102 protein-coding genes (2 of these 102 running past the window's edge) are annotated in these 113,459 nt (G+C 72.0%); 56 read left to right on the top strand and 46 right to left on the bottom strand.

Annotated features, from left to right (window positions below):
• On the top strand, window positions 1-36 hold the 3' end of the coding sequence (locus miv_RS21225; RefSeq protein WP_207178701.1) for an alpha/beta hydrolase. 579 nt of this gene lie to the left of the window's left edge; the window shows 36 of its 615 coding nt (coding positions 580-615); the start codon falls outside the window, past its left edge; its stop codon occupies window positions 34-36.
• A gap of 3 nt (window positions 37-39) precedes the next feature.
• Here miv_RS21225 and miv_RS21220 read toward each other — a convergent pair whose 3' ends face one another.
• Complete coding sequence (locus miv_RS21220; RefSeq protein ID WP_207178700.1) at window positions 40-963, bottom strand: LysR family transcriptional regulator; 924 nt, start codon at window positions 961-963, stop codon at window positions 40-42.
• Window positions 964-1,091: 128 nt separating this feature from the next.
• Here miv_RS21220 and miv_RS21215 point away from each other — a divergent pair, with 128 nt between their 5' ends.
• Window positions 1,092-1,652: a pyridoxamine 5'-phosphate oxidase family protein gene (locus miv_RS21215; RefSeq protein WP_207178698.1), complete on the top strand. Its 561-nt coding sequence runs from the start codon at window positions 1,092-1,094 to the stop codon at window positions 1,650-1,652.
• A 7-nt stretch (window positions 1,653-1,659) separates the two neighbouring features.
• On the opposite strand, the gene miv_RS21210 is transcribed toward miv_RS21215, so the two are convergent.
• The 12 genes from miv_RS21210 to miv_RS21155 form a co-directional block, all read right to left on the bottom strand.
• Window positions 1,660-2,172: a hypothetical protein gene (locus miv_RS21210; protein WP_207178697.1), complete on the bottom strand. Its 513-nt coding sequence runs from the start codon at window positions 2,170-2,172 to the stop codon at window positions 1,660-1,662.
• On the bottom strand, window positions 2,169-2,381 hold the full coding sequence (locus miv_RS21205; RefSeq protein ID WP_048425639.1) for a hypothetical protein: 213 nt from the start codon (window positions 2,379-2,381) through the stop codon (window positions 2,169-2,171). Before miv_RS21205 ends, miv_RS21210 begins: the two co-directional genes overlap by 4 nt.
• 19 nt (window positions 2,382-2,400) lie before the next feature.
• Window positions 2,401-3,402, bottom strand: coding sequence for a formate dehydrogenase subunit gamma (locus tag miv_RS21200; RefSeq protein WP_207178695.1), 1,002 nt, complete (start codon window positions 3,400-3,402; stop codon window positions 2,401-2,403).
• Between the two features lie 9 nt (window positions 3,403-3,411).
• Complete coding sequence (gene fdh3B, locus miv_RS21195; protein WP_207178694.1) at window positions 3,412-4,008, bottom strand: formate dehydrogenase FDH3 subunit beta; 597 nt, start codon at window positions 4,006-4,008, stop codon at window positions 3,412-3,414.
• Window positions 4,009-4,022: 14 nt separating this feature from the next.
• Window positions 4,023-6,965: a formate dehydrogenase subunit alpha gene (locus miv_RS21190; protein ID WP_207178692.1), complete on the bottom strand. Its 2,943-nt coding sequence runs from the start codon at window positions 6,963-6,965 to the stop codon at window positions 4,023-4,025.
• A gap of 8 nt (window positions 6,966-6,973) precedes the next feature.
• Window positions 6,974-7,210, bottom strand: coding sequence for a formate dehydrogenase (locus tag miv_RS21185; RefSeq protein WP_048426164.1), 237 nt, complete (start codon window positions 7,208-7,210; stop codon window positions 6,974-6,976).
• A 95-nt stretch (window positions 7,211-7,305) separates the two neighbouring features.
• A complete protein-coding gene (locus miv_RS21180) occupies window positions 7,306-7,902 on the bottom strand; it encodes a TorD/DmsD family molecular chaperone (protein ID WP_207178690.1) in 597 nt (198 codons plus the stop codon).
• A 128-nt stretch (window positions 7,903-8,030) separates the two neighbouring features.
• Window positions 8,031-8,816, bottom strand: a complete 786-nt coding sequence (locus miv_RS21175; RefSeq protein ID WP_207178688.1) for a DUF3306 domain-containing protein — start codon at window positions 8,814-8,816, stop codon at window positions 8,031-8,033.
• On the bottom strand, window positions 8,813-9,322 hold the full coding sequence (locus tag miv_RS21170) for a DUF3305 domain-containing protein (RefSeq protein ID WP_058619199.1): 510 nt from the start codon (window positions 9,320-9,322) through the stop codon (window positions 8,813-8,815). Before miv_RS21170 ends, miv_RS21175 begins: the two co-directional genes overlap by 4 nt.
• The gene (locus miv_RS21165; protein WP_207178686.1) at window positions 9,322-10,329 is read right to left on the bottom strand and encodes a DUF6352 family protein; all 1,008 of its coding nucleotides are present in this window, start codon (window positions 10,327-10,329) and stop codon (window positions 9,322-9,324) included. The genes miv_RS21170 and miv_RS21165 overlap by 1 nt, the downstream gene beginning before the upstream one ends.
• 228 nt (window positions 10,330-10,557) lie before the next feature.
• The gene (locus miv_RS21160) at window positions 10,558-11,130 is read right to left on the bottom strand and encodes a DUF6505 family protein (protein ID WP_058619201.1); all 573 of its coding nucleotides are present in this window, start codon (window positions 11,128-11,130) and stop codon (window positions 10,558-10,560) included.
• On the bottom strand, window positions 11,127-11,795 hold the full coding sequence (locus miv_RS21155) for a biotin/lipoate--protein ligase family protein (RefSeq protein ID WP_207178685.1): 669 nt from the start codon (window positions 11,793-11,795) through the stop codon (window positions 11,127-11,129). The genes miv_RS21160 and miv_RS21155 overlap by 4 nt, the downstream gene beginning before the upstream one ends.
• Before the next feature lie 215 nt (window positions 11,796-12,010).
• On the opposite strand from miv_RS21155, the gene miv_RS21150 reads away from it, so the two are divergent.
• The gene (locus miv_RS21150) at window positions 12,011-13,990 is read left to right on the top strand and encodes a 4Fe-4S binding protein (protein ID WP_207183585.1); all 1,980 of its coding nucleotides are present in this window, start codon (window positions 12,011-12,013) and stop codon (window positions 13,988-13,990) included.
• 3 nt (window positions 13,991-13,993) lie between these two features.
• On the opposite strand, the gene miv_RS21145 is transcribed toward miv_RS21150, so the two are convergent.
• From miv_RS21145 to miv_RS21135, 3 genes are all read right to left on the bottom strand, one after another.
• A complete protein-coding gene (locus miv_RS21145; RefSeq protein ID WP_207178683.1) occupies window positions 13,994-14,458 on the bottom strand; it encodes a hypothetical protein in 465 nt (154 codons plus the stop codon).
• 40 nt (window positions 14,459-14,498) lie between these two features.
• Window positions 14,499-14,939, bottom strand: a complete 441-nt coding sequence (locus miv_RS21140) for a hypothetical protein (RefSeq protein WP_207178681.1) — start codon at window positions 14,937-14,939, stop codon at window positions 14,499-14,501.
• A gap of 87 nt (window positions 14,940-15,026) precedes the next feature.
• Entirely contained in the window at window positions 15,027-16,301 is a 1,275-nt protein-coding gene (locus miv_RS21135; protein ID WP_207178680.1) for a c-type cytochrome, read from the bottom strand.
• A 233-nt stretch (window positions 16,302-16,534) separates the two neighbouring features.
• On the opposite strand from miv_RS21135, the gene miv_RS21130 reads away from it, so the two are divergent.
• The gene (locus miv_RS21130) at window positions 16,535-17,767 is read left to right on the top strand and encodes a GTP-binding protein (protein WP_207178679.1); all 1,233 of its coding nucleotides are present in this window, start codon (window positions 16,535-16,537) and stop codon (window positions 17,765-17,767) included.
• A gap of 6 nt (window positions 17,768-17,773) precedes the next feature.
• A complete protein-coding gene (locus miv_RS21125) occupies window positions 17,774-18,055 on the top strand; it encodes a hypothetical protein (protein WP_048426174.1) in 282 nt (93 codons plus the stop codon).
• An 11-nt stretch (window positions 18,056-18,066) separates the two neighbouring features.
• Here miv_RS21125 and miv_RS21120 read toward each other — a convergent pair whose 3' ends face one another.
• The gene (locus miv_RS21120; RefSeq protein WP_244496777.1) at window positions 18,067-18,522 is read right to left on the bottom strand and encodes a hypothetical protein; all 456 of its coding nucleotides are present in this window, start codon (window positions 18,520-18,522) and stop codon (window positions 18,067-18,069) included.
• Between the two features lie 272 nt (window positions 18,523-18,794).
• Here miv_RS21120 and miv_RS21115 point away from each other — a divergent pair, with 272 nt between their 5' ends.
• From miv_RS21115 to miv_RS21100, 4 genes are read left to right on the top strand one after another with little or no spacing between them, the layout of a single operon-like run.
• Complete coding sequence (locus miv_RS21115) at window positions 18,795-19,859, top strand: molybdopterin-binding protein (RefSeq protein ID WP_207183584.1); 1,065 nt, start codon at window positions 18,795-18,797, stop codon at window positions 19,857-19,859.
• On the top strand, window positions 19,856-21,829 hold the full coding sequence (locus miv_RS21110; RefSeq protein ID WP_207178677.1) for a molybdopterin biosynthesis protein: 1,974 nt from the start codon (window positions 19,856-19,858) through the stop codon (window positions 21,827-21,829). The genes miv_RS21115 and miv_RS21110 overlap by 4 nt, the downstream gene beginning before the upstream one ends.
• A gap of 2 nt (window positions 21,830-21,831) precedes the next feature.
• A complete protein-coding gene (gene mobB / locus miv_RS21105; protein WP_207178676.1) occupies window positions 21,832-22,392 on the top strand; it encodes a molybdopterin-guanine dinucleotide biosynthesis protein B in 561 nt (186 codons plus the stop codon).
• Window positions 22,380-23,633 carry a molybdopterin molybdotransferase MoeA gene (locus tag miv_RS21100; RefSeq protein ID WP_207178675.1) on the top strand — a complete coding sequence of 418 codons (1,254 nt, stop codon included), beginning with the start codon at window positions 22,380-22,382 and terminating at the stop codon, window positions 23,631-23,633. The genes mobB and miv_RS21100 overlap by 13 nt, the downstream gene beginning before the upstream one ends.
• A 696-nt stretch (window positions 23,634-24,329) precedes the next feature.
• Here miv_RS21100 and miv_RS21095 read toward each other — a convergent pair.
• Window positions 24,330-25,046, bottom strand: coding sequence for a DUF4142 domain-containing protein (locus miv_RS21095; RefSeq protein WP_207178674.1), 717 nt, complete (start codon window positions 25,044-25,046; stop codon window positions 24,330-24,332).
• Window positions 25,047-25,296: 250 nt separating this feature from the next.
• Between miv_RS21095 and miv_RS21090 the strand changes: the two genes are divergently transcribed.
• From miv_RS21090 to miv_RS21060, 7 genes are all read left to right on the top strand, one after another.
• Window positions 25,297-26,391 carry an acyltransferase family protein gene (locus miv_RS21090; protein WP_342345213.1) on the top strand — a complete coding sequence of 365 codons (1,095 nt, stop codon included), beginning with the start codon at window positions 25,297-25,299 and terminating at the stop codon, window positions 26,389-26,391.
• A gap of 123 nt (window positions 26,392-26,514) precedes the next feature.
• Window positions 26,515-27,309, top strand: coding sequence for an ABC transporter ATP-binding protein (locus miv_RS21085; RefSeq protein ID WP_048426117.1), 795 nt, complete (start codon window positions 26,515-26,517; stop codon window positions 27,307-27,309).
• A complete protein-coding gene (locus miv_RS21080) occupies window positions 27,302-28,051 on the top strand; it encodes an ABC transporter ATP-binding protein (RefSeq protein WP_058617849.1) in 750 nt (249 codons plus the stop codon). The genes miv_RS21085 and miv_RS21080 overlap by 8 nt, the downstream gene beginning before the upstream one ends.
• A complete protein-coding gene (locus miv_RS21075; protein ID WP_207178673.1) occupies window positions 28,051-29,310 on the top strand; it encodes an ABC transporter substrate-binding protein in 1,260 nt (419 codons plus the stop codon). The genes miv_RS21080 and miv_RS21075 overlap by 1 nt, the downstream gene beginning before the upstream one ends.
• A 112-nt stretch (window positions 29,311-29,422) precedes the next feature.
• Entirely contained in the window at window positions 29,423-30,628 is a 1,206-nt protein-coding gene (locus miv_RS21070) for an ABC transporter substrate-binding protein (RefSeq protein WP_207178671.1), read from the top strand.
• Between the two features lie 79 nt (window positions 30,629-30,707).
• Complete coding sequence (locus tag miv_RS21065) at window positions 30,708-31,595, top strand: branched-chain amino acid ABC transporter permease (RefSeq protein WP_048426114.1); 888 nt, start codon at window positions 30,708-30,710, stop codon at window positions 31,593-31,595.
• Between the two features lie 27 nt (window positions 31,596-31,622).
• Window positions 31,623-32,612, top strand: coding sequence for a branched-chain amino acid ABC transporter permease (locus tag miv_RS21060; RefSeq protein ID WP_048426113.1), 990 nt, complete (start codon window positions 31,623-31,625; stop codon window positions 32,610-32,612).
• Window positions 32,613-32,838: 226 nt separating this feature from the next.
• On the opposite strand, the gene miv_RS33405 is transcribed toward miv_RS21060, so the two are convergent.
• From miv_RS33405 to miv_RS21035, 6 genes are all read right to left on the bottom strand, one after another.
• Window positions 32,839-33,678 (bottom strand): alpha/beta fold hydrolase, encoded by an 840-nt coding sequence (locus miv_RS33405; RefSeq protein WP_244748634.1) that lies wholly within the window; start codon window positions 33,676-33,678, stop codon window positions 32,839-32,841.
• Window positions 33,675-34,901 carry an MFS transporter gene (locus miv_RS33400; RefSeq protein WP_244748633.1) on the bottom strand — a complete coding sequence of 409 codons (1,227 nt, stop codon included), beginning with the start codon at window positions 34,899-34,901 and terminating at the stop codon, window positions 33,675-33,677. Before miv_RS33400 ends, miv_RS33405 begins: the two co-directional genes overlap by 4 nt.
• Window positions 34,902-35,140: 239 nt before the next feature.
• A complete protein-coding gene (locus miv_RS21050) occupies window positions 35,141-35,923 on the bottom strand; it encodes a hypothetical protein (protein WP_207178670.1) in 783 nt (260 codons plus the stop codon).
• On the bottom strand, window positions 35,923-36,534 hold the full coding sequence (ureG, locus tag miv_RS21045) for an urease accessory protein UreG (RefSeq protein WP_048426109.1): 612 nt from the start codon (window positions 36,532-36,534) through the stop codon (window positions 35,923-35,925). Before ureG ends, miv_RS21050 begins: the two co-directional genes overlap by 1 nt.
• A gap of 23 nt (window positions 36,535-36,557) precedes the next feature.
• Complete coding sequence (locus tag miv_RS21040; RefSeq protein WP_207178669.1) at window positions 36,558-36,914, bottom strand: tRNA-binding protein; 357 nt, start codon at window positions 36,912-36,914, stop codon at window positions 36,558-36,560.
• A gap of 65 nt (window positions 36,915-36,979) precedes the next feature.
• Window positions 36,980-38,398, bottom strand: a complete 1,419-nt coding sequence (locus miv_RS21035; protein ID WP_207178668.1) for a M20 family metallopeptidase — start codon at window positions 38,396-38,398, stop codon at window positions 36,980-36,982.
• Between the two features lie 275 nt (window positions 38,399-38,673).
• On the opposite strand from miv_RS21035, the gene miv_RS21030 reads away from it, so the two are divergent.
• The 4 genes from miv_RS21030 to miv_RS21015 all read left to right on the top strand — a co-directional run bounded on the left by miv_RS21030 (window position 38,674) and on the right by miv_RS21015 (window position 44,400).
• On the top strand, window positions 38,674-40,482 hold the full coding sequence (locus miv_RS21030; protein ID WP_207178666.1) for a peptide ABC transporter substrate-binding protein: 1,809 nt from the start codon (window positions 38,674-38,676) through the stop codon (window positions 40,480-40,482).
• A 10-nt stretch (window positions 40,483-40,492) separates the two neighbouring features.
• Entirely contained in the window at window positions 40,493-41,452 is a 960-nt protein-coding gene (locus tag miv_RS21025; protein WP_207178665.1) for an ABC transporter permease, read from the top strand.
• Complete coding sequence (locus miv_RS21020) at window positions 41,418-42,347, top strand: ABC transporter permease (protein WP_207178664.1); 930 nt, start codon at window positions 41,418-41,420, stop codon at window positions 42,345-42,347. The genes miv_RS21025 and miv_RS21020 overlap by 35 nt, the downstream gene beginning before the upstream one ends.
• A gap of 187 nt (window positions 42,348-42,534) precedes the next feature.
• Window positions 42,535-44,400 (top strand): ABC transporter ATP-binding protein, encoded by a 1,866-nt coding sequence (locus tag miv_RS21015; protein WP_207178663.1) that lies wholly within the window; start codon window positions 42,535-42,537, stop codon window positions 44,398-44,400.
• 19 nt (window positions 44,401-44,419) lie between these two features.
• Here the strand turns inward: miv_RS21015 and miv_RS21010 are convergent, their stop codons facing one another.
• Genes miv_RS21010 through miv_RS21000 form a run of 3 tightly spaced genes read right to left on the bottom strand, consistent with a single transcriptional unit; the run spans window position 44,420 to window position 48,625 of the window.
• Window positions 44,420-46,744, bottom strand: coding sequence for a TonB-dependent receptor family protein (locus tag miv_RS21010; protein ID WP_207178662.1), 2,325 nt, complete (start codon window positions 46,742-46,744; stop codon window positions 44,420-44,422).
• Window positions 46,745-46,802: 58 nt separating this feature from the next.
• Window positions 46,803-48,215, bottom strand: a complete 1,413-nt coding sequence (locus miv_RS21005) for a PepSY-associated TM helix domain-containing protein (RefSeq protein WP_207178660.1) — start codon at window positions 48,213-48,215, stop codon at window positions 46,803-46,805.
• 47 nt (window positions 48,216-48,262) lie between these two features.
• Complete coding sequence (locus tag miv_RS21000; protein ID WP_207178659.1) at window positions 48,263-48,625, bottom strand: hypothetical protein; 363 nt, start codon at window positions 48,623-48,625, stop codon at window positions 48,263-48,265.
• A gap of 589 nt (window positions 48,626-49,214) precedes the next feature.
• Here miv_RS21000 and miv_RS20995 point away from each other — a divergent pair.
• Window positions 49,215-49,733, top strand: coding sequence for a hypothetical protein (locus miv_RS20995; RefSeq protein WP_207178658.1), 519 nt, complete (start codon window positions 49,215-49,217; stop codon window positions 49,731-49,733).
• A gap of 1 nt (window position 49,734) precedes the next feature.
• Here miv_RS20995 and miv_RS20990 read toward each other — a convergent pair whose 3' ends face one another.
• A complete protein-coding gene (locus miv_RS20990; RefSeq protein WP_207178657.1) occupies window positions 49,735-50,682 on the bottom strand; it encodes a 2-hydroxyacid dehydrogenase in 948 nt (315 codons plus the stop codon).
• A 13-nt stretch (window positions 50,683-50,695) separates the two neighbouring features.
• A complete protein-coding gene (locus miv_RS20985; protein WP_207178656.1) occupies window positions 50,696-51,907 on the bottom strand; it encodes a pyridoxal phosphate-dependent aminotransferase in 1,212 nt (403 codons plus the stop codon).
• 170 nt (window positions 51,908-52,077) lie between these two features.
• On the opposite strand from miv_RS20985, the gene miv_RS20980 reads away from it, so the two are divergent.
• Window positions 52,078-52,878, top strand: a complete 801-nt coding sequence (locus miv_RS20980) for an alpha/beta hydrolase (protein WP_244748632.1) — start codon at window positions 52,078-52,080, stop codon at window positions 52,876-52,878.
• Window positions 52,879-53,106: 228 nt separating this feature from the next.
• On the opposite strand, the gene miv_RS20975 is transcribed toward miv_RS20980, so the two are convergent.
• From miv_RS20975 to miv_RS20965, 3 genes are all read right to left on the bottom strand, one after another.
• On the bottom strand, window positions 53,107-54,558 hold the full coding sequence (locus miv_RS20975; RefSeq protein ID WP_058617050.1) for a heme biosynthesis protein HemY: 1,452 nt from the start codon (window positions 54,556-54,558) through the stop codon (window positions 53,107-53,109).
• A gap of 119 nt (window positions 54,559-54,677) precedes the next feature.
• Window positions 54,678-56,969, bottom strand: coding sequence for a COG4223 family protein (locus miv_RS20970; protein ID WP_207178655.1), 2,292 nt, complete (start codon window positions 56,967-56,969; stop codon window positions 54,678-54,680).
• Window positions 56,970-57,091: 122 nt separating this feature from the next.
• Window positions 57,092-57,904 (bottom strand): uroporphyrinogen-III synthase, encoded by an 813-nt coding sequence (locus tag miv_RS20965; RefSeq protein ID WP_048426122.1) that lies wholly within the window; start codon window positions 57,902-57,904, stop codon window positions 57,092-57,094.
• 211 nt (window positions 57,905-58,115) lie between these two features.
• Between miv_RS20965 and tsaD the strand changes: the two genes are divergently transcribed.
• The 6 genes from tsaD to miv_RS20935 all read left to right on the top strand — a co-directional run bounded on the left by tsaD (window position 58,116) and on the right by miv_RS20935 (window position 62,802).
• The gene (gene tsaD, locus miv_RS20960) at window positions 58,116-59,177 is read left to right on the top strand and encodes a tRNA (adenosine(37)-N6)-threonylcarbamoyltransferase complex transferase subunit TsaD (protein ID WP_058617052.1); all 1,062 of its coding nucleotides are present in this window, start codon (window positions 58,116-58,118) and stop codon (window positions 59,175-59,177) included.
• Window positions 59,174-60,058, top strand: a complete 885-nt coding sequence (locus miv_RS20955) for a GNAT family N-acetyltransferase (RefSeq protein WP_207178654.1) — start codon at window positions 59,174-59,176, stop codon at window positions 60,056-60,058. The genes tsaD and miv_RS20955 overlap by 4 nt, the downstream gene beginning before the upstream one ends.
• Window positions 60,055-61,068 carry an NAD(P)H-dependent glycerol-3-phosphate dehydrogenase gene (locus tag miv_RS20950; protein WP_207178653.1) on the top strand — a complete coding sequence of 338 codons (1,014 nt, stop codon included), beginning with the start codon at window positions 60,055-60,057 and terminating at the stop codon, window positions 61,066-61,068. Before miv_RS20955 ends, miv_RS20950 begins: the two co-directional genes overlap by 4 nt.
• A gap of 159 nt (window positions 61,069-61,227) precedes the next feature.
• Window positions 61,228-61,647 carry a YeeE/YedE family protein gene (locus miv_RS20945; RefSeq protein WP_207178651.1) on the top strand — a complete coding sequence of 140 codons (420 nt, stop codon included), beginning with the start codon at window positions 61,228-61,230 and terminating at the stop codon, window positions 61,645-61,647.
• Window positions 61,644-62,099, top strand: coding sequence for a DUF6691 family protein (locus tag miv_RS20940; RefSeq protein ID WP_207178650.1), 456 nt, complete (start codon window positions 61,644-61,646; stop codon window positions 62,097-62,099). The genes miv_RS20945 and miv_RS20940 overlap by 4 nt, the downstream gene beginning before the upstream one ends.
• 268 nt (window positions 62,100-62,367) lie before the next feature.
• Window positions 62,368-62,802, top strand: coding sequence for a GlcG/HbpS family heme-binding protein (locus tag miv_RS20935; RefSeq protein ID WP_048426091.1), 435 nt, complete (start codon window positions 62,368-62,370; stop codon window positions 62,800-62,802).
• A gap of 21 nt (window positions 62,803-62,823) precedes the next feature.
• Here miv_RS20935 and miv_RS20930 read toward each other — a convergent pair whose 3' ends face one another.
• The 5 genes from miv_RS20930 to miv_RS20910 form a co-directional block, all read right to left on the bottom strand.
• Window positions 62,824-63,636, bottom strand: coding sequence for a pentapeptide repeat-containing protein (locus miv_RS20930; protein WP_207178649.1), 813 nt, complete (start codon window positions 63,634-63,636; stop codon window positions 62,824-62,826).
• Between the two features lie 165 nt (window positions 63,637-63,801).
• The gene (locus tag miv_RS20925; protein ID WP_048426089.1) at window positions 63,802-66,267 is read right to left on the bottom strand and encodes a bifunctional diguanylate cyclase/phosphodiesterase; all 2,466 of its coding nucleotides are present in this window, start codon (window positions 66,265-66,267) and stop codon (window positions 63,802-63,804) included.
• A gap of 196 nt (window positions 66,268-66,463) precedes the next feature.
• A complete protein-coding gene (locus miv_RS20920) occupies window positions 66,464-68,116 on the bottom strand; it encodes a pilus assembly protein TadG-related protein (RefSeq protein ID WP_207178648.1) in 1,653 nt (550 codons plus the stop codon).
• Complete coding sequence (locus miv_RS20915) at window positions 68,113-68,526, bottom strand: TadE/TadG family type IV pilus assembly protein (RefSeq protein ID WP_165602083.1); 414 nt, start codon at window positions 68,524-68,526, stop codon at window positions 68,113-68,115. The genes miv_RS20920 and miv_RS20915 overlap by 4 nt, the downstream gene beginning before the upstream one ends.
• A gap of 730 nt (window positions 68,527-69,256) precedes the next feature.
• Window positions 69,257-70,300: a sensor histidine kinase gene (locus miv_RS20910; RefSeq protein WP_207178646.1), complete on the bottom strand. Its 1,044-nt coding sequence runs from the start codon at window positions 70,298-70,300 to the stop codon at window positions 69,257-69,259.
• A gap of 284 nt (window positions 70,301-70,584) precedes the next feature.
• Between miv_RS20910 and miv_RS20905 the strand changes: the two genes are divergently transcribed.
• The 19 genes from miv_RS20905 (at window position 70,585) to miv_RS20815 (ending at window position 92,112) form a co-directional block, all read left to right on the top strand.
• Entirely contained in the window at window positions 70,585-71,403 is an 819-nt protein-coding gene (locus miv_RS20905) for a GntR family transcriptional regulator (protein WP_207178645.1), read from the top strand.
• Window positions 71,400-72,617, top strand: a complete 1,218-nt coding sequence (locus tag miv_RS20900; RefSeq protein ID WP_425312931.1) for an ABC transporter substrate-binding protein — start codon at window positions 71,400-71,402, stop codon at window positions 72,615-72,617. Before miv_RS20905 ends, miv_RS20900 begins: the two co-directional genes overlap by 4 nt.
• A 2-nt stretch (window positions 72,618-72,619) precedes the next feature.
• On the top strand, window positions 72,620-73,492 hold the full coding sequence (locus tag miv_RS20895) for a branched-chain amino acid ABC transporter permease (RefSeq protein WP_207178644.1): 873 nt from the start codon (window positions 72,620-72,622) through the stop codon (window positions 73,490-73,492).
• Window positions 73,489-74,463, top strand: coding sequence for a branched-chain amino acid ABC transporter permease (locus miv_RS20890; protein WP_207178643.1), 975 nt, complete (start codon window positions 73,489-73,491; stop codon window positions 74,461-74,463). Before miv_RS20895 ends, miv_RS20890 begins: the two co-directional genes overlap by 4 nt.
• A gap of 4 nt (window positions 74,464-74,467) precedes the next feature.
• Window positions 74,468-75,214 (top strand): ABC transporter ATP-binding protein, encoded by a 747-nt coding sequence (locus miv_RS20885; RefSeq protein WP_207178642.1) that lies wholly within the window; start codon window positions 74,468-74,470, stop codon window positions 75,212-75,214.
• Window positions 75,207-75,908: an ABC transporter ATP-binding protein gene (locus tag miv_RS20880; protein WP_048426082.1), complete on the top strand. Its 702-nt coding sequence runs from the start codon at window positions 75,207-75,209 to the stop codon at window positions 75,906-75,908. Before miv_RS20885 ends, miv_RS20880 begins: the two co-directional genes overlap by 8 nt.
• A 3-nt stretch (window positions 75,909-75,911) precedes the next feature.
• Window positions 75,912-77,306, top strand: a complete 1,395-nt coding sequence (locus miv_RS20875; protein WP_207178640.1) for an MmgE/PrpD family protein — start codon at window positions 75,912-75,914, stop codon at window positions 77,304-77,306.
• A 355-nt stretch (window positions 77,307-77,661) separates the two neighbouring features.
• A complete protein-coding gene (locus miv_RS20870; RefSeq protein ID WP_207178639.1) occupies window positions 77,662-78,528 on the top strand; it encodes an isocitrate lyase/PEP mutase family protein in 867 nt (288 codons plus the stop codon).
• Entirely contained in the window at window positions 78,525-80,210 is a 1,686-nt protein-coding gene (locus tag miv_RS20865; RefSeq protein ID WP_207178638.1) for a hydantoinase B/oxoprolinase family protein, read from the top strand. The genes miv_RS20870 and miv_RS20865 overlap by 4 nt, the downstream gene beginning before the upstream one ends.
• Entirely contained in the window at window positions 80,207-82,273 is a 2,067-nt protein-coding gene (locus tag miv_RS20860) for a hydantoinase/oxoprolinase family protein (RefSeq protein ID WP_207178637.1), read from the top strand. Before miv_RS20865 ends, miv_RS20860 begins: the two co-directional genes overlap by 4 nt.
• Window positions 82,270-82,881, top strand: coding sequence for a cysteine hydrolase family protein (locus miv_RS20855; RefSeq protein WP_207178636.1), 612 nt, complete (start codon window positions 82,270-82,272; stop codon window positions 82,879-82,881). The genes miv_RS20860 and miv_RS20855 overlap by 4 nt, the downstream gene beginning before the upstream one ends.
• Window positions 82,878-84,272: an FAD-dependent oxidoreductase gene (locus miv_RS20850; RefSeq protein ID WP_207178634.1), complete on the top strand. Its 1,395-nt coding sequence runs from the start codon at window positions 82,878-82,880 to the stop codon at window positions 84,270-84,272. Before miv_RS20855 ends, miv_RS20850 begins: the two co-directional genes overlap by 4 nt.
• Window positions 84,273-84,536: 264 nt before the next feature.
• Window positions 84,537-85,943, top strand: a complete 1,407-nt coding sequence (leuC, locus tag miv_RS20845; RefSeq protein WP_207178633.1) for a 3-isopropylmalate dehydratase large subunit — start codon at window positions 84,537-84,539, stop codon at window positions 85,941-85,943.
• Between the two features lies 1 nt (window position 85,944).
• Window positions 85,945-86,553 (top strand): 3-isopropylmalate dehydratase small subunit, encoded by a 609-nt coding sequence (gene leuD / locus miv_RS20840; protein WP_207178631.1) that lies wholly within the window; start codon window positions 85,945-85,947, stop codon window positions 86,551-86,553.
• Between the two features lie 153 nt (window positions 86,554-86,706).
• Window positions 86,707-87,972, top strand: coding sequence for an ABC transporter substrate-binding protein (locus miv_RS20835; RefSeq protein ID WP_207178630.1), 1,266 nt, complete (start codon window positions 86,707-86,709; stop codon window positions 87,970-87,972).
• 370 nt (window positions 87,973-88,342) lie between these two features.
• Window positions 88,343-89,218 (top strand): branched-chain amino acid ABC transporter permease, encoded by an 876-nt coding sequence (locus miv_RS20830; RefSeq protein WP_048431252.1) that lies wholly within the window; start codon window positions 88,343-88,345, stop codon window positions 89,216-89,218.
• Between the two features lie 38 nt (window positions 89,219-89,256).
• Window positions 89,257-90,183 (top strand): branched-chain amino acid ABC transporter permease, encoded by a 927-nt coding sequence (locus tag miv_RS20825; RefSeq protein ID WP_060845720.1) that lies wholly within the window; start codon window positions 89,257-89,259, stop codon window positions 90,181-90,183.
• A 40-nt stretch (window positions 90,184-90,223) separates the two neighbouring features.
• Complete coding sequence (locus miv_RS20820) at window positions 90,224-91,753, top strand: ATP-binding cassette domain-containing protein (RefSeq protein ID WP_207178628.1); 1,530 nt, start codon at window positions 90,224-90,226, stop codon at window positions 91,751-91,753.
• 110 nt (window positions 91,754-91,863) lie between these two features.
• A complete protein-coding gene (locus miv_RS20815; protein ID WP_048425910.1) occupies window positions 91,864-92,112 on the top strand; it encodes a DUF6894 family protein in 249 nt (82 codons plus the stop codon).
• A 144-nt stretch (window positions 92,113-92,256) separates the two neighbouring features.
• Here miv_RS20815 and flbD read toward each other — a convergent pair whose 3' ends face one another.
• The 8 genes from flbD to miv_RS20775 form a co-directional block, all read right to left on the bottom strand.
• Entirely contained in the window at window positions 92,257-93,630 is a 1,374-nt protein-coding gene (gene flbD, locus miv_RS20810) for a sigma-54-dependent transcriptional regulator FlbD (protein ID WP_207178626.1), read from the bottom strand.
• Window positions 93,631-93,683: 53 nt separating this feature from the next.
• Complete coding sequence (fliN, locus tag miv_RS20805; protein WP_048425912.1) at window positions 93,684-94,034, bottom strand: flagellar motor switch protein FliN; 351 nt, start codon at window positions 94,032-94,034, stop codon at window positions 93,684-93,686.
• A gap of 73 nt (window positions 94,035-94,107) precedes the next feature.
• Window positions 94,108-94,740, bottom strand: a complete 633-nt coding sequence (locus miv_RS20800; protein WP_207178624.1) for a FliH/SctL family protein — start codon at window positions 94,738-94,740, stop codon at window positions 94,108-94,110.
• Complete coding sequence (gene fliG, locus miv_RS20795; RefSeq protein ID WP_207178622.1) at window positions 94,740-95,789, bottom strand: flagellar motor switch protein FliG; 1,050 nt, start codon at window positions 95,787-95,789, stop codon at window positions 94,740-94,742. Before fliG ends, miv_RS20800 begins: the two co-directional genes overlap by 1 nt.
• A gap of 101 nt (window positions 95,790-95,890) precedes the next feature.
• The gene (fliF, locus tag miv_RS20790) at window positions 95,891-97,540 is read right to left on the bottom strand and encodes a flagellar basal-body MS-ring/collar protein FliF (protein WP_048425915.1); all 1,650 of its coding nucleotides are present in this window, start codon (window positions 97,538-97,540) and stop codon (window positions 95,891-95,893) included.
• A gap of 217 nt (window positions 97,541-97,757) precedes the next feature.
• Window positions 97,758-98,033, bottom strand: a complete 276-nt coding sequence (gene sciP, locus miv_RS20785) for a CtrA inhibitor SciP (RefSeq protein WP_048425916.1) — start codon at window positions 98,031-98,033, stop codon at window positions 97,758-97,760.
• A gap of 112 nt (window positions 98,034-98,145) precedes the next feature.
• Window positions 98,146-98,823 (bottom strand): flagellar hook assembly protein FlgD, encoded by a 678-nt coding sequence (locus tag miv_RS20780; RefSeq protein WP_207178621.1) that lies wholly within the window; start codon window positions 98,821-98,823, stop codon window positions 98,146-98,148.
• A 41-nt stretch (window positions 98,824-98,864) separates the two neighbouring features.
• Window positions 98,865-100,265 (bottom strand): flagellar hook-length control protein FliK, encoded by a 1,401-nt coding sequence (locus tag miv_RS20775; protein WP_207178619.1) that lies wholly within the window; start codon window positions 100,263-100,265, stop codon window positions 98,865-98,867.
• A 296-nt stretch (window positions 100,266-100,561) separates the two neighbouring features.
• On the opposite strand from miv_RS20775, the gene mnmA reads away from it, so the two are divergent.
• The 5 genes from mnmA (at window position 100,562) to miv_RS20750 (ending at window position 106,408) form a co-directional block, all read left to right on the top strand.
• Window positions 100,562-101,710, top strand: coding sequence for a tRNA 2-thiouridine(34) synthase MnmA (gene mnmA, locus miv_RS20770; RefSeq protein WP_207178618.1), 1,149 nt, complete (start codon window positions 100,562-100,564; stop codon window positions 101,708-101,710).
• Window positions 101,711-102,003: 293 nt separating this feature from the next.
• Window positions 102,004-102,657 carry a class I SAM-dependent methyltransferase gene (locus tag miv_RS20765; protein WP_207178616.1) on the top strand — a complete coding sequence of 218 codons (654 nt, stop codon included), beginning with the start codon at window positions 102,004-102,006 and terminating at the stop codon, window positions 102,655-102,657.
• Entirely contained in the window at window positions 102,654-103,487 is an 834-nt protein-coding gene (locus tag miv_RS20760) for a TVP38/TMEM64 family protein (protein WP_207178615.1), read from the top strand. The genes miv_RS20765 and miv_RS20760 overlap by 4 nt, the downstream gene beginning before the upstream one ends.
• 184 nt (window positions 103,488-103,671) lie before the next feature.
• Entirely contained in the window at window positions 103,672-105,108 is a 1,437-nt protein-coding gene (locus miv_RS20755; protein WP_207178614.1) for a sensor histidine kinase, read from the top strand.
• 403 nt (window positions 105,109-105,511) lie between these two features.
• Window positions 105,512-106,408 (top strand): LysR substrate-binding domain-containing protein, encoded by an 897-nt coding sequence (locus tag miv_RS20750; RefSeq protein WP_207178613.1) that lies wholly within the window; start codon window positions 105,512-105,514, stop codon window positions 106,406-106,408.
• A 33-nt stretch (window positions 106,409-106,441) separates the two neighbouring features.
• Here miv_RS20750 and miv_RS20745 read toward each other — a convergent pair whose 3' ends face one another.
• Window positions 106,442-107,449, bottom strand: coding sequence for a LacI family DNA-binding transcriptional regulator (locus miv_RS20745; RefSeq protein WP_244748631.1), 1,008 nt, complete (start codon window positions 107,447-107,449; stop codon window positions 106,442-106,444).
• A gap of 147 nt (window positions 107,450-107,596) precedes the next feature.
• On the opposite strand from miv_RS20745, the gene ptsP reads away from it, so the two are divergent.
• From ptsP to miv_RS20725, 4 genes are all read left to right on the top strand, one after another.
• Window positions 107,597-110,149: a phosphoenolpyruvate--protein phosphotransferase gene (ptsP, locus tag miv_RS20740; RefSeq protein WP_207178612.1), complete on the top strand. Its 2,553-nt coding sequence runs from the start codon at window positions 107,597-107,599 to the stop codon at window positions 110,147-110,149.
• On the top strand, window positions 110,146-111,108 hold the full coding sequence (pfkB, locus tag miv_RS20735) for a 1-phosphofructokinase (protein WP_207178611.1): 963 nt from the start codon (window positions 110,146-110,148) through the stop codon (window positions 111,106-111,108). Before ptsP ends, pfkB begins: the two co-directional genes overlap by 4 nt.
• Before the next feature lie 255 nt (window positions 111,109-111,363).
• Window positions 111,364-113,067, top strand: coding sequence for a fructose-specific PTS transporter subunit EIIC (locus miv_RS20730; RefSeq protein WP_207178610.1), 1,704 nt, complete (start codon window positions 111,364-111,366; stop codon window positions 113,065-113,067).
• Window positions 113,068-113,249: 182 nt separating this feature from the next.
• Window positions 113,250-113,459 carry the beginning of a LuxR family transcriptional regulator gene (locus miv_RS20725; protein WP_053220765.1) on the top strand. The gene runs 528 nt beyond the window's last position, so only the first 210 of its 738 coding nucleotides appear in the window; its start codon is at window positions 113,250-113,252; the stop codon falls past the right edge of the window.

Genomic DNA, 113,459 nt, shown 5'->3' with positions numbered 1-113,459 from the left:
GTGCGGGCGAAGGCGTGGCTCGCCGGGCGAGACTGACCGTCATCCCCCGAGCGCCAGTCGCTCGAACGCTTCCCGCAAGCGCGGCAGGGCGAAATCCACGAAGGCCCGCACCTTCGGCACCGCCAGCCGTCCCTCCGGGGTGACGAGGTGGACCGGCAGGGGCGCCGGCTCGGCGTGCGGGAGCAGGACGCTCAGTCGCCCGTCCCGCACCGCCTCGGCGACCTGGTAGGAGAAGCAGCGCAGGAGGCCGTGCCCGGCCAGCGCCGAATCGAGGGCAGCCTCGATGCCGTTGACGACGAGGCGCGGGGCGACGCGCACGACCCGCGGCGTTCCATCCGGGCCGTGGAAGGCCCAGGAATCCGGCGGCGCGTCCTGTCCGACGCTCGTCGTGGCGATCACCGCGTGGCCCGCGAGGTCCGCCGGCTCCGTGACGGCCGGCCGGTGTGCCAGGTAGGCCGGGGCGGCGCAGACGACCCGCCGCACGGCGCCGACCTTGAGCGCGACCAGGCTCGAATCCGGCAAGTGGGCGATGCGGAGGGCCACGTCGACCCCCTTCTCCACGAGGCTCATCGGCCGGTCGAGGAGCAGAAGCCGGGCGCGTACCGCCGGCTCGGCATCCAGAAAGGCGTCGAGGATCGGTCGCAGCACCCGAGTCCCGGCGACGAGGGGCGCCGTCACGGTGATCAGGCCGCGGGGGGCGGCCCGCTCGCCGGCCGCCAGCAGGTCGGCCTCCTCGAGATCGGCGAGCACCCGGCGGCAGGCGGCGGCGTAGCGCTCGCCGGCCTCGCTCAGCCGCAGCGACCGGGTGGTGCGGTGCAGAAGCGGCACCCCGACATGGCCTTCCAGAAAGGCGACGGCCCGGCTCACCGCGGCCGGAGAATGGCCGAGCCGCCGCCCCGCGCCGGCGAGGCTGCCGGCATCGAGGGCCGCCACGAAGACCCGCATCGCGTCGAGCCGGTCCATGATCGTTCCACTTGTCGGAAGACTGACTACCGGATCACGGTCATTCTGCCGGATCACGCGGGAGACTACCTCAAGGCCCGGCGCCGGTCAGGACCCGATCCGGCCGCTCGTGTCATGGGAGGCCGGTCATGCGGCGGTTCTTCGAGATCCTGTTCACCCCGGCGGTGCGGGCGGCGCAGAGCCGCCTCGGCTCGCCGTTCGCCGGACACGAGATTTCCGGCCCCGCCCTCGACGCCCATCTCGGGCCGAACGAGGCCGAATTCCTGGCGGCCCGGGACAGCTTCCTTCTCTCCAGCGTCTCGTCCGACGGCTGGCCCTACATCCAGCATCGCGGCGGGCCGGTGGGGTTCGTCCGGGTCCTCGACGCGGACACGATCGCCTGGGCGGAGTTTTCGGGCAACCGGCAGTACCTCACCCTCGGCAACGTCGCGGGCGACGACCGGGTGGCGCTGTTCGTTCTCGATCACGCCGCGCGCCGCCGGCTGAAGCTCGTCGGCCACCTCGCCTTCCACGAGGCGCGGGAGCGGCCGGACCTCGTCGAGGCGGTGAGCGTCGCGCCCTACCGGGCTCGGATCGAGCGGGTCGCGGTGCTGCGGGTCGCGGGCTTCGACTGGAACTGCCCGCAGCACATCACCCCGCGCTTCACCGCAGCCGAGATCGCGGCGGCGATGCGCGAGTCGCAAGCCTGACGGGCGATCACTGCGCCGCGAAGAACTTCGGATCGAGGGCCGAGAGCGAGAGCAGCGGCGCGGGCATCACCACGCCGGCCACCCGCATGGCGCGTGCCGCCGCGCGGCAGGCCTGGATGTCGCCGCTCGCGGCGGCCGCGTCCACCTGCGCGACCTGCTCCGGGCTCGGGCCCTTCTGGGCCGGAGTCGCCGCCGGGGCGGGAGCGGCTTGGCTCTGCGCCTGCGCCTGGCCTTGCGGGCCCGAGGCCCCGGGCCCGGTCTGGGCGACGGGTCCGCTCAGGCCCGATTTCTGCTGCACCTCCCCGGCGCCGTTGCTCGGTTGCTGCGCCGCGCCCCGGTCGGGCGCCTGGACGGCGGCCGCCGCGGGTTGCGGCGCGCTCGCCGCGGGAGCGTCCGGCGCCTTCGGGTGCACGAAGGCGACGAGTTCCTGGCACAGGTTGGCCGGCGGACCCCCGGCCTGGGCGGCGCCGATGGTCGCGGCGAGGCCGGCGGCGGCGAGAATGATGCTGGTCCGGCTCACGAGCCCGCCTCCATCTTGTGGCTGGCCGAAGCCGGCTCCTTGATGTCGCCGGTCCAGCGCGGGCCGACGAGGTTGGTGCCCGGATCCGAGACCCGCGCGCCCGAGGTGGCGAAGGCCTGGTAGGCGAAGCGCTGGTTCTCGCCGAGGAGGAAGCTCGCCGCGGTGGCGAGCACCAGGGCCGCCGCGACGGCGACCAGGAAGGCTTTCATCGCTGCTGTCTCCGCCCGTTCACTCGGCCGGGACCTGGGAGCGGCCGAGCTGCGGCCCGCTCGCGGTCTTGGCCTGCTGCTCTTTCACCCAGAGGTCGTGGTGCACCTTGGCCCAGGCCAGATCGACCTCGCCGCTGCCCATGGCGTCGTAGGCGCCCTCCATGCCGAGCGACCCGATATAGATGTGGGCCAGGATGCCGGCGATGAACACCACGCCGATCAGCGAGTGGATCACCTGCATGATCTGCATCCCGTTGATGTCGGTGGCCGCGAACGGGAAGATCATCATGATGCCGGTGGCACCCATGGCGAGGCCGAAGCCGACCACCATCCAGAACACCATCTTCTGGCCGGCATTGAAGCGCCCGGCGCTCGGATGCGCATCACCCAGGAGGCCGCCGCCCTGCTTCAGCCAGATCCAGTCGATCTTGCCCGGGATGTTGTCCCGCACCCAGAGCACCAGCATGAACAGCACGCCGAGCATGAACGGCCAGGCGAGATAGATGTGCGCGTACTTGCCGTACTGGGCCAGCGTCGCGAACGCCTCCGGGCCGATCAGCGGCATCAGCAGCCGCTTGCCGAAGATATAGTTGAGGCCCGACAGCGACAGCACGATGAAGCAGCTCGCCGTCATCCAGTGCGAGAAGCGCTCGAAGCTGTTGAAGCGCAGGATCTTCTTGCCCGACTCCTCACTGTGCTCGAGCCGGATGCGCCCGCGGGTGAAGTAGAACAGCCCGAGGGCGGCGATCATGCCGAGCACCGCGAGGGCGCCGATCCACGGCATCCAGGATTCGCGGAACGCCCGCCATTCCCGGCCTTGCGGCTGGATCAGGTTGGCGGCCGTCTGGTTCGGGATCGAGATCCGGCCGTGGATCTTCGGATCCTGCTTGAACAGCATCTCCTCGTTGACCGAGGAGGCGGTGGGGTTGGGGGCACCGTCGGGCGCACGCACCTGGGCGGCGGCGGGGGCCGCCAGCGCCAGGGTCGCGGCCACGAGGACGAGGGAGGTCAGCCTGCGCATCGGTTCACCTCAGATCGCGATCGTCTCGCGGTAGGCCGTCTTCCAGCCCCACGCGCCCGAGCCGTAGCCGCGCTTGATCACCCGCTCCTTGTAGATCTGGGCGATCATCTCGCCGTCGCCGGCGAGCAGCGACTTCGTCGAGCACATCTCGGCGCAGAGCGGCAGCTTGCCCTCGGCGAGACGGTTCGAGCCGTACTTCTCGTATTCGGCGACCGAGAGGTCGACCTCGGGACCGCCCGAGCAGTAGGTGCACTTGTCCATCTTGCCGCGGGAGCCGAAATTCCCGACGCGGGGATATTGCGGCGCCCCGAACGGGCAGGCGTAGAAGCAGTAGCCGCAGCCGATGCACAGGTCCTTGGAATGCAGCACCACGGCATCCGCCGTGGTGTAGAAGCAGTTCACCGGGCACACCGCCGCGCAGGGCGCGTCGGTGCAGTGCATGCAGGCCATCGAGACCGAGCGCTCGCCGGGCTTGCCGTCGTTGAGGGTGACGACCCGGCGACGGTTGATGCCCCACGGCACCTCGTGCTCGTTCTTGCAGGCGGTGACGCAGGCGTTGCACTCGATGCAGCGGTCGGCGTCGCAGAGGAACTTCAATCTGGCCATGAGGATCCCCTCCCTTACGCCGCACTGATCTGACAGAGGGTCACCTTGGTCTCCTGCATGCCCGTGACGGGATCGAAGCCGTAGGTGGTGACGGTGTTGACGCTCTCGCCGAGCACCACCGGGTCGGCGCCCTTCGGGTAGAAGTCGCGCATGTCCTTGCCCTGGAACCAGCCCGAGAAGTGGAACGGCATCCAGGCGACGCCCTTGGCGACGCGATCCGTCACCAGCGCCTTCACCTTGGCCTTGGACGAGTTCTCGGGGCCGTACACCCAGACGAACTGGCCGTCCTTGATGCCGCGCTCGGCGGCGTCCGCCGTGTTGACCTCGACGAACATGTCCTGCTGCAGCTCGGCGAGCCAGGGGTTCGAGCGGGTCTCCTCGCCGCCGCCCTCGTATTCGACGAGGCGGCCGGAGGACAGGATGATCGGGAACTGCTTGGCGATGCCGCGATCGACCGCCGCCTTCTGCACCGAGAAGCCGACATTGGGCATGCGGAACTGCCGCTCGTCCGGCCGGGTCGGGTACTTGGCGACGAGGTCGGGACGGGGCGAGTAGACCGGCTCGCGGTGGACCGGCACCGGGTCGGGCAGGTTCCAGGCATTGGCCCGGGCCTTGCCGTTGCCGAACGGGATCACGCCGTGGTCGAGGCAGACCCGCTGGATGCCGCCCGACAGGTCGGTGGCCCAGCTCACCGCATCCGGGTTGTTGCCGCCGATCCGCTTGATCGTCGCGAGTTCCGTCTCGGTCAGGTCCTTGTCCCAGCCGAGCTTGCGGAATACCCCGAAGGTGAATTCGGGGTAGCCGTCGGTCAGGTCGGACCCCTTGGAGAAGGAGTCTTCCGCCAGCAGCGTCTGGCCGTTGCGCTCGGTGCCGAACCGGGCCCGGAAGGTGCCGCCGCCCTCCTTCACGTGCAGCGACGTGTTGTAGAGAATGTGGGTGCCGGGATGCTTGATCTCCGGCTTGCCCCAGCACGGCCAGGGCAGGCCGTAATAGTCGCCGCCGACCTCCGGATCGTCCTTCGGCGCGCGCAACGTGACGAGGTCGAACTTGTGCTGGTTCTTCATGTGCGCCTTGAGGCGCTCGGGGCTCTGGCCGCAATAGCCCGTCGACCAGCCGCCGCGGTTGATCTCCCGCAGCAGGTCCTCGGCATCCGGGATGCCGTCGACGACTTTGATGTTCTTGAACAGGCTGTCGGCGAAGCCGAGCTTGCTCGCCATCCGGTAGATGACCTCGTAGTCGTTCTTCGACTCGAAGGCCGGCTTCACGATCTGCTCGCCCCACTGGATCGAGCGGTTCGAGGCCGTGCGCGATCCGTCCATCTCCAGCGAGGTGCAGATCGGCAGGAGGTAGGTGTTGTCCTTGCGGGCATCCATGGCCGCGAAGGTAGTCGGGTGCGGGTCGGCGACGACCAGCAGTTCCAGCTCCGCCATGCCCTTCACCGCCTCGGGCATCCGGGTCACGGTGTTGCCGCCGTGGCCGAACACCATCATGGCCTTCAGGGGCGTGCGCTGGTCGACCTGCTCGGCCGGCAGGCTGACGGCATCGAACCACCGGGTCGAGGTGAGACCGGGGGTCTCCATGTTCTCCTTGCGCGAGCGGGCCTTGCGGCCGGCGCTGGCGGGAACCTCGTCGAAGCGCGACTGCAGCCAGTCGTACTCGACCTCCCAGACCCGGGCCCAGTGCTTCCAGCCGCCCTCGACGAGGCCGTAATAGAGCGGCAGCGTCGTGACATCGAGGCCGAGATCGGTCGCGCCCTGGACGTTGGTGTGGCCGCGGAAGATGTTGGCGCCCGTCCCCGGCTTGCCGACGTTGCCGGTGGCCAGGCACAGGATGCAGAGCGCCCGCACGTTGGCGGTGCCGACCGTGTGCTGGGTCGCGCCCATGCACCAGATCAGGGTCGCGGGCTTCTCCTTGGCGAAGAGCTCGGCGACGCGCTTCAGCTGCTCGCCCGGCACGCCCGACACCCGCTCGACCTCGTCGGGCGTCCACTTGGCGACCTCCTTGCGGACGTCGTCCATCGCGTAGACGCGCTGCTCGATGAAGGCCTTGTCCTCCCAGCCGTTCTGGAAGATGTGCCAGAGGATGCCCCAGATCACCGGGATGTCGGTGCCTGAGCGGATGCGGACGTACTCGGTCGCGTGCGCGGCGGTCCGGGTGAAGCGCGGATCGATGACGATCATGTTGGCGCGGTTGATCTCCTTGCCCGACAGCACGTGCTGCATGGAGATCGGGTGCGCCTCGGCGGGGTTGCCGCCGAGGATGATCATCGTCTTGGCGTTGCGGATGTCGTTGTAGGAATTCGTCTGGGCGCCGTAGCCCCAGGTGTTGGCCACACCCGCCACCGTGGTCGAGTGGCAGATGCGGGCCTGGTGATCGACGTTGTTGGTGCCCCAATAGGCCGCGAACTTGCGGAAGAGGTAGGACGCCTCGTTGGTGAACTTGGCCGAGCCGAGCCAGTAGACCGAATCGGCGCCGTTCTTGGCGCGGATCGCCTTGAGCTTGTCGGTGATCTCGGTGATCGCCTGGTCCCAGGAGACCCGCTGCCACTCGCCGTTCACGATCTTCATCGGGTAGCGCAGGCGGCGGTCGCTGTGGACCAGCTCGCGGATCGCCGCGCCCTTGGCGCAATGCGCGCCCCGGTTGATCGGGCTCGACCAGGACGGCTCCTGGCCGACCCAGACGCCGTTGACGACTTCCGCCGTGACGGTGCAGCCGACCGAGCAATGGGTGCAGACGTTCTTGCGGATCACGGCCTGAGCCGGTTCGGCCGAGGAGCCGGCGGCCTGGGCCGGGCGCACCGCGCCGAGCCGCACCGTGCCGAGGGCCGCGAGGCCGCCGGCGGCGAGCCCCGATTTCCGCAGGAAGCCGCGGCGATCGAGGGTGTGGGCGGTCAGGCCCGCGGCGAGGGCCTGGTGGCTGCCGCGGCCCGCAATGCCGCTCCTGCGCTTGGTCAGCATCGCCGGTCTCACTTCTTCAGCGTCTCGTAGCCGTTGGTGCGGTAGAAGGCCTTGACGTGATCGGTCTCGCGGTAGCGCGACCGGGTCTCGGCATTGCCGGGGTCGTAGGCCTGCGCCTCGGTGGGCGTCAGCGGCACGGAGGCGACCGCGGCCGCCGCCGCGGCGGTGCCGCCGCCGAGGGCGCGGAAGAACTGGCGTCGTCCGAGCCGGGTATCGTCCTTCCGGGTGTCGTCGTCCTGCCGCATCGCGGCTCTCCTCTTCGAAACCGTCTCGTTCGGCGCGGCCGTGGCCGGCGCGCCCCCATTCCATCGGTGGGCTGGCGCCCTGGTCTTCGTCGGTCCTAGGCGTCCATGGCGAAGGCTTCCGTCTCGACCGTCGTGAACACCTCGCCGAGTTCCCCGACCGCACGGTAGAACGGGGTCGCGGCCTGCGCCGCAACGTCGGTGAAGAAACGCCCGATCCACGGATTCAGATGCCGCTCGAAGAAGCGGTGATCCGTCCCCGGCTCCGCCGTCAGGCGCCCCGAGGCGAGGCTCGCCATCACCTCCAGCAGCGTCGCGGCGTGGTCCTCCGGCTCGCTCGACGAGGGATCGCGCTCGAGCCCCAGTTCGGCCAGGTCCTGGCGCACCCGCGCCAGCGGACGCTCGTTGAGGAAGCCGGTGAGGTAGTACGAGGCGTAGGGCATGATCAGCCCGCGGCCGACGCCGACGAAGAGCGCGAAGTAGTCGCGGCCGACCTCGCGCGGATCGGCCTCGCGGGCGGCGCGGCCCAGCGCATCGTGCGCCCGACCGATCGGCGAGCCGTCGCCCGTGAGACCGTGCAGGGCCGCGACCAGATCCGGCGCCGGCGCACGCCCGAGCAGGGTCGCCAGGAGGTCGTATTCCTGCGCGCGCAGCGCGTCGATCTCCTCGACCGGACCGGACCCCTGACTCACCATCACCTCACGCAACGCGGCTCGGCCTCCCGGCGGCTGCCGTTTCCCCTCTGTTTCTGGCGGAGGATCGGGCAGTACGGGCCGGCACCATAGCGGGGAATCCGTCGCGCGCAATTCTACTTTCTAATGTTTCAAATCGGAGTTGCCCCGCCATGGCGTCGCAGGCGGGGCCGTTCGCGAGGATCGGGAGCCGGCTCGGGATCGGGTTGACGACGATCCGGGGTCGTCGCGTCGCCGAGCGGCGACGAGGCGGTCCGGGCAAACGGAAGAGCGGGGTTGTCCCCTCTCCCCGTGGGCGGGGAGAGGACGTCATCCCCCTCGTCGGGGATAACGTGAGCGGAGGCGCAGCCGGAGCGAGGTTGAGAAGGTGTCTCAGACGGAGCCTCGTCCGGTACCACCGCCTCGCCGCGCCCCCCCGGTTCACCGCTCGCCGCGCCGACGGCGAGGTCGGCGGAGCCCTCTCCCCGCTCGCGGGGAGACGAGGCGGGCGCGTCCGGATCGTCGGGCTCTGCGGCCGCCGGCTGCCCCCCGAACACCCGCTCGACCATCGCCCGCACCTCCTCGGCCGGGATCAGGCCGCCGGTGCCGGGCACGCCGCCGGGGGTGTTCCAGTCATAAGCGTATTCGCGCGCCTCGCTGACGAAGTCGCGGATCGTGGGATCGACCGACCACATCCGGCGCAGCGCCGCGTTGCGCAGCACCGGCGGCACCCCGGCACGCAGGAACGGCGCGAGGTCGGTCGCGGCGGTGAGGGTGTCGAGGGAGGGGAGCGCAGCCAGCTCCTCGGGGGTCAGGCCCTCGCCCTCCTCCGACGATTCCGCGGCGAGGTCCGCCGCGGGCGGCTCCGGCGCCTCGGCCGGCCGGCGCGCCTCGTCGCGCTTGCGCCGCGACCAGCGGGAGAGAAAGCCGTCGCTCACGGCTCCTCCGGCCGGCGCCGGGCGCCGGCTTCCTGGCGGGCCAGCGCCTCCGGGTCGGCCCGGTCGCGCTTGCGCTTGTGGAAGACCCGCTCGACGTGGAAGGCCCGGTAGAAGGCCCCGACCTCGGCCTGGATCTCGGGCGGCATCGGGACCGCCTCGACGATCTCGCCGATGCCCTCGGCGAGCGATTCGCCCTCGTAGGGATCGGCCGTGACGGTCGCGACCGCGTAGGTCTCGGGGCCGGTCTCGCGCAACGCGACCCAGAGCGAGGGCCGGGCCGCCGCGAGGTTGTCGCCGTAATGCGCCGTCTCGGCCGGGTGCAGCTCGACCTCGTAGGCTCCGGCGTAGAACGTCTCTTCCTCCTCGCCGGCCGAGAGGCGGGTCCACGGCTCCGTACCGGGAAGTCCCGGCAGCACCGCGACGGGCAACCAGGCATGGCTCGCCCACGGCCCCTTCAGCCGGCGCTTGGCGACGACGACCCCGACGGTGATCAGCTGCGTGCCCATCAGGCCTCTCCGGTCGCGACGAGGGGGAGCCCGGCGATCAGGTTCTGCGGCTTCATCGTCACCAGCCGGTCCGGGGTCATGGCGAGGAGCAGGTAGACCGGCCGCCCCTCGATCCGCGGATCGGCCCGGGCGGGGTCGAGGACGGTGAGGCGAAACAGGGCCAGCACCCGCTCGCTCGTGGCGGCATCCACGGCCTCGCCGCGCCACAGGGCGTTGCCGATCCGCGTCCCCTCCGCGTCGAGCCCGACGAACCAGCGCCAATCCCTGTCCTCGATCGCGGGTATCGGCGCGACCGCCACCTCGACGGCCATCAGGTGGCGCAAGAAGGCCTCGATGACCCGGGCCAGCCCCTCGCGGCTCTTCGGATCGGAGCCGAGGTTGAGCGCCATGCTGAAGGCGTCCGACCGGCTCCAGTAGGTCCAGGCGTTGTCGGCGGCGAGAACGTCGAGCTCGGAGACCGGCTCGCGTCCCAGCATGGCGACGAGGGGCGATGGCCGGCCCGCGCCCTCGGCCTCATCGATCAGCTCGGCATCGGCGAGCAGCAGCGATCCGTTGCTGAGCGAGGCCCGCTGCGGCCGGAAGAACAGCTCGGCGGCCCGCAGGGTATAGGGGTCGTCGCAGCCGTCGAGCGCGTTGCGCAGGATCAGGTGGACGAGCTGGTTGAGGAAGAGCGGCGGCGTGCCGGCCGCACCGTTTCGCACGAGATCGAGATAGGCCGCCTCGACCGAGCGGGCGGCGAGCAGCCGGTCGCGAAAGGCGAGAATCATGTCCCAGTTCTCGCGGGCATCGGCGTCGGCCAGGGCCGCGACCTCGGCAGGCGCAACCCTGCGGCGGGGATCGGCGAGAAGCGCGGCGTACAGCGCCCGCTCGGCGTCGCAGGCCTCCTCCGGCGGCACCAGCTCGGGACGCGCGAGATAGGCCAGCAGCAACTCGTCGGTGACGACGAGCCCGCCGCCCGCGTCGCGCCGGGTGAGATGATGGCCGCTCGAGACCCAGAATTCAGGCATGGTGGGGATTCGGAACCGGGTGAAGAAGAGTGTTGCCAAAGATGGACGATGAGGCCCGGCATCCCACCCGCGACCTCATCCTGAGGCGCGACCAACCGGAGCCTCGAAGGAGGCCTCCAGACGGTACAGGGATCACTGGAGCCCTCCTTCGAGACTGCCGCAAGCGGCAGCACCTCAGGATGAGGTCGCGGGTGGGATCGCGGCCGGCGGCGTGACGCGAGGAACCCATCATCGCGGATCGCCGTCCGGCTTGCCGGCCAGCAACCCCGCGAGGTCGACCCGCTCCTCCGGCTCGTCGTCGGTCTCGTAGAAGTCGAAGGCGCGGGCATAGGCGTGGCGTCGATCGGTGCCGGGGACGGCGCCCTCCCGGGGGCGCAACGCGCGGAAGCGCTCGCGGATCTCGCCGTCCTCCAGCGTCCGGTGCAGCGCCAGCACCGTGCCGACCGGCGGGCCGCACAGCGATTCGGCGATGCCGATCTCCTCCCGGGCGGCGGCGAGCGCGCTCGCGCGGTCCGGCGCGCCGAGGCGGGCCTGGAACTGCGTCGCCAGCGCCGCGGTGGCGGCCTCGCGCTCGGCCTCGCTCGCCTCGCTCACCACCACCAGGGTCGAGAAACCGAACGAATCGATGCCGACGAACCCGGCCCGGAACGCCGCCCGCGCCTTGCCGGCGAGCGTCGCCGGATCGTCGTCGAGGAACAGGAAGCTGCCGCTCACCGCCCATTCGCCGGGCGGGGCGGCCTCGGGAAAGACCAGGGTGTCGGACGGGTCGAGCCGGAGCGTGCGGGGAAGCTTGAGGCTCACAGGCGCGGCCCTCCCCGGACGGGATCGAACCAGCCGGCGCCGTCGAGGACGGGCAGGCCCGCATCGGTGCCGAGGAAGCCGCGGGCGCGGGCCCGGGCGCCGGGGGGACCGTCCTCGGCCCAGAGCGCGAGGCCGCGCAGCAGGTGACGGGCGAAGCTCTCGACCAGCGCGTCGCCCGTCGCCTCGAACCCCTCTTCCTCCAGCGAGGTCGAATCCGGGGTATGGCCGGGATCGCCCGCCTCGCGCTTCGAGGCAATCAGCATGGCGGAGAAGACGAGCCAGTCCGGCACCGCCTCGTCTCGGCAGCCCTCCGGCCAGGCGAGCCGCCCGCCACCGAGGCGGGCCCGGTCGAACAAGAGGGCGCCGGCCCCGTCGAGGGTCACCGGCTTGTCGGGCGGCCCGTGGCTGCCGACCGTCTCGGCGAGGGCGGTCAGACCGACGAGCCCGGCGAGGCGGGCGACCGCGAGCGGCTCCTTGGGTGCCAGCACCACCGCGATATCCACGAGGTCGGGCCGGGTGCCGACGACCAGCATCCCGGCGGCCTCGTCGTCGTCGCCCGCAAGGGCGCAGGCCCGCTCATGCGCCGTTCCTGCCGCCCCGGCGGGCAAGCGCAGCGAACGGAAGACGGGGGGCAGCAGCAGTCCGGAGGAATCCGCGAGGGTCATGAGGGGGATGGCGGCAGGGAAACGGATGGCCTGTGCGAACGTGTCGGATCGTTCTTTTTAACGGCTCCTATATAGCGCTGGATCACTGAACAAGGGGCATGACGCCCCAGGGGGCGCGCAGCGCTTCGGCCTCCGGCGAGGCCGAGGACCGCGCCCGGTCGGAGACGTGCGCGGTGTCGGATCGGATCGTGATCGCCTGTTCCTGCGAGGGCAGCATGCCCCTCGATGCGGCGGCGATCGGCAAGGGCTGCGGCGGGACGCTCGAGACGGGCGACCAGTTCTGCGGTCGCGAACTCCCACGGGTGCGGGCGGCCCTGGCCTCGGGTGCCCCCGTCACCGTGTCCTGCACCCTGAAGGCGCCGCTCTTTCGCGAGGTGGCGGAGGAGCTGGGCGCCGAGGACCGCGTCGCCTTCGCCAATATCCGCGAGACGGCCGGCTGGTCGGCGCAAGGCGCCGCCGCCGGGCCCAAGATGGCCGCCCTGCTGGCCGCCGCCACCGAGACGATGCCGGTGCCGGCGAACGTGAGCTTCGAGAGCCAGGGCGTCGCCCTGGTCTACGGCCGCGACGAGGCGGCGATCGAGGCCGGGCGGCGGCTCGCCGACCACCTCGACGTCACGGTGCTGCTCTCCCGGCCGGGCGAGGTCGCGGTGCCGTCGAGCGGCGAGGTCCCGGTTCTGAAGGGCACGGTGCGGACGGCCAAGGGCCATCTCGGGGCCTTTACCCTGACGGTCGACGATACCGCCCTGCCCCTGCCCTCCTCGCGCCGGGCGCTGGCCTTCGGGCCGTCCCGGGACGGGGCGATGTCGACCTGCGACATCGTCGTCGATCTCACCGGCGGCACGCCGCTCTTCCCCGCGAACGAGCTGCGCAGCGGCTATCTTCGGGCCGATCCCGGCGATCCGGCGGCTGTGGAGCGCGTGCTGTTCGAGGCCTCGCACCTCGTCGGCACCTTCGACAAGCCGCGCTTCATCGACTTCCACGCCGACCTCTGCGCCCATTCGCGCTCACGCATCACCGGCTGCACCCGCTGCCTCGACGTCTGCCCGACCGGCGCCATCGCGCCGGCCGGCGACCATGTGGCGATCGATCCGCATGTCTGCGCCGGCTGCGGCTCCTGCGCCTCGGTCTGCCCGACGGGGGCCGCCGCCTACGCCCTGCCGCCGGCCGACGCGCAGATGCGCCGCCTGCGCACCCTCCTCGCCGCCTTCCGCAAGGCCGGCGGCGCCGCGCCGGTGCTGCTGATCCACGACGACGCGCACGGCGCCCCGCTGATCGACGCGCTCGCACGCTTCGGCGACGGGCTGCCGGCGGACGTGCTGCCGTTCTCGCTCAACGAGGTGACGCAGGTCGGACCCGAACTCGTGGCCGCGGCCTTCGCGTACGGCGCGAGCGCAGTGCGCTTCCTCGTGCGGGCGCGACCCAAGCACGACGTCGCCCCGCTTCTGCGCAACGCCGCCCGGCTCGAGACGATCGTCCAGGCCCTCGGCTACGGCGCGCCGGCGGGCGGCGCCGTGGTCTCGCTCATCGAGACCGACGATCCGGACGCGCTGGGCGAGGCCCTGGCGACCGGCCCCCGCGGCACCCCCGCCCCGACCCCGTCGGGCTTCATGCCGGACGGCGACGTGCGCGGCGTCCTGCGCTTCGCGGTCTCCGAGCTGCACCACGCCGCGCCGCATCCCGTCGACCGGGTGGCGCTCGATGCCGGCGCGCCCTTCGGCGGCCTCGCCTTCGACACCGCGTCCTGCACGCTCTGCCACGCCTGCGTCGGTGCCTGCCCGACCGGTGCGCTCGCCGACGATCCCGACCGGCCGCGCCTGACCTTCGCCGAGAGCGCCTGCGTGCAATGCGGCCTGTGCGCCGCGACCTGCCCGGAGGACGTGATCGGCCTCGTGCCGCAGCTCGACTTCGCCGCCTGGGCGGCGCCCCGCCGGGTGCTGAAGGAAGAGGAGCCGTTCGAGTGCATCGCCTGCGGCAAGGCCTTCGGCACCCGCAGCACCATCGAGCGGATCGTCGGGCGCCTGCGCGACCGCCACTGGATGTTCGCCGGCCCGGCCGGCGAGCAGCGGATCAAGGCGCTCATGATGTGCGACACCTGCCGGGTCTCGCACGTCCTCACCGAAGGGTTCGATCCCCATGCCGCGGAGGAGAACCGGCCGCGGACCTCGGAGGACTACATCCGGGCGCGGCAGGGCTGAGCTTCAGGCCCTGAGTTCGCCAGCGATCTGATAGAGGTCGCCGATGATAGCCGGGACGTCGATCCCGGTCGCCAGGCTTGCGCCGTGGGCGATCCCGTTACGCCAGCGATAGTAGCGGATCGTCCTGCGGTAGGCGTCGGAAGCGACGTTGAGGCGGTCGAGCACGAGCGCGGCCCGGTCCTCGAACTTCGCCCGCATGTTCTCCGGATCATGCGCGTCCCACGCGCGGCGGTCCTCCCAGCGGATGCTGCTTCGCCGGTTGCGGACGGCCTGTTCGGCCATCCGGTTGATCTCGGCCTCGAGTTGGCCCCAGGCAAGAATGAAGTAGGCCGAGTCGTTGATCTGCTGCTTGCGCGCGATGCGGTCAGCCAAGGCAGTGTCCGCGGCTTCCCGCGCCTGCGCGAGTTGGGCATCGAAGCCCGTCGCGGTATCCGAGTAGACGGCAGCGATAGCCGCCAAGTCTTTCACGTTAGCACCTTCGCCGATCGGACTTGCATTGACCCATTCTTCACCGGATGGCTCTGATGAGCGTTGCCTGCGAGAGCGGCTCGACATCGAGGCGGCGCAGAGCAGGAGCGATGGTCCACCGCGGGTGTGCGAAGACACCGGCCCTGTCGATGATCAGGAACCGACCATTGCGCGTGGACAGATCGATCCGGCCGTTGACGCCGATGATCCACAGACCTCCCGGAACGAAGGTGGCCACTTCCGCTCCCACGTCTGCAAGGCGCAGGATCGGCAGCCGGATCGGTGATACGCCGTAAGCGCGCATCACTTCCTCATCCATCAGGACCGTTCCGTCCCGGTTGACGCAGAGATCGGGAAGCCAGTCCGTGATCTCTCGATAAAGATCGTTGATCCGTTCCTGCCAGTCCTCCACGCGGGCCCGCACATGCGCGGCGTCGAGGACGATGCCGTCGCCCGAAAGCTCTTCGATGACGCTCAGCATGGCGACCTCCAGTGCTGTAATGTCCCGCCCGGCCGATACTCTGTCAACGCGCACGCCCCCCGGCGCGATGCCAGGGTCGAACCCACCTCACCGCGTCGCCGTCTCCAGGAATCGCACCAGGGCGGCGCGGTCCTCGGCCTCTTGCACGGTCTGTTCCGGCATCTTGGTGCCGGGGGTGAACCGCGCGGGACCGATCTCGAACAGCCGGGCGATGGTGTCGGCGTTCCAGACGATATCGAGCTGCCGGAAGGCCGGCGAGTAGGCGTAGCCCGGCGCCGTCCCGATGCGCCGGCCGAACACCCCGTGGAGCGTCGGCCCGGCCCGGTTGCCGCCGTCCGGCGTCAGGGTGTGGCAGGCCTCGCAGGCGCGAAAGACCTCCGCGCCGCGGTCGCCCGCGAAGGCCGCGAGCCCGTCGGCCGGGCGCGGCATGGCGAGCGGCCCGATCGGCTCACCGGTGGCGAGGTCCCAGCGCCGCACCAGCCGGTCGCCGCCGCCGGTGACGAGCTCGTCGTCGCCCCGGAAGGCCAGCGACCAGACCGGCAGGCCCGGCCCGACCAGGGTGAGGCGCACCCGCGCCGCCTCCCGGTCGATCACCGCGACCGCGCCGCCCACCGTCGCGGCGGCGAGTTGCGTCCCCTTCGGCGAGAGCGCCAGCGCCACCACCGGACGGGGGCCGACCGCGACCTCGGCCCGCACCCCGCCATCGGGCGCGAGCAGGCGGACGGATCCGTCGGCGCCGGCCGCCGCGATCTCCCCGTCGGGCGCGACGACCAGGGCGTTGACCGGAGTGGGGAGCTGGACGGCGCGGGGCTCGCCCGCCTCCGGCCAGATCCGGACCGTCGCGTCGTAGCCGCCGGTGACGAGGCGGCCGTCGGGCAGGAACGCCACCGCATTGACGTTGCCGCCATGCTCACGGACCTGCGCCGGTCCACCGTCCAGGGGCGTCACCCGGGCGGTGCCGTCCCAGGCGGAGGAGGCGACCGTCCGTCCGTCCGGCGCCACCGCGATCCCCGTGACCGGGCCGGCATGCCGGGTCAGGACCCGTTCCGGCTCGGGCCCCGCGTGCCAGAGCGCGACGCGTCCGTCCTCGGCTCCGGTGAGCATCCCGCCATCGGGCAGCCACGCCACCGCGTTCACCGCCCCCTCGTGGAAGCGCAGGATCCGCTGGGCCGTCCCGTCCGCGAGCGACCAGAGGATCGCCGACTGGTCGAAGCTGCCGGTGAGCGCCCTGTCCCCGTCCGGCGTCACCGCGAGCGCCCGCACCGGGCCGCCATGGCCGCGCATCGGCATCTCGGCGCGGGCCGCTGCGGGCAGCGCGACCGCGAGGGACGCGTGGACGAGGAGGCGGAGGACATTGCGCATGCGGCGCGTCGATCTCCCAAGCAGATTTCGCCGAAGTGGATACCGGTTCGGCGATAAAAATCTGCGACAAAACAAGAACCTAAGCGGGCGAAGCGTTGGCCTGCCAGCGCAAGCCTTCCTAGGAGCACCCCCGCTCTAGGCCCGCTCGCCACGGGCGGGAAGGTGAAGCGGTGCCACGGGGGCCGCCTTGACACGATGGGCAATGTTATATTGTTACGAATGTGGAGGTGCCCATGTCCGTAGCCACGTCCCCTGCCCGTTCGACCGATTCCCGCCTGCCCGTCACGGTCCTCTCCGGCTTCCTCGGAGCGGGGAAGACCACCCTGCTCAACCACGTGCTCGCCAACCGCGAGGGCCGGCGCGTCGCCGTCATCGTCAACGACATGAGCGAGGTGAACATCGACGCCGACCTCGTGCGGGCGGGCGATGCCGGCCTGTCGCGCACCGACGAGCGCCTGGTCGAGATGACGAACGGCTGCATCTGCTGCACCCTGCGCGACGACCTGATGCAGGAGGTGCGCCGCCTCGCCGAGGAGGGCCGGTTCGACACGCTGCTGATCGAGGGCACCGGCATCGCCGAGCCGCTCCCCGTCGCCAGCACCTTCTCGTTCCGCGACGAGGACGGCCGGGCGCTCTGCGACATCGCCCGCCTCGACACGATGGTGACGGTGGTCGACACCGTGAACCTGCTGCGCGACTACGGCTCGCACGACTTCCTGCGCGACCGCGGCGAGGTCGCGGGCGAAGGCGACACCCGCACCCTGGTCGACCTCCTGGTCGAGCAGATCGAGTTCGCCGACGTCGTCGTCATCAACAAGGCCGACGACGTGACGGCCGAGCAGCGCGACCTGGTGCGCAAGGTGGTGCGCGGCCTCAACGGCGACGCCCGCATCGTCGAGGCCGCGTTCGGCCAGGTGCCCCTCGGCGACGTGCTGGAGACCGGGCTGTTCAGCGAGGAGAAGGCCCAGACTCATCCGCTCTGGTACAAGGAGCTGTACGGCGCCGCCGAGCACGTGCCGGAGACCGAGGAATACGGCATCGGCTCCTTCGTCTACCGGGCCCGCCGGCCCTTCCATCCGGCGCTGTTCGACGCCTTCACCAAGGATACCTGGCCGGGGCTGATCCGGGCCAAGGGCCATTTCTGGCTCGCGACCCGCCCGGACTGGGTCGGCGAGTTCTCTCTCGCCGGCTCGACCGCCCGGGTGACGCCGCTCGGCCGCTGGTGGGCCGCGGTGCCGCGCGCGCGCTGGCCCGAGCATCCCGAGTGGCGCGACGAGCTGGACCGGCACTGGAGCGACACCTGGGGCGACCGGCGCCAGGAACTCGTCTTCATCGGTGCCGGCCTCGACGAGGCGGCGATCCGCCGGGCCCTCGACGCCTGCCTCGTCGGCGGGGAGGACGGACCGGTCGCGGCCGACCGGACCCTGCCCGATCCGTTCCCGGCCTGGACGCCGGGCATGGCCTGACGCTCCGTGTTCCACAGCCTCAAGGTCCTGCGCGCCCGAGCGAGCGCGCAGGCCGCGTCGCGCAAGGATCTGACGGAGCGCACCCGCCGGATCCTGGCGCTCGCCGAGGAGGACGCGCTCTCGGTCAACGAGATCGCCTGCGCCGATCCCGGCTGCCCGGATGTCGAAACGGTGATCCTCCTGATGCTCGCGGGCCGGCCGACCCGGGCCGTCAAGATCGCCAAGCCGATGGAGACGGTGACCGAGGCCGATATCCTCGAAGCCGCCTGCGGGACGGAGCCCCCGTAGGGCTTTTTCCCTCAGGCGCGCGTGAGCTTCCGGCTCGAGCGAATGAGGGGCGCGGGGCCATCCGGCGCGGCGAGCCAGGTCCGCCGTTCCGCGATCAGCGCCCGCAGCCGGGCGCGGCGGGCGTTCGGCCCGGGGCAGTCGCATCCGGCGAGATCGAGCGGGCCGCCGTCGAACAGGGCCGCGATCGCCATCGCGATCACGACCGCAACGAGGGCGGCGAGGGGCCAGGCGAAGCCAATTGCGACGATCGCCGCGATCACGAGCTTCCCGGCGAGCGAGCCGACGAGCTTGGCCTTCACCAGTACCAGGAAAGCGCCGCCCCCGCCGAGCCCGCCCCGTACCGCCCGGGCGACGCGCCGCCGCAGGCGGTGGCGCGTTTCCAGCGCTTCGAGGCGCCCGAGCTGTCGCGCGACGCGGACGGCCTCGGCGGAGGGGGCGGGTATGGGCGCGATGGGGGATTCCGGCACTATCGAATCCTCATGCTCGGGGTCGGCCGCGGAAACCTTCCAGCGGGGACTACTGCAGGTTTCCCCACTCTCCGCGGGTGGGGAGTGGGCCGAACTCTCGTCTCCGCCGCGACATTTTCTCCGCCGAGCGCCCGACCCGGCGCCCGAACCTTGATCCCGGCCGGCGCTTGCCGCATCGGCTCCGCTCCGTTGCGAATCAAGGACAGCCGCATGGCCGCCCCTCTTCATCCGGGCGCCCGCCCGTGAGGCCGAGGGCGCTCACCACCGCGCTGATGCCCGTCGCCGAGGCGGCGCAGGCGCTCGTTGCCCTGGCGCGCCCGGTCGCGCCCGTCGGCGCGAGCCTCGCCGAGGCTTTGGGCGCCGTGGCCGCGAGGGACGTCGTGGTCGGAACCGGCCTGCCGGCGCACCGCATGGCCTTGCGCGACGGCTGGGCGGCGAGCGCGGCGGAAATCGTCGGCGCCTCCCCGTACGCCCCCGTGAGGGTGGCCCGCGCTCCCGCCTGGGTCGAGGCCGGCGCCCCGCTGCCTCCCGGCACCGACGCCCTGCTGGCGCCGGACGCCCTCGGAGACGATCCGCTCTGGATCGAGACCGAGGTCGCCGCCGGCGAGGGCACGCGTGCCCCGGGCGCCGAATTTCCACCGGGTCCGCCCCTCGTCACCGCGGGCGAGCGGATCGTGCCCTTGCAGGGCCTCGCCCTCGCGGAGGCCGGCTTCGCCGAACTCGACGTGCGCCGCCCGCGGCTGCGGATCCTCGCGGCCGCGCCCGACACGTTGTCGCCGGTCCTCGCCGCCTGGATCGCGGCCGCGGGCGGCACGGCCGACATCGCGACAAGGCCGGCACCGGCGGAGGACTTGGCTGCCGCCCTCCTCGCCCCGGGGGCCGATGCCGTGCTGGTGCTCGGCGGCACCGGCCCGGGCCGGCGCGACGGGAGCGCCGCGGCGCTGGCGCAGGCCGGGCGGCTCGATGCCCACGGCATCGCCCTGCGGCCCGGCGAGAGCGCCGGCTTCGGCGAGGCGGCCGGGCGGCCGGTGCTGCTGCTGCCGGGCCGGCCGGATGCGGCGCTCGCGGCCTGGCTCGCCCTCGGCCGGCCGCTGCTCGCCGCCCTGGCCGGCACCGCGCCCGAACCCGCCGCCATCCTGCCCCTGACCCGCAAGGTCTCGTCCCTCATCGGCCTCACCGACGTGGTGTTCCTGCGCCGCGTCGCGGCCGGCGCCGAACCGATCGGCGGGGCCGAGATCCCGCTCCATCGCCTGGCGCGGGCCGAGGCCGCCCTGCTGGTGCCGCCGGCCCATGAGGGGTATCCCGCAGGGACCCCCGTCGAGGTTCTGCCGCTGTGACCGTTTCTCCCGCCGACGATTTCTCCATCCGCCTCGCCGCGGCCTCGCGCCAGGAGCAGTTCCTGGCGGTGGTGAGCCGCGACGAGGCGATGGCGCGCTGGCGCGAGGCCGTGCCGCACACGGCCCTGCCGCCCGAGACCGTGCCGCTCGCCGAGGCCCTCGGCCGGGTCCTCGCCGACGACATCGCCTCGCCGATCGACGTGCCGCCCTTCGACCGCGCCCTCGTCGACGGCTTCGCGGTGCGCGCCGCCGATACCGAGGGGGCGAGCGAAGCCGCGCCCCGCCGCCTCGTCCTGAACCGCGAGATCCTGGCCTGCGGCGTCGCCCCGACCCTGACCGTCGGCCCGGGCACCGCCACGCCGATCGCCACCGGCGGCGTGCTGCCCCGCGGTGCCGACGCGGTGGTGATGGTCGAGGCGACGGAATTCGAGGACGGCCCCGCGCCGGCGATCGCGCTCGCTCAAGCGGCGGGGCCCGGCCGCTTCGTCGGTTATGCCGGCGCCGACATGGCGCGGGGCGAGACGGTCTTGCGCCGCGGCACCCTGGCCACGGCCCGCGAGATCGGGATGCTGGCCGCCTGCGGCCTCGCCGCATTGCCCGTCGTGCGCCGGCCCCGCGTCGCGGTGCTCTCCACCGGCGACGAACTGGTGGCGCCGGGCTCGCCCCTGGCGCAAGGCCGGCTCTACGATTCGAACGGCGCCATCGTGGCGGCGAGCGTAACCGAGAATGGCGGCGTCGCGGTGCCGGGCGGCATCGTGCCGGACGACGAGGCGGCGCTGGAAGACGCCCTGGCTCGGGCCCTGGCCGCGGCCGACCTCGTGATCCTGTCCGGCGGCACCTCGAAGGGCGCGGGCGACGTCTCGCACCGCATCCTGTCGCGATTGGGCGAGCCCGGCATCCTGGTCCACGGCGTGGCGCTGAAGCCGGGCAAGCCGCTCTGCCTGGCACTGGCCGGCACCGTGCCGGTGGTGGTGCTGCCGGGCTTCCCGACCTCGGCGATGTTCACCTTCCACGAATTCGTGGTGCCGCTGATCCGGGCGCTCGCCGGCCTGCCCGCCCGGGAGGAGGAGATCGTGGCGGCGCAGCTGCCGCAGCGCCTCCCCTCCGAGCTCGGGCGCACCGAATACGTGATGGCTGCGCTCTCCCGCGGGACCGGCGGTCTCGTCGCCCTTCCGCTGGCCAAGGGCTCGGGGGCCGTGACGGCCTTCTCGCAGGCCGACGGGTTCTTCGCCGTGCCGGCGAACCGGCCCGGGCTCGAGGCCGGCGAGGCCGTGTCCGTCTCCCGGATCGGCCGGGCGGCCCGGCCGCCGGACCTGATGATCGTCGGCAGCCATTGCCTCGGCCTCGACCGGCTGGTCGGACATCTCCTGGCCCGCGATGTCACCGCCCGCACCCTCTGGGTCGGCTCGGCCGGCGGGCTCGGCGCCCTGCGCCGGGGCGAGTGCGACCTCGCCGCCATGCATCTCCTCGATCCCGAGACCGGTCGCTACAACGCCCCCTATCTCACGGCCGGCCTCGCCCTGGCGCCGGGCTGGCGCCGCCTGCAGGGCGTGGTCTTCCGCGCCGGCGATCCGCGCTTCTCCGACGCGCCGGCCGAGGAGGCGGTGACGCGGCTCCTCGCCGACGACGAGGCGGTGATGGTCAACCGCAACACCGGGGCCGGCACCCGGGCCCTGGTCGAGGGCCTGCTGAACGGCGCCCGGCCCGCCGGCTACTGGAACCAGCCGCGCTCGCACAACGCGGTCGCGGCGGCGGTCGCGCAGGGCCGGGCCGATTGGGGGGTCGCCATCGCGCCGGTGGCGGAGGCCTACGGCCTCGGCTTCCTGCCGCTGACCGAGGAGCATTACGACTTCGCCTACCGGGAGGAGCGGCGGGACGAGCCGGCCCTCGCGGCGTTCCTCGCCCTCCTCGACGATCCGGCGCTGGCCGCCGACCTCGCCGGTCTCGGCTTCACCCGGCCGGAGGCGTGACGATGCGGGTCATCGGGCTCGCCGGCTGGAGCGGCGCCGGCAAGACCACGTTGCTGGTCCGGCTGATCCCGGTCCTGCGGGGCCGCGGCCTGCGGATCGCGACGGTCAAGCACGCCCACCACGCCTTCGACGTCGACCAGCCCGGCAAGGATTCCCACCGCCACCGCGAGGCCGGGGCCTGCGAGGTGATCGTCTCGTCGAGCCGCCGCACCGTTCAGATCCGAGAGGTCGAGGAGGAGGCGCGCCTGCCCGACCTGCTGCGCCGGCTCGGCCCCTGCGACCTCGCTGTGATCGAGGGATTCAAGCGCGAGGCGCATCCCAAGCTCGAGGTCTACCGGCACGCCAACGGCCGGCCGCCGCTCCATCCCGACGATCCCCGCATCGTCGCGGTGGCGAGCGACCATCCCTTTCCGGACGCAACCCCGCCGATCGTGCCCCTCGACGCGGTGGAGACGGTCGCCGATATCGTCATGGCGCGGGCCGAGCCCCTCGCGGCGGTGCTGGCGCGGCTGGAATCCCGGGAGGGCGGAGAAGCGGGAGAGCGGAGTTCATGGCGCAGCTGACCGACGACTGCTTCGCCTTCGGCGGCCCGCTCCTCTCCGTCGAGGCCGCCGCGGCGCTGATCGCCGAGCGGGTGCCGGTTCTGGCCGGGACCGAGACGATCGCCCTCACGGACGCCGACGGGCGGATCGCGGCCGCGGACGTCGTCGCGGGGCTCGACCTGCCGCCCTTCGACAATTCCGCGGTCGACGGCTACGCCGTGCGCTTTACCGACCTGACCCCCGGTGCCGAGACGGTGCTCCCGGTGCGCGGGCGCCTTCCCGCCGGGGCCGCGCCGGATGCGGGCCTCCCGGCGGGAGCGGCGATGCGGATCTTCACCGGCGCGCCGATGCCGCCGGGTGCCGACACGGTGTTCATGCAGGAGGACGTGCGGCGCGAGGGCGAGGCGGTCGCCCTGCCCTCCGGCCTCAAGGCCGGCGCCAACCGGCGCCTCGCCGGAGAGGATGTCGCCCACGGCAGCGTCGTGATCCCGGCCGGCCGCCGTCTGACCCCGCCCGACCTCGCGCTCGCCGCCGCCACGGGCCACGCCACCCTCTCGGTGCGCCGTCGCCTGCGGGTCGCGGTCTTCTCCACCGGCGACGAACTGGCCGAGCCCGGGGCCAAGCTGCGGCCGGGCGCGATCCACGATTCGAACCGGATCCTCCTGGTGGCGCTGCTGCGGCGCCTCGGCGTCGAGGTCGCCGATCTCGGCATCCTGCGCGACGACCCCGCCACCCTGCCCGACCGCCTGAAGGCGGCGGCCGCGGGCCACGACCTGATCGTGACCTCGGGCGGCGTCTCGACCGGCGAGGAGGATCACGTCAAGGCGGCCGTGGAGGCGGTGGGGCGGCTGGTGTTCTGGCGCCTCGCGATCAAGCCCGGCCGCCCGATCGCGATGGGCCTCATCGGCGAGACCGCCTTCGTCGGCCTGCCGGGCAACCCGGTGGCAGTCTACGTCACGCTGCTCTTCGTCGTCCGGCCGCTCCTCGCCCGCCTCGGCGGCGCCGTTCCGGAAGCCCCGCCGAGCGAGCCCGCCCGCGCCGCGTTCCGGTACGCCAAGAAGGCCGGGCGCCGGGAATACGTTCGCGTCTCGCTGCACCGCGGCCCCGACGGGACCGTGGAGGCGGTGAAGTTTCCCCGCGACGGCGCCGGGCTGCTGTCGTCGCTGACCGGCAGCGACGGGCTGGCCGAGCTGCCGGAGGACGTCACGCGGGTCGAGGCAGGCGACATGGTGGAGGTGTACCGCCACCCGCTGCTGTGGTGAGGATCCGCCTCTAAGCAGATTTCGCCGAAGTGGACACCGGTTCGGCGGCAAAAATCTGCGACGAAAACAAGAACCTAAGCGGGCGAAGCGTTGGCCTGCCCACGGTACACGACATTGAAGAAAGTGGAGGCCACCACGCAGGCGTTCCACCCCCTTTCCCGGACGACTGGAGCGTCAGCGGAAGGAGATCCGGGATCCAGCAGAGGACATGCCGCGAAGCGGCTCAACCTGTTGCACCGTCGCAGACAATGAGACGCTTCGCGGCTTTTCGTGCTGGATTCCGGATCTCCTTCCGCTTCGCTTCAGTCGTCCGGAAAAGGGATTGGTTTACAATGGGTCATGGAGCCTGGCTGCACGGTTCCCGGCCAGTGTCGTGGACCGTGGGCAGGCCAACGCTTCGCCGTAACCGGGGCAAAATCGCGGGCGGGAATTCGAAAATGCGTCGCAGGGGCGGTCCTTCGAACCCGCAAGCTACTGACAATGCAGCATCTCGCATGTGCGAGACCAGAAATGCTGCACCTGCTCGCCCGTGAATTTGCCCCGGTTACCGCTTCGCCCGCTTAGGTTCTTGTTTTGTCGCAGATTTTTGTCTAGAACCGGTATCCACTTCGGCGAAATCTGCTTAGCGTATGCCACGAACGGAAACGGCGGGCCTCTCGGCCCGCCGCTCCGTCATCTCAAGGTTGGTCCGTGCGCTCAGCGGGCGCCCGGCAGGCGCTGGGCCTGCGCCAGATGCTGCTGAATCACCGGCAGGGCCTGCTGGACGTAGTTGCGCAGGGCCGGGTTCGGACCCGACTGGGCGTAGGCCTGGTAGTTGGCCACGGTCATGGCGTGGGCCTGGACCTGCATGCGGACGTAGGTCCGGTCGAAGGCCGGGCCGGCCGGGGTGTCGGCGAGCTCGGCGAGCATCGCCTGCTGCTGCGGGCCCAGCGGGATGGCACGGGTGGCGGCGGTGGTGGTCACGTCGCCGTCGAAGTCGACCGCGTTCGCACCCATCCGGGCGCCGCGGGCCGCGCCGGAGCCGAGGCCCTCGAGGCCGCCGACCGGGCCGCCCTGGAGCGTGCCGCCGACGACGCCGGCCGCCGCACCCGTGGCCGCGCCGACCGCGCCGCCCGCGATGGCGAAGGGCGCCTCGATCAGGCCGCCGATGCCGGAGCCGACGCCGCCGGCGACGTTCTCACGGCCACCGAGCAGCGCCACGTTGGCGGCGCGGTGGTCGCGGATCATCTCCTGGGCGAAGCTGCGGATGCGCGGGTTGCGCGACTTGTCGAGGGCGATCTGGCTCGCCTTGACCTCGAACGCATTCGACATCAGCGCCATCGAGCGGAACTCGTTGAAATTGCCGACCTGCTGCGCGAAGGCGGGGGTGGCGAGAGCAACGGCGAGGCCGGTCAGGGCAACGAGCTTCTTCATCGGTCAACTCCTGGTAGTCTGTTCTTGAGCGTAACGTGCCAGAACCGCCGGATATCGAGGGATCGTCTCAGTCACGGCTGCGTCATCGGCTTGGCAGGACGCTTTCGGGCTGGACAACGACGTTCCGGCGGCATTGTTCCCGCGGTCGCGTCATGTCTTCGGGGTCTGCCGGCCCTGGCCGAACCCGCCCCGGCTCCGGTAAGACCGCGCCGGGTCCCGTCCGGGTGCCCGTGTCCGGTGAGCGATGTCCTTGGTCCGTTCCACGCCCCTGCCGCTGATCCAGGTCCTGCGGGCGCTGGCCGCCGTGATGGTCGCCGCCGGCCATGCCCAGCACGAAGTCGCGGGCCTCGCCGATCGGGCGGGCCTCGCCTTCGCGCCGGCCGCCTGGCTGCCCTGGCCGGCGGGCGTCGACGTGTTCTTCGTCATCTCGGGCTTCATCATCGTGCACGCGGCGGCCCCGCTGCACGGGCGGAGGGAGGCGCGGCGGGTCTTCCTCGCCCACCGGGTCGCGCGGGTGGTACCCCTCTACTGGCTCGCCACCACGCTCTACCTCGCCCTCGCCTGGGCCAGGCCCGGCCTCCTGGGGGCCGGCGGCGAGGGGCCGGCCTACCTCGCGGCCTCCTATCTGTTCTGGCCGATGGCCCGGGGCGACGGGGCGGTGCAGCCGCTCTACTCCCTCGGCTGGACGTTGAACTACGAGATGGCGTTCTACGTCGTCTTCGCCCTCGTGCTGCCCTGGGGCCGACGGCAGGCGGTCGCCGGCACGGTCGCGGTGTTCGCCGGTCTCGTGCTCCTGGGGGCGGCAGCGGTCCATCATGGCACGGCGCTGCCGGTGCCGCTGGCCTTCTGGAGCGACCCGATCGTCCTCGAATTCGCCTGCGGGGCCCTCCTGGCCCTGGCGCGCCGGGAGGGCCTGCGCCTGCCCGGCCTCGCCCGCCTGGTACTCGCGGGGACCGGCCTCGTGCTCCTGTCGCTCGCGGGCGATGCCCCCGCCCTTCCCCGCTGCCTCGCCTGGGGCGGGCCGGCCTGCCTTCTCGTCGCGGCCGCCGCGCTCGGACCCTCCGGCGTCGGCGGCCCGCGCCGTGCGGCCCTGCTGAGACCCGCAACCCTCCTCGGGGATGCCTCCTACGCGCTCTACCTCGTCCATCCCTTCGCGGTGCGCGGGGTGCGGATCGCCGTCGAGGCGACCGGGCTCGCCGCCCGTCTCGGGCCCGGCCTCGCGGTGGCCGCGATGCTGGCCCTCGCCTGCCTCGCCGCGCTCGTGCTGCACCGCGTGATCGAGCGGCCGCTCACCCGGACGGCCCGGGCGCTCCTCGAACCGAAACCGGCGGTGAATAAGGCCTGACAGGCCGGATTCGCCCTGCGGCAGGCCGGCGTCGACCCGTTGACACTCCTTCGGCGGCATGCTGTTTCGCTATGCGATACGCGCATAAGCGCGAGCGAGGAAACGCAGGGGTGACGCGCCGACATGGCCCAACCGCTAACCCACGCTGAGGCCGGCGCCCGGGGCCAGGACATCGTCCTGTCGACCGAGGGCCTGACCAAGGAGTTCAAGGGGTTTCGCGCCGTCAACGGCGTGACGCTCGAGGTCAAGCGCGGGACGATCCACGCGCTGATCGGCCCGAACGGCGCCGGCAAGACGACCTGCTTCAACCTGTTGACGAAGTTCCTGACACCGTCGGCGGGCTCGATCCGCTACAACGGCCGCGACATCACCGGCATGAAGCCGGCGGACGTGGCTCGGCTCGGCCTAGTGCGCTCGTTCCAGATCTCGGCGGTCTTCCCACACCTCACCGTCAAGGAGAACGTCCGCATCGCGCTCCAGCGGCGCAAGCGCGGCGATTCCTTCGATTTCTGGCGCTCCGAGACGGTGCTGCGGGCGCTGAACCGCGAGGCGCTGGACCTCGTCGAGGCGGTTGGCCTGTCGGAATTCGCCGACATTCCGGCGGTGGAACTCTCCTACGGCCGCAAGCGGGCGCTGGAGATCGCCACGACGCTGGCGCTCGAGCCCGAGATGCTGCTCCTCGACGAGCCGATGGCCGGCATGGGCCACGAGGACGTCGACCGGACCGCCTCCCTGATCCGCCGGGTCTCGGCGAACCGCACCATCCTGATGGTCGAGCACAACCTGTCGGTCGTCGCCTCGCTCTCCGACCGCATCACCGTGCTGGCGCGCGGCCAGGTGCTGGCGGAGGGCGACTACGCCACCGTGTCGAAGGATCCCCGCGTGGTTGAGGCCTATATCGGAGCCGGTCATGGCTGAGGCGGTGATGACGAAGCCGGTCCCGGCGGCGGGCGCGGGCGCCGCCCCCCTCCTCTCGGTGCAGGGCCTCGAAGGCTGGTACGGCGAGAGCCATGTGCTGCATGGCATCACCTTCGACGTGAAGCCCGGCGAGGTGGTGACCCTGCTCGGCCGCAACGGCGCCGGCAAGACGACGACGCTCCGCGCCATCATCGGCATCCTGGGCAAGCGCAAGGGCTCGATCCGCTACGACGGCACCGAGACCATCGCCATGGCCTCGCGCAACATCGCCAAGCTGGGCTTGGGCTACGTGCCGGAGGAGCGCGGCATCTTCTCGAGCCTGTCGGTCTACGAGAACCTGATGCTGCCGCCCCGGGTGAAGCCCGGCGGGATGACGGTCGAGCAGATCTACACCCTGTTTCCGAACCTCAAGGAGCGCTCGGGCAGCCAGGGCACCAAGCTGTCGGGCGGCGAGCAGCAGATGCTGGCCATCGGCCGCATCCTGCGCACCGGCGCCAAGCTGATCCTGCTCGACGAGCCGACCGAGGGCCTCGCCCCGGTCATCGTGCAGCAGATCGGCCGGACCATCGCCCGGCTGAAGTCCGAGGGCTACACGATCATCCTGGTGGAGCAGAACTTCCGCTTCGCCCAGACCGTGGCCGACCGGCACTTCGTCGTCGAGCAGGGCCGGGTGATCGACATGATCCCGAACGCCGAGCTCGACGCCAACATCGACAAGCTGCACACCTATCTCGGCGTGTGATGCGGGCGCGGGTCCTCCTCACGGCCCTGTTGGCGGGGCCCGCGCTCGGTCTCGGCCCGGGCGTGGCAGCGCTTGCGGGGACCCCCGGCCGGGTCGTTCCGGTCAAGATCGGCGTGCTCAACGACCGCTCGGGGGTCTATGCCGAGATCTCGGGCGAGGGCTCGGTCGTCGCCGCCCGCATGGCGGTGGAGGATTTCCGCGCGCAGGACCACGGCCTGTCGGTCGAGGTCGTCTCCGGCGACCACCAGAACAAGCCCGCGGTCGGCGCGAGCCTCGCCCGGGCCTGGTACGACCGCGAGGGGGTCGACGCGATCTTCGACGTGCCGACCTCGTCGGTGGCGCTGGCGGTGCACGAGGTCACCCGCGAGAAGAACAAGGTCTTCGTCGATTCCGGCGCCGGCACCGCGGACCTCACCGGGCCGGATTGCTCGCCCAACACCGTCCACTGGACCTTCGACACGGTGGCGCTCGCCAACGGCACCGGCGGCGCGATGGTCAAGCGCGGCGGCGACACTTGGTTCTTCGTCACCGCCGACTACGCCTTCGGCGAGGCGGTGCAGCGCGATACCACGGCGCTGATCGAGCGCCGGGGCGGCCGGGTGCTCGGCGCGGTGAAGACCCCGTTCCCGGCCTTCGACTTCGCGCCCGCCCTCCGGCAGGCGCAAGGCTCGGGGGCCAAGGTGATCGGGCTCGCCAATGCCGGCGGCGACACGATCGGGGCGGTGCGCGAGGCGGCGCGGCTGCGGGTGGCGGAGGGCGGCCAGGCGCTCGCCGGGCTCCTGATCTTCTCCTCCGACATCCACGCTTTGACCCCGAAGGTGGCGCAGGGGCTGGTGCTGACCGAGCCGTTCTACTGGGACCTCAACGATAACACCCGGGCCTTCTCGGACCGCTTCGCCAGGCTCGCGGGCGGCAAGAAGCCGACGGCGGCGCAAGCCGGGGTCTATGCGGGCGTACTCCACTACCTGAAGGCCGTGGAGGCGCTGGGCTCGGCCGCGGACGGAGACAAGGTCGTCGCCAGGATGAAGGAGATCCCGACCGACGATCCCCTGTTCGGCAAGGGCACGATCCGGGCCGACGGCCGCAAGATCCACGACATGTACCTGTTCGAGGTCAAGAAACCCGCCGAGTCGAAGGGCGAGTGGGACCTCTACAGGACCCTGGCGACCATCCCGGGCCGCGAAGCCTTCCGGCCCCTCGACCAGGGCGGATGCCCGCTGGTCCTGCAGGCCGCGCAGGCGGAAGGGCCGAGGCCCTGACGGGCTCTCTCCATCCAGAAGCGGGCACGGCGCCGTCGCGGCGCGCGAAGCCCGCCCGACTCACCAGCCGAACGCCGTCGCATGCGGGCGGCATCCACAGGGAGGTAGAACGATGCTGAAACGGTTGTTGCTCGCCAGCGCCCTCTGCGCCGTTGCCGCCGGCCAAGCGCTCGCGCAGACACCGGTCAAGATCGGCGTGCTGAACGACCGCTCGGGCGTCTATGCCGACATCGCGGGCGAGGGCTCGGTCGTCGCCGCCCGCATGGCGGTGGAGGACTTCAAGGCCGCCGAGAAGGGCCTGAAGGTCGAGATCGTCGCCGCGGACCACCAGAACAAGCCGGATGTCGGCGCCTCGATCGCCCGGCAATGGTACGACCGCGACGGGGTCGATGCGATCTTCGACGTCCCGACCTCCTCGGTGGCGCTCGCCGTCAACCAGGTGACGCGGGAGAAGAACAAGGCCTTCGTCAATTCGGGCGCCGGCACCGCGGATCTCACCGGCCCGCAATGCTCGCCCAATACCGTCCACTGGACCTACGACACCGTGGCGCTGGCGAACGGCACCGGCGGCGCCATGGTCAAGCGCGGCGGCACCACCTGGTTCTTCCTCACCGCCGACTACGCCTTCGGCCAGGCGCTGCAGCGCGACACCACCGAGGTCGTCAACAAGAACGGCGGCAAGGTGGTCGGCGCGGTCAAGACGCCGTTCCCGACCGCCGACTTCTCGTCCTTCCTGCTCCAGGCCCAAGGCTCGGGCGCCAAGGTGATCGGGCTGGCCAATGCCGGCGGCGACACCATCAACGCCATCAAGCAGGCGGCCGAGTTCGGCATCACCGAGGGCGGCCAGGCCATCGCGGGCCTGCTGATCTTCTCCTCGGACATCCACGCCCTGACCCCGAAGATCGCGCAGGGCCTGGTGCTGACCGAGCCGTTCTACTGGGACCTCAACGACGGCACCCGCGCCTTCTCCGATCGCTTCGCCAAGCAGAACGGCGGCAAGAAGCCGACCGCCGTGCAGGCCGGCGTCTATGCCAGCGTGCTGCACTACCTGAAGGCGGTCGAGGCGCTGAAGTCGGCCTCCGACGGCGGCAAGGTCGTCGCCAGGATGAAGGAGATCCCGACCGACGATCCCCTGTTCGGCAAGGGCAACATCCGCCCCGACGGCCGCACCATCCACGACATGTACCTGTTCGAGGTGAAGAAGCCGGCCGAGTCGAAGGGCCCCTGGGATCTCTACAAGACCCTGGCGACCATTCCCGGCAACGAGGCCTTCCGCCCGCTCAACCAGGGCAACTGCCCGCTGGTGAACAAGAGCTGACGCTCCTTCCGGCGGCGCCTCGCGGCGCCGCCGGCCCCATCCGCACCAGGCCCGGTCCCCACGCGAGTCGCCAGACCCCATGCCCACGATCCTCGGCGTCCCCATGCAGGCGCTCTTCGGCCAGCTCCTGCTCGGCCTCATCAACGGCTCGTTCTACGCCATCCTGTCGCTCGGGCTGGCGATCATCTTCGGGCTGTTGAACATCATCAACTTCACCCACGGCGCGCAGTACATGATGGGCGCCTTCGTCGCCTGGATGCTGCTGAACTACGCCGGCCTCGGCTACTGGTGGGCGCTGCTCCTCGCGCCGATCATCGTCGGGTTGTTCGGGGTGATCCTCGAGCGGCTGCTGATCTCGCGGCTCTACAAGCTCGATCACCTCTACGGCCTGCTCCTGACCTTCGGCCTCGCGCTGATCATCCAGGGCCTGTTCCGCAACGAATACGGCGTGTCGGGCCTGCCCTACGCGATCCCCTCCGAACTCTCGGGTGGCCAGCGCCTGCCCTTCATGTTCCTGCCGAACTATCGCGGCTGGGTCGTCGTCGCCTCGCTCGTCGTCTGCATCGCCACCTGGCTCGTCATCGAGAAGACCAAGCTCGGCGCCTACCTGCGCGCGGCCACCGAGAACCCGACCCTGGTCCAGGCCTTCGGGGTGAACGTGCCGCTGCTGCTGACGCTGACCTACGGCTTCGGCGTGGCGCTCGCCGCCTTCGCGGGCGTGCTCGCCGCGCCGGTCTATTCGGTGAACCCGAACATGGGCGCCGACATCATCATCGTGGTGTTCGCGGTCGTGGTCATCGGCGGCATGGGGTCGATCCTCGGCTCGATCATCACCGGATTCAGCCTCGGGCTGGTCGAGGGCCTGACCAAGGTCTTCTATCCGGAAGCCTCCTCGACCGTGATCTTCGTCATCATGGTGCTGGTGCTGCTGGTGAAGCCCGCCGGCCTGTTCGGCCGCACCGCCTGACCCGCCACGCCTGAAGGAACACCCCCCATGTCCTCCGCCGCGGCGTCCACCGACGCCACCCCGATCGCCGCCACCCTGCCCGAGGGCCGGGACGCCAAGGCGTTCCACCGCCTCGTCTTCGTCATCATCGCGGTCCTGCTCGCGGTGCTGCCCTTCATCCTGTATCCCGTCTTCTTGATGAAGGTGCTGTGCTTCGCGCTGTTCGCGCTGGCCTTCAACCTGCTGCTCGGCTACGGCGGCCTCCTGTCCTTCGGCCATGCCGCCTATTTCGGCATGGCGAGCTACGTCACCGCCTACACCGCCAAGAACTGGGGCCTGACGCCGGAACTCGCGATCCTGGGCGGGACCCTGATGGCGGCGCTTCTCGGCCTCGTCTTCGGGGCGCTCGCCATCCGGCGCCAGGGCATCTACTTCTCGATGATCACCCTGGCGCTCGCCCAGATGGTGTTCTTCTTCTCGCTGCAAGCCAAGTTCACCGGCGGCGAGGACGGCATCCAGGCGGTTCCGCGCGGCAACCTGTTCGGCGTCATCAGCCTCGCCGACGACCGGGTGCTCTACGGCCTCGTGGCGGTGATCTTCTTCCTCGGCCTCCTGCTGATCTACCGCATCATCCACTCGCCCTTCGGCCAGGTGCTGAAGGCGATCCGCGACAACGAGCCCCGCGCGATCTCGCTGGGCTACCGCGCCAACCAGTACAAGCTCGCGGTCTTCGTGCTCTCGACGACGCTCGCGGGGCTCGCCGGCTCGACCAAGGCGATCGTGTTCCAGCTCGCCTCGCTCACCGACGTGCATTGGTCGATGTCGGGCGAGGTGGTGCTGATGACGCTGGTCGGCGGCATGGGCACGGTGTTCGGTCCGATCCTCGGCTCCTTCGTCATCATCGCGATGGAGAACTACCTGGCGCAGTTCGGCGCCTGGGTGACGATCATTCAGGGCGTGGTGTTCGTGGTCTGCGTGCTGGTCTTTCGCGAGGGCATCCTGGGCCTCGTCGCCCGGATGCTGAAGCGGCCGCTCTGATCCGCCTCGGCGGATGACGAGGCGGCGCCGGTCCCGAGCGGGGCCGGCGCCGTCGTCGTTTCGGGGGCCTGGTCGGGGGACCTCGGCTAGAGAGCGTCTCGATCGCGCTGCAATCGCGAAGCTCTCTCGGCTTTTGATTTTGCCGCATTTTCTTCGACGAACCGGTATCCACTTCGTCGGAAAATGCTCCGGCGCCTCACCGCCCTCCGGCAGCAGGCGGGTCTCTTCAGGCGATGGCCCGCCGGATCGCGGCGCGGACCCGCTCGGGCGCCTCGAAGGGCAGGAAGTGGGTCGTACCCGGCACCGTCTCGACCGTGATTCCCGGACGGGGGCTGTCCGCGAGGGCGCAGGTACTGCCGGTCTCGGCGCGCAGGATCTCCGCCGGGCAGGACAGGCGGGCGAGGGCGGCCCACGGGTCGTGCCCCTGCGCCATGTAGCTCGACGCCTCCCAGGCGCCGGTGCAGGCGAGCGTCACCCCGCCCGGGACGTCGCGAAATCCGTCCGCGACGTAATCGGCGAGCGGCGCCTCCGGCCAGGTGCGGAAGGCGCCCCGGCCCCGGTAGGCGGCGAGTGCCGCCTCGCGGGACGGGAAGTCGCTGCGCCGCCTGAGCGCGCCTTCGGCGAGACCGGCATGGCCCTCACCGCGCCGCTCCGGCGCCTGGATCACCGGATCGAGGAGAACGAGGCGGCGCACCCGCTCCGGCCGCTCGGCGGCGGCGAGCAGCGAGGCGGTGCCGCCCATCGAGTGACCGATCAGCACGAGCGGACCGGTCTCCAGCCGGTCGAGCACGGCGATCAGGTCGCGCGTGACGTCCCACCAGTCGATCCGCCCGGCGGGCTCGGCCGGCAGGGTCGAGCGGCCGTGGCCGCGCTGGTCGTAGGCCAGGATGGACCGGTCGGCGAGCGGCGCGACGAGGCTGCGATAGGTGCGGGCGTTGAAGCCGTTGGCGTGCAGCAGGATCGCGTCCGACGGGCGCGAGGCCGGCCCGAATTCGAGCGCGGCGAGGTGCCCGCCGGACGAATCGCCAATCGCGAGGCTGCGCCGCACCAGGCCGTCGTCGGTCACTGCTTCACTCCCTTGGGCCGTGCGAGTGCGGTGCCGGCGGCGCCCAAGGCCATCAGCACGGCGGTGCCGAGGAAGACCGCCCGCATGCCGATATGCCCGCCGATGAAGCCGCCGAGCAGCGGGCCCACCACCTGCCCGACATATTGCGACGAGGTCGAGTAGCCCAAGACCGTCCCGGCGACCCGGTCGGGCACCGAATGCCGGATCACGCTGGCGATGCAGGGCAGGAGCCCGCCGAGGGCCAGCCCCATCAGGAAGCGCAGAGCGACGAGCTGCCAGTCGCGCGTCACCAGGGCCTGGGGCACCAGGAGCAGGGCGCAGACCGTCAGGCTGGCGGTGATGACGGTCCAGGGGCCGATCCGGTCGGCGAGGCGCCCGAGCCGCGGCGCCGACAGGATGCTCCCCAGGGCCGTCGCCGACATGGCGAGCCCGGCGATCAGGGTGACCCGGGCCGGGTCCGGGGTCAGTTCGGCGACGTAGACGGTGATGATCGGCTCGATCGACATCACCGCCAGCATCAGGAGCATCCCGGTCGCCAGCATGGCGAGCGCCGGGCGCTTGTCGGGGATGGCGGCAAAGCTCGCCGAGGCCCGCGCGGCGCGCGGCGGGCGCGGCGCCTCGCGAATCAGGAGAAGCGTCGCCAGGAAGGCAAGGAAGATCACCCCGCCGGCGGCGAAGAACGTCGCCCGGATGCCGATCAGCGGCGGCAGCACCCCGCCGACGAGCGGCCCGACGAGGTTGCCCGCCATGATGCCGGAGCCGAGCATCCCGAGCGCCCAGGCCGAGCGGTCCTTCGGGGTCTGGGTCGCCACGAGCACCGTCGAGCCCGAGGCGTAGCCGCCGAGCAGCCCCGCGAGGAGGCGCAGGCCGACGAGCTGCCAGACGTCGCCGGCGAGCCCGATCAGCGACATCGCCACCGCCATGCCGAGGCTTGCCCGGATCAGCATCAGCTTGCGGCCGTAGAGGTCGGCCAGCCGCCCCCAGAGCGGCGCCACCAGGGCGGCGCTGAAGAAGGTCGCCCCGAACGCGACGCCGGACCATTGCACGATCGCCGCCTGGTCCTTGACCCCGAGTTCCTCGACGTAGAGCGGGAGGAACGGCAGCAGCAGCGTCATCGCCACGAGGGTGGTGAAGGAGCCGAACACGCAGACCGCGAGGTTGCGCCGCCAATAGGCGTCCTCCGGCGCCGCGTCTTCGGGTGCCGCGCTGCCGTCGCGGGTCATGGGGGTGTCCTTCCTCCCGCGGGCGACGAGGGTCGCGCGCCTGGATCGACGGTCTGGAACGTGACCGGAACCCGACCCTAAGCAGATTTCGCCGAAGTGGACACCGGTTCGGCGGCAAAAATCTGCGACAAAACAAGAACCTAAGCGGGCGAAGCGTTGGCCTGCCAACGCAAGTCCGCTTAGCCCCCTGCCCGGCCCCGCGCGAACCCGTCCCCGGCGCGCCCCTGCATGCCTTCCCGTCATGCCGGCGGTCGCCAGTCCGGCCAGGCCGAGACGCGATGGACCAGTCGCCGGTCCCGTGCCTCCTCGCCGAACGGCGCCAGGATCCAGTCCCAGTTCCGCGGCGCGGAACCGGGATCGACCCCGTAGAGCAGGTCCAGGCGCTCGATCACCCGCCCGTCCCGGTCCTCCTCGGTCTCGTCGCGGTCGGCGACGAGGCAGATGCGGGCGGGGAGTCCGGCGAGCGCCGCGAGATGCGCCGCCACGATGCGGCGCCCGCAGGCGTCGGGATCCGTGAAGGGGCCGAGCCGGCCCGTCGCCTCGAGACGCGCGACCGGCAGGATCGGCAGCTGCGACAGGAGATTGGCCGAGATCACGAGATCGGCCTCGCGGCAGACCGGCGGCAGGACCGGGCCGACGGTCTCGCCATGGCCGAGCATCAGGTCCTGCATGCCGCTGAGGTCGAAGGTCAGACGCACGACGTTGGGATGGCGCCGCGCCCGCCACCGGCCGCGCCAGGGATGCACCGCGTCGACGAGCACCACCCGGCGGAAGGCAGCGGCCAGGTCGTCGATCGGCACGTCGTCGAGGAGGCCCGCGCCCAGCACCACGGCGGTGTCGCGGCGGGGCAGATCCGCCATCGCCGCCCGGACCGTATCCCGCGCGGCGGCGAGGTGCGGCGCCCAGGCCCCGCGGCAGCGCCGGGAGCGCGAGGCGAGCCGCACGCTCTCGCCGGCATGGCCGAGGCGCCGCGCCGCGAGGGTCGCGGGCTGGACGAGCCAGTGCAGGAGGTCGAGGAGCACTAAAGCCCCCCGGCCTCCACCACGAAGCGGGCCACCGCCTCGACGCCGTCGCCGTGGCGCAGGGACGCGAAGACGTAGGGCCGCGTGCCCCGCATCCGCTTGGTGTCCTCCTCCATCACCCCGAGATCGGCGCCGACGAGGGGCGCGAGGTCGGTCTTGTTGATGACGAGGAGGTCCGAGCGGGTGATGCCGGGACCGCCCTTGCGCGGGATTTTTTCGCCGCCGGCCACGTCGATGACGTAGATCGTGATGTCGGCGAGCTCGGGCGAGAACGTCGCCGCGAGGTTGTCGCCGCCGGATTCGAGCAGCACCAGATCGAGCGCGGGAAAGCGCCGGCGCATCTCGGCCACCGCCGCGAGGTTGATCGAAGCGTCCTCGCGGATCGCGGTATGCGGGCAGCCGCCGGTCTCGACGCCCATGATCCGCTCTTCCGGAAGGGCGCCGGCCACCGTGAGGAGGCGCGCATCCTCCTTGGTGTAGATGTCGTTGGTGATGGCGCAGAGGTCGTAGCGCTCGCGCAGGGCCTTGCACAGGCCCTCCATCAGGGCGGTCTTGCCCGACCCGACCGGGCCGCCGATGCCGACCCGCAGAGGTCCGTGGCTGGTAGTCATGACGCTCTCGCTCTCCGTGAGATTCAGTAAAGCCGCCCGCCGTTCGGCACAGGCCGCTCGGGTGCGATCAGCACCACGGCGCCCTCCCCGTCCGGCACCCCGAGGGTCAGGACCTCGGAGCGGACCGGGCCGACCTGGCGCGGCGGCAGGTTGACGACGCACAGCACCTGCCGGCCGATCAGAGCCTCGGGGGCGTAGTGCACCGTCACCTGCGCGGAAGACTTCTTCAGGCCGAGCGCCGGGCCGAGATCGATGACGAGCCGGTAGGCCGGGCGGCGCGCCTGGGGGATCGGCGCCGCCTCGACGACGGTGCCGACCCGCACGTCGAGCTTCAGGAAGTCGTCGATGGCGATCGGGGCCGGCGGCTCGGTCTGGTCCATGGGATGTCCGGGCAGGAGAAAGGGTTCTCCTGCCTAACCCAGCGGACGCGACGCGGCGAGCCGCTTTACCCCACGGACATCGTGAGCGGCGGCTGCACCTCCGCCGGCAGCGGCGAGACGTAGCCCTCCGGCCCGGTGCGGGCCTCGAGGTCCGCTTTCGCCGCCTCGCGCAGGGACGCGTCGGTGGCGAGCCGGGCGCCGAGCGCCGCCATGGCTTTGGCCACCTGCACCATCGCCTTGTGGGCTGCCGGGGTCTTGCCCTGCGCCACCACCTGCCAGGTGTGGAACGGGGTACCGACCGCCACCGTCGGGGCGTGGGCCTGCACGGTCGGCACCACCCAGCTCACGTCGCCGACGTCGGTCGAGCCGATCGCCGGGTTGCGGTTCGCGTCGAGCGGCACCAGGAAGTCGGCCAGCGGCGCGTCGGTCACCGGGAGGCCGATGGTGCGGTAGACGGCCGCGATGTCCTGCGGGGTCAGCGTGCCCTGGATCTCGCGGGCGAAGGCCCGGTCGGAATCGTCGAAATGGGGGGCGCCCAGATCCTCCATGACCCCGTGCAGGGCCTCCTCCAGCGGGGTGTTGCCGACGAGGTTCGAGACCGCGCTGACGATGCGCACCTCCACGCGCGTCTCGGTCATCAGGGCCGCGCCCTCGGCGATCTTGCGCACCCGGGCAACGAGGTCGCGCATGCCGGGAAGGTCGCGGGCGCGGATCGAGTAGCGCACCCGGGCATGGGCCTGGACGACGTTCGGGGCGATGCCGCCGGTATCGAGATAGGCGTAGTGCACCCGCGCATCGCTCGGCATGTGCTCGCGCATGTAGTTCACGCCGACATTCATCAGCTCGACCGCGTCGAGGGCCGAGCGGCCGAGATGCGGGGCCGCCGCCGCGTGCGAGGCGCGGCCGGTGAACACGAAATCGGCCCGGGTGTTGGCGAGCGAGAGCGGCGGCGAGACCTCCCAGAAGCTCGACGGGTGCCAGGTGACGGCGGCGTCCGCATCCGCGAACAGCCCCTCGCGGACCATGAACGCCTTGGCGGCGCCGCCCTCCTCCGCCGGGCAGCCGTAATAGCGCACGCGGCCGGGGAGCCCCTGCTCGGCGAGCCAGTCCTTGAGGGCGGTGGCGGCGAGCAGTGCCGCCGAACCGAGCAGGTTGTGCCCGCATCCGTGGCCGTGGCCACCCTGCTGGAGGGGAGTATGGGCCGCCACGCCCGCCTCCTGGCTGAGCCCCGGAAGCGCGTCGTATTCGCCGAGAAACGCGATGACGGGACCGCCCTCCCCGGCCTCGCCGACGACGGCGGTCGGGATGCCGGCCGCGGCCTCGGCCACGCGAAAGCCCTGGTGGCGCAGCTCGGCGGCGTGCGCGGCGGCCGAGCGCTCCTCCGTGTAGCAGACCTCCGGCGTGCCCCAGACCTCGTCCGAGAGGGCGATCAGCCGGGCCTTGTGGGTGTCGACCTGGCGCCAGACGGCGTTGCGGTTGTCCATGGGGTTCACTCCCTTGCGGCCCCTGCGGCGGGCCGCCTTGCGGGCGAGCCTCATGCAGGCGGCGCGCCGGCTCAAGCGCGGCGGGAGCGGATGTGGCGCGCGCAGCCGGAATAGCTTGGATCGACGCGCGGCGTGGGGCAAGTGGCCCGGGCTTTGCCTGATGGAATCTCGTTAGCGCTAACAACTAGTGCTGATTTTTGCAGAGCCGCTTGTAAGGACAAGCGGCGGGCGCGATGCTGATGGCCGCGAGAGGCCAGCCAGAAGGGTGTTTGTCGATGACCGAGCGTGGCGTAACCGAGCATGACCTGCGCACCCTGATCGGCGAGGTGAAGGACGGCAGCCTGTCGCGGCGCGGTTTCGTGGGCCGGATGCTGGCGCTCGGCCTCACCGCTCCGATGGCCGGGATGATGCTCGCCCAGAACGGCGTCGCCTTCGCGGCGAGCCCCTTGCGCGACGCCTACAAGCCGACCAAGGCCGGCGGCGGCGGGCCGCTGAAGCTGCTGTTCTGGCAGGCCGCGACCCTGATCAACCCGCATTTCGCGGTCGGCACCAAGGACCAGGAGGGCTCGCGGATCTTCTACGAGCCGCTGGCGGCCTGGGACGCCGACGGCAACCTCTTCCCGATCCTGGCCGCCGAGATCCCCTCGAAGGAGAATGGCGGCGTGGCGGCCGACGGCTACTCGGTCACCTGGAAACTGAAGCCGAACGTGAAGTGGCACGACGGCAAGCCCTTCACCGCCGACGACGTGGTGTTCACCGCCGAATACGCCGCCAACCCGGCCACCGCCGCGGTGACCGGCGGCAGCTACATGAACGTCAAGGTCACGAAGGTCGATGATCTGACGGTGAAGCTCACCTTCAAGGAGCCGACCCCGTTCTGGGCCGATGCGTTCGTGTCGAGCGCCGGGATGATCATCCCCAAGCACGTCTTCGCGGATTACAACGGCGACAAGTCCCGCGACGCGCCGGCCAATCTCGCCCCGGTCGGTACCGGCCCCTACAAGTTCAGCGAGTTCCGCCCCGGCGACATCCTGCGCGGCGTGCGCAACCCGGATTACCACGTCCCGAACCGGCCGTTCTTCGATTCGATCGAGATGAAGGGCGGCGGCGACGCGGTCTCGGCCGCCCGCGCCGTGCTCCAGACCGGCGAGTACGACTATGCCTGGAACATGCAGGTCGAAGACGAGATCCTCAAGCGGCTCGAGGCCGAGGGCAAGGGCCGGGTCAAGATGGATTACGGCGGCAACCTCGAGTTCCTGCTGCTCAACGCCACCGACCCGAACACCGAGGTCGACGGCGAGCGCGCCTCGCTCAAGACCAAGCACCCGGCCTTCTCGGATCCGGCGGTGCGCAAGGCGATGAACCTGCTCGTCAACCGGGCGGCGATCCAGCAATTCATCTACGGCCGCACGGGGCGAGCCACCGCCAACGTCTTCAACGGCCCGGCGCCCTTCGTGTCGAAGGGCACCTCCTTCGCCTTCGAGCCCGACAAGGCGGCGCAGATCCTCGAAGAGGCCGGCTGGAAGAAGGGCGGCGACGGCATCCGCGCCAAGGACGGCAAGAAGCTGAGATTCGTCTTCCAGACCTCGATCAACGCGCCGCGCCAGAAGACCCAGGCCATCATCAAGCAGGCCGCCCAGAAGGCCGGCATCGACATGGAGCTGAAGTCGGTTCCAGGCTCGGTATTCTTCTCCTCGGATGTCGCGAACCCGGATACCTATCCGCATTTCTACGCCGACATGGAGATGTATACCTGGAACATGACGCAGGCCGATCCGGCGGTGTTCGCACTCCAATACGTCTCCTGGGAAGCCGCCACCAAAGCCAACAAGTGGCAGGGCCGCAACATCTGCCGGATGCAGAACCCGGACGTCGACGCCGCCTACAAGGCGGCGCAAAGCGAACTCGACCTCGTCAAGCGGGCCGCCCTGTTCGTCAAGATGAACGACCTGGTGGTGGCCGACTACGTCCTGCCGCTGCTCCACCGCGCCCAGGTCTCGGCGATCAACGGCAAGCTTGAGGCGCCGGCGAGCGGGTGGGACAACTCGCTGGCCTTCCTGGCCGAGTGGTACAAGCAGGCGTAACGAACCCCCGATGGGAGCCTATCTCCTCCGCCGCCTGCTGATCGCGATCCCGAGCCTGCTCGGGATCAGCCTCATCCTGTTCACCGTCCTGGCGCTGGCGCCCGGCGACCCGTTCGGGGAGCTGGCCACCAACCCCAACGTGCCGCCGGAGGTGCGCGAGGCCCTGCGGCTGAAATTCGGCCTCGATGACCCGATCCTGGTGCGCTACCTGCATTGGCTGACGGCGATGCTCCAGGGCGACTGGGGCTTCTCCTTCGCCAGCCGGGTCGATGTCGACGAGTTGATCCTGCAGCGGCTGCCCACGACCCTGTTCGTGGTCGGCTCGTCGCAGGTGCTGGCGCTGCTCATCGCCGTGCCGGTCGGCATCCTGGCGGCGATCCGGCCCTACTCGGTCTTCGACCAGGTCGCCAACACGCTCGCCTTCATCGGCTTCTCGCTGCCGACGTTCTTCACCGGCCTCTTGTTCATCCTGCTGTTCACCCTCACCCTCGACTGGCTGCCCTTCGTCTACCAGGCCGACATCTCGGCCACCGGCTGGCGCTGGGCCTGGGAGCACGTCCGGCAGGCGATCATGCCGGTCTGCGTGCTCGGCTTCTTCCAGGCGGCGTCCTACACCCGCTACGTCCGCGCCTCGGTGCTCGACGTGGCGCGCCTCGACTACGTCACCACCGCCCGGGCCAAGGGCCTGTCGGACGGCACCGTCACGGTCCGGCACATCGCCCGCAACGCCCTGATCCCGGTCGTGACGCTGGTGGCGCTCCAGATCCCGGCGGTATTCGGCGGCGCCATCGTCACCGAGCAGATCTTCCGGATTCCCGGCATCGGCTCGCTCCTCATCAACGCGATGCTCGCCAACGACACGCCGGTGGTGATGGCCGTCACCTTCGTGTTCGCCTGCCTCGTCGTCCTGTTCAACCTCGTCGCGGACCTCCTCTATGGCTGGCTCGACCCTCGCATCTCCTACCGCTGAGACGGCCGCCCCCGCGCCGCCGGCGGCGTCGGGGCGAGATACCTGGCGGCGCTTCCGCCGACACCGCCTCGCGGTGGTCAGCGTCGGGGTGCTGGGCTTCCTCGTGCTGGCGGTCGTGGTCGGCGGCTGGGTCTGGCCGGTGGCGATCGACGAGATCGACTTCGCGGCCACCCTCCAGGGCCCGTCCTGGGCCCATCCGCTCGGCACCGACGATCTCGGCCAGGACCTGCTCGCCCGGATGATCTATGGCGGGCGGATCTCGCTCGCCGTGGGCTTCGCCGCCATGGTGGTGGCGACGCTGGTCGGCGTGGTGGTCGGCGCGCTCGCCGGCATGTCGCGCCGCTTCCTCGACCCGTTCCTGATGTGGCTGACCGACCTCTTCCTGTCGCTGCCGCAACTGCCGCTGCTCCTGCTGATCATCTACCTCTTCCGCGACCAGCTGAAGCAGGTCTTCGGGGTCGAGGGCGGGGTCTTCGTGATGATCGTGGCGGTGATCGGGGGCCTGCGCTGGATGCCGGTGGCGCGCCTCGTGCGGGCGCAGTTCCTGAGCTTGCGCGAGAAGGAGTTCGTCGAGGCCGCGCGCTCGCAGGGCGCGACCGCCTGGCACCTCGTCACCCGCCACATCCTGCCGAACGCGATCGGCCCGGTCATCGTCGCGGCGACGATCGAGGTCTCGTCCGCGATCATCGCCGAATCGACCCTGTCGTTCCTAGGTCTCGGCTTCCCGCCCGACATCCCGACCTGGGGCCGGCTCCTCTACGACGCCAAGGACCATCTCGACGTGGCGCCGCACTGGGCGCTGTTTCCCGGCGCCGCGATTTTTTTGACCGTCCTGTCGATCAACTTCATCGGCGACGGCCTGCGCGACGCGCTCGATCCGCGGCGGGTCTTGTGACGGCAGGCTTCGCCCGGATTCCCACCCTGGACCTCATCCTGAGTTGCTGGGCGATCGCAGATCGCGCAGCCTCGAAGGAGGCCTCCAGATCCCTCGGAGACCACGGGAGGTCTCCTTCGAGGCTCGCTCCGCTCGCACCTCAGGATGAGGTCGCGGGTGGGAGAGTGCGTGAGCAGGGTAGCCCACGATGACGCCTACAAGTCACTCCCGCCCGATCCTCTCGGTCCAGGACCTCACCGTCGCGTTCCGCTCCGAGCAGGCCTGGCGCCCGGTGGTGCACGGCGTCTCGTTCGACATCGGCCCCAAGGAGACGGTCGCCCTCGTTGGCGAATCCGGATCGGGCAAGAGCGTCACGGCGATGTCGATCATGCGGCTCACGCCCCGCGACGCGACCCGCACCGGCGGCAAGGTGCTGCTCGAAGGCCGCGACCTCCTGCGCCTGCCGGACGCCGAGATGCGACGCATCCGCGGCGATGACGTCGCGATGATTTTTCAGGAGCCGATGACGAGCCTGAACCCAGTGCTCACCGTCGGCTTCCAGATCGGCGAGGCGCTGCGGCTCCACCGCGGGATGTCGCATGGAGAGGCCGAGGCCGAGACCGTCCGGCTGTTCGACAAGGTGCGCATCCCGGCCGCCGCCTCGCGGGTGCACGACTACCCGCACCGCTTCTCCGGCGGCATGCGCCAGCGGGTGATGATCGCCATGGCGCTCGCCTGCCGGCCCAAGCTCCTCATCGCCGACGAGCCGACGACGGCGCTCGACGTGACGATCCAGGCCCAGATCCTCGACCTCATCAAGCTCCTCCAGGAGGAGGAAGGGATGTCGGTCCTCTTCATCACCCACGACATGGGGGTGGTGGCCGAGATCGCCGACCGCACGGTGGTGATGGTCGAGGGCCGCGCCGTCGAGACCGGCGCCACCGAGCAGATCTTCCGCCGCCCGGCCCATCCCTACAGCCGCGCGCTGCTCGCCGCCGTGCCGCGCCTCGGGGCGATGCAGGGCACGGAACGGCCGGCCCGGTTCGAGATCGTCGACCGGGCCACCGGCGAGCCGGAGGCGGCGCCACCGCTCCCCGACACGGTGCGCGAGGGCGAGCGGCCGGTGCTCGAGGTGAAGGGGCTCACCACCCGGTTCGACATCCGCGGCGGCCTGCTCTCGCGGGTGCGCGGCCGGGTCCACGCGGTCGAGAACGTGTCCTTCGCGGTCCGGGCGGGCGAGACCCTGGCCCTCGTCGGCGAATCGGGCTGCGGCAAGTCTACGACCGGCCGCTCGGTGCTGCGGCTGATCGAGCCGGTCGCCGGCGCGGTGCTCCTCGACGGCGAAGACGTCCTCGGCCTGTCGCCCTCTGCGCTCCGCGCCACGCGCCGGCGGATGCAGATGATCTTCCAGGATCCCTTCGCCAGCCTCGACCCGCGGATGAGCGTCGGCGCCGCCATCGCCGAGCCGCTGCTGATCAACCGCCTCTGCTCGCGCGGGGAGGCGCGTGCGCGTGCCGCCGACCTGCTGCGCCGGGTCGGCCTCAAGCCCGAGATGGCGAGCCGCTTCCCGCACGAATTTTCCGGCGGCCAGCGTCAGCGCATCTGCATCGCCCGCACGCTGGCTCTCGAACCACGGCTGATCGTGGCCGACGAGTCGGTCTCGGCCCTCGACGTCTCGGTGAAGGCGCAGGTGGTGAACCTGATGCTCGACCTTCAGGCCTCGCTGGGTCTGGCCTACCTGTTCATCTCGCACGACATGGCGGTGGTGGAGCGGGTGAGCCACCGGGTCGCCGTGATGTATCTCGGCGAGATCGTCGAGATCGGTCCCCGGGCGGCGATCTTCGGCGCGCCCCAGCACCCCTACACGAAGAAGCTGATGGCCGCCGTGCCGGTGCCCGATCCGGGCCGGCGCCGCCAGCTCCACGCCGTGCGCAGCGACGAGATCAAGAGCCCGATCCGCCCGGTCGACTATGTCCCGCCCGAGCGGATCTACCGCGAGGTCTCGCCCGGCCACGTCGTGCAGGTCTGGGGCCCCGAATGGGAGGCCCCGGGCGCCATGGCGGCGGTGGCCTGACGCCCGGTCGCCCGGCGCGTCAGAACGCCAGCTTCATCCCCCCGACGACGCTGCGCGGCGCGCCCGCGAAGATCGAGCCGGTGGTGGTGGCGAGCACCCCCGCCCCGTTCTGCAGCCCGGTCGCCGCGCTGAGCGAGTTCGCCAGCGGCTGGGCCGAGGCGATGTAGGTCGTGTCGAGGATGTTGCGCACCTCGACGTAGAGGCTGAGGCGCTTGGCGTAGGACCCGACGAGGTCGGTGTCGTAATGGATGTTGGCGTTGAGGAGCGTGTAGCCCGGCGCCTTCAGCTGGTTGGCGTTGTCGAGGAAGAAGCCGTCCTGGTAGACCGCCTCGACGAAGGCGCCGAGCCCCTTCAGCGGCCCCGTCGGCTGGTCGTAGCCGATGCGGGCGAGGAGCTGGTGGGCCGGTACCCCCGGGATCAGGCGCCCGGCCCGGTCGAACCGCGCCGTCAGGCTGCCGGCGCTCAGTTGCTCGACGTAGCGGGTGTAGAACTGGTCGTTGAGGCCGTAGGCGGCGGTCGCCCGCCAGCCGGGCGAGAACGCCCATTCGGCCCCCGCCTCGATGCCGCGATGCTCGGAGGCCGGGGCGTTGAAGGTGTAGCTGAGGAGCCCCGCCCCCGGCGACTGCGTGACGAGCTCGTTGCGGAAGAACTCGTAGAAGCCGGTCAGGCTGAGGCGCAGCTCCGGCAGCGGCGACCAGTCGACCCCGAGGTCGACGCCGAGGTTGGTCTGGGTGCGCAGGTCGGTGTTGTTGCCCGGCACGCCGGCCGGGGTGACGAAGAGCTGGCTTGCCGCCGGCGTCGCATAGCCGGTGGCGACTCGGCCGCGGAATGCCAGGGTGTCGTCGGGCCGGTAGACCAGCGCCAGTTCCGGCGCGACGTTGAGGAAGCTGCGATCGATATCGGCCGCCATCCGGGTCGTCCCGGCGGCCGAGTAGGCGTAGGTCAGGGTGCGGCCCGTGAGCCAGGTGTTCTCGGCCGAGACGCAGAGCACGCCGGTCCACCGCTCCGACAACGCGACCTCGGCCCGCGCCCGGCCGCCGAGATTCGACTGCGCCGCCTCTTGGTTGCTCGCGAGCGCGCCGAGGCGCGGCCCGCCATAGGGCGCCCGGTTGTAGAGCGAGATGTGGTTGTCGATGGCGCTGTAGGAGAGCGCCGCGTAGCCCACCACCGGCAGGCCGAAGACCTCACTGCGATGGGTGATGTCGGACAGGACGGTGTAGGACGGATAGCTGCCCCGCGAGGAGGTCGTGTAGAACGGCTGGTTGAAGTTGCGCTCGTCGAAGCCGACCTGCGTGCGCCAGGTCGTGTTCGCGTCGATGTCGTGCTCCCAGCGCGCCGCGATGATCGTGCGCCGGTCGTTGCGGCCGAAGGCGCCCTCGGAGGCCGTCACCGGCACGGTGGCGCCGAAGGCGCCGTTCCGCAGGAGGTTGACGGTGGTGCAGCCGGGCGCCGCGGTGGCGGCGCTGGCGCAGCCGCGCTGGTAGGGGTTGATCCGGTACTGCGCCAGGGACGAGCGGGCGGGAAGATCGGCCTCCAGCGTGTTGTTGATCACCTTGAGGGTGAAGCGGTTGTCGGGGCTGGGCGTGTAGCTCGCCAGCAGGTTCACCGTCTGGGTGTCGGCGCTGGCGTGGTCCTGGTAGCCGTTGCTGCGAAAATCGCTGGCGAACAGGCTGACCTCGTAGGGCCCGCTCACGCCGCCGACCGTGAAGTACCGGCTCAGGGTGCCGAAGCTGCCGGCATCGACCCCGACCTCATAGCCGTCGATCTCCCGGCCGGTGCGGGTGCGGAACGCGATCGCCCCGCCGGTGGCGTAGTTGCCGAACAGGGGCGATTGCGGCCCGCGAAAGACGTCGATGCGCGAATAGACCCGCGGATCCGTGATGTCGAAGCGCGAGGCGCCGTCGGGCTGGGTGACGACGAAGCCGTCCTCCAGCACCACCATGTTCTTGATCACGCCGGTCGAGCGGGCGTTGTTGCCGCGGATCGACACCACGACGTCGCGGGGCCCGTTGCCCTGGCGGACGGTGACGCCGGGACTGTTGACGAGCACCTGCGCGACGCTGGTCGCCGGCCGGTTGGCGATCACGTCCCGCCGGCCGATCGCCGTGACGATCTCGCCGACCGGGCGCTCGATCACGCTCGGGGCGGAGCCGGGCGGTGCCGCGACCCCGAAGGCGGGCGTCGAGGATGGATTTGGGGACGCCGCCGCGCCCGCGACCGAGATCTCGTCGAGGGCGATGGTGTCCTGTGCGACGGCAACCTGGGGAAAGGCGGCACCGGGGATGGTGGCGAGCAGCAGGGCGAGCGCGCGGGGGCGCAGGCCGGAACCGGAGGGGCGCGGCATCGAAACGAATCTCGGGACGAGGATGCGAGGGCCCGGCGCGGGTCGCGCCGGCGTCGGATCAGGCGGCGGCGGGGCGCCGGGATGTGCGGCGCAGGCCCATGAACGCGGCGTCGAGCGCGATCATCGCGAGGATCGCCAGCCCGGTGAGGGGAAAGACGATTCCGAGCGCGACGACGATCCCGGTGACGCCGCCGACGACCCGGCGGTCCCCGGGCCAGGGCGGCACGCCGAGGCGCCCGGCGGGCCGGCGCTTCCACCACATCACCGCGGCGCTCGCCGCGAGCAGGATCGTGGCGAGGCAGAAGGCCAGCATCAGGAGCTGGTTCACCCGCCCCGCGAGCTCGCCCTTGTGCAGCCCGATCCCGTACTGGATCCCGCGCCCGACGAGCCCGATATCGCCGAAGCGCACATCGACCAGCGGCCGGCCGCTATACTGGTCGAGGGTGATCATCCGCTGGCGCGTGACGTCGCGCGGATAGGCGGCGGCCGCGTAGACCCCGGCCGGGCCCTCCGGCAGGGCGAGCTCGTAGCCCGCCGGCATGCCGAGCCCGGTCATGATCGCGACGGCCCGGTCGATGCCGATCGGAACCCCATCCCGTCCGGCAGACGGCTTGTCCGAGCGCGGCAGCGGCGCGGCTTCCAGCGCCCAGCCTGCCGTGTCGAGAACCTCACCCATCGGCACGGTCGAGACTGGCACCCGGGCCCAGAGAGCACTGGGCTGGCCGAGCCCGGCCCGGTTCGAGATCGCCCGGACCTGATCGCCCCACAGGATCGACCATGGCAGGCCGGTCGTCGCGAGGAACAGCAGGCCCGCCCCGGCGACGAAGCCCGTGACCGCGTGCAGATCGCGCCACCACACCCGCCGCCGCGGCGTCCCGCGTACGGTGACGACCCCGCCCCCCTGCCCGCGCGGCCACCACAGGTAGATTCCGCTCAGGACCAGGATCACCGTGAAGCCGGCGACGACCTCGATCAGTCCGTTCGCCACCGGGCCGAAATAGGCCAGGCTGTGGAGGCGGCGCACCACCATCATCGCCTCGGCGTCGCGCCCGACCCGGTCCAGCACCGCGCCGTCATACGGGTCGAGATAGACGAGCGTCCTGCCCTGCGGCCCGGCCATGGTGACGATCGCCGCCCGGTCGGGGGCGTCCGGGCTCGCGAACGTCTTCGGCGCGGCATCCGGCACCGCCTCGGCGGCGATGAAGATCAGCCGCTCGGGCGAGAGCGGCGGCGTCGCGCGCACCGGCACTACCGTGCGGTAGGCAAACAGCGTCCGGTTGATCTCGTCCTTGAACAGGTAGACCGAGCCGGTGGCCGACAGGAGGATCAGGAACGGCAGGCAGAGAAGGCCGGCATAGAAGTGCCAGCGCCAGACCGCGCGGTAGAGCGCGTCGCGCAAGGCGCCTCCCTGCAGGGGAACGCCGCGCGAGGACGCGCGCCCCGTGGCGGGAGCGGCGGAGGAAGCGGACATGGGTTGGGGATCCGAACAAGCGGGCGATCGATGGCGAACGGGATCGATCAGGCCTGCGGCGGTCCCCTCGGGCTGGCGATGCGGTCGGGCGGCGCCCGGGCCGGGACCTTGTCGGCGGCGGGCGGGGCGTGTTCGGGCGGGCGCGGGCCGTCCCAGGCGAACCCGAAGGCGAGGAGGACCGGGACCGCGAGGGCGACGTGATGGGCCGCGACGCAGCAGGCCAGGGCGCAATGCGTGCCGGTCCGGGGCGAGCCGTCGCCCGCATCGTGCTGGCAGATCACCGTGCCGGAGGCCGCGACGACCTTCACCGGCGCGAGCGCGCCGAACAGAGCCTGTAGGCATAGCGCGTAGAGCGCAACCACGGCGATGGTCGCGCGGCCGATCGATCGTTGCGGCGAGGCCCTGCGCATGATCGTCGGTTAAGCCCTGCGACCCGGAGGCGTCAATGGCGAAGGTCGGGCCGCACGCGAGCTCGCGGCGATCTTTTCCGGGTCTTCCCGATGTCCGTCATCTCGCACGACATGGTTGGCAGGCGGTCGAGACAATGTCTCCCGCGCGCTCGACCGCATCCCGGGATGGGGCCGCCGGGAGCCTCATCGGACATCTCCACATCATCGCGTTTTCCGCAGATCGTGCTTGGCGACAGATCGCTCCTCGGTCGATCGAGGTTTCACCGGGGAACCGCGACGTTAAGGGGGAAGTCAGAGGCTCAGGCGGTTGCGGCGTCTCGTCGGCGGCGATGTCCGGTGCGGCTGAATCTCGCTCCCTCCTCACGGTTCCTCCGTAGAGCCTTGCCGTCGCGGCCACGGCCGGACGCATGGCTCCAATGTCTAGGGCACGATCGTTCCGTCCGTGACACACCGATATCGGCGGAAAAGGGTTCCTTCCCCAAGGGCGATGGGGCCGAGATCTGCCAGATTTAATCGTCAATTAACCACGATGAGCGAGGCTTGCGACGGAAATTCGGGGCGACCCGGCTGGAGCGACGGGACGGACGTCATGGGAGTCGATTTCTTCGCCAGCCAGCGCGCGGCGCGGCGGAGCGCCTGTGAGGATCGCTCCTCGCCGGAGGGCCACCCGCATCTCGCGGCGGTGATCCGGTCGGTCGTCGAGCGCCACGCGGAGAGCGGCCTGGGCTCCATCGATCGCCGCTCCCCGCCCCGGGACTGGGACCGGCTGATCGCCCAGGTCCAGACCGCCGCGCGGATCGTCGAGGAGACCGATGCGGAGATCCGGCGGCGCGAGGCGCAGGCCCGGAGCCTCCTGCGCAGCGCCCACAAGCGGCTCGACGAGGCGAGGCAGCGCATCGACGAGGCCGAGGAGCGGGCGCGAAGGATCGAGACCGGGGCGGATGCCCGGGTCGCCGCCGCCGAGGAGCGGGCGCGCCAGGCCGAGGATGCGGCCCGCAGTGCCCTGGCCTGGCTCCAGCGCGCGAACCGCCCAGAGCAGGCCCGGTCCCCCGACGAGCCGGCGGTCGTGATCCCGCCCCTGCCCCCGGTCCTGAGGCGGGTGGCCTGAGCTAATAGCCCCGCGCCACGTCGACGGAAGCGGGGATGCGCCCCGTCGCCCGGTAGGCCCGCAGGTTGCCGGCGACGACCGCCGCCGCGCTGCCCGGCGTGGTCGGCCCGGAGATGTGCGGCAGCACGGTCACGCCCGGATGGCGCCACAGGCGCGAATCCGGCGGCAGCGGCTCGACCGAAAAGACGTCCAGTACCGCGTGCGAGACCCGGCCTGTATCGAGGGCGGCGACGAGCGCGTCGGTATCGACGATCGCGCCGCGGCCGAAATTGATCAGTGCCGCCCCGGGCCTCATCGCGGCGAAACGCCCGGCATCGAGGAGGCCGCGCGTCTCCTCGGTGAGCGGCAGCAGGCAGACCGCGATGTCGCTCGCCGCCAAGAGGTCCGGCAAGCCCTCCGGCCCGGAATAGGCCGTCACCTCCGCCGGCACGGGCTTGGGCGAACGGGTCCAGGCCGCGACCCGGAACCCCGCCTGCACCAGCCGCGCGGCCGCCGCGCTCCCGAGCGCCCCGAGGCCGAGGAGCCCGACCCGGACCTCGCCCGGCGGACGGTAGGCGAGCTGGCGCCAGGTCGCGGTCTCCTGCTGGCGCCGGTAGGCCGGCATGTCGCGCTGCAGGTAGTAGGTCCAGGCGAGCACCGCTTCCGCCATGGTGCGGGCGAGTTCGGGATCGATGAGCCGCACGATCGGCGCGGTCCCCGGACCGAGGTCGCGCACCAGACGCTCGACCCCGGCCCACAGGCTCTGGATCCAGGCGAGGTTCGGCAGCAGCGCCACCTCGGCCGGATCGGGATTGGCCACGATGGCGATCCGCACCGTTGCGCGCTCGTCGGGCGTGAGCGTGCGGAACGGCCGGATGGTTTCCTCCGGCAGAGCGGCGCCGAGGGCGGCGAGAAAATCGGCCTCCTCGTCGGGATCGAGATTGCCCAGGAACGCGATCGGCTCGGACATCGGGGGCCCTTCTTCAGCGGCCGAGGACGGCGGAGAGCCGCGCCACCGCATCCCGGGCGAGGCCGGGGCTGATGGCGAAGCACAGGCGGATGAAGCCCTCGCCCTCGGGCCCGAAGGCGGTCCCGGGCGCGACGCCGACCTTGGCCTCGGCCAGGAGCCGGAAGGCGATCGCGAGGCTGGTCTCCTCCGGCCGCGGGGTGCCGGGGCCCGCGACCCGGGCCATCAGGTAGAAGGCGCCCTCCGGCACCGACACGGTGACGCCGGGCAGCCGCGACAGGCCCTCGACCAGGATCTCGCGGCTCTCGGCGCAGCGGCCGACCATCTGGCGGATGAAGCCGTCGCCCTCCTCCAGGGCGGTCACGGCGGCATGCTGGATGAAGGTCGGGATCGAGGTGGTGTTGTACTGGCCGAGCTTGGCGAAGGTGGGGGCCAAACCCCGCGGCGCGATGAGCCAGCCGGCGCGCCAGCCGGTCATCGCCCAGTTCTTCGAGAAGGTGTTGGTGACGATCAGGCGGTCGTCCTCGGTGCAGATCTGCAGGAAGGACGGCGCGATGGCGTTGCCGTAGGCGAAGTGGGCGTAGACCTCGTCGGCGACGATCCACAGCCCCCGCGCCCGGGCGAGGTCGCGAAGGGCCTTCATCTCGTCGAGCGGCATGATCCAGCCGGTCGGATTCGAGGGCGAGTTGACCACGACGGCGCGGGTGCGTGGCGTCAGGGCGGCCTCGATGTCGGCGAGCGGCAGGGCGAAGCGCCCGTCTCCCTGCACCCGGTACGGCACCGTCACCGGCACGCCGCCGGTGATGCGCACGGCCTCGGCGAGGTTGGGCCAGGCTGGCGAGGGAATGACGATCTCGTCGCCGGGCTCCAGCAGCGCCTGGGCCGCCTGCATGATGGCGTTCATGCCCCCCGCCGTCACGGCGAAGCGCTCCGGCGGCACGTGCACGCCCCAGTGCCGGGCGTGGTAGGCGCTCAGCGCCTCGCGCAGGCGCGGCAGGCCGAGCGAGGTGGCGTAGCGGGTGTGCCCGGCCAGCATCGCCTTGTGGGCGGCCTCGACGATGAAGGGCGGCGTCGGCAGGTCGCCCTCGCCGATCCACAGCTTGACCACCTCGGGATCGTCCCGGCCCCGGTCGGCGACGAGGCCGATCTGGCTCGTGCCGATGCCCTGCATCCGCGGCGACAGGGTACCGGCGAGGTCCGGCGGCGTGGCGGTCTCCGCATGGGTCATCGGCGGCTCGTGCCCTCGTTGGTTCAAGCGTGTCGGTCACCCCTCCATAGCACCGGTACCGCGGCGCGCGAGCCGCGTCCCGCGCATAGATCGCGGTGGACCCGGGCCGTTCCGCCGCTACAACGTGGCAAGAACGAACAAACTCAAGAACGATCCGGAGGACACAGCGCGTGACGGTCAATCGCAGAACGGCCCTGGCGGGCGTCTCCCTGGCGGCGGCGGCCCTGGCGCCGGGCGCGGCGCAGGCGCAAGGCGCGGCTCCGAAAACCTACGTCCTCGTCCACGGCGCCTATGGCGGCGGCTGGATCTGGCGCGATGTGGCGGCGGGCCTTCGCGGCCGCGGGCACCGGGTCTTCACGCCGACGCAGACCGGGCTCGGCGAGCGCAGCCACCTCCTGTCGCGCCAGATCACGGTCGACACCCATATCGACGACGTGGCGAGCGTCTTCGCCTTCGAGGACCTGCGCGACGTCGTGCTGGTCGGGCATTCCTACGGCGGCATGGCGGTGACCGGGGTCGCCGACCGCCTCACCGACCGCATCCGCCACGTCGTCTATCTCGACGCGCTGATCCCCGAGACCGGCGACACCGCCTTCACGATCCTGCCCGCCGGCATGGCCGACGCGCGGCGCAAGGTGGCGCTGGAGCAAGGGGCTGGGGTGGCCCTGCCGGTACCCGGCCCGGAGGCGTTTCCGATTCCGGCCGGCCCGGCCAAGGACTGGTTCATGCAGCGCCTGCGGCCGCACCCGATCGGCACCTACGAGAGCCCGGTGCGGCTCTCCAAACCCGCCGGTGCCGGCCTGCCGGTGACCTATGTCGCCTATACCAACCCGGCGCTCGCCGCGATCGAGCCGAGCCGGCAGCGGGCGCGGGCGAAATCCGGATGGACCTACCGCGAACTGGCGGTCCCGCACGACGTCGAGGTGCCCCACCCCGAGACGGTCGTCGAGCTCCTGGCGGGGATCGGCTAAGCAGATTTCGCCGAAGTGGGTACCGGTTCGGCTCAGAAAATCTACGACACAGCAAGAGTCTAAGTAGACTTGCGTTGGCCTGCCAACGCAAGTCTGTTTAGGGCCGCGCGTCCTGCGCGAGAGCCGGGGCTGAGCGTCGCCCGATCCGGGACCGGGCGGCGTCCCCGGTCTGTGCCGCATCCGGACGCCCCCGCCCGGATGCGACGCCGCCCATCGTCCGCGGCGCGGTCAGCGCCCCGGTCCGACCACCTCCGGCATCGTCACCGGCACGGGCACCACCGCCGGGCCCGAGGCGCCGGAGGCCAGGGTGTTGATGGTGCCGGTCTTCGGGGCGGCGGTCCCATTGGTCGCGCCGGGCGCGGACGCGTGGGCGGGGCCCGCGGAGGCGCGGCCCAGGAGATCGGGCGGGGTCTGCCAGACGAAGGCGTCGAGGCGGCCGCTCACCGGGGAGACCGGGGCCCAGCGGTCGGAGACGAGGCCGTCGGCGCACCAGGCCGGATCGCGGGCGGCGCGGGCCGCGCGGGCCTGCCACTCGCGGGCCTTGCCGGAGGACGCGCCGTGCTCGGCCTCCTCGATCTCCGCCATCGTCTCGTAGGCACGCACGGTCGGCTGGTCGGCGAGCAGCGGGCTCAGCACGTCGCGGGCCCGGGCGAATTCGCGGGCGTCGAGCGCCGCGCGGGCGATCGCGAAGCGCGATTCCGGATGCCAGGACGAGATCCGGGCCAGCGTCTCGGCGCGGGCGAGGCGGTCGCGGCTCGAATCGCCGGTGCGCAGGTCGAGATAGACCCGGGCGAGGTCCGGATGCGGGCCGGCGCGCCAGGCCGCCTCGACCACCCGGGCGCCGCGCTTGAGATCGCCGCGGCGGGCGAAGAGGCGCCCGGCGAGGGCGGCGGCCGGCACCAGGTCGGGGGCGAGCTTCACCGCCTCCCGGGCCTGGGCGAGCGCGCGCTCGGGATCCCCGGCCTCGAGGTCGAGGGCGCTGGCGGTGAGCAGCACGGCGCGCTGGCGGCGCATCGCCGCCTTGTCGGAGAGGCCGAGCGCGGCGCGGCGCGACACGGTGTCGAGGGCGCCGGTCCAGTCGCGATCGGCGCACTGGCTCTCCATCACCGCCTCGTTGGCCCAGGTCACGCTCGGGGCGAGGCGCGAGGCCTCGATGGCGTAGGCGCGGGCCGTGGTCTCGTCGTCCTGGCGCCGGGCCTCGACGAAGAGGCCGCGCAGGCCGAGGACCCGGGTCTCGGGATCGTCGACCATGCGCTGGAAGGCGCGCTCGGCCCCGGCGCGGTCGCCCGAGATCTGGGCGGCCTGGGCGGTCAGCAGCAGGGCGAGCGGCTCGTTGCCGAGCAGGCGCTCGGCCTCGCCTGCGTGGCGGCGCGCCGCGACCGGGTCGCCGGAGCCCACCGCCACCATGCCGCGCGAGAGCGCGTTGTAGCCGCGGGCCTGGCGCCGGCGCCGGCTCGACAGGGTCAGCCGCTCGGGCAGGTTCAGGATGCCGCGGGCGAAGGCCCAGATGAAGCCGAGCACCACGGCGAGCACCATGACGCCGACGAGGGCCGCCGCGAGACTGGTCGCCAGCTCGTAGCCGCCCCAGGTCACGGTGACCACGCCGGGCCGGTCGGCGAGCCAGACCGCCCCGTAGGCGGCGAGGGCGAGGAGTGCCACGAAGGCGAGTGCGCGCCACATCGGTCCATCAACTCCAGAAAGCCGCGCTGCCGCACCGGGCGCGCGAGGGGGCGTCGATCGAGCCCCGGGAGGTTGCTTCCCGCGGCCGCCCGGGCAGGCGGCCGCACTGCGTCAGGTGGTCAGCGGTTCGCCGGACCCTGGATCGCCGCGAAGGCGGCGGCGAGCCGGGCCCGCGCGGCCTCGCCGGCGGCGGCCCGAGCCTTCAGGCGCTGGCCGACATCGCCGGCCTCCTGGCGGGTCTGCTCCGGCAGGGCGTCGAAGGCCTTGGCGGCATCCGCCACCGCGCCGCGAGCCAGCGCGTCCTGGACCTTGGCCACGCCGGCCTCGGTCGGATCGGCGGGGGTGCTCGCTGCCGGGGCCGCGCCCTCGCTGCCGACCTTGCGCACCGAGACGATCGACTCGGCCATGCTGGTCAGCCGGTCGGTGATGCTGCCGCGCTCCGCGACCGCCTTCTGCCGCGCGGCGAGCGCCGCGGCGTTCAGCTTGGCGGCAACGGGCTGGAAGCTCTGGGCGAGCGAGGCCGCGGTCGGAGCGCCGCTCTGGGCGAAGGGCTCGAGCGGCGCGAGAGCCCCGGTCTGGCCGGGATCGAGCTGCTTGAGGGTGGCGAGCGCGTCGGCATAGGGCGCCCCGGAGGCGACCGCGCTGGCGATGCGGTCGGCGGCGACGACCCGGAGCGCCGCCTGGACGGTACCGGCCTCGGCCCGGCCCTCGACCGACTTGGCGAGGTCGGCGAGGCGCTGGTCGACGGTCTTGGTGCGGGCGTCGAAGGCCTGCTGCAGCCCGTCCGCGCGCTGGTCGGCGGCCTTTGCCCGGGTGTCGAGGGCCTGGCGCAGCTCGTCGATGCGCTGGCCCAGCGCCTTGTCGGCCTGTTCCTCGGCGGCCGTACGGGTGCCGAGATCGGCCTGGAGCGCCTTCAGGCCCTTGTCGAGCCCGTCGAGGCGGCCGCGCAGGTCGGCGCCGTCGTTCCGGCCCTGGAGCGCCGTCACCGCCTGGGCGAGACCGTCGACCCGCTGGCGCAGGCCGGCATCGCCGCCGCCGCGGCCCTGGAGGTCGGCGAGCTGCTTCTCGATGCCCTGGAGGCGCGCCGGGTCGATGCCGACGGCCGGCGCCGAGGTCGCGGGGGCTTGCGTCGCGGGAGCCTGCGCGGTGGGGGCCGTCTGACCGGCGGGAGCGGCCTCGGCCTTGCGCAGGGCCTCGTCGGCGCGCTGGGTCGCGGTCTTGGCGGCGGCATCGGCCGCCCGCACCGCGTCGGGGAGCGGTCGCACCGTCTGCTCGATCGAGGCGATGCGCCGGTCGAGGGCCTGGACGCTCTCGCGCGGGGCGAGGTCGGCGAGGCGTTGATCGAGCGGCACCGCGTCCTGCGCCTGCGGCGTCGCGGGCTTCGGCAGGTTGATGCCGTAGGCCGGGCCGTAGGTGGTGGCGCCGTAGAGGAGGCCCGCACCGACCACGCCGCCGAGCAGCGAGGCGGCGAGAAGCGAGCCGAAGCCGGCGCCCGAGCGGGCCGGGGTGGGGACGACCGGGGTCGCCGCCGTGGTCCTGGGGGGTTCCTTGGAGGTGTCCTTCGGTGGGACCGCACTCCCGGCGGCGGCGCCCGCCTGCGGGCCGGTCTTCGGCACCGTCGAGGGGCGTGCCCCGGTGGCGCCGGTCGCGCCCGTGGGGCCCGTGCCCGTCGCTCCGGCAACGGTCGTGCCGGTCGCGCCCACGGCCTTCGGGCTCGCCGGGTTCGGGCCGGAGCCCGCCGCGGCGGCGCCTGTCGTCGCGCCGGTTCCGGCGGTCGAGGCCTTGCTGTCGGTCGCGGGCTTGATGCCGGGCACGCCGGCCGGCGAGGTGCCGGGCTTCGCGTCCGCAGCCTTCGTCTCACCCGGCTTGGTCTCGCCCGGCTTGGCATCCCCGAGCTTGAGCGGCCCGCTGCCGGGGCCGGTGGCGACCGGAGGGGTGCCGGGCTTCGCGGTGCTCCCCGGCATGGCCGACGCCGCGGGTCCCGTGGACCCGGTCGATCCCGTCGCGCCGGGCTTGGTCTCCACCGCCTTGGCGGCCTCGCCCGGCTTCGTCGCCGTGGCCGATCCCGTCGCCCCGCCCGTCGCCCCGCTCGGGCCGGTGGAACCGGTCGAGCCCGTGGGTCCCGTCGGGCCGCCCGTGGCGCCGGCCGGCTTCGCCGCGGACGCGCCGGACGCCGTCGCCGAGCCCGGTACGGTCCCGGTCGCGCCGGGCTTCGGCGCCTCGCCGCTCTTCGTCGGCTCGCCAGGACGCGCGGACGCCGCCGCGGGCGAAGAGGGCTTGCCCGCCTCGGCCTTCGGCGCATCGGCGACGCGGGTGGCCTTCAGGTCGATGATCGGCCCATCCGCCGGGTTGCCGCCGCGCCCGCCGGGACGGTTGCGGGAATCCTTCTGGTCCTTGTCGGATGGGTTCACGGCGAAAGATCCTCACCTCTGGGTCGGGCCGGGAGCCCGCCGCGAAGGCGGGCCCATCGGCTCGGCTGGAGCGCGTCCACGGGGCAGGATCCCGCCCGGGCCGCGCGCTGATTCATCGTCCCTTAGCATCGGTCCCGGCCCGGGCGAAGGGCCGGCGACGCCTCTGCGTCACACTCCGGGTGGACGGAGGCGAGTCCGGCCATCAGGGCGTCCTCGTCGGGCCGCGCCGCGACCACATGGGACAGGATGCCGGCCGCGACCAGGGGCGCGGCGACGTCCGCCGACAGGCAATGGTGCACAAGGCGCCGAAATCCCGCTTCCCGGCCCGCCGCCCGGGCGAGACCGAGCGCCGTCGCGGCGCTGCGCCGCGAATAATGCAGGGCCGCGTCGAGGCTCCCGTCGACACGGTTCGCTTCGGCAAGGCCTCCTTCGGCGAGGCCCTGGTCGGCCAGGGCCGCCGCGACGGCCTCCGGCAGGGCCGGCAGGGGCGTGGCGGCATAGGCGACCCAGACCTTGAGGCGGTAGCCGCGGCGCCCGAGCGTCGCGGCCGGCTCGTCCTTGCGCTCGCGCCCGGCGGCGTGAAGGAGGCGCGCCCCGGGCGGCAGGGTGCGGCCGATCAGTCCGGCCAGCGCCGCGGCATCGCCCGCGGCCTCATGGACGGACTCGTGGACGGACCCGAGTCCCGCCGCCCGCGCGGCGGCCGCGGTGCGGCCTCCGACGCAATAGGCCGGCAAGGCCGCGAACCGCGTGCCCGCCACCGCCGGAATCGCGCTCGCGCTCGTCAGCACCAGGGCGTCGAAGGGACCGTCGGGCGGCGGCGCGCCGCTCGGCGCCAGGGCGAGGACGGGGGCGAGGAGCGGCCGGTGGCCGAGGGCGGCGACGCGCTCGGCGGTGCGGCGCCCGGCCGGCAGCGGCCGCGCGACCCAGACCCGCAGGGCGGTCCCGCCTTCCGTCGGCCCCGTCACGCCATCCTCCCCTTCCCGCGATCCGGCCCGCGCCCCCACCGGACCGATCGGCCGAACGGACACGATCGACCCGGCTGATACGTTCGACCCCTTGGCCGGCCCCGTGCCGGCGGGTTATCTGGTGGCACCATACCGGCCGCCGCGCGGCGTGCCAGCCCCCTCGCGAGACCACCCCCACGCCATGAACGTCCTCGGGATCGAGACCACCTGCGACGAGACCGCGGCCGCGATCGTGGCGGTGGAGGAGGATGGGCGCGCCGTCATCCGCTCCAACGAGGTGCTGAGCCAGATCGCCGAGCACGCCGCCTATGGCGGCGTGGTGCCGGAGATCGCGGCCCGCGCCCATGTCGAGGTGCTCGACCGCCTGGTCGCCCGGGCCCTCGACACCGCCTCTCTGCGGCTCGCCGACCTCGACGGCATCGCGGTGGCGGCGGGACCCGGCCTGATCGGCGGCGTGCTCGTCGGCCTCGTCACCGGCAAGACCCTGGCGCTGGTCGCCCGCAAGCCCCTCGTCGCGGTCAACCACCTCGAGGCGCATGCGCTGACCGCCCGGCTGACCGACGGCCTCGCCTTCCCGTATTTGCTGCTGCTGGCCTCCGGCGGCCACACCCAGCTCGTCGCCGTGAAGGGCGTCGGCGACTACGTGCGCCTCGGCGGCACCATCGACGACGCGATCGGCGAGGCCTTCGACAAGGTCGCCAAGCTCCTGGGCCTCGGCTATCCGGGCGGCCCCGAGGTCGAGCGCGCGGCCGAATCCGGCGACCCCGAGCGCTTCGCCCTGCCGCGCCCGATGCTCGGCCGGCGCGAGCCGAACTTTTCCCTCTCGGGCCTCAAGACGGCCTTGCGGATCGAGGCCGAGCGCATCGCGCCGCTCACCAACCAAGACGTCGCCGATCTCTGCGCCGGCTTCCAGGCGGCGGTGGTCGACGTGGTGGTGGACCGGGTGCGGGTGGCCCTGCGCGATTTCGGCGACGTCGCCGGCCATCCGACCGCGCTGGTCGCCGCGGGCGGCGTCGCGGCGAACGGGGCCCTGCGCCGGGCCCTCACCCACCAGGCGGGCGAGGCCGGCCTGCCCCTCGTCGCCCCGCCCCTGCCGCTCTGCGGCGACAACGGCGCGATGATCGCCTGGGCGGGGATCGAGCGCCTGCGCCTCGGCCTCACCGACGACATCACGGCGCCGGCCCGGCCGCGCTGGCCCTTCGCGCAGGCCCGGTCCGACGCCCGCCCCCCCGCGGCCGGATGAGCCCCGCGGAGCTCGAGGCACAGCGCCGCCGCTGGCGGGCCCTGGTGGACGAGCGCCTGCCCGAGGCGGCGGGCGGGCGCCCGGACTGGCCGGTCTCGCGCAACCACTGCTTTGCCCGCATCCTGCTCGACAATGCCTGCGGCGGGCCCTGGCGCGAGAGCGTCGCGCCGCCCGCCTGGGTCAACATGCCGCCCGAGCGCCTCGACGTCGCCCTCGCCCTCGGCGAGGCGGTGCTGGCCGGCCGGCAGGACCTCGCGGTGCTCAACCACCGCTCGCTGCTGTGGCGGCGCAAGCGCCCGGTCCCCCAGCCCCCCGCGAGCCTGCCCGGCGACGGGTTCGCGCTGCGGCGCTGGCGGCTGACCGACGACGCGCCCTTCGCGGCGCTCTGCGCCGACCCGGCGGTGATGCGCTTCTTCCCCGCGCCGAAGACCGCCCGGGAGAGCCAGGCGGAAGCGCGGGCGCTGGCCCGGCGCTTCGAGGAGGACGGGTTCGGCCCCTGGGCCGTCGAGGCCCCGGAGGGGTTCGTCGGCTTCGTCGGCTGCTGGCGGCCGGCCCGGCCCCTGCCCCTCGGCTCGCTGATCGGCCGGGAGACCGGCCTCGTCGAGATCGGCTGGCGGCTCGCCCGCCCGGCCTGGGGCCGGGGCTTCGCGGTCCGCGGCGCCCGCCTCGCCCTCGCCGACGCCTTCGCCCGCTGCGCCCTGCCCGAGATCGTCGCCTATACCGCCAGCCTCAACGAACCGTCCTGGCGGGTGATGGAGCGGCTCGGCATGGCGGCGGTCGGCGGGTTCGACCACCCGGCCCTGCCCGAGGGCCACCCGTTGCGGCCGCACCGGCTCTACCGGATGGCGGCTGCGGATTTCCTTGCCGGAGATGCAGCATGAGCACCCTCGGGCCGACGACCACCGTCGGACCGGTCGCAGTCCTGGGCGGCGGCGCCTGGGGCACGGCGCTCGCCAACGCGGCGGCGGCCTCCGCGCCGCGGCGGGTGACGCTGTGGATGCGCGACGGCGAGGCCGCCGCCGCCATGGCCCGTTCGCGCGAGAATGCCCGCCACCTCCCCGGCGTGACGCTGCATCCGGGCGTCGCGCCCACGGCCGACCCGGCGGACCTCGCCGGGGCCGAGGCGGTGCTGGTGGTGACCCCGGCCCAGACCCTGCGCGGCGTGCTGACGGGTTTGCGTCCCCACCTCGCGCCGGACGCCGCCCTGATCCTGTGCGCCAAGGGCATCGAGCGCGGCACCGACGCGTTCATGACCGACGTCGCCGCCGAGGCCGCGCCGGGAGCAACCCTGGCGGTGCTGTCGGGCCCGAGCTTCGCGGCGGACGTCGCCCGCGGTTTGCCCACCGCCGTGACGCTCGCGAGCCGCGACGGGGCGCGTGCCGCCGCCCTCGCCGCCGCCCTGTCGGGGCCGACCTTCCGGGTCTATCACGGCAGCGACCCGCGCGGCGTCGAGATCGGCGGGGCGGCCAAGAACGTGCTCGCCATCGCCTGCGGGGCGGTGATCGGGCGCGGCCTCGGCGAGAGCGCCCGCGCCGCCCTCGTTGCCCGCAGCTTCGCCGAATTGATGCGCTTCGCCCGCGCCTGGGAGGCCCGGCCCGAGACCCTGATGGGGCTGTCGGGCCTCGGCGACCTCGTGCTCAGCGCAGCCTCCGCGCAATCGCGCAACTTCGCCTTCGGCGAGCGCCTGGGACGCGGCGCGAGCCTCGAGGACGCGGCCGGCGGCAAGCTCGCCGAGGGCGCCCTGACCGCCTCCGGGCTGGTGGCGCTGGCCCGGCGCCGCGAGGTCGAGATGCCGGTGGCCGAGGCGGTGGCGGGCCTCGTCGCCGGCACCCTGCAGCTGGACGAGGCCATCGCCGGCCTGCTCAGCAGGCCGCTGCGCGCGGAGGAATGATACCGACGCTCGTCGAAACGACCAAGGGCTCCGGTCTCGTATCGTTGCCGAGCGTGTGGCCCGGCATCGACGATGCGAGATCGACAGGACGGATGATCGAAGACCCGGCCGGATGCCGTCCGGCCCTCGCGAACCGGAGCAAGACAGGAGATTCCTCCCGTGACGGCCTACCTCGATCCCCTCGCCGGCGGCGCCCTGATCGGTGCCGCGGCGGCGCTGCTGCTGCTCGCCAACGGCCGCATCGCGGGCATCAGCGGCATCCTCGGCGGTCTGGCCGGAGCGGAGGCCCGCGACCGGGCGTGGCGGCTGGCCTTTCTCGTCGGGCTCCTCGCCGGTCCGGTCCTGTACCGCCTCGCCTCCGGCGACTGGCCGGCTGTCGGCAGCGTCGCGTCCTGGCCGGTCCTGGTGCCGGCCGGCCTCCTCGTCGGGTTCGGGACGCGGCTCGGCTCCGGCTGCACCAGCGGGCACGGGGTCTGCGGCCTCGCCCGGCTGTCGCCGCGCTCGTTCGCGGCGGTCGCGACCTTCATGGCCTGCGCCATCCTCACCGTGTTCCTCGTCCGGCACGGACTGGCCCGATGAGCGCCCTCCGCCTCCTCGCCGCCGTCGCGAGCGGTCTGCTGTTCGGCCTCGGCCTCGCCCTGTCGGGCATGATGGACCCACGCAAGGTCCTGGGTTTCCTCGATCTCGCGGGCGCCTGGGATCCGAGCCTCGCCTTCGTGCTCGCCGGGGCGGTCGGCGTCTCGGCGCTGGGCACCCTCGCCCGGACGCGCATGGCGCACCCCGTCCTCGCGGCCCGCTTCGCGGTGCCGGAGAACCGGCGGGTGGATGCCCGGCTGCTCGCCGGCGCCGCCCTGTTCGGCATCGGCTGGGGGCTCGCCGGCTTCTGCCCCGGCCCGGCCCTCGCCGGCCTCGTCCTCGGCCTGCCCGCGGTCGCCGTGTTCGTCGCCGCGATGCTCGCCGGCATGGGGCTCCATCGGCTCACCATGGAGCGCCGGCCCGGTGCGGATCGCGGGGCGAGGCCCGCGGCGTGAGACGGAGCGGGGACCGGCGCCTCCAAGCAGACTTGCATGGGCAGGCCAACGCTTCGCCCGCTTAGGTTGTTCTCTTGTCGCAGATTTCGCCGAAAAGTTGTCCGCCTCGGCGAAATCTGCTTAGGTGTCCGGCCCACGCCGATCGTTCCTGTCGGGTCTCGTGGACGAAGGTCCGGGCTGACGCCGGCCCGATGATCACGAGAGTCGCTCGTCGAACCAGCGCGCCCACCGTCCCGTCGGGGACGGTGGGCTTCCGGGAGAGACGCGCATGCATGTGACGATCGAGCAGGCCGAGACCGCCATCCGCGCCGCGCGGGAGAAGGCGGTCGAACTCGGCACGCAGATGTGCATCGCCGTCGTCGATTCGGGCGGCAACCTGAAGGCGTTCCACCGGATGGACGGCGCCTGGGTCGGCTCCATCGACATCGCGCACAAGAAGGCCAGGACCGCGGTGTTCTTCGGCATGAAGACCGGCGCGATCGGCGGTCTCTCGCAGCCCGGCGGCCCGCTCTACGGCATCGAGCACTCGAATGACGGGCTGATCACCTTCCCGGGCGGCATCCCGATCGTCGACGAGACCGGCGAGATGTCCGGTGCGATCGGCGTATCGGGCTCGTCGGTCGAGAACGACGACGCGGTGGCGCTCGCCGGGGCCCGGGCCATCGGCGACACCGAGTTGCCGGCGCATCCCTGGCGCACCTGAGCGGGACCTTGCCTCACCGGCTCACTCGGGCCGCCGCAGGACGGCGCGGTCGGCGTTGACGCGCTGCGCCCAGTCCCGGGCGCGATCCTGGCCCTTGAGGTCGACGAGCTTCGCCCCGCCGACATCGACGCTGCGGAAGTCGGCGCCCGCGACCGTCGCGCCGGTGAGGTCGGCCCCCGACAGGTCCGCGCCGGTCAGCGCCACGTCGGTGAGGTCGGCGCCCGCGAGGTTGGCGAAGTCCAGCCGGGCCCGGCCGAGATCGGCCCCCGTCAGGTTCGCGCCGGACAGGTTCACCGAGACGAACACCGCCCGCATCAGGCCCATGGACTGGTTGCGCAGGTCCGCCCCGCCACGCAGGCCGACGAGCGTCGCGCCCCGCATGGTCGCGCCGCGAAAGTCCCCGATCGGCACAGCGCGGCTGAGGTCCGCCCCGGTCAGGTTCGCCTCCCGGGCGGTGATGCCGAACATCCGGGCGCCGACGAGCTTCGCGCCGGTCAGGTCGGCCTTGATGATCCAGGCCTGTTCGAGGTTGGCGCCGCTGAGGTCCGCGCCGCGCAGATTCACCCTGTTGAGCCGGGCGGTGCGCAGGTTCGCGCCCCGCAGGTCGAGCCCCGAGAGATCGAGGCCGGAGAGAGCCTTGTCGGAGAGATCGATCGGCCGGCCGGCGGCGCGGGCGATCAACGCCTCGACGTCGGCCCGGGTCATCTCGGCCCGGGTCATCGCCGGAGAGGCCATGTCGGCCCCGAGCAGCATGTCCTGCTCGGCGGGGGCCGGGCCGGTCCCGAGGAGGGCGAGGCAGGCGGCCAGTGCCGTCGTCGGGACGAGGCGTCGCATCGGTCACTCCCCTGAACCGCCCCGGATGCCCCGGTGGCCGATCGTCTGTGGGACGCTTCGATCGCGCCCGAACGAAACGATAGCGCGCTTCCGGTCCGTTGGGCGGGTCGTCGCCGGCCTCGACCCCGCGTCACTTCGCCCACCGAGGGCATCCCTCGGGCGGGGTCACGCCGCGGCCTGGCCGGCAGGACGGGGAGCCTGGCGGCGGATCAGATCGTCCACCTCCCGGGCCGGGACCGGACGGCCGAAGAGGTAGCCCTGGACCTCCGTGCAGGCCCGGGCGCGCACCGCCTCGAACTGATCCTGCGTCTCGACGCCCTCGGCGGTCACGGTCGCCCCGAAATGCGCCGCCATCCCCACGATGGCCCCGACGATCGCCGCGGTGTCCGCATCGGCGATGTCGCGGATGAACGAGCGGTCGATCTTGATGCGGTCGAAGGGGAAGCGCCGCAGGTAGCTCAGGGACGAGTAGCCGGTGCCGAAATCGTCGAGCGCGATGCGCACCCCGAGCGCCTTGAGGCGCTGCAGGCAGGAGAGCGAGGCCGGGTCGTCCTCGACGAGGACGCTCTCGGTGATCTCGATCTCGAGGCGCGCCGCCGGCAGGCGCGCCCCCGCGAGCGCCGCCACCACGGTCTGCTCCAGGCCGGGCTGGCGCAGCTGGATGGCCGAGACGTTGACGGCGACCCGCAGGTCCCCCGGCCAGCGCGCGGCGGCCCGGCAGGCCTCGTGCAGGGCGAAGGCGCCGAGCGCCACGATCTGGCCGGTCTCCTCGGCGAGCGGGATGAAGTGCGACGGCGCGACGAGCCCGAGCTCCGGATGGCGCCAGCGCATCAGCGCCTCGAACCCGCACAACGCCCCGTCCGCGCCCCGCAGGATCGGCTGGTAGTGCATCACCAGCCCACCGGCGCTGCCCAGGGCGGCGTGGAGGTCGCGTTCGAGCCGGGCGCGGCGGGTGATCGCCTCGTTCATCCCGGGCACGTAGTAACGGAACGTGTTGCGGCCTTCCGCCTTCGCCCGGTAGAGCGCGATGTCGGCCTTCTTGAACAGGTCGTCGGCGTCGGTCTCGCCGTCCGCGGCCGCGATGCCGATGCTGATCCCGACCCCGGCCACGACGCCCCCGAGGGGGACCGGCCGCTCCACCGCCTCGATCAGGCGCTGCGCGATCCCGTCGATGCAGCGCGGGTCGTCGATCCGGTCCAGGATGATCGCGAACTCGTCGCCGCCGAGCCGCGCGATCGTGTCGGCGCTGCGCACGACGCCGCGCAGGCGGTCGGCGATGACCTTCAGGAGCGCGTCGCCCGCCGGGTGGCCGTAGGTGTCGTTGACGGCCTTGAAGCGGTCGAGGTCGCAGGCCAGCACCGCGACGCTGCCGCGCCGGGTCGATGCGCCCGCGAGCCGCTCGCTCAGGCGCTCGCGAAAGAGTACCCGGTTCGGCAGCCCGGTCAGGGCGTCGTGCACGGCCATGTGGGCGATCCGCCGCTCGGCCTCGCGCCGGAGCGTCGTGTCGACCTGGAGGCCGACCATGCGGACCGGGCGGCCGGGCTCCCCGGCCCCGTCGCCGTCGCGGCCGACGACCTTGCCGCGGGCGACGACCCAGCTCCAGGCGCCGTCCTTGCGCCGCAGGCGATGCTCGCACTCGAAGACCGCCGTCCGTCCCGTCAGGTGGTCGTCGAGGAGCCGCACGACCTTCGCGGCATCCTCGGGATGGACGAGGCCGTGCCAGGTCTCGATACGGCCGTCGAGCTCGCCGGGGGCGTAGCCGAGCATCGTCTGCCAGCGGTCGGACAGCCACATCGCCCCGGTCGTCAGGGTGAGGTCCCACAATCCGTCGGTATCGACGGCGAGCGCCAGCCGCTCCTCGCTGACGCGCAACGCCGTCTGGCTCGCCCGCAGGGCCGCGTTGGCCCGCAGGGTGCGGTCGGCGAAGAGCGCCAGGACGCCGAAGCCGAGGATGCTCAGCATCACCGCCGTGATGCTGGCGGCGAGCACGAGGCGGGGCAGGATCGCCCCGGTCTCGACCGGCATCAGGTCGGGCACGATCACCAGGGCGGCCATCGCGGTGAAGTGCATGGCGGCGACCGAGGCCGTGAGCACGGTGGCGACGACGAGGCGGCTGTGCGGCCGGGCGGGACCGCCATGGATCGCGAATCCCGCCGTGGCGAGCGCGCAGCCGACCGCGACGGCGGCGAGCGCCAGCGGCTGGTCCCAGGCGAGCGTGCCGGGCACCTGGAGGCTGAGAGTTCCGACGCCGTGCATCGCTGCGACGCCGAGGCCGAGGATCAGGCCGGCCCCGAGGGAGGCCACTGCGCGGTTGCGGGCACGGCTCGCCCCGAAGGCGGCCAGCACCGAGAGGACGGAAGCCACGAGCGACAGGAGCGTCCCGTCGAGGCGATAGCCGATGGTGAAGCCGGGATCGTAGCCGAGCATTCCGATGAAGTGGGTGCACCAGATCCCCGCCCCGGCCGAGAAGCTCGCCACGACGAGCCAGACCCAGCGCCCCATCCCGACCGTGTCGAGGCTGTGCCGGTTGAGGCGCAGGGCCGTGTGGAGCGAGACCCAGCAGATCAGGCCGGCGAGCGGGACGACCCAGGCGGCGTGCTGTTCGACCAGGCAGGCGATCGGGCGGTACATCGAACGACCTCGGTGAAGACGGACGTGATTCGGGGCTCGCGCGGGCGCGACGTCCCTGCACGGCGAAGACGAAGGGTGGCGGGAGGAAGAGCGGTATCCAGAAAAGCGTCGCGACGGTCGCGTTACTGAATTTCTCGTCCGGGCGGAAAGTCGGTCCGACGGGTCTTGTCCGCTATCCGCGTCGATGCTCTTGACATCACTGCACCAGGACGGCACCGCCGCACCGGGTGCCGGTGACGGCCACGTCCGCGGCGCCGAGCTGCACGCCCGCCAGGCCCAGGATCGAGAACAGCAAGGCATCGATCGGCCCCGCCGCGGCGCCCAGCGCCGTGGCGACCAGGCCCTTCGGGTCGATGAGGCCCGGCAGCGACAGACCGTTGATCTGAAGGTCGAGGTTGGCGAGCAGCGAGGCGGTCACCGAGGTGACGAGCGTCGTGGTCGACACCGTCCGGATGCGCCCGGTCCGGATGTCGTCGTCGGTAAAGGTCAGGGACCGGGTCGACGCGCCGAGCTGCACCGCCGAGACGCCCGTGACGGAGAGGAGCGGCGCCTTCAGGATCGTCACCGGCGTGGGAGCGGGACGCGGGGTTCCGAGGTCGAGGGCGTTCGCCGGAATCGCGCCGATCGAGAGCGCCGCGATGCCGGTGGTGACGTCGAGGGTCGCGGTGCGCTCGTTGCTGGCGTTCCACGGGCAGACGACCGAGCGCAGCACGGCGCGCGCGGGCGCCAGCTCGATCGCGATCGGCAGGTAGAGATCCACGAGGCCGACCGGTCCGGGGATCCACAGCTCGACGAGGATGCGCTGCTGGGCCGTGCTCAGGCTGCCGCCGATCCCGGTGAAGCCGGAGGTGCGCCAGGCATCCCCGGTGCGCAGCGAGACCGACGCGCGCAGGAGGCCCGGCACGGCGGTGCCGAGGTCGAGCCCGACCTGCCGGCCGCCATTGGCCAGGAAGGCCGCCCCGCCGATCATGTCGAGGGCGTTGACCCAGAGGGCCTCTCCGGTCTGCGCCACCGGGGACGACCCGATCTCGCCCGCCGTCAGCAGGCCCGCGAGGCGGACCGAGGTCCCGGTCCCGCTCAGGGCGGCGGTCAGGGCGTTGAGGCTCGCGCGAGCGGCGGCGCTCCCGCTCGCCGGCTCGGAGGCCTGGCCGAGCAGGGCCACGAAGTCCGACAGGCGCAGGCTGCCCTTCAGCACGTCGTCGTAGGTCACGGCCTGAAGACCGATCCGGGGCGCCGCGCCGCGCAGGAAGCCCAGGGCATCGACCCGCAGGGCGGCGAGCGCCCGGTAATCCATGAGCGAGAGCGACACGGTGGTGCCCAAGAGGCGCGACAGCAGCGCGTTGGCGATACCGGCATCCAAGCCGACGAGACGCGAGCCGATGCCGAACGCGGCGAGCTCGGCCCGCCGGGCCGTCGCATCGCCGGAGACGACGAAGCTCGACGGACCGCCGACGATCCGCGTGAAGGCGGTCCTCACCGTGTTGGCGAGCCGGATTCGGATGGCGTTGGGGGCGCTCGAACCCGGGGTGAAGCGGCTCGCGGCCGGGATCGCGCGGTCCGGCACGTAGGTACCCGGGGTGACCGTGACGTCGTCGGGGATGCGGTAGCCGTTGTCGACGAGCGCCCGCGTCGCCGCAGCGGCGCCGTCGCTGGCCCGGGCCGCCGCGAGGGCGGCGAGATCGACCGCCGACTGGATGCGGCGCTTCTCGAGATAGACGAGGCCGAGATCGACCCCGAGGCCGGCGATGCCGCACAGCATCGCCAACACCACCGCGACCAGCGGCAGGATCGAGCCCGCCTCGTCGGATCCCAGCCGGCCGAGCCGGTCCTTCACGGGCCACCCTCTCATAGCCCGCCCCTCCGGATACTCGCGGAGCGCGAGAGGGTCTGGGGCAGCGGCACCGACCGGGGGAAGACGTTGAGCAGCGTCGTCTTGAGGTCGTAGCGCAGCGTGACGGTGAAGATGTCCGGGTCGCCGGTATCCGGCTTCGCCTCGATGGTGACGGCATCGGGCCGCAGAATCGTACTCGCAACAACACTACGTTGTGCCGCCGAGGTCGCGAGCGCAACCCGCTCGGCCGGATCCAGACCCGCGACGGCCGCCCGGGCGGATTCGCTGGCCGCGTTCTGCAGGGAATGCGCGGCACCGAGATAACTCCCGAAGGCGATGATTCCCAACAGGATGGCGAGAAGGACGGGCGCCACGATCGCGAATTCGACCGCGGCCGAGCCCGATCGCTGCCGCGCGAACGCGGCCACGAGGGAGCGTAATGCCGGCATGAGCAACCCCGAGTTGATCAACCTGAAATTGATTTGATCGCACGGAGGTTTCACATACGTTAATCGCGCTGTTAAAGCTGTGGTGATCCGCGGGTTGGCCCCGGACCGCGATGTTTTCGCCCGGTCTCAATCCTCATGAAGCTGCGGCCCCGCGGCAAACCTCCGGTCAAGCTGCAATGCGGACCCAGCCCTCAGGCGAAAAAAGCCGATCGTAGATTGTCGCGCTGGCCCGATAGGCGATTCATAGGGAGAAAAAGCCGTATTTTCGAATTTTTCGAGATCATTTCACTTGCAATCAGAAGCATCACGAGCGCTGACCAAGCGGCATGCCCCTGATTTAACGGGAGATAACGGCTCTGCCGTGAGCCGGTCATCAGGCCGGGCGATCCCGCCGGGCCCGATGGCCTTCCGCGAGCGAACCCTCGCCCAGTATTGTCCGCCTCCGACCCGCAACGGCGTCCCCACGGATCCCGCGGCCGGACGAGAACGGCTCTCACGAGGGCGGTTGCAGGCCTCGCGACACGACCGGCCCCGGCGCCGATCGTCCGGAGCCTGCTGTTCGACCTGATCGATAAGGTCGTCCTGCCCTCACGGTCAGTCCGGGCTCCGCTCCGCGGCCCCGGAGCAACACGGAGAGCGCCGACCGCGCGGCATCCGATCGACCCGGTCGTCGGACCGCGGAGCGATCAGCGTGCCAAGCTTCGTCCGCTCAGCCCGTCAGGGTCTCGACCGGGATGCCGATGTCGATGACCAGCCCCGTGGCCGCCCAGTCATACGTGATGCTGCCGCCGAGCTGGTCGCGCGCGCTGCGGGCGGCCAGCACCGTGCCGAAACCCTGCCGGTCGGGGGCACGGGCGATCGGCCGGCCGCCCTCTTCCCGCCAGCGCAGGCGATAGGTGTCGCCGTCGCGCGTGCCGTCGATCTGCACGATGCCCTCGGGCACGGCGAGCGCCCCGTACTTGATGGCGTTCGTGGCCTGCTCGTGGACGATCAGGGCCAGCGCCGTCGCGGCGCGCTCGCCGATCGCGGTCTCGGCGCAGCGGATCCGGATGCGCTCGGACCCCGCCGCCCGGTAGGGCGCCAGGAGCCCGTCGAGCAGGCCCTGGATCGTCGTCGTGCCGCCGCCCGCCCCGTCCTCGTTCAGGTGGGGACGCACGTAGTCGTGGGCGCGCGACAGGGCGTCGATCCGCTCGCGCAGGTCGCTTGCGTAGGGCTTGGCCTCCGGGTGGTCCCGGGCGCTCAGCGCGACCATGCTGGTGACGACCGCGAAGATGTTCTTGATCCGGTGGCTCAGCTCGCGCGTCAGCAGGGCGCGCGCCTCCTCGGCCTGCCGGGCCGCCGTGATGTCGCGGAACGTGCCGACGAGCTGGAGGCCGCGGCGCGCCGGGCCCTCCCCGACGAACTCGACCTGGCCCATGGCGGCGATCCAGACGATGCGCCCGTCCGGCCGCAGCAGCCGGTAGGAGGTGCGGTAGGCCCCCTCCCCCCGGGGATCGAACGCCGCTTGCACCAGGCGATGATTCTCGTCCCGGTCGTCGGGATGCAGCATCCCGAGCCACTGCCGATAGGTCAGCGGCGCCTCGCTCGGAAAGCCGATGATGCGCCGGCAGCGCGGCGAGCCCTTGAGGGTGTCGGCCTCCAGGCTCAGCCACCACAGGCCGAGATCCGCCGCCTCGACGGCGAGTTCGAGCAGATGCGCGCTCTCCTCGAGCTGAGCGCTCAGCGTGGCGGGGTCGGTGGGGTGTGGCGGCACGGGCAGGATCGTGGGTGGCGTCGCGGCGGCCCCGGTCTACAGGCGCGGCCGGTGCGAGGCGAGGCGCCGCGGCGTCGCGCTCCCCCTACGTCACCGTTAGGCGCGGGCCGGCGGCCCGCCGGTCGCGCGAGGCCCCGCGCCGATGCGACGGGTGTGGATGCGTGCATTCCCCGCATACCTGTCCCAATTGACGGACAGCAACCTGTCTGCATAATCGGACAGGTGAGTGCGTCGCCGGTTCGAGCCGGCCGCCACCAAGCAAGCCACGAGCCAGGGATGGCCCCGTGACCTCCGCGATCGAACCCCACAAGGCGCGCCGGCTCTACCTGCTGCTGCGCGACCAGATCACCAGCGGCCGGCTGCCGAACGGCGCCCGGCTGCCGGGCGAGCCGGTGCTCGCCGCCGATCACGGCCTCGCCCGGGTGACCGTGCGGCGCGCCCTCGACCTCTTGGCCGGCGAGGGACTGGTGCGCCGGCGGCCGGGCTCGGGCACCTTCGTGCAGGCACCGGCCGGCCCCCGGCCGGTGGTGGCCGACCTCCCGAACCTGCTCTCCGGGCTGATCGCCATGGGGCGCGCCACCGGCGTGCGGCTCCTGTCCTTCGAGTACGTGGCGGCGCCCGCCGGCATCGCCGAGGCGTTGCTGCTGGAGCCCGGCGAGCGGGTGCAACGCTCGGTGCGGGTGCGGCTGATCGACGGTCAGCCCTTCTCCTACCTCACCACCCACGTCCCCGAGCGGGTCGGCCTGTCCTACTCGGAGGCCGATCTCGCGGCGACGCCGCTCCTCTCGCTGATGGAGCGCTCCGGCGTCGTCGCCGACCGGGCGACCCAGGCGATCGGCGCGACGCTGGCCGGCCCCGAAGTGGCGGGCGCCCTCGACCTCGAAGTCGGCTCGGCGCTGATCGAACTGACCCGCGTGGTGTTCGACCCCTCCGCACGCGGCGTCGAGCATCTGCACGCCCTCTACCGGCCCGACCGCTACGCCTTCCAGATGGATCTGGTGCGCACCGGCGATGCCGGCGAGCGGCGCTGGACGCCGGCGATCCCGCGTCCGGCCAAATCCGAATCCACCCGCCGTCCCGCCCACAGGAGGCCCGCCCCGTGACCTCGATCCTCGCTCCGTCCCGCCGCGCCGTCCTGCGCACCGGCCTTGCCGCGACGTCCCTCGTGGCGATGCCCGCGATCCTGCGGGCGCAGGGCGCCGCCGTGAAGCTCGGCATCATCCAGCCGGTCACCGGCGCCCTCGCCAATGACGGCGATCTCGGCAAGCTCGGCGCGGAACTGGCGGTCCAGGACATCAACGCGGCCGGCGGCCTGAAGGCCCTGGGCGGCGCCAAGCTCGAGATCGTCTTCGCCGACAGCCGCTCGAACCCCGAGACGGCGGCGCAGGAGACCGAGCGCCTGAACGGCGAGGGCGTGGCGGCGATCGTCGGCGGCTTCGGCAGCGGACTCTGCGCCACCGCGAGCCAGGCGGCCTCGCGCTACGACCTGCCCTACCTGATCGATGTCGGCGTCGCCGACCAGCTGACCAAGCGCGGCCTCAAGAACACGTTCCGGTTCTCGCCGAGCTTCGGCATGGTGACGAAGAACGCCCTGGAGCGCCTCGTCGCGCTCAACGACGCCGCCGGCAAGCCGGCCCGTACCGTCGTCATCGTGCACGAGGACGGGTTGTTCGGCTCCGGCCTCGCCAAGCTGCTCCAGACGGAATTGCCCAAGCTCGGCTTCGAGATCCTCGAGACCATCGCCCATCCGAGCCCGGCCCGCGACATGGCGAACGTCGTCCTGCGGATCCGCTCGCTCCAGCCCGACCTGGTGATTCCCTCGAACTACTACGGCGAGTTCGTGCTGCTCGCCCGCACCATGCTCCAGCAGCGGGTCCGGCCGAAGGGCATCTACGCGATCCTCGGCGGCGGCGCCTCGTCCCTGCGCTTCGTCAAGGAGTTCCCGCAGGCGGCCGAGGGCGTGATGGATTGCAACCACTGGCCCGATCCGAAGAACCCGCTGACCGCCGAATTGCGCAAGCGCACGGAAGCCGCGGGCCGGGCCTTCGCCTACAACGTGCCGATGAACTACTCCGCCGTCCGCCTGATGGCCGAGGCGATCGAGAAGGCCGGCGCGCCCGATCGCCAGAAGATCATCGAAGCGCTGTCCACCCAGAGCTTTGGCAGCGGCGTGATGCCCTACGGCCAGTCGAAGTTCGACACCGGCCAGAACACCTCGGCGCTCCCGCTCAACACCCAGGTCCAGGGCGGCGACGTCAAGGTGATCGCCCCGGAGGCCTTCGCCGAGGCCAAGGCCAACTTCCCGCTCAAGGCGTGACGATGTACGCGCCCCAGATCCTGATCGAGGCGGCCCTCAACGGCCTGATGACGGGGGCGGTCTACGCCCTCATCGCCCTCGGGCTGACCCTGGTCTACGGGGTGCTGCACATCATCAACTTCGCCCACGGGGCGCTCCTCACCGTCGCGATGTTCACGGTCTGGGGCGCCTTCGCGCTGGTCCATGTCGATCCCTATGTGGCGATGATCGCGATCGTGCCGCTGATGTTCGGTCTCGGCTACGGGTTGCAGCGCTTCGTCATCGGACCGGCGAGCCACGGCAACGACAACAACGTGCTGCTGGTCACGCTGGGCCTGTCGATCGTCTTGGAGAACGGGCTTCTGGCCCTGTTCACCTCCGACACGCGGGCGCTCGATTCCGACGCCGCGCTCCAGGTGATCGAACTCGGGCCCCTCCTGCTCTCGACGCCGCGGGTGATCGGCTTCGTGGCGGCCCTGGCGGTGACCGGCCTGCTCTGGCTCCTCCTCAACCGCACCGATACCGGGCGGGCGATCCGGGCGGTGGCGCGGGAAAAACTCGGCGCCCGCCTCGTCGGCATCGAGGTCGACCACGTCTACGCCGTGACCTTCGGGCTCGGCTGCGCGTGCCTCGCCGTCGCCGCCTGCCTGTTGATGCCGACCTACTACGTCAATCCGCGCTCGGGCGCCGCCTTCGTGCTCGTCGCCTTCACCATCGTGGTGCTGGGCGGGATGGGGTCGATCGCCGGCGCCCTCGTCGGCGGCCTGATCATCGGCGTGGTCGAAAGCTTTTCCGGGCTGCTGCTCGGCGACAGCCTCGGGCAGATCGGCATCTTCCTGATCTTCATCCTGGTGCTGCTGGTGCGGCCGGCCGGCCTGTTCGGAGCCCGCGCATGAGCGCCCGCGACCTCCTGCCCCTGGTCCTCGTCTTAGGCGTGCTCGCCGCCCTGCCCTTCCTCGGGCTATCGGGCAGCGTCCTCAACTTCCTCGTCACGACGCTGATCATCGCGCTCGCGGGGCTTGGCTGGAACGTGCTCGGCGGCTTCGGCGGCCAGTATTCCTTCGGGCATGCCGCCTTCTTCGGCACCGGCGCCTACGCCACCGCGATCCTGCAGATGAAGCTCGGCTGGAACGCCTGGGGGGCGCTCGGGGCGGGGATCGGGCTCGGCGCGCTCGTCGGCCTCGCCATCGGCTACCTGAGCTTCCGGGCGGGGCTTCGCGGCTCCTACTTCGCGCTCGTGACGCTCGCCTTCGCGGAAGTCTTCCGCATCCTGGCGAATGCGGCGGACTTCACCGGCGGAGCGGCCGGCCTGCTCCTGCCCCTGCGGCCGGGCCTCGCGACCCTGCAATTTGCCGACCGCAAGCTGTTCTACCTCCTCGTCCTCGCCTTCGTGGGCGTGGCGCTCCTGATCTCGCGCTGGCTCGAGCGCTCGCGCTTCGGCGCCCACCTCATCGCCGTGCGCGAGAACGAGGAGGCGGCCCGGGCGCTCGGGGTCGACGCCCTCGCGGTCAAGCTGCGCGCCATCGCGCTCTCGGCGGCGATCACCGGTGCGGCGGGCGGGCTCTACGTCCAGTCCTTCCTCTACCTCGATGCGGGCGTGGCCTACGGCACCTGGATCTCCGTCGAGGCGCTTTTGGCGCCGATCGTCGGCGGCATCGGCACCGCCTTCGGGCCGCTCGTCGGGGCGCTCGCCCTGCAGGGCCTCGGCGAGATCACCAAGCACCTCGCCGGCGGCGTCCCGGGGGTCGACCTCGTGGTGTTCGGCGCCTGCCTGATCGCCGTCATCGCCTTCGCGCCGCGGGGCCTCCTCGGCCTGCGCCGCAAGCGCAAGGCGCGCGACGGGCGCGCCGTCCCGGTGGGAGCCTGATCCGATGCTCGCCGTCGATTCTCTCACCAAGCGCTTCCAGGGCCTCGTTGCGGTCGATCACGCCTCGCTCGCCGTACCGGCGGGCTCGATCACCGGGCTCATCGGCCCGAACGGCGCCGGCAAGACCACCCTGTTCGGGATGATCTCGGGCTTCCTCACCCCGAGCGAGGGCCGGGTACTGTTCGAGGGACAGGACGTGACCGCCGAGGCGCCGCACCTGCGGGCGCGCCGCGGCATCGCCCGGACCTTCCAGATCGTCCAGCCCTTCGCCGGGCTGACGGTCGCCGAGAACATCGCGGTCGGCGCCTATCTGCGCCATCCGAAGCGTGCCGATGCCGTCGCCAAGGCCCGCGAGGTCGGGACCCGCGTGGGTCTCGGCGACCAGCTCGACAAGCCGGCATCCGACCTCACGGTCGCCGGGCGCAAGCGCCTGGAGGTGGCCCGGGCGCTCGCCACCGAGCCGCGCCTCCTCCTCCTCGACGAGGTGCTGGCGGGCCTCAACCCGTCGGAGATCCGCGGCATCCTGCCGGTGGTGCGCTCCATCCGCGACGGCGGCGTCACCATCCTGATGATCGAGCACATCATGCAGGCGGTGATGACCCTGTGCGAGGAGGTTTTCGTCCTCGCGCAAGGCCGGATGATCGCCTCGGGGCCGCCGCGGCAGGTCTGCGCCGATCCCCAGGTGATCGAGGCCTATCTCGGCAAGGGCGCGGCCGCCCGCATGAAAGCCGAGGAGGCCGTCGATGCTTGAGATCTCGGGCCTTCGCGCCGGCTACGGCGCCACCGAGGTCCTGCGCGGCCTCGACCTCTCCGTGCAGCCGGGCGAGATCGTCGCGGTGCTCGGCGCCAACGGCGTCGGCAAGACGACGCTGAACAAGGTCCTGTCCGGGGTCGTCTCGGCGCGGACCGGCACGATCCGTTTCGACGGCCAGGCGATCACCAACGCCTCGGCCGCCGCGATCGTCGAGGCCGGGCTGATCCACGTCCCGGAAGGCCGCAAGATCTTCCCGAACTTGAGCGTGCGCGAGAACCTGGTGCTCGGCAGCTACCGCCGCGGCCGGGCGCGGCGCGCGCAAAACATCGAGCGGGTCTTTGCCACCTTCCCGCGGCTGCGCGAGCGGGCGGCCCAGGCCGCCGGCACCCTCTCGGGCGGCGAGCAGCAGATGCTCGCCATCGGCCGCGGCCTGATGGCGGAACCCCGCCTCCTCATCCTCGACGAGCCCTCGCTCGGGCTCTCGCCGCTCCTCGTCGAGGAGATGTTCACGCTCGTCCGGACCCTCAACCAGGAAGGACTGCCGATCATGCTGGTGGAACAGAACGTGGTGCAGTCGCTGGATCTCGCGACCCGCGCCTACATCCTGGAGAACGGCACCGTCGCGCTCGAAGGCGACGCCGCGACGCTCGCCGCCGACCCGGCCCTGCGCCGCGCCTATCTGGGGCTCTGAGCCATGGGCATCGTCACCCCGGGCATCGTGCCGGCCACCACGCTGATGGCCGAGCCCGCCCCCGCCTGGCTCGGGCGCTGGACCGCCTTCGCGGCGGATCTCCGCTTCTCCGACTTGCCCGAGGCGGCGATCGACCGCGCCCGCCTCGTTCTCCTCGATTCCCTCGGCGTCATCGCCGCCGGGATGCGCGAGCCGGAATGCCGGGCGCTCGCCGAGCGGCTGGCCGCCCGCCGCTGGGGCCGGGCGCCGGCGATCGGCAGCGGCCTCACGCTCGATCCCCGCGACGCGGCCTTGGTCAACGGCGCGGCGGGCACGACGCTGGAGCTCGACGAGGGCAACCAGTACGCCCGCGGCCACCCGGCGATCCACGTCGTTCCCGCCGCCCTCGCCGCCGCGCAGGAGACGAAGGCCTCGGGCGCCGACCTGATCGCGGCGCTGGTCCTCAGCTACGAGATCGGCGCGCGGATCGGCATCGCCTCGAAGCTGCGGGTGACGATGCACCCGCACGGCACCTGGGGCACGGTCGGCGCCGCGCTCGCGGTGGCGAAGCTCCATCGGGCCGATGCCGCGACGATCGGCCGGGCGATCGGGCTCGCCTCGTCGCTGGGTCTGAGCACCAGCCGGCGCACGATGCTGGAGGGGGCGACCGTCCGCAACGTCTATGCGGGCCTCTCCAACCAGCTCGGGCTCACCGCCTGGGACCTCGCCGAGAGCGGCTTCCTGCCCGAACGCGACGGCATCGGCACCGTCTATGGCGGCATCCTCGCCGACGACTTCTCGGCCGACGCGATGGTGGAGGAGCTGGGCACCCGCTGGGAGATCGCCCGCAACTACTTCAAGCGCCACGCCGCCTGCCGCTACACCCACGGCGCCCTCGACGCCCTGGCGCAGATCCGGGCCGAATCCGGGCCGATCGACCCGGATTCCGTGCGATCGGTCGAGGTCGCGACCTATGTCTGGGCGGCGCAGCTCGACCACCCGGCCCCCGAGACGATGCTGGCGGCGAAGTTCTCCCTGCCCTTCGCCCTGGCGGCGGCACTGGTGCGGGGCGAGGCGAACACCGACGCCTTCCGGGACGAGGCGCGGGCCGACCGGCGCATCCTGTCGCTGGCTCGCCGGGTGATGGTGCAGGAGGACCCCGGCATGACGGCGCAGCTGCCGTCCTTGCGCCCGGCCAAGGTCACGCTGACGCTGGCCGACGGCCGCAAGCTCTCGGCCAAGGCGCTCACCAACCGCGGCGACACCGAGGACCCGTACTCCGCCGACGACGTGCGGGAGAAGTTCCGGGCGCTCGCCGGGCCGGTCTGGGGGGCGGAGCGGAGCGAGGACCTCATCCGCGCGGTGGCGGGGATCGACAAGGCGGAGGGGGTTGGGGCGTTGCTGGGGCTGGCGGCGTGAGCTTCTGCCAGTACAGCACAATAACACACTGATGAGATGAGACACTTGAAGCGGCGTCTATCGACGCCAAACTCAAGCTCAAGCACACACCAGAAAAGCACAGGATTTCTCCTCTCCCCGCGGGCGGGGAGAGGGCTTCATCGACCTTGTCGTCGATGAAGCGAGCGCAGGCGAAAGCCGGAGCGAGGGTGAGGGGGAGGCGACGGAAGAGCCATCTCCGGCAACACCCCCTCACCCTCGGCTGCCGCCTCGCTGCGTTCCCTGAACGGGAACACAGCCCTCTCCCCGCCCGCGGGGAGAGGAGACATGCGCACCCCGCAAACGCGATGAAACCGAACGAGGAACACCCCGCGTCATGTCCCTGAAGTCCCGCCTCGCCGAGGACCGCGTCCTCGTCGCTCCGGGCGTCTACGACGCCCTCACGGCCTCGCTCGCCACGGATGCGGGATTCGAGGCCCTGTACCTCTCGGGCGCGGCCATCGCCTATACGCGGCTGGGCCGGCCCGATATCGGCCTCGTCGCGATGACCGAGGTCGCCGAGACGATCACGCTGGTGCGCGACCGGGTGGCGACGCCCCTCGTGGTCGATGCCGATAACGGCTACGGCAACGCGCTCAACGTCGAGCGCACCGTGCGGCTGTTCGAGCGGGCCGGCGCCAGCGCGATCCAGCTCGAGGACCAGAGCTACCCCAAGCGCTGCGGCCACCTCCAGGACAAGACCTTGATCGGCCAGACCGAGATGGTCGGCAAGATCAAGGCGGCGCTCGACGCCCGTGTGAGCGCCGAGACCCTGATCGTCGCCCGTACCGACGCGGTGGCGGTCGAAGGGTTCGAGCGCGCCATCGAGCGGGCGCAAGCCTATGCGGAGGCCGGCGCCGACGTGCTGTTCGTCGAAGCCCCCCGCTCGGCCAACCAGCTCGCCGAGGTGACGAAGGCCCTCGGCCACACCCGCCCGCTGCTCGCCAACATGGTCGAGGGCGGCGACACGCCGCTGGCCTCGGCCGCCGATCTCGGCGCGATCGGGTTTCGCCTCGTGATCTTCCCCGGTGGGATCGTGCGGGCGCTCGCCCGCACCGCCCAGGCCTATTACGGCTCGCTCGCCAAGGCCGGCACCAACACGCCGTTCGCCGACCGGATGTTCGATTTCGGCGAATTGAACGCGCTCATCGGCACGCCCGAGATGCTGGCCCGCGGCCGCGCCTATGAAGGAGCGGGACAATGAATCCGATCGATCCCGTCACCCTGGCGGTGCTGAAGGGCCGCCTCGAGCAGATCGCCGACGAGATGGACGCGACGCTCTACCGCTCGGCCTTCAACCCGATCATCGCCGAGGCCCGCGACGCCTGCCACGGCCTCTACCACGCCACCACCGGCGACACCCTGGTCCAGGGCACCAAGGGTCTGCCGATCTTCGTCGGCGCCATGGCGTTCGCGGTGAAGGCGGTCATCGCCAAGGTCGAGCGCGAGGGCGGGTTGGTGCCCGGCGACACCTTCCTGTTCAACGACCCCTATAGCGGTGGCACCCATCTCAACGACTTCCGTCTGGTCCGGCCGGTGTTTCGCGATGGACACCTGTTCTGCTGGCTCGCCTCGGTCGGCCACTGGCTCGACATCGGCGGCAACGTGCCGGGCGGCTACAACCCGAAGGCCACCGAGAGCTTCCAGGAGGGCGTGCGCTTCCCGCCGGTGAAGCTGTTCTCCGCCGGGCGCCTGAACCAGGACATCGTCGACATCCTGGCCGCCAACACCCGCGTGCCGACCTCGAACTGGGGCGACCTCAACGGCCAGCTCAACGCCCTCGATCTCGGCGAGCGCCGGTTCATCGCTCTGCTCGACGAGTACGGCGATGCGACCGTGGATGCGGCATTCGCGGCCTTCTCCGACCGGGCCGAGGCCCTGATGCGCGCCGCGATCCGGGCGCTGCCGGACGGCCATTACGGCTTCTTGGACGTGCTCGACAATGACGGCATCACCGACGAGCCGCTGACCATCGCCCTCGACCTGACCATCGCGGGCGATGCGATGACGCTCGACTTCTCGCGCTCCTCGGCGCCGGCTCAAGGCCCGATCAACATCTCGCACGCCACCACGGTCGCGGCCTGCTACGTCGCCCTGAAGCACGTCTTCACCGAGGTGCCGGCGAATGCCGGCTGCCTGCGGCCGATCACCTTCACGGTGCCGGAGACGACTTTGCTGGGCGCCGGGGCCCCGAAGCCCATGGCCGGCTACACCGAGACGATCCTGCGGCTGATCGGCGTGGTGCTGGGTGCGCTCGCCGAGGCCGACCCGGATCGCGCCACCGCCGCCCCCTTCGGCACCATCAACGCGCTCTCGCTCGCCGGCCACCGGGCCGACGGCTCGCGCTGGGTGATGTTCTCGTTCTTCGGCGGGGGCCTCGGCGGCAATCCCGAGAGCGACGGCTTGAGCCACGCCAACAACCCGATCTCGACCGCGACGATTCCCCCGGTCGAGATCCTGGAGGCCGCCTATCCGGTGGTCTTCACCCAGTGGGGTCTGCGGCCCGACAGCGCCGGGGCCGGCGCCCATCGCGGGGGCTTGGGCGCGGTCTACGAGATCGAGACCCTGACCGATGCCGACGTGTTCCTCCTCGGCGAGCGCGGCAAGGTGGCGCCGTTCGGCGTCAAGGGCGGGCATTCCGCGGCGCTCAACCGCTTCGGCTGGCAGACGCCGGATGGCTGGGCGAGCCCGCCGATGGTCTCCAAGGTGACGGATGTTCGCATCAAGGCCGGCGAGCGGGTGCGGCTCGAGACCCCCGGCGGCGGCGGATTCGGCCACCCGGCCGAGCGGAACCGCCAGTCCCTGCAACGCGACCTGCGCCTCGGCTACGTGACCCCGGAAGCCGCCGCCCGCGACTACGCCCTGACGACCGGAGACGAGCAATGACCCCCCATGCCATCGTCGGCGTCGATGTCGGCGGCACCTTCACCGATCTCTTCTACTACGACGAGGCCGCCGGCCGCTTCCAGACCGGCAAGGTCCCGTCGAACCGCGGCGACGAGGCGGTGGGCTTCCTCGCCGGCCTGAAAGGTTTTGGGCCGGTCGCCGGCCTCGCCTCGATCGTTCACGGCACCACGGTCGGCACCAACGCGCTCCTGGAGCGCAAGGGCGCCCGGATCGGCCTCATCACCACCCGCGGCTTCCGCGACGTGCTGGAGATGCGCCGCCGCGACCGGCGCCACACCTGGGGCCTGTGGGGCGATTTCGTCCCGGTTGTCGACCGCGACCTACGGCTGGAGGTCGACGAGCGGACGCTCGCCGACGGCACGATCCGGGAGGCGGTGAACGCCGATCAGGTGGTCGAGGCCGCCCGCGCCCTGATCGCCAACGGCGCCGAGGCCCTGGCGATCTGCTTCGTCAACGCCTACGCCAACCCGGAGAACGAGCGGGTCGCGCTGGAGGCCGCCGCCGCCGTGTGGCCGAACGCCAATGTCGAGCGCTCGTCGGGCATCCTGCCGGAGATCCGCGAATTCGAGCGCACCTCGACGACGGTACTCAACGCCTACCTCCAGCCGGTGGTCGGCAGCTATCTCGGCAAGCTCGACCGGGCGCTCGAATCGGAGGGTTTTTCCGGCCGCTTCCACATCGTCCAGTCCAACGGCGGCGTGATGTCGACCGCCACCGCCCGGCGCCTGCCCGTCCGTACCGCCCTGTCGGGACCGGCGGCCGGCGTGATCGCGGCGGCGGCCATCGCCAAGGAGGCCGGCTTCCCGAACGTGATCACGGGCGATCTCGGCGGCACCTCCTTCGACGTGTCGCTGGTAGTCGAGGGCGAGACGGCGCTCGCGGCCCAGACCACCATCGATTTCGGCCTCGTCATCCGCACGCCGATGATCGAGATCAGCACGATCGGGGCCGGCGGCGGCTCGATCGCCCATGTCGATGCCGGCGGCCTGCTCCAGGTCGGGCCGGAGAGCGCCGGCTCGCGGCCGGGCCCGGTCTGCTACGGCCAGGGCAATACCCGCCCGACGCTGACCGACGCCAACGTGGTGCTCGGCCGGATCAACGCCGAGCGGCCGATCGGCGGGGCGCTCAAGCGCCTCGACGTCGAGGCGGCGAAGGCCGCGATCCAGGAGCATGTCGCAGGTCCCCTCGGCCTCGACGTGATGGCGGCGGCGGAAGCCATCGTGCGCGTCGCCGACGGCAAGATGGCCGGCGCGATCCGCCTCGTCTCGATCGAGCGCGGGCACGACCCCCAGAAATTCGCCGCGGTGCCGTTCGGCGGCGGCGGGGCGCTGCATGTCGGGGCGCTGATCAAGGATGTGGGTCTGCGCGGGGCGCTGGTGCCGCGCTATCCGGGCGTCACCTCGGCGCTCGGCTGCGTCATCGCCGATATCCGGCACGACCAGGTCCAGACCCTCAACCTGTCGCTGGCCGGCCTCGACGCCGCCGCCCTCGACCGGCGGATGGTGGCGGAGGCGGAGGCCGCCCGGGAGGTGGTCGAGGCCGCCGGCCTCACCGTCTCGCGCATCGACACCGTGTTCGAGCTCGACATGCACTATGTCGGCCAGACCCACACCGTGGCGGTGGCCCTGCCGGTGACCGTCGAGAACGGCACCACCGGAATCACCACGGCGATCATCCAGCAGGCATTCGAGGCGGCCTACCGCACCTCGTTCAGCCGCCTGCTGCCGGGCCTCGGCACCCGGATCGTCAACCTGCGCACCGCGGCAATCGGACGGCGCCCGCATTTCGACCTCGCTGCGCTCGCTCCGGGGGCCGACGCCTCGCTGGACGCCGCCCGCACCGGCAGCCGGCCGGTCTGGTTTGCCGGCGCCTGGCACGAGGCCACAATCTATGCCCGCCTGGGGCTTCCCGTCGGCGCCGAGATCCCCGGCCCGGCGATCCTGGAGCAGCCGGACGCCACCACCGTGGTCGATCCCGACCTGACGGCGCGGGTCGACCGGCTCGGCAACGTGGTCGTCACCCGCACGGGAGCCCCCGCATGAGCCATGGTCCGATCCCGATGGAGCGCACCGCGCTGCTGATCTGCGATCTCCAGAACGACTTCCTGCACCCGGACGGCGCCTATGGCCGGGCGGGGCAGGCGGCGCCCGAGATCGCCGCAGTGCCCGCCACGGTCTGGCCTCTGGCCGAGCTGATCCGGGCACGCGGCGGCTTCATCGTCTCGACCCACTTCACGCTGGTGCCGGGCAAGGGCGGCGAGCCGATGATCTCGCCCCACCTGCGCGAGCTGCGGCCGTTCCTGCGCAAGGGCGATTTTCTGCCCGGCGCCTGGGGCCACGCGCTCGTGGACGAGCTTCAGCCCGCCGACCTCACGGTCGAGAAGGTCGCCTATTCGGCCTTCTACATGACCCGGCTCGAATGGGTGTTGCGCAAGGCGGGAATCGAGCGGCTGCTGGTCTCGGGCATCGTCACCAATGGCGGCGTCGCCTCGACGGTGCGCGACGCCCATGTCCGCGACTTCTCCGTGACCGTGCTGTCGGATGCCTGCGCGGCCTTCTCGCCCGCCGTGCACCAGACCGCGATCGACGCCCTGAAACCCGTCTGCCGCGTCGCGCCCGTCGCGGAGATCCTGGCGGAGCTGTCCGCATGACGATCGAATCCGCCCAGGGAGTCGCCTTCGACATCGAGGTCCCGGTCGCGGTGATCGGCGCCGGCGCCGCCGGGCTGGTGGCGGCGCTGGCCGCGCACGAGGCCGGGGCCGAGGTTCTGGTGATCGAGCGCGATCCCGTGCCCCGCGGCTCCACCGCCCTCTCGGCCGGGCTGGTCCCGGCCCCCGGCACCCGCTGGCAGCGAGAGGCCGGCCTGGAGGACAGCCCGGCCTTGTTTGCCGCCGACATCATGGCGAAGGCCAAGGACGAGCCCGATCCGGCCCTCGTCGCGCGGCTCGCCAATGCCGTGGGCCCAGCCCTCGAATGGCTCGCCGATCGCCACGGCCTCCCCTTCTCGGTCATCACCGACTTCCGCTATCCGGGCCACTCGGCGAACCGGATGCACGGCCTGCCGAGCCGGTCCGGCGAGGAACTGGTCGACCGCCTCGCCCGCGCCGTCGAGGAAGCGGGTATCCCGATCCTGTGCGAGGCCGCGGTCGACACGCTCTACGCCGAGGACGGCGAGATTCGAGGCCTCGGCCTCGTGCGGCCCGACGGCTCGCGCGAGCGCGTCGCCTGCCGGGCGCTCGTGCTCGCCTGCAACGGCTATGGCGGCAACAAGGCCCTGGTGGCCCGGCACGTCCCGGACCTGTCGAGCGCGCTGTATTTCGGCCATGAGGGCAACCAGGGCGACGCGCTGCTCTGGGGCGAGGCCTTGGGCGCCGCCACCCGCCATCTCTCGGGCCACCAGGGCCACGGCTCGGTGGCGCATCCGCACGGCATCCTGATCACCTGGGCGACCGTCACCGAGGGCGGGTTCCAGGTGAACGCGGAGGGGCGGCGCTTCTCGAACGAGAGCAAGGGCTATTCCGAGCAGGCGGCGGAAGTGCTGCGCCAGCCCGGCGGCCACGTCGTGACGGTGTTCGACGCCCGCATCGCCGGCATCGCCCGCCAGTTCGAGGATTTCCGGAAGGCCCAGAGCGCCGGGGCGATCGTCGAGGCTGAGACCATCGCCGAGCTGGCGGCGCGGCTGCACCTGCCGGAGGACGCCCTGGCGGCGACCCTGGCCGAGGTCGAGGCGCTGAAGCGCGACGGGGGACGGGATGCCTTCGGGCGCTCCTTCGCCGGCGTGCCGGCGCTCACGCCTCCTTTCCGGGCGGTGCGGGTCACCGGGGCGCTGTTTCACACCCAGGGCGGCCTCGTGGTCGACGACGACGCGCGGGTCCTCACGAAGAGCGGCGCCGCGATCCCGAACCTGTTCGCGGCGGGCGGAGCGGCCTGCGGCGTCTCGGGGACGGGGCCGGGCGGGTATCTCTCGGGCAACGGGCTGCTGGCGGCGGTGGCGCTCGGGCGCATCGCGGGCCAGGCGGCGGGGGCGATGGGGGTTTGTTAGCTCCTAGATCCTCACCATCTCTTTAGTCCCGCGTCATGACACCCTCCCCTTTCCCGGACGACTGCAGCGAAGCGGAAGGAGATCCGGGATCCATCGAAAGAAGTGCCGCGAAGCGGCTCTGCCTGCTGCACCGTTGCAGACAAGAGGACGCTTCGCGACTTTTCGTGCTGGATCCCGGATCTCCTTCCGCTGACGCTTCAGTCGTCCGGGAAAGGGGCGGAGTTCGATGATCCAATTCCCCATGAACACGGCGGAGGACGCCCGATGACCCCGCAACCCCGCACCCTCCTCGACAAGGTCTGGGACGCCCACGTCATGGCGACCCGCCCCGACGGCCAGGCGCTCCTCGCCATCGACCGGCACCTCCTGCACGAGGGCTCGTTCCACGCCTTCGGCATGCTCGACCATGCCGGCCGCCAGATCCGCCGGCCCGACCTGACCTTCGCGGTCGCCGATCACTACGTCCCCTCCCGCGACCGCGACGGGCCGATCCCCGATCCCGAGATCGCCAACATGGTCTCGACGCTCGCCGACAATGCCGGCCGGCACCGCATCCGGCATTTCGGCCTCGACGACCGGGCGCAGGGCATCGTTCACGTGCTGGCGCCCGAGCAGGGCCTGACGCTGCCGGGTCTCACGGTCGTCTGCGGCGATTCCCACACCTCGACCCACGGCGCCTTCGGGGCGCTGGGCTTCGGCATCGGGGCGACGGAGGTGGCGCATGTGCTGGCGACGCAGGCCCTGTGGCAGCGCCGGCCCAAGACCCTGCGGGTCGCCATCGACGGGGTGCTCGGCCCCCACGTCACCGCCAAGGACGTGATCCTTGCGATCATCGCGGTCATCGGGGCCGGCGGCGCGGTCGGGCACGTGCTCGAATATGCCGGCAGCGCCATCCGCGGCCTGTCGATGGAGGGGCGGCTCACCATCTGCAACATGTCGATCGAGGCAGGCGCCCGAGCCGGGATGATCGCGCCGGACGACACCACCTTCGCGTTCCTCGAAGGCCGCGCCTACGCCCCGAAGGGCGCGCTGTTCGATCAGGCGGTGGCGGCCTGGCGGCGTCTGCCGAGCGACGCGGGCGCCCGGTTCGACCGCGAGGTGACGCTCGATGCGGGCGCCATCGCCCCGACCGTGACCTGGGGCACCAGCCCGGAGACCGCGCTTCCCGTCACCGCCGCGGTGCCGGATCCGGGCCTCGAATCCGACGCCACCAAGGCCGGACAGATGCGGGCGATGCTCGACTATATGGGCCTCACGCCCGGCATGCCGCTGGAAGAGGTCGCGATCGACCGGGTGTTCATCGGCTCTTGCACCAATTCGCGCATCGAGGACTTGCGCGCCGCGGCCGGCGTGCTGCGCGGCCAGAAAGCCGCGGTGCCGGGCCTCGTCGTGCCCGGCTCCGGTCCGGTGCGGCGCCAGGCCGAGTCGGAAGGGCTCGACCAGGTGTTTCGCGACGCCGGCCTCGAATGGGGCGAACCCGGCTGCTCGATGTGTGTCGGCATCAACGGCGACCTCGTGCCGGCGGGCGAGCGCTGCGCCTCGACCACCAACCGCAACTTCCCGGGCCGCCAGGGGCCGAACGCCCGCACCCACCTGATGAGCCCGGCCATGGCGGCGGCCGCCGCCGTCACCGGCCGCCTCACCGACATCCGCCGCCTCGGGAGAAGCTGAGATGCAGCCCTTCACGACCCTCCAGGCCGTCGCGGTGCCCCTCGACGTCGCCAACATCGACACCGACCAGATCCTGCCGGCCCGCTTCCTGAAGAAGCCGAGGAGCGCCGGCTACGGCAATTTCCTGTTCCACGACGAGCGCCGCCGGAGCAAGGCGGTCCCCCTCGATGCCCCGGCCTATGCCGGCGCCGGCATCCTGGTCGCCGACCGCAATTTCGGCTGCGGCTCGTCGCGGGAGGGTGCGGTCTACGCGCTGGTCGATGGCGGCATCCGCTGCGTGGTCGCCCCGAGCTTCGGCGACATCTTCGCCTCGAACGCGGCGAAGAACGGGCTGCTGACCGTGACCCTGCCGGACGCGGCGGTGGCGGCCCTGCGCACCCGCCTCGCGGCAGCACCGGGCGCGGCCGTCACGGTCGACCTGCCGGCCCAGACCGTGACCGACCCGGACGGCCATGCGATCCCGTTCGAGATCGATCCGTTCAAGAAGCGCTGCCTCGTCGAGGGGCTGGACGACGTGGCGCTGACGCTCGAACATGCCGAGGCCATCGCGGCCTTCGAAGCCCGGGTGGCGACCGAGCAGCCGTGGCGGGTGCCGTCCGTCGGCGAATGATCGGTGCCGGAGCCAGCCATGCGCCCACGCGATGGCTTGCCAGCGCGCCGAGGCAATATTCGATCAGCATCTTGTGATCGGACCCATCACCGTTACACTCCCCGTCCGAGCCGCGACGCCATCAATCAAACAGCGGCCGGAAGAGGGAACGTCATGCTGGAATGCGCATCCGTCGCCAGGCGGCGGCTCGTCCGCGCGTTGCTTGGTTCAACGATTCTGTTGGCCGCCAATGCCTCGCTCTCGACCGTTCAGGCGGCGGACCCGATCCGCATCGCGGTAATCGCGGAGGCGCAGGCCATCGCCGGGGCCTCGATTCCCCAGGCGGCCCAGCTCGCCGCCGACGAGATCAACGCCAAGGGCGGGATGGACGGCCGCAAGATCGAGATCATCGCTTACGACAACAAGAGTTCGGCCGCCGATTCGGTCCGCGCCTTCCAGCGTGCGGCGAGCGAGGACAAGGCGCACGCGGTCATCGCCAGCTACATCAGCGAGGTGGTGCTGGCGCTCCAGCCCTGGTCGGCCCGGCTGAAGCTGCCCTTCATCACGCCGGGCGCGGCCTCGAACGAGATCCCGCTCAACGTCCACAAGGACTACGCCCGCAACAAGTATTCCTTCCACGGCTACCTGACCTCGAAGGCGCAGTCGCAAGCGGTCTGCGACGCCGCCAAGGCGATCCTGGTCGAGGGCCGGCAGATGAAGACCGCCGTGATCATGAGCGAGGACGCGGCGTGGACGAAGCCGCTGGACGAGGGCTACAAGGAGTGCCTGCCGAAGGTCGGGCTGAAGGTGCTCGACCATATCCGGTTCTCGCCGAGCACCACCGACTTCAACCCGATCTTCAGCCGCATCGAGGGCGCCAAGCCCGACGTGATCGTCACCGGCATCTCGCATGTCGGCGTGCAGCCGACGGTGCAGTGGCGCAGCCAGCAGATCCCGATCCCGATGATCGGCATCGCCTCGCAGGCGACCAATGCCACCTTCTGGAAGGAGACGAACGGCGCCACCGAGGGCGTGCTGTTCGAGATGTTCGCCGCACCCGGCACCAACGTCACGCCGAAGACCGCGCCCTTCGCGGAAGCTTTCAAGGCCAAGTACGGCAACTATCCGGGATACGCCGGCTACACCGCCTATGACGAGGTCTACTACATCGCCGATGCGGTGAAGCGGGCCGGCTCGACCGATCCCGACAAGCTCGTCGAGGCGCTGGAGAAGACCGACTGGGAGGGCACCCTCGGGCGCATCCAGTTCTACGGCAAGGACGACGAGTTCACCCACTCGATCAAGTACGGCCCCGGCCTCGTCTCGGGTATGATGATGCAGTGGCAGGACGGCAAGCAGCTGGCGATCTGGCCGCAGACTGTGGCCAACGGGAAGATGACCTTCCCGAGCTTCGTCAAGGCTGGCACCGCGGCGAACTAAACGCCCCATTGATCGACCCTGTTCCAGCCGGCGCGGGATCCCCTCTCCCACACGGGCGAGCGGATTCGCACCTCTCCTCAGAGAGCTAACCCTCTGTAAAGGTGCGCGCTTTCCCCTCCCCCTTGTGGGGAGGGGTTAGGGGTGGGGGTGGTACCGCGTAGAGCGCAAGCTTCATCCGGCACCACCCCCACCTCCAACTCCTCCCCACAAGCTTGAGCGATCTCGGGCAAGCCCGAGATCGCCTGGGGAGGAGAGGCGCGCTACCTTCAAAGGGAGAAGCGTTCAAACCGAGATGTGCGAACACGCTAGCCCAAACGGGAGAGGGGAGATCTCGCGCGCGCCTCGCCCCCTCCTCTTCCCCGCGAGCCCCATGACCGCGATCCAGATCCTCATCGACGGCTTCGCCATCTCGGCGCTCTACGCGCTCGGTGCGACCGGCTTCACCCTCATCTTCGGCGTCTCGGGCGTGCTCAACCTCTCGCACGGGGCGCTGATGGTCACCGCCGCGGTGGTGGCCTGGGCGGCCTCCAGCGAGTTCGGCCTCGGCTCTTATGCAGGCGCCGCCGCCGGCATCGTCGTCTGCACCGGGCTCACGCTGGCCACCTACGGCGTCGTGGTGCGCCCCATCGACAAGTCCCGGGCGATCCCGCCGGAGGAGAAGGAGATCTTCATCCTCACCGGCACCCTGCTCTGGGGCATCATGATCCAGGAGTTCATCGCCTACCTGTTCACCAGCAACGCCAAGACGGTGATGCCGATCGTCGAGGGCGTGGTGACCATCGCGGGCGTGCGCACGCCGTGGAACCAGGTCTTCACGGCTCTGGTGTGCTGGGCGACGATCGGGCTCCTGTGGCTGCTCGTGAACCGTACCCGCACCGGCAAGGTGCTGCTCGCGGCCTCGATGAATCCCCGCGGCGTGACGCTCCTCGGCTTCGAACTGTCGCGGATCTACGTGGCGATCTGGCTCATCTACGGCGTGCTCGCCGGCATCGCCGGGGTGCTGCTCGGCCAGTTCCTCGGCGTGTCGAGCTACAGCGTCGGCCCGCTCACCGCGAGCGCCTTCTCGATCGTGGTGCTGGGGGGCTTAGGCAGCGTCTCGGGCTCGCTGATCGCGGCCTACGTCGTCGGCTACCTCGAGACGCTCACCGCCTATCTCGTCTCCCCGGCCTACCGGACCATCCCCGCGCTGCTGCTCCTCGTCGCCGTGATGTATGTCCGCCCGCAAGGCCTCCTCGGGCGCCGCTGATCCCCCGGCCCCCCGCGTCATCCGAAGAAGAGGCCTGAATGTTCGCCAAGACTCTTCGCAATCCGCTGTTCTGGCTCTGCCTGATCGGCCTCGCGCTCGCCAGCGTGCTGCCGCTCTGGGTCTCGGGCTACATCCTCGGGCTCCTCACCGTCGCGTACTATTTCGGCGTGTTCTCGATGGCCTGGGACCTGCTGTTCGGCTTTGCCGGCGAGGTCAATTTCGGGCCGACCTTCCTGATCGGGCTCGGGGCCTACACCGCCGGCATCCTCAACGGCCACGGTGTCGGCATCCCGCTCTGCCTCCTCGCCGGCACGGTCGCGGCGGTGATCGGCGGCCTCGTCCTGGCGCTGCCGGCGCTCCGGGTGCGGGGCCCGTATTTCGGCCTCACCACCGTCGTGGCGGTGCTGATCCTGCAGAACCTGATCGTGGTCTTCGCCGACACGACCGGCGGCGAGATCGGGCTCACCGTGCCCGACGTCATCAGCATCGACGCGGCGACGAATTACTGGATCGCGCTGGGCTTCATGGGGGTGAGCGGGCTCGTCCTCTACGCCATCGCGGTCTCGCCGGTCGGGCTGATCCTCCAGGCGAGCGGGCAGGACCCGGTCGAGGCCGGTGCACTCGGCTTCAACGTCGCCAAGCACAAGCTCGCGGCGTTCTGCGTCAGCGCGGTCTTCTCGGGCCTCGCAGGCGCGCTGTTCGTCTTCTACATGGGCACCGCCTCGGTCGGCACGCTGGTCGACGTCTCGGTCGGCGTCCAGGTCATCATCGGAGCGGTGCTCGGCGGGCGGCGCACCATCGTCGGCGGGGTGCTCGGCGCGGTGTTCCTGATCGCCGCCGGCGAATTGCTGCGGCCGCTCGGCTCGCTCTCGACCTTCGTGGTCTCGGCCGCCGCGCTCGCCGTCATCCTGTTCGTGCCGTCGGGCCTCCTCGGGATCCTCACCCGCCAGGGGCGCCACGCCTGATGCCCCGCCCCCTCCCCATTCTCCGACACGGTGTGCGTTCATGAGTGCGGCCGGCCTCGCCCCATCTCCCGCCCCCCTGCCCTCCCACCCGCATGCTGCCCCCGCCGGCGCCCCGCCGCTCCTCGCGGTCGAGGGGCTGACCAAACGCTATGGCGGCCTCGTCGCGGCGAAATCGATCGGCTTCACCGTGCGGGCCGGCGAGATCGTCGGGCTGATCGGGCCGAACGGCTCGGGCAAGTCGACGGTGATGAAGCTGATCATGGGGCTGGAGCGGCCGAATGCCGGCAGCATCCGGCTCGACGGCACCGAGATCGCCGGCTGGCCCTCGCACAAGGTGGCGCGGGCCGGTATCGGCCTCGTGTTCCAGCACTCGCGGCCGCTGCACCGCCAGACGGTGCTGGAGAACATCAAGCTCGCGCTCCTGCCCGACAGCCTGGTGCGGCTCTTCGCCGATGCCGGGGTGGAGAAACGGGCGCGCGCCATCGCCGAGCGGGTGGGCCTCGGGGCCGTGATGGACCGGCGCCCCGGCACCCTGCCCTTCGCCGACCTGCGCCGGATGGAACTCGCCAAGGCGATCGCCCGCGACCCCAAGGTGGTGCTGGTCGACGAACCCTTCGCCGGCCTCACCTCCGGCGAGGTCGCGGATTTCTCCGCCCTGATCCGCGGTTTTCGCGATGAGGGCAAGGCGGTGCTCCTCGTCGACCACAACGTGAAGAGCGTGTCGGCCCTCGTCGACCGGGTCTTCGCGATGTATCTCGGCGAGCGCGTCGCCGAGGGCAGTGCCGCCGAGGTGATGCGCAACGAGACCGTGCGCCGGGTCTATCTCGGCGGCAGCATCGAGACCGCGTCGCGGCCCGAGGCGCAGTTTACCGGCCGGCCCCTGCTCACCGTCGAGGGCCTCGACGTGCTCTACGGCAAGGCGCAGGCGCTGCGGCAGGTGAGCCTCCACGTCCACGAGGGTGAGTTCGTCTCGGTGGTCGGCCTCAACGGCGCCGGCAAGACCACGCTGTTCAACGCCATTTCGGGGCTGGTCCCGCATTCCGGAAAGATCGGCTTCTCGGGCGAGCCGCTGGCGAAGCGCACGCCGGCGAGCATCGCCAAGGGCGGCATCGTCCAGGTGCCGGAGACCCGTGAGCTGTTCGGCGAGATGAGCGTACGCGAAAACCTCGATCTGGGCGGCCAGCACCTGCCCAAACCCGAGAGCGCGCGCCAGCTCGACTGGCTGTTCGAGCTGTTCCCGATCCTCAAGAGCCGCGGCGGCCAGATGGCGCGCACGCTCTCCGGCGGCGAGCAGCAGATGCTCACCATCGCCCGCGCCCTGATGATGAAGCCGCGCCTCCTGATCCTCGACGAGCCGACGCTCGGCCTCGCCCCGGTGATCCTCGAACAGCTCTCGAAGGCGCTGGAGCGCCTGCGCCAGACCACGCCGATCACCGTGCTGCTCGGCGAGCAGAACGTCACCTTCGCCCTGCCCCACGCCGACCGGGTCTACGTGCTGGAGCATGCCCGCATCGTCTGGGAGGGCCCGCCCGACCGCTTCGCCGCGGAGGCGGGGACCGGCTACCTGTAGGGGGCGGGACCGGCCGCCGGGGCGAATGCGAAAACCCTTGACTCGGGTTAAGGCGGCCGGAGACGAGCCATCGTAGTCAAAGCAGAACAACCACCTCTTGGGAGAGCGGGATGTCCTGCTACTACTTTCACTTTCAGGTGGGCGGCCGCCTCATCCGCGACACGCGCGGCGTGGAGCTCGATGAGCCGGGCGAGATCGTCAACTGCTCGGCGCATATCGCGAATTTGCTGCGGCGGCGCGCCTGCCGCGAGCCGGAGTGGAAGGAGGCGATCATCCACGTCGAGGACAAGGAGCGCCGCTTCAGCCTTTTCCTGCCGATCGCGCGGTTCGCCGACGCGATCCCGCGCCTGCAGGCCTGAGGGAAGAACGCACCGCAACCGCGGCGGCGGACCTCCCCCCGCTGCCTCGATCTGTGCCGCCGCCGCGCGGCCCGGCCCGGCCGTCCCGACGATGGCGGGCGCCCCCCCGACGGTTCCCCGAGCACCGCCCGGGGCGAAACCGCCTCAGCCGTAGGCCGCCAGCATCCGGGTCTGGCCCGGCTCGGCCACCGCGATGCCGGCGCCGGTATACTCGTTGAGCTTGTTGCGCAGGGTGCGGATCGAGATCCCCAGGATCTTGGCGGCGTGGGTGCGGTTGCCGAGGCAGTGATCGAGGGTGTCGAGGATCAGGTCGCGCTCGACATCCGCCAGCGACCGGCCGACGAAGCCCCGCGTCACCGCCTCGGCGGTCTGGACAGCCCGCGCGGCGGCGCCCAGCGCGATCGCACCTGTCGAGAAGGCATCGCCCTCGGGCGAGCGGATCGCGTCGGCGTCGATCTCGGGGCCGCTCGCCAGCAGCACCGCCCGGTGCAGGGTGTTCTCCAGCTCGCGGACGTTGCCGGGCCACAGGCTCTGGGTCACGAGGCGGCGCGCCTCCGCGGAGAGCGGCCGGGCGGCGAGGCCGTTGGCCTCGGCGTATTTGCGCGCGAAATGCTCGGCGAGGGCCAGGATGTCCGCCGGGCGGTCGCGCAGCGGCGGCAGACGCAGGTTCACCACGTTGAGGCGATAGAGCAGGTCCTCCCGGAACGTGCCCTTGCGCGCCTCCTCGGCGAGGTTGCGGTTCGAGGTGGCGAGCACCCGGATGTCGACCTTCACCGGCTGGGTGCCGCCGACCCGGTCGATCACCCGCTCCTGCAACGCCCGCAGGAGCTTGGCCTGGAGCCGGACATCCATCTCGGAGATCTCGTCGAGGAGCAGCGTACCGCCGCTCGCCTCCTCGAACCGGCCGATGCGCCGGGCCACCGCGCCCGTGAAGGCGCCCTTCTCGTGGCCGAACAGCTCGGATTCGAGCAGCGCGTCGGGGATCGCCGCGCAGTTCACGCTGACGAAGGGCTTCTGCGCCCGGTTCGAGCGGGCGTGGACGTGGCGCGCCAGCACCTCCTTGCCGGTGCCGCTCTCGCCGGTGATCAGCACCGAGGCGTCGGAGCGCGCCACCTGCTCGGCGAGCTTGACCACCCGCTCCATCGACGGGTCGCCCCACACGAAGGAGCGGGCATCCGACGCCACCGCCTCCAGCACCGCCGCGATCAGCTCGGGATCGGGCGGCAGCGGAATGTATTCCTTGGCCCCCGCCTGGATCGCCGCCACGGCGGCCTTGGCGTCGGTGCCGGTGCCGCAGGCGACCACCGGGGTGCGGATGCGCTCGTCGGCGAGCGCCGTCACCAGCACCCGGATCGGCAGCGACACGTCGACCATGACGAGGTCGGCGCCCTTGGCCCGGAGCGCATTCAGGCCCTGCTCGATCCCGTCGGCCTGGGTCACGGCGGCGCCGCGGCTCATGGCGATCCGGGAGGCGGTGATGAGTTCGCCGTTCAGGCGTCCGATGATCAGCAGCCGCATGGCGGGCACTCCGTGGCGTCTCGTGTCGGTCGGGATGCGGGCGGGACCGGGCCTCAGCCGTCCACCTTGACGATCTCGGTCATCGTCACGCCGAGGCGCTCCTCCACCAGCACCACCTCGCCGCGGGCGACGAGGCGGTTGTTGACGAAGATGTCAATCGCCTCGCCGACCTTGCGGTCGAGTTCCAGCACCGTGCCGGGACCGAGGCGCAGGAGGTCGCCGATCGGCATCCGCGACGACCCGAGCACCGCCGAGACCATCACCGGCACGTCGAAGACCTGCTCGAGGTCCGCCGCCGACTTCGCCGCCACCGGCGCGTCGCGCATCGTGCTGGCCGCCGCCGTGTCGAAGGCGAGGTCCGCCTCGTTGAGCTGGGGCAGTCCGAGATCGTTGTCGGAGGACATCGGGGTTACCTTTGGGGACGAAGCGAGAGCGGAAAGACGTCGGAGAGGCGAAGAAGGGCCGCGGCGTGCGGCGTCAGGCGGGTGCGAGGGCGGCGAGCACCGCCGCCTCGATGGCCGCGCGGTCGCGCACCACGCCGCCGTCGGCCCATTCGATGCGGGCATCGCCCGGCGCCAGGCCGGGATCGCCGAGCACGATCAGGCGGCCGTCATAGCCGCGCTCGCGGGCGAGCCGCGCGACCTGCCGCTCGGTCTCCTCGACGAGGTCGTCGTGGACCCGGATCGCCAGGTGGGGCACGCCGCGCAGGTGCTGGAGCGCGCGGCCCGCGGCCTCGGCGATCGCCGCGACCGGCTGGCTGTCGAGGGCGGCCCCGGCGATCTTGCGCCCGAGCGCGACGGCGAAATCGAGGGCCTGGGCCTCGCACGCGGCATCGCGCTCGTCCGCGGCGGCGATCATGCCGGCGGCGGCGGCCGCGACCCGGTTGAGGGCATCGGCGAGGCGGGCCTGGACCTGCGCCTCGGCCTGGGCGCGGCCCTCCTGCAGGCCGCGGGCGAAGGCGGAGGCTTCCGCCGCGGCGCGGGCCGAGGCTTCCGCTTCGGCGGCTGCCTGGGCCGCCGCGGCGCCCGGCGCGCCGGGATCCTCCCGCTGCGGCTTGCCGCCGGGGGGGCTGAAATCGGTATCGAACAGGAAGCGCCGGATCTGAGCCATCAGTAGACCAGCTCCTCTTCGGCGCTGTTCTTGGCGATCATGATCTCGCCCTTCTCGGCCAGGTCCTTGGCGAGGTCGGTCATCTTCGACTGGGCCTCGTCGACGTCCTTGAGACGGATCGGCCCGAGCGAGCCCATCTCGTCCTGCATGTTCTTGGCCGCGCGGCTCGACATGTTGGCGAAGAAGAAGTTGCGCACCGGGTCGGAGGCGCCCTTGAGCGCGCGCGCCAGCACGTCGCGGTCGACGCTGCGCATCAGGGTCTGGACGCTGCCGGCATCGAGCTTCATCAGGTCGTCGAAGGTGAACATCAGCTGGTGGATCTTCTTCGCCGAGCCGCGATTCGCCTGGTCGAGGGCGGTGAGGAACCGGATCTCGGTCTGGCGGTCGAAGGCGTTGAACACGTCGGCGAGGAGTTCGTGCGCGTCGCGCCGGGTGGTCTGGGCGATGGTCGAGACGAACTCGACCCGCAGGATCTCCTCGATGTGGCGCAGGGCCTCCTTCTGCACCGTCTCCATCCGGAGCATCCGGTTGAGGACGTCGATGGCGAAATCCTCCGGCAGGATGGTCAACACCCGGGCGGCGTAGTCGGAGCGCACCCGCGACAGGATCACCGCGACGGTCTGCGGGTACTCGTTGCGCAGGAACGAGGCCAGGATCTCGGGGTCGATCTGGGTCAGGCTGGCCCAGACCCGGCGGCCGGAGGCGCCCTTGACCTCCGCCATGATCACCGAGACCTGCTCGGGCGGAAAGATCTTCAGGAGCAGCGACTCGGTGCGCTCGAAGCTCGAGGTGATGCCGCCGCTCGCCGAGAGCCGCGACACGAAGTCGATGATCAGGTGCTCGACCACGTCGGCTTCGAGCGAGCCGAGCTGGACCATGGCGTGCGAGACCTTCTTGATCTCGTCCTCTTCCAGCATGCGCCAGATCGGCGCGCCGTCCTCGTCGCCGAGCAGCAGCAGCAACGCGGCGGCGCGCTGGGTCCCGGGCATCTCGGCGTAGCCCGCGGCCCCGGCGGTCGGGAGGGTGATCGGCATCGGGGTCGCGGCCATGACGTCGGGTCGTCCTCAGTCGAATCGGGGGGGCGGAGGGGGCCGGCCGCGGCGCGGCGGGCCCCGCGGTGCGGGTCAGCGGTCGTCGATCCGGGTCCGCGTCAGCGGTCGTTGATCCAGGTGCGGAGCACCTCGACGGTCTCGGTCGGGTTGGACTTCACCACGTCGACCACGCGCTCGACGGTCTGGGCCTGGATCTTGCCGTTGATCTTGGCGAACTCGACGAGGCGGCCGGCCTGGCTCTCGGGGATCGCGATCTCGGTCGGCATGGCGGGCTTGGCCGTCCCGCCCTCGACCGCCATGACCCGGCCGCTGGCATCGGTGAGCACCGTCACCTGGCCGAGCGCGAGGGCGGGCGTCTCCGAGGCGACGACCTTCGCCACCAGCGGGCGCACCACGGTCATCACCACCACGAGGCCGAGGAAGAAGAGCACCGTCATCTCGGCGATGCGCAGCACGTCCTCCTTGGTCGGCTGCAGGAACGACGCGAGGAGGCCGGGCTCCTGCAGGTCGGGCACCGCCGGGGTCTCGGCGAAGCGCAGGTTCACCACCTCGACCTGGTCGCCCCTCGCCTTGTCGTAGCCCACCGCGGTGCGCACCAGCGCGGTCAGGCGCTCGAGCTCGGGGGCGGGCCGCGGGGTGTAGACCGCCTTGCCATCGGGCCCCGCCGCGTAGGTGCCGTCGACCAGCACCGCCACCGACAGGCGCTTGACCCGGCCGCCCTCGTTCACCTCCGTGCGGGTGACCCGGGAGATCTCGTAGTTCGTCGTCTCCTCGTTCTTGTTCGAGGCATCGCGTGGGCCCTGGTTCTGCTGGCCCTGGTTGGCGCCCGGCAACTCGTTGCCGACCGTGACGCCGTTCTCGTTGCCTTGCGTCTGCTGGGTCTCGGTGCGGGTCTGGGTCGAGCGCACGACGCGGCTCTCGGGATCGAAGGTCTCGGAGCGGCTCTCGATCCGGTTAGCGTCGAGCTCGGCCGTGACCTGGACCCGGGCGCGGCCCGACCCGACGATGCCGGCGACGATCTCCTCGACCTGGTTGCGCAGGCGCCGCTCCAGGCCGGTCTGGCGCTCGTCGAGGCCGATGCCCGCCTGGTCCTCGGCGCCCCGGGCGCCGTCGGCGAGGAGCCGCCCGCGCTCGTCGACGATCGAGATGCGCTCGGGCTTCAGGCCCTCGACCGCCGAGGCGACGAGGTGGCGCACCGCCCGGACCTGGCCCGGATCGAGGTCGCCGGCGAGCCGCACCACGATCGCGGCGCTCGGCGCCTCGCGGTCGCGGGAAAACAGCCGCTTCTCGGGCAGGACGAGGTGGACGCGCGCCGCCTGGACCCGGCCGATCGCCCGGATCGAGCGGGCGAGCTCGCCCTCGAGCGCCCGCAGGTGGTTGACGTTCTGGACGAAGCTCGTCGACGAGAAGGCGTCGCCCTTGTCGAAGATCTCGTAGCCGACGCCGCCGGCGCTCGGCAGTCCCTTGGCGGCCAGATCCATGCGCAGCCGCGCGAGGTCGGCGCGGGGCGCCATCACCGTCTGGCCGGCATCGCCCCGCATCTCGTAGCGGATGCCCCGGGCTTCGAGGTCGCGCACCACGGCGCCGGCATCCTGCACCGAGAGCTCGCTGTAGAGCACGCCCATCTCGGGGCGGGAGACCCGCAGGATGACGAAGGCGAAGAATCCGACCAGCGCGAGGGTCACCGCCCCCATCGCGGCGAGGCGCGAGGGCCCCAGCTTCGTCACCAGATCGAGGACCGGCTTCACGACGTCACGCACCCGCCAACCGAAGCCGGAAGCGGCCCCAGGGCAAAAATTGCCGGGTCGTGGTTATGACTTGGTTAACGCGGCAGCAATTGACGTGCGCGAACCCGGGACGCCCGCGGCTTCGCAAGCGAAGCGGGGCGTCCCGGGCCTGTCGATCGGACGGGGCCGGAGGCGCGGCCTCCTGGCGCGAGGCCGGGCCGCGACGGGTCGGCGGGTCCTACTGCCGGTAGTGCTGGATCCGGGTCGTGCGCAGGCCGGCGAGGCCGTGCTGCTCGATCGAAAACTGCCAGCTCAGGAATTCCTCGGTCGTCAGCGTATAGCGCTGGCAGGCCTCTTCGAGGCTCAGGAGACCGCCGCGGACGGCGGCCACCACCTCGGCCTTGCGCCGGATCACCCATCGGCGGGTATCGGTGGGCGGTAGGTCCGCGATGGTTAGCGGGCTTCCGTCCGGGCCGATGACGTACTTCGCCCTCGGGCGATGCGGTTCGGTCATGATACGCTCTACACTCGACTGACCTGTCGAGACCGAAGCTAGGGACCCGCGCTTAAGATTGGTTGAATCATTTCCCTCGCATGTGATTCGTAATCCACAGCAATCCACCGAATCAGTTGCTTGCGGTCCCACCGATCGCCTCGACGCTGCTGAGGGCCACGGTGCGGTCGCCGATGGTCAGGACCGGTTCGGCGCCCGAGACGTCCACGCTGGAGATCGTCCCGGAGATCTTGGTGTCGACGGCAACGGCCGCGCCGGTGGCGTCGAGGGCCTGGACCTTCAGGGTGTACTTGCCGTCAGGGGCGAGCTGCCCGGTCGAGCTGCGCCCGTCCCAGGCGAAGCTCTGGCTGCCGGCGGCGAGCGCCTTGGTCTGGGTCGCCACCACGTTGCCCTTGGGATCGGTGATGGTCAGGACCGCCTTGGCGGCGGCCCGCGCCGGGTCGAGGGTCCAGGTCGCCTTGCCCTCGGCGAGCGACGCGGTGGCGCCGTCCGCCGTCACGGTCTTGCCGATGAGGCCCGAGGCGGTCGCGGCCGCCGAGGCCTTGCTGGCGGTGATCAGGTTGCCGAGCTGGTCGTTGGTCTTGAGCTGCTGCTCGACCGAGGCGAACTGCACCAGCTGCTGGGTGAACTGGTTGGTGTCGAGGGGATCGAGCGGGTTCTGGTTCTGCAGCTGCGTCGTCAGCAGGGTCAGGAACTGGTTGAAGTTCCCGGCGATTGTGCTGGCGTCGCTCGATGTCTTGCCGGCGCTGGCGCCGGAGAGGCTGGTCAGGCTGCTGATGCCGGCGGTCATCGGGACCTCTCTCTGTCACGCGTCATCGGGATGATCTTCTTTTAGATTCGCAGGTCGAGGGGCCGGGCGAGGCTGCGCAGCGGCGCGAGCGCGGTCTGGCGCTCCTCCACCGCCTCGACGCCGGACCGATCGGCCCCCGGCGGGCGCTCCGCCTGCTCGCGCTGCGGATTCCGGCCGCCCTCGTCGCGCAGGGAGAAGCTCAGGGCGCCGTCGCCCGGGTTGAGCCCGGCCTGGGCCAGCGCCTGCTGCAGGCTGCCGGCGTCGCGCTGGAGCAGCGCGAGGGTCTCGGGCCGCTCCACCACCAGATGCGCCTTCACGCCGTGCTCGCGGTCGATGTCGAGGCGCACGTCGATGCGCCCGAGCTCGATCGGGTCGAGGCGGATCTCGAAGCGGTTGGTGCCGGACAGGGCCCGCATCCCGACCGTCATCGGCACGGCGCTCAACGGGGCCTGGACCGAGACCGCGGGCCGTCCCTGGACCGTATCCGCGCCGGCGGCGGCTCCCTTGGCCTCGGGGCCGGCCTTGGCCTCGGGGCCGGCCTTGGCCTCGGGGCCGGCCTTGGCCTCGGGGCCGGCCTTGGCGCCGACGCTTTTGGCGTCGATGCCCCCGATCCCGGCGCCGGCCTGCGCCGCCGACGGGTCGGGCATCGCCGGACCGGCGGGCGCCGCAGCAGCACCCTCCCCCGTCTCGGACCGGCGTTCCGTCGCCGGATCGGCGGCGACCGGGACGGCCGGCTTTCCGGCCGCCGCGATACCGGAGCCGTTCGCCGTCGCGCCGCCTGCCGAGGTCACCGCGGCCCCGGCGGTGGCCGGGCTCGTCGGCGCCGGGGCGGCGAGGAGCGCCAGGAGCGAACCGGGCGGAGCGTCGCCCGCCGCGTCCTCGACGTCCTCCTCCGTCTCGTCGTCGGGATCGATCTCGCCGGTTCCCTCCCCGGCCGCCGCCGCGGCGTGCACGGCCTCGGCCTGCACGGCGGCACCGGCCTGGGCCGGCGGATCGGCGGCGGGCTTGCGCGCCTCTGCCTGGCCGGCACGGTCGTCGGCACGCCGTGCGGCGGGATCCTCCGAGCCGCGGGCGAGTGTCTTGTGGGCGAGTACCTTGCGGGCGCGGACCGCCTCGGTGCGGGCCTCGTCCGCCCGGGCCTCGTCGCGGGCTTCCTGACGGGCGTCCTGCGCACGCGACCGGGCCGCCTGGTCGGCGGTGCGGGCTCGCTCGGCCCTGGCTTCCGCGTCGGACGCTTCGGTCCGCGAACGCTCGGGGGACGACGTGTCGGCGCGATCCGGCGCGGTACGGGCCCGCGACGCGGCGTCCGCCCGGGCGAGCCGGGACGCGCGGGCGGCCTCGTCGGCAGCCGGACGAAACAGCTCGTGCGCGGCGGCCCGAACCGGCCGGGCCGGCTCGCGGCCCGTCATCCGTCCCCCCTCACCCGCTGCGCTGATCTGCATCGCCGACCTCGTCGCCGGCCCGTCGGGCCGACCTTCCGGGTCGAGCCGGAGCAAACCGCCTGCCAGTCGGGCGCATAGATTAAGCATCTGATATGATGATGTTATTTTTTCAGCCTGACCGGGCGGTGGCGGCTGCCCGGTCGAAATCTGCCGGGCCCCCGGCAAGAACTGCCCCCCTCACGTGACGGTGGGGCCTTCCCCTGCCGCCCTGGCAGAACCCCGGTTGGATCGCTATAGACTCCTTCGCGCATCGCGGATCACCGCCCGGAGCGCGACCCGAAATCCCGCGCATGGTCATGAACTCGCTCGATCTGCCCAAGGCCCCGGAAGAGACCCGCGTCGTCGTGGCGATGTCCGGGGGCGTCGATTCCTCCGTCGTCGCCGCGCTCCTGAAGCGCGAGGGCTACGACGTGGTCGGGATCACGCTACAGCTCTACGACCACGGCGCGGCCACCCACCGCCGCGGCGCCTGCTGCGCCGGCCAGGACATCCACGACGCCCGCCGCGCCGCCGAGACGATCGGGATCCCGCATTACGTCCTCGACTACGAGGACCGGTTCCGCGAGGCGGTGATCGACCGGTTCGCCGACAGCTACCTCCAGGGCGAGACGCCGATTCCCTGCGTCGAGTGCAACCGCTCGATCAAGTTCCGCGACCTGCTGACCACCGCCCGGGACCTCGGCGCCGACGTGCTGGCGACCGGCCACTACGTCGCGAGCCGGGCGCTGCCGGGCGGCGGCCGGGCGCTCCACCGCGCCCTCGATCCGTCCCGGGACCAGAGCTATTTCCTGTACGCCACCACGAGCGAGCAGCTCGACCTCCTGCGCTTCCCCCTGGGCGAGCGGCCGAAGGACGAGACCCGGGCGCTGGCCAAGGAATTCGGCCTCTCGGTCGCCGACAAGCCCGACAGCCAGGACATCTGCTTCGTGCCGCAGGGCCGCTACCAGGACGTGATCGCGCGCCTGCGACCCGATGCGGTGCGCCCGGGCGAGATCGTCCACCTCGACGGACGGCGGCTCGGCCGTCACGACGGCATCATCGGCTTCACGGTCGGCCAGCGCCGCGGCCTCAACGTGGCGGCGGGCGAGCCGCTCTACGTCGTGCGCCTGGAGCCCGGCGAGGCCCGGGTGGTGGTCGGCCCCCGGGAGGCGCTCGCCACCTCGGTGGTGCGCCTGGCCGATCCGAACTGGCTCGGCGACGCCCCCCTGACGACGGCCCGCCACCTGCCCGTGGCGGTGCGGGTCCGCTCGACCCGCGAGCCGCGCCCCGCCACCCTGACCTGGAATCCCGATACGGCCTCGGCCGAGATCGCGCTCGCCACCCCGGAGGACGGAGTGTCCCCGGGCCAGGCCTGCGTCATCTATGCCGATGACGGACCGCGGGCCCGGGTGCTCGGCGGCGGCACCATCCGGCGGGTCGAGGCGGAGCGCCTGGCCGCGGCCTGAGCGGGTTTCGCCGAAGCGGACACCGGGTCGGCGGCGAAAATCTGCGACGAAACAAGAACCTAAGCGCGCGACGCGTTGGCCTGCCGACGCAAGTCCGCCGAGGGCGGCGCCCGGTCGCCCGGCCACCCGGCGCTGCTCTAGGGTGTTGATCTTGCCGCATTTTCCGCGACGAACCGCTACCCGCTCCGTCGAAAAATGCTCTAGGACGATTTCCGAAGATTTCCTCGGGAAACCGTAGCACAACCGCGCGCGTCATTGCCCGCGAGACGATCGACCTCGGAGACGATACCGACATGCTGAGCGAGCCGCGAGAGGCGGGGCCCACCACCGCCTTGATGCGCAAGGCCTATGCGCGCTGGGCGCCGGTCTACGACGTGGTCTACGACAAGCTCACCGAGCCGGCGGCCCGGGACGCGGTCGAGGCGGCGCTCGCCGGCGGGCGGCGCATCCTGGAGGCCGGCGTCGGCACCGGCCTGTCCCTCGGCTACTACCCGAAGGACGCGGAGGTCTACGGCGTCGACCTGTCCGAGGACATGCTCCGCCGCGCCAACCGCAAGGTGGCGCGGCGCGGGCTCACCCACGTCAAGGGTCTCCAGGTGATGGATGTCTGCCGGCTGGGCTACGCCGACGCGCGCTTCGACGCGGTGGTGGCCCAGTTCCTCATCACCCTGGTGCCCGATCCCGAGGGTGCCCTCGACGAGTTCCTGCGGGTGGTGCGGCCCGGCGGCATGATCGTGCTCGCCAACCATTTCGGCCAGGACACAGGCACGATCGCCAAGGTCGAGGAGATCGTCGCGCCGCTCTGCGAGAAGATCGGCTGGAGCTCGGCCTTCAAGGCTGCCCGGATCGAGGCCTGGGCGAAGAGCCGCGGCGTGACGTTCCTCGGCGTGCGCCCGACCTTCCCGGGCGGGTTCTTCAAGATCCTGCGCATGCAGAAGGCGGGGTGAGCGCGCTGCCCCGGCCCGACAGCGATCCACCCCCGCCCGACGCGCCGGAGGAGGCCGGCCCCGAGGCCGTGGCGGCCCCGGCCTGGCGCGGCTGGCTGCGGGTGCTGCCGCTCGTCGCGCTGGTGGCGCTCTCCCTCGGCCTCCTCGTCGGCGGGTTCACCCGCTGGTTCAGCCTCGACCAGCTGCTGGCCTCCCGGGCCTATGCCAAGGCCTGGGTCGCGGAGGGATTCTGGCGCGCCTATGCCTGCGCCTACCTGGCTTACGTCGGCACGGTGATCGTGTCGCTGCCGGTCTCGGTGGTGATGACGACCCTGTGTGGCTTCCTGTTCGGGCCGGTGGCCGGCGCCCTCGTGTCGATCTCGGCCGCGACGACGGGCGCGGTGGTGGTGTTCTCGATCGGCCGCACCGCCGCCGGCGAGGTGCTGCTGCGCCGCGCCGGCTCGCGGCTCGGGCGCCTCGCCGAGGGGTTTCGCCGCGACGCGTTCTCGTACGTGATGGTGCTGCGGCTCCTGCCGGTCTTCCCGTTCTGGATGACCAACCTGGCGCCGGCGATCTTCGGGGTCAGGCTCCGCACCTTCGCGCTCGCCACGCTCATCGGCATCAGCCCCGGCGCCTTCATCTACGCCTCGGCCGGCGCCGGGGTGGAGAACGTCGTGGCCGCCCATCAGGCCGCGAAGGAAGCCTGCCTCGTCGCCGGCGGCATCGCCTGCGACGCCGCCCTGTCGCTCAGGGCCATCGTCACGCCCCAGCTGATCGCCACCCTGCTCGGCCTCGGCGCCCTCGCACTCATGCCGGTCGCGTGGCGGCGCTGGAAGCGTCCCTCCGCGTGAGGGTGACCGGCCTCGGCTCGCGCCCCATTGGTTGGGTGACGACTGGATTTTCAGCAATCCGGGGATAGCTTCGGATCGGCTCCCGCCGCGCGGGCGACCGGCGCCGGACGGGCGTGTTAGATTCGAGGAATTGTGGGACTCGGGGGCCCGGCGGGACCGCCGGGCGATTGGGGGCGTCGGCACCGTGCAGGGACGGGATGATGCGGGCAGGCAGGGTGGCATCCGGAGCCTCGCCGGCCGCATCGGCCTGTCCGGCCGCCTGCTGCTCCTCACGGTGGTGTTCGTCCTCATCGCCGAAGTGCTGATCTACGTGCCGAGCGTCGCGAGCTACCGGCGCTCCTGGCTCTCGGACCGGGTCGCCGCCGCCCAGGTCGCCGCCCTCGTCCTCGACGCCGCCCCCCAGCAGCGGGTTTCCGACGACCTCGCCCGGCGCCTGCTGATGGGCGCGGGCGCCCGGGCCATCGCGCTCAAGGCCGGCGGCGCGCGGCGCCTCCTCAACCTGACGCCGATGCCGCCGGAAGTCGGCGAGACCGTCGACCTGCGCGAGGCCGGCTGGCTCGAGGGGATCGCCGGCGCCTGGCGCACCCTGACCCAGGCGAGCCCCCTGCCCCTGCGGGTGATCGGCCACGGCATGGACGGGGTCGACTTCGTCGAGCTCGTCCTCGATCCCGCGCCCTTGCGCCGGGCGATGATCGCCTTCTCGGGCCGCATCCTGGTCGCCTCGCTGGTGATCTCGGGGATCACCGCCGGCCTCGTCTTCCTGGTGCTCCAGCTCTCGATCGTGCGGCCGGTGCGGCGGCTCGCCCGCAACATCGCGTCCTTCGCGGAGGATCCGGAGGATCTGTCGCGGCGGATCGCGCCGTCCTGGCGCAGCGACGAGATCGGCGCCGCCGAGACGGCGCTCGCCCGGATGGAGACGATCCTGTCGGGTGAGCTGCGCCAGAAACGGCGGCTCGCCGATCTCGGCCTGTCGGTGAGCAAGATCAACCACGAGTTGAGAAACCTGCTGACCACCGCCCAGCTCCTGGTGGACAGGCTCGAGCATGTCGACGATCCGGGGGTGCAGCGGGTGGCGCCGCGCCTCGTCGCGACCCTCGGCCGCGCCATCCGCTACTGCGAGGGCACGCTCGCCTATGGCCGCGCCGCCGAGCCCCCGGCGGAGCGGCGCCCGACGCCGCTGCGGCCGATCCTGCGCGATGCCCTCGACCTCGCCGGGCTGGCGCCGGGCACCGCCATCACCATCGCGGACCGCACGCCCGAGGACCTGACCGTCGACGCCGATCCGGGCCAGCTGTCCCGGGTGCTGGTCAACCTCGTGCGCAACGCCGTGCAGGCGATCGGGCTCGCGGGCGCGAGCGAGGGCCCGCCCGTGGTGGCGATCGAGGCCGTGCGCCGCGGGACGACCGTGACGATCCTCGTCTCCGACAACGGCCCCGGGCTGCCGGAGCGGGCCCGCGCCCACCTGTTCGAGGCGTTCCAGGGCTCGGGCCGCTCGGGCGGCACGGGGCTCGGCCTCGCCATCGCGGCCGAGCTGGTGCGGCTCAACGGAGGAGTCTTGAGCCTCGACGAGACCCGCAGCGGGGCGCGGTTCCGCATCGTCCTGCCCGACCGGGAGGCGTGAGACCAGCGCTCCACGATGTCGGCGCATCCATTCGGTCTCGGGCAAGCCCGAGAGCGACGGGCCGATGACCCATCTCGAATCGTCGATTCCAAGCCGGCGGCTTGGCGACGATGTGAGAACGGTCCCCCCGGTCCTCGGCCTCTGGTGAGCCATCACGGAACGGCACTCTCGGCCTGCGCATCCGCCCGTGCCGTCGGCCGTGAACGGTCACGAAGGTCGTTGCCGACCCCCGTCGGTATCATGCGGCTTTCCGGACGATCCCTCCCGAAAAACCGTATCACCGGCCAGCGCCGCGCCCGAGCGAGGCCGGGTTCCGCATCGCCGCGCGATTGCGCAGCAATCGTTCGGAAACCGTACGAGCGGGGCGGTTGCCAGCCCGCCCGCGCCGACGCATCGTCACCCGATGTCGCTGCGCGTCCCCCTCTCCGCCGTCCGCTCCTTCGAGGCCGCGGCGCGCCGCCGCTCGTTCAAGGATGCGGCGGCGGAGCTGAACCTGACGGCGAGCGCCGTCAGCCACGCCATCCGCAAGATGGAGGCGTCCCTCGGCGTGACCCTGTTCGAGCGCCAGGGCCAGGGCGTGGTGCCGACCGCCGCCGGCGAGGCCCTGCTGGAGCATGTCGGCCGCGCCTTCGACGAACTGCATCGCGGCCTCGACCTCGTGGCGGCGCGCGGGCCCCAGCTCCTGCGCCTGCACTGTGCCCCGAGCCTCGCGGCGCAGTGGCTGACGCCCCGCCTCGCCCGCTTCCTGACCGCCAATCCGGGCTTCGAGGTGCGTCTCGCCGCCGGCATGGATTACGCCCGCTTCGTCAGCGACGAGTTCGACGCCGACATCGTCTACGGCCCGCCCCGGGGCGAGGGCCTGGTGACGGTGCCGCTCTGCGCCGAGACGGTGACGCCGCTCTGCGACCCCGCGCGAGCCGCCTGCATCCGCCGACCGGAGGACCTCCTCGATCAGGTACTGATCCAGAGCGACAACAAGCAGGTGCGCTGGCCGCTCTGGTTCGCCCGCAACGGCCTGCCGGCGCCACGCCCCCTCGGCGTGCGGTTCGACCGCAGCTTCCTCGCCATCGCGGCCGCCGCCGACGGGCTCGGCGTGGCACTCGAATCGACGCTGCTCGCCGAGCGCGAGATCGCCAGCGGCCGCCTCGTCGCGCCTTTGCGCGGCCTGGCGCAGGACGTCACCTACATCGGCCACCACCTCGTCTACCCGGCCACCACCCGGCGCCGGGCCCCGTTGCGGGTCTTTGCCCGCTGGCTCGGGCAGGAGATGGGGGTCGCCCTGCCGGACGATCTGGCGTGACGCGCGGGCGGCATCGCGCCCCCCGCCCTTCCCTCACCGCCGCGCCGTCGAGCCCCGGGCGATCAGCCGGCCGCTCAGCACCACCTTGCGCACCGGCTGGTCCGGATTCTTCAGCCGGTCGAACAGCAGGTCCATCGCCTGGGCACCGATCTCGGCCACCGGCTGCTCGATCACCGTCAGGCCGGGCTCGACCAGATCGGTCCAGGGCTCGTTGTCGAAACCCGCGAGCGCGATTCCGCCGGGCCAGGCGAGGCCCGCCGCCCGGGCCGCCCGCACCGCCCCCATCAGGATCAGGCCGTTCGACAGCAGCAGGGCCTCGGGCCGGTCGGCCCCGGCGAGCCAGCGCGCCACCTCGCCTTGCGCCGGCTCGGCATCCGGCAGGACGGTGCGGACCTGCGGCGCGAGCCCGTGCCGGCGCATCGCCGACAGATACCCTTCCCGCCGCTCCTCGGCGGTCGAGCTCGTCGAGCCGAACAGGCCGCCGATGCGGGAAAACCCCTGCTCGACCAGGTGGTCGACGAGCAGGGCGCCGGCCGCGACGTTGTCGAGCACCACGCCGTCATGGCCGCCCGGCGGGCCGGTCCGGTCGATCAGCACCAGGGGAAACGGAAAGTCCTCCGGCCGCAGCCGCTCGGCGGTGCGGCGGGTCGGCGCGAAGACGACGCCGGTGACCCGCTCCTCCTGCATCAGGCGCAGGTACAGGGCCTCGCGCTCGGCATCCTCGCCGGTGTTGCACAGGATCAGCCGCATCCCGGCCCGGTAGGCCGCATCCTCCACCGCCCGGCTCACCGCGGTGAAGAACGGGTTGCGGATGTCGGCGACGATGAGCCCGATCGTCTGCGCGGCCTGCGAGCGCAGACGGCGGGCCGACAGGTTCGGACGATAGCCGGTCGCCCGCACCGCCGCCTCGACCTGCTCGCGCAGGGCGTCGCTGACCGGGCCCTTGCCCAGGGCCCGCGACACGGTCGCGGTGGATACGCCCGCCGCGCGGGCGACGTCACGGATGCCGACGGCCATGCTCTCGAAAACGTTTTCACTCACGATCGGGAGATCGTGCCAGTCGGCAGGCCATGATGCAAGCCCTGGCGGGGATCGCTTCCATCCCCATAGGTCATTTCAGTTGACACGGCCTATGAAAACGTTTTCATAAGCAGCAAGCAAAACCGACCTCGTGGGAGGAAGCCTGCCATGTCCGCGCCGACCGCGCCGCGCGTCCTGATCCGTACCGCCGCCGCCCCCGCCGACAAGGAATCGGCCATTCGCGAGGCGGCCCAGCTCCTCGTCGCCGCCGGCTGCATCGACCCGGCCTACGAGGGCAGCATGCTGCGCCGCGAGGGCGTGGCGAACACCTATCTCGGCCACGGCGTCGTGATCCCGCACGGCATGGTCGACGATCGCGCCCTGGTGCGCGAGAGCGGGCTCGCCGTGCTGCAGGTCCCCGCCGGGGTCGCGTGGCACGACGGACAGGACGCCCATCTGGTGGTGGCGATCGCCGCCCAGTCCGACACCCACATCACGATCCTGCGCCGCCTCACCCGCCTGATCCAGGACGAGGCCCGGCTCGCGCGCCTGCGCACCACCCAGGACCCCGCCGAGATCGCCGCCGCGCTCTCCGAGGACGCGCCCGCTCCCGGCGTCGCCGGCCCGGCCGCCGACCTGCCCCACGCCTTCACCTGGACCGTCGACTACCCGACCGGCCTGCACGCGCGGCCGGCTTCCGCCTGGGTCGAGGCGGCGCGCGGCGGGAGCGCCCGGATCCAGGTCCGCCACGGTGCCGAGGTGGCGGACGCCAAGACCCTCATCGCCCTGCTCCAGCTCGGCCTGCGGGCCGGTGACGAGGTGGTGATCTCCGCCGAGGGCGAGGACGCGCCGGCGGCGCTCGCCCGATTGAAGGCCACCGTCACCGGCCTCTCGGCCGGCGAGAAGGCGGCCGCCGCCCGCGCGGCGGAGGCCGCCGCCAAGGCCGCCGCCCCGGTGGCCGGCTGGAACCCGGCCGATCCGTGCCGGATCGTGTCCGGCATCGGCGCCAGCCCCGGCCTCGCCATCGGCCCTGTCCACGTGCTCGGGCCGACCGACGTCGCGGTGCCGGACGAGCCCGAGCCGCTGACGAGCGGCGGCGACCGGCTGCACGCGGCGCTCGAGAGCACGGGCGCCCAGCTCAAGGCGCTCGCCGACGATACCGGCCGACGCCTCGGCCAGGCGGATGCGGGAATCTTCAAGGCGCAAGCCGAGCTCATCGCCGACACCGACCTGATCACGCTCGCCTGCCAGCTGATGGTCGAAGGCCACGGCGTCGCCTATGCCTGGCACCAGGCGGTGGAGCGGATGGCCGGACAGCTCTCGGCGCTCGGCAACCCGGTGCTGGCCGCCCGCGCCGCCGACCTGCGCGACGTCGGCCGCCGGCTGCTGGCCCAGATCGATCCGGCGCTCCAGTCCGGCCACGCCCTGCCGGACCGGCCCTGCATCCTGCTCGCGCCCGATCTCGCCCCCTCCGACACCGCCGGCCTCGATCCCGCCCGGGTGCTCGGGCTCGCCACCGCGCAAGGGGGCCCGACCTCCCACACCGCGATCCTCGCCCGCACCCTCGGCATCCCCTCGGTGGTGGCGGCCGGCGCCAACCTGCTGGCCCTGCCGGCGGGCACGACCGCGATCCTCGACGGCACCACCGGGCGGCTCTACCTCGACCCGAGCGAGGGCGACCTCGCGGCGGCGAGGCACTGGCGCGACCGCCTGCGGGCGACGCAGGAGGAGGAGGCGCGCGAGCGCGGCCTGCCGGCCCGCACCCGCGACGGCCACGCCGTGGCGATCGGCGCCAACGTCAACACCCCCGACCAGGTACCCTTCGCCCTCTCGCAGGGCGCCGAAGGCGTCGGCCTGATGCGGACCGAGTTCCTGTTTCTCGAGCGCGGCGACACCCCGGGCGAGGACGACCAGTACGCCACCTACCGGGCGATGCTGGAGGTGCTGGAGGGCCGCCCCCTGATCGTGCGCGCCCTCGATATCGGCGGCGACAAGCAGGTGCCCCACCTCGCCCTGCCGAAGGAGGAGAACCCCTTCCTCGGCGTGCGGGGCGCCCGCCTGCTCCTGCGCCGGCCCGACCTGATGGAGCCGCAGCTGCGCGCCCTCTACCGCGCCGCGAAGGATTGCGTGCCGGCGAACGCGCCGACCGGCAAGGACGCGCCCCTCTCGATCATGTTCCCGATGATCACCTCGGTGCCCGAAGTCACGGCCCTGCGCGCGGCCTGCGAGCGGATCCGCACCGAGATCGGCGCGCCGGAGGTGCCCCTCGGCATCATGATCGAGGTGCCGGCCGCGGCGATCCAGGCCGACGCGCTGGCCGTGCATTGCGACTTCTTCTCGATCGGTACCAACGACCTCACGCAATACGCGCTCGCCATCGACCGTCAGAACACCGAGCTGGCGCCGGAGGCCGATTCGCTCCACCCGGCGGTCCTCCGCCTGGTGCGGATGACCTGCGAGGGTGCGGCCCGCCACGGGCGCTACGTCGGGGTCTGCGGCGGCATCGCGGGCGATCCGTTCGGGGCGGGGCTGCTCGCGGGCCTGGGCGTGCACGAGCTCTCGATGACGCCCCGCGACCTGCCGGCGGTCAAGGCGCGCCTGCGCGCCGCCACGCTGGCCGACCTCGAGGCGCTGGCCAGCGATGCCTGCGCGCAACCCGACGCCGCCTCGGTGCGGGCCCTCGACCGTCGGGCGGGCGAGACCGCGGAGGCGCGGTCGTGACCCGCATCCTGACTCTCACACTCAACCCGGCGATCGACCGGACCGTCACCCTCGACCGCCTCGTGCCCGGTGCCGTCCACCGCGCCCGGGCGCTGCGCGACGATGCCGGCGGCAAGGGCGTCAACGTGGCGAGCTGCCTCGCCGACTGGGGCGTCCCGGTCACGGCTGCGGGGGTGCTCGGCGCCGGCAATGCCGCCGTGTTCGAGGCATTGTTTGCGGCGAAGGGCATCGCCGACCGCTGCCTGCGGGTGGCGGGCGAGACCCGCACCAACCTAAAGCTCGTCGACCCCGCCGGCACCACCGACGTGAACCTGCCCGGCCTCGCCCTCGACCCGGCGAGCCTGGACGCGGTGCGGGCGGTGCTGCGCGCGGAGGCCGGACCGGACACGCTGGCCGTGCTCGCCGGCAGCCTGCCGGCGGGCGCCGGGGCCGACCTCTACGCGGTGCTCACGGCGGAGCTGAAGGCCGGGGGAACGCGCGTGCTCCTCGACGCCTCCGGCGCAGCCCTCGCCGCGGCGCTGGCGGCGGAGACCCTGCCCGACATCGTGAAGCCGAACCGGCACGAGCTGGAGGAATGGGCCGGGCGGCCGCTCCCCACCCTCGCCGACGTGGTGGACGCGGCCGCGGACCTGGTGCGGCGGGGCATCCCGCTGGTCGTCGTCTCCCTCGGGGAGGACGGCGCGGTTTTCGTGCACGGCCAGGGTGCCGCGGTGGAAGCCCTGCACGCGCTCGCCCCCGTGGTCGAGGTCACCAGTACCGTCGGGGCCGGCGACGCCCTGGTGGCCGGGCTGGTGGCGGGGCTCTCGGCCGACCTCGCGCTCGCCGACACCGCCCGCCTGGCGCTGGCCTTCGCGGCCGGCAAGCTGACGAGGGCCGGGGCGAACCTGCCGGATCGCGCGGAGATCGAGGGAATCGCCCGGGCGATCGAGGTTCGCGTTCTACCCGCCGCGAAAATCTAAGACGCGGGTAGATTTCAGCATAGTCCATCAAAGATCCGCTTCTCGAAGTCATCCCGGGGCTCGCCTCAGACGAGAGCCCGGGATCCAGAACCGCAAGCCATGCCGAACGAAGCGGGATGCGGTCCGCTCTGTTCTGCAGGGAAATGCGGTTCTGGCTTCCGGTCGCCGCTGCGCGGCCCCGGAATGACGAACGAGGGCGAAAACTCCGAAGACGCCGACACGCATCCAGACGGAACACCCGAGGAGGAACAACCCATGACCCAGTTGGTGGCCGTCGTCGGGGGCGGCGAGCTCGGCACCCATGCGGTGCTGGCGGCCGAGGCCCTGCGCCGGGCGGCGGCGCGGCGCAACCAGCGCCTCGACCTCGAGGTCCGGGGCCGCGGCACCGCCGGCACGCCCCTGACCGAGGGCGCGATCCGGGGCGCCGACGCGGTGCTCCTCGTCGGCTCCGGCGATCTCGGCGCCAGCCGCTTCGGGGGCTTGCGCCGCGCCGAGGTGGGCATCGAGGACGTGCTGACCGACGCCGACCGGGTGATCGAGCGGGCGCTCGCCGGGGCTTCGCCCGCCCCCGCCGGTGACGGCGTGAAGCGCATCGTCGCCATCACCTCCTGCCCGACCGGCATCGCCCACACCTTCATGGCGGCGGAGGGCATCCAGGCCGCGGCGCAGGCGCTCGGCCATCAGGTCCGGGTCGAGACGCAAGGCTCGGTCGGCGCCCGCGACGCCCTGACGCCCGACGAGATCGCGGCGGCCGACATCGTCCTCATCGCCGCCGATACCGGCGTCGATCGCGGGCGGTTCTCCGGCAAGCGGGTCTACGCCACCACCACCAAGGCGGCGATCCGCGACGGCAAGGGCCTGATCGCCACCGCCCTGAAGGACGCCGAGCTGCAGGGTGCGGGAGCCGCGGAATCCGGGCCCGACCGCCCCGCGGCGGCCGAGACGAAGGCCGGCGCCTACAAGCACCTGATGACCGGCGTCTCGTTCATGCTGCCCTTCGTGGTGGCGGGCGGCCTCCTGATCGCGCTCGCCTTCGCGTTCGGCGGCATCGACGCGATGTCGGCGGCCAACAAGGGCAGCCTGGGCTTCGCGCTCGGCGAGATCGGCGCCAAGGCGGCCTTCGCGCTGATCGTGCCGGCGCTCGCCGGCTACATCGCCTTCTCGATCGCCGACCGGCCCGGCATCGCGCCGGGCATGATCGGCGGGATGCTGGCGGCCAACCTCAACGCGGGCTTCCTCGGCGGCATCGCGGCGGGCTTCATCGCCGGTTACACGGTGTCGTTCCTCAACCGCTCGATCCGCCTGCCGAAGAATCTGGAAGGCCTGAAGCCCGTCCTGATCCTGCCCCTACTGGGCACCCTCGTGACCGGCCTCCTGATGGTCTACGTCGTCGGCGTGCCGGTGGCGGCCCTGCTCGCCGCGCTCACCGGCTGGCTCAAGGGCATGCAGGGCGCGAGCGCGCTGGTGCTGGGTCTCGTCCTCGGCGGCATGATGGCGGTCGACATGGGCGGACCGATCAACAAGGCGGCCTATGCCTCCTCGGCGGCGCTCATCTCCTCGGGGATCTACACCCCGATGGCCGCCGTGATGCTCGCCGGCATGACCCCGCCGCTCGGCATCGCGCTGGCCACCCGGCTCTTCCCCGGCCGCTTCACCGCCCAGGAGCGCGAGGCCGGGACCGCCGCGGCGGTGCTGGGCGCGGCCTTCATCACCGAGGGCGCGATCCCCTTCGCGGCCGCCGACCCCCTGCGGGTCATCCCGGCCCTCGTCGCCGGCTCGGCGGCGGCGGGCGCGGTCTCGATGACCTTCGGGGTGGCCCTGCGGGTGCCCCATGGCGGGCTGTTCGTGCTGCCGATCCCGAACGCCATCACGCCGGTGCTCGGCGCGGTCGCGGCCCTCGTCGTCGGCACGCTGATCACCGCCGTTCTGGTCGGGGTGCTCAAGAAGCGGGCGGCCTGAGCCGCAGGAGGACGATCCCGTCCGGGCGGCCTCGGGCCGCCCGGCGATATCACGCATCCGGGGAGCGTATTTTACCCCCGGATCCTCGCGAGGCGGAGCGTTTCCTGATAGTCTACGGGTGATCCGCGCCTCGTCTCGCGGGGTGTCGCTCAAGACTTGTCGGAAACGGACGGCGCTGCGCGATGGCGGTGATCGGTCAGGTCACGCTGGACCTCGTCCAGGCGGTGAAAGCGGCGCGGAGTGCCGCCGAGATCACGGCGGTGCTGATCCGGGCCGGCGGGATCTTCGGCTACGAGCGCTTCGCCATCGCGGGCGTGCCGCAGAGCGCCGGCGAGAACCTGCCCGACCGCCTGCTGCTGATGCACTGGCCGGAGGAATGGGCCACCCGCTAC

The sequence above is a fragment of the Methylobacterium indicum genome (assembly GCF_017347565.1).
In the GTDB taxonomy this organism is placed as follows: Bacteria; Pseudomonadota; Alphaproteobacteria; order Rhizobiales; family Beijerinckiaceae; genus Methylobacterium; species Methylobacterium indicum.
Note: the sequence above shows the minus strand (reverse complement) of the source record. Positions and strands in the feature narration are given on the sequence as shown.

Excerpts from the sequence above, each read along its gene's own strand:
- mobB (WP_207178676.1), top strand. The coding sequence starts at position 21,832 with ATGCGGGTCATCGGGCTCGCCGGCTGGAGCGGCGCCGGCAAGACCACG.
- miv_RS20930 (WP_207178649.1), bottom strand. The coding sequence starts at position 63,636 with ATGCGACGCCTCGTCCCGACGACGGCACTGGCCGCCTGCCTCGCCCTC.
- miv_RS20935 (WP_048426091.1), top strand. The coding sequence starts at position 62,368 with ATGCATGTGACGATCGAGCAGGCCGAGACCGCCATCCGCGCCGCGCGG.
- miv_RS20920 (WP_207178648.1), bottom strand. The coding sequence starts at position 68,116 with ATGAGAGGGTGGCCCGTGAAGGACCGGCTCGGCCGGCTGGGATCCGAC.
- miv_RS21220 (WP_207178700.1), bottom strand. The coding sequence starts at position 963 with ATGGACCGGCTCGACGCGATGCGGGTCTTCGTGGCGGCCCTCGATGCC.
- miv_RS20830 (WP_048431252.1), top strand. The coding sequence starts at position 88,343 with ATGACCGCGATCCAGATCCTCATCGACGGCTTCGCCATCTCGGCGCTC.
- miv_RS21010 (WP_207178662.1), bottom strand. The coding sequence starts at position 46,744 with ATGCCGCGCCCCTCCGGTTCCGGCCTGCGCCCCCGCGCGCTCGCCCTG.
- miv_RS21150 (WP_207183585.1), top strand. The coding sequence starts at position 12,011 with ATGCCCCTCGATGCGGCGGCGATCGGCAAGGGCTGCGGCGGGACGCTC.
- miv_RS20885 (WP_207178642.1), top strand. The coding sequence starts at position 74,468 with ATGCTCGCCGTCGATTCTCTCACCAAGCGCTTCCAGGGCCTCGTTGCG.
- miv_RS20880 (WP_048426082.1), top strand. The coding sequence starts at position 75,207 with ATGCTTGAGATCTCGGGCCTTCGCGCCGGCTACGGCGCCACCGAGGTC.
- miv_RS20825 (WP_060845720.1), top strand. The coding sequence starts at position 89,257 with ATGTTCGCCAAGACTCTTCGCAATCCGCTGTTCTGGCTCTGCCTGATC.
- miv_RS20820 (WP_207178628.1), top strand. The coding sequence starts at position 90,224 with ATGAGTGCGGCCGGCCTCGCCCCATCTCCCGCCCCCCTGCCCTCCCAC.
- miv_RS21030 (WP_207178666.1), top strand. The coding sequence starts at position 38,674 with ATGACCGAGCGTGGCGTAACCGAGCATGACCTGCGCACCCTGATCGGC.
- miv_RS21190 (WP_207178692.1), bottom strand. The coding sequence starts at position 6,965 with ATGCTGACCAAGCGCAGGAGCGGCATTGCGGGCCGCGGCAGCCACCAG.
- miv_RS21095 (WP_207178674.1), bottom strand. The coding sequence starts at position 25,046 with ATGAAGAAGCTCGTTGCCCTGACCGGCCTCGCCGTTGCTCTCGCCACC.
- ureG (WP_048426109.1), bottom strand. The coding sequence starts at position 36,534 with ATGACTACCAGCCACGGACCTCTGCGGGTCGGCATCGGCGGCCCGGTC.
- miv_RS20955 (WP_207178654.1), top strand. The coding sequence starts at position 59,174 with ATGAGCCCCGCGGAGCTCGAGGCACAGCGCCGCCGCTGGCGGGCCCTG.
- miv_RS21140 (WP_207178681.1), bottom strand. The coding sequence starts at position 14,939 with ATGCTGAGCGTCATCGAAGAGCTTTCGGGCGACGGCATCGTCCTCGAC.
- miv_RS20765 (WP_207178616.1), top strand. The coding sequence starts at position 102,004 with ATGCTGAGCGAGCCGCGAGAGGCGGGGCCCACCACCGCCTTGATGCGC.
- miv_RS20865 (WP_207178638.1), top strand. The coding sequence starts at position 78,525 with ATGAATCCGATCGATCCCGTCACCCTGGCGGTGCTGAAGGGCCGCCTC.
- miv_RS21165 (WP_207178686.1), bottom strand. The coding sequence starts at position 10,329 with ATGCCTGAATTCTGGGTCTCGAGCGGCCATCATCTCACCCGGCGCGAC.
- miv_RS21065 (WP_048426114.1), top strand. The coding sequence starts at position 30,708 with ATGCCCACGATCCTCGGCGTCCCCATGCAGGCGCTCTTCGGCCAGCTC.
- miv_RS21025 (WP_207178665.1), top strand. The coding sequence starts at position 40,493 with ATGGGAGCCTATCTCCTCCGCCGCCTGCTGATCGCGATCCCGAGCCTG.
- miv_RS21020 (WP_207178664.1), top strand. The coding sequence starts at position 41,418 with ATGGCTGGCTCGACCCTCGCATCTCCTACCGCTGAGACGGCCGCCCCC.
- flbD (WP_207178626.1), bottom strand. The coding sequence starts at position 93,630 with ATGCGGCTGCTGATCATCGGACGCCTGAACGGCGAACTCATCACCGCC.
- miv_RS20730 (WP_207178610.1), top strand. The coding sequence starts at position 111,364 with ATGACCCAGTTGGTGGCCGTCGTCGGGGGCGGCGAGCTCGGCACCCAT.
- miv_RS21070 (WP_207178671.1), top strand. The coding sequence starts at position 29,423 with ATGCTGAAACGGTTGTTGCTCGCCAGCGCCCTCTGCGCCGTTGCCGCC.
- miv_RS20950 (WP_207178653.1), top strand. The coding sequence starts at position 60,055 with ATGAGCACCCTCGGGCCGACGACCACCGTCGGACCGGTCGCAGTCCTG.
- miv_RS20860 (WP_207178637.1), top strand. The coding sequence starts at position 80,207 with ATGACCCCCCATGCCATCGTCGGCGTCGATGTCGGCGGCACCTTCACC.
- miv_RS20940 (WP_207178650.1), top strand. The coding sequence starts at position 61,644 with ATGAGCGCCCTCCGCCTCCTCGCCGCCGTCGCGAGCGGTCTGCTGTTC.
- miv_RS21185 (WP_048426164.1), bottom strand. The coding sequence starts at position 7,210 with ATGCGGCAGGACGACGACACCCGGAAGGACGATACCCGGCTCGGACGA.
- miv_RS20890 (WP_207178643.1), top strand. The coding sequence starts at position 73,489 with ATGAGCGCCCGCGACCTCCTGCCCCTGGTCCTCGTCTTAGGCGTGCTC.
- leuC (WP_207178633.1), top strand. The coding sequence starts at position 84,537 with ATGACCCCGCAACCCCGCACCCTCCTCGACAAGGTCTGGGACGCCCAC.
- miv_RS21085 (WP_048426117.1), top strand. The coding sequence starts at position 26,515 with ATGGCCCAACCGCTAACCCACGCTGAGGCCGGCGCCCGGGGCCAGGAC.
- fdh3B (WP_207178694.1), bottom strand. The coding sequence starts at position 4,008 with ATGGCCAGATTGAAGTTCCTCTGCGACGCCGACCGCTGCATCGAGTGC.
- miv_RS20850 (WP_207178634.1), top strand. The coding sequence starts at position 82,878 with ATGACGATCGAATCCGCCCAGGGAGTCGCCTTCGACATCGAGGTCCCG.
- miv_RS33400 (WP_244748633.1), bottom strand. The coding sequence starts at position 34,901 with ATGACCCGCGACGGCAGCGCGGCACCCGAAGACGCGGCGCCGGAGGAC.
- miv_RS21035 (WP_207178668.1), bottom strand. The coding sequence starts at position 38,398 with ATGGACAACCGCAACGCCGTCTGGCGCCAGGTCGACACCCACAAGGCC.
- miv_RS20800 (WP_207178624.1), bottom strand. The coding sequence starts at position 94,740 with ATGGCTCAGATCCGGCGCTTCCTGTTCGATACCGATTTCAGCCCCCCC.
- fliN (WP_048425912.1), bottom strand. The coding sequence starts at position 94,034 with ATGTCCTCCGACAACGATCTCGGACTGCCCCAGCTCAACGAGGCGGAC.
- fliG (WP_207178622.1), bottom strand. The coding sequence starts at position 95,789 with ATGGCCGCGACCCCGATGCCGATCACCCTCCCGACCGCCGGGGCCGCG.
- miv_RS21080 (WP_058617849.1), top strand. The coding sequence starts at position 27,302 with ATGGCTGAGGCGGTGATGACGAAGCCGGTCCCGGCGGCGGGCGCGGGC.
- miv_RS21000 (WP_207178659.1), bottom strand. The coding sequence starts at position 48,625 with ATGCGCAGGGCCTCGCCGCAACGATCGATCGGCCGCGCGACCATCGCC.
- miv_RS21060 (WP_048426113.1), top strand. The coding sequence starts at position 31,623 with ATGTCCTCCGCCGCGGCGTCCACCGACGCCACCCCGATCGCCGCCACC.
- miv_RS21040 (WP_207178669.1), bottom strand. The coding sequence starts at position 36,914 with ATGGACCAGACCGAGCCGCCGGCCCCGATCGCCATCGACGACTTCCTG.
- miv_RS20895 (WP_207178644.1), top strand. The coding sequence starts at position 72,620 with ATGTACGCGCCCCAGATCCTGATCGAGGCGGCCCTCAACGGCCTGATG.
- miv_RS21005 (WP_207178660.1), bottom strand. The coding sequence starts at position 48,215 with ATGTCCGCTTCCTCCGCCGCTCCCGCCACGGGGCGCGCGTCCTCGCGC.
- miv_RS21015 (WP_207178663.1), top strand. The coding sequence starts at position 42,535 with ATGACGCCTACAAGTCACTCCCGCCCGATCCTCTCGGTCCAGGACCTC.
- miv_RS21100 (WP_207178675.1), top strand. The coding sequence starts at position 22,380 with ATGGCGCAGCTGACCGACGACTGCTTCGCCTTCGGCGGCCCGCTCCTC.
- miv_RS21075 (WP_207178673.1), top strand. The coding sequence starts at position 28,051 with ATGCGGGCGCGGGTCCTCCTCACGGCCCTGTTGGCGGGGCCCGCGCTC.
- miv_RS20990 (WP_207178657.1), bottom strand. The coding sequence starts at position 50,682 with ATGTCCGAGCCGATCGCGTTCCTGGGCAATCTCGATCCCGACGAGGAG.
- miv_RS21205 (WP_048425639.1), bottom strand. The coding sequence starts at position 2,381 with ATGAAAGCCTTCCTGGTCGCCGTCGCGGCGGCCCTGGTGCTCGCCACC.
- sciP (WP_048425916.1), bottom strand. The coding sequence starts at position 98,033 with ATGACCGAACCGCATCGCCCGAGGGCGAAGTACGTCATCGGCCCGGAC.
- miv_RS20975 (WP_058617050.1), bottom strand. The coding sequence starts at position 54,558 with ATGTGGCGCGCACTCGCCTTCGTGGCACTCCTCGCCCTCGCCGCCTAC.
- miv_RS21130 (WP_207178679.1), top strand. The coding sequence starts at position 16,535 with ATGTCCGTAGCCACGTCCCCTGCCCGTTCGACCGATTCCCGCCTGCCC.
- ptsP (WP_207178612.1), top strand. The coding sequence starts at position 107,597 with ATGTCCGCGCCGACCGCGCCGCGCGTCCTGATCCGTACCGCCGCCGCC.
- miv_RS20780 (WP_207178621.1), bottom strand. The coding sequence starts at position 98,823 with ATGACCGCCGGCATCAGCAGCCTGACCAGCCTCTCCGGCGCCAGCGCC.
- miv_RS20775 (WP_207178619.1), bottom strand. The coding sequence starts at position 100,265 with ATGCAGATCAGCGCAGCGGGTGAGGGGGGACGGATGACGGGCCGCGAG.
- tsaD (WP_058617052.1), top strand. The coding sequence starts at position 58,116 with ATGAACGTCCTCGGGATCGAGACCACCTGCGACGAGACCGCGGCCGCG.
- miv_RS21115 (WP_207183584.1), top strand. The coding sequence starts at position 18,795 with ATGCCCGTCGCCGAGGCGGCGCAGGCGCTCGTTGCCCTGGCGCGCCCG.
- miv_RS21200 (WP_207178695.1), bottom strand. The coding sequence starts at position 3,402 with ATGCGCAGGCTGACCTCCCTCGTCCTCGTGGCCGCGACCCTGGCGCTG.
- miv_RS20835 (WP_207178630.1), top strand. The coding sequence starts at position 86,707 with ATGCTGGAATGCGCATCCGTCGCCAGGCGGCGGCTCGTCCGCGCGTTG.
- miv_RS20870 (WP_207178639.1), top strand. The coding sequence starts at position 77,662 with ATGTCCCTGAAGTCCCGCCTCGCCGAGGACCGCGTCCTCGTCGCTCCG.
- miv_RS21170 (WP_058619199.1), bottom strand. The coding sequence starts at position 9,322 with ATGGGCACGCAGCTGATCACCGTCGGGGTCGTCGTCGCCAAGCGCCGG.
- miv_RS21180 (WP_207178690.1), bottom strand. The coding sequence starts at position 7,902 with ATGGTGAGTCAGGGGTCCGGTCCGGTCGAGGAGATCGACGCGCTGCGC.
- miv_RS21215 (WP_207178698.1), top strand. The coding sequence starts at position 1,092 with ATGCGGCGGTTCTTCGAGATCCTGTTCACCCCGGCGGTGCGGGCGGCG.
- miv_RS20875 (WP_207178640.1), top strand. The coding sequence starts at position 75,912 with ATGGGCATCGTCACCCCGGGCATCGTGCCGGCCACCACGCTGATGGCC.
- miv_RS21135 (WP_207178680.1), bottom strand. The coding sequence starts at position 16,301 with ATGCGCAATGTCCTCCGCCTCCTCGTCCACGCGTCCCTCGCGGTCGCG.
- miv_RS20925 (WP_048426089.1), bottom strand. The coding sequence starts at position 66,267 with ATGTACCGCCCGATCGCCTGCCTGGTCGAACAGCACGCCGCCTGGGTC.
- leuD (WP_207178631.1), top strand. The coding sequence starts at position 85,945 with ATGCAGCCCTTCACGACCCTCCAGGCCGTCGCGGTGCCCCTCGACGTC.
- miv_RS20985 (WP_207178656.1), bottom strand. The coding sequence starts at position 51,907 with ATGACCCATGCGGAGACCGCCACGCCGCCGGACCTCGCCGGTACCCTG.
- miv_RS20815 (WP_048425910.1), top strand. The coding sequence starts at position 91,864 with ATGTCCTGCTACTACTTTCACTTTCAGGTGGGCGGCCGCCTCATCCGC.
- mnmA (WP_207178618.1), top strand. The coding sequence starts at position 100,562 with ATGAACTCGCTCGATCTGCCCAAGGCCCCGGAAGAGACCCGCGTCGTC.
- miv_RS21155 (WP_207178685.1), bottom strand. The coding sequence starts at position 11,795 with ATGACCCTCGCGGATTCCTCCGGACTGCTGCTGCCCCCCGTCTTCCGT.
- miv_RS20995 (WP_207178658.1), top strand. The coding sequence starts at position 49,215 with ATGGGAGTCGATTTCTTCGCCAGCCAGCGCGCGGCGCGGCGGAGCGCC.
- miv_RS20750 (WP_207178613.1), top strand. The coding sequence starts at position 105,512 with ATGTCGCTGCGCGTCCCCCTCTCCGCCGTCCGCTCCTTCGAGGCCGCG.
- miv_RS20855 (WP_207178636.1), top strand. The coding sequence starts at position 82,270 with ATGAGCCATGGTCCGATCCCGATGGAGCGCACCGCGCTGCTGATCTGC.